The organism is Allobosea sp. LjRoot9 (assembly GCF_964252745.1).
Taxonomy (GTDB): Bacteria; Pseudomonadota; Alphaproteobacteria; order Rhizobiales; family Beijerinckiaceae; genus Allobosea.
The window spans coordinates 1-111,403 of record NZ_CAXUPC020000005.1 but is presented as its reverse complement, the minus strand read 5'-3'; the positions used below and the strand labels follow the sequence as shown (position 1 = coordinate 111,403).

The window sequence follows — 111,403 nt, the reverse complement described above, 5'->3', positions numbered from 1 at the left end:
GCCGGCCCCTGGCTGTTCGGCGCGCTGATCGACACCGGCTCGCGCCTGAGCGTCTTCGGCGGCTACTTGTTCGGCGCCGCCCTGATGCTGGCCGCGGCCTTGATAGCTGCGCTTTTCGCGGTCCGCGCCGAGCGCAGATCGCTGGAAGACGTTACTCGCCCTCTCAACGCGGTCGACGAGCCCGCTCCCGAGCCGCTTTAGCCATGATCAGAGAAATTTGAAGAATAGGAACACAGACCACGAAAATGCGTTATCTTTCAGTCCCGATTGCGCGCTGTGATGCGGGCACGAATAGGGAATGGAAAACCAGTCTTCGGAGGATGTCGTGGATAGACGCTCATTCATCATGACGCTGATCGGCGGGATGGCCGCGGCCAGTCTCGGCGGTATGGCTGTCGCGGAAGCCGCCCAGCCCAAGCCCGCCCCAATGCCGGAACCGCAGCCGGCCAAGGCCGACGACCAGATCGCCGCCGAGACGAAGGATGGCCTGGACAAGACCGACGCCGAGTTCAGCCAGTATTATTACTACCGCCGGCCGCGCTATTATGCCCGTCCGCGGTATTATTATCGCCCGCGCTATTACCGCCGGCCGCGCTACTATCGCCGCTATCGCCGCTGGTGATCTGAGCTGACGGGAGCGGGTCAGGCCGCGCTAACGCGCGCCTGGCCCGGCTCGGCGACGGCGATGCCGGCCGCTCCGTATTCGCTCAGCTTGTTGCGCAGCGTCCGGATCGAGATCCCCAGAATCTTGGCCGCATGCGTGCGGTTCCCGAGGCAGTGGTCCAAGGTGTCGAGAATGAGCTCACGCTCGACATCGGCGACCGTGTGACCGACGAGCGAGCGCGTCACCGCCTCCGCCGTCTGCGCCGCGCGCGCCGCCGGGTCCCTGCCGCTGGCGGGGCCTAACGTCTCGCCCTCCGGCGTCATCACGGCTTCGGTGCCGATTTCGGGCCCCTGCGCCAACAGCACGGCGCGGTGGATCGTATTCTCCAGTTCGCGCACATTGCCCCGCCATGAATTGGTCAGCAGGAGCTTGCGCGCGTCGCTCGCCAGCGGCCGTAGCGGCAAGCCGTTGATCTCGGCATATTTCTTGGTGAAATGGTCGGCGAGCGCCAGGATATCGGCCGGCCGCTCGCGTAGCGCCGGCAGGCGCAAGTGCACCACGTTCAGCCGGTAGAACAGGTCCTCGCGGAACGAACCTTCGCGGACAGCATCGCCCAGATTGCGGTTCGAGGTCGCGATGATGCGAAGATCGACCCTGACCGGCTGCGTGCCGCCGACACGGTCGATCATGCGCTCCTGCAAGGCGCGCAGCAGCTTGGCCTGCAGCCGCACATCCATCTCGGAAATTTCGTCGAGCAGCAGCGTGCCGCCGCTCGCCTCTTCGAATTTGCCGATGCGTCGCGCCACCGCGCCGGTGAAGGCGCCCTTCTCATGCCCGAACAGCTCCGATTCGAGCAGGTTGTCGGGAATGGCAGCGCAGTTCACGGCCACAAAAGGCTTGTCCTTGCGCAGCGACTTCTGGTGCAGATGGCGCGCGATCACCTCCTTGCCGGTGCCGCTTTCTCCGGTGACCAGCACGGGGGCATCCGAGCGGGCGATCTGGGCCGCGAGCAGGACGACGCGCTCCATCGCCGGATCGCGCCAGATCAGGCTCGACTGATCAGCCGCGACGGCCTCCAGCACGGCAGCGATCAGTTCGGGATCGGGCGGCAGCGGCACATATTCGCGCGCCCCGGCCTGGATCGCGGCGACGGCGGCGCGCGCATCGGTCGAGGTACCGCAGGCGACGATCGGCGTGCGGATGCGCTCGGCCTCCAGCGCCGCGACATATTTCGCGATCGGCTGCGCGACGTCGATCATCAGCAGATCCGCGCCCTTGGCGCGCAGCACGGCGAGCGTCTGGTCGAGGCTCTCCGTATGCGTGACGCTCGCGCCATGCGCGATCGCGATCCGGGCGGCCGCGATGATCTGCCCCTTGAGACCGCCGACGATGATGAGGCGCATGGCTCAGGCCTTTCCGTATGAGAGCGTGATGGGGCGGCCGGTCTTCACCGGTCGGCCTTGATGATTTCGGTCATGGTGACGCCGAGCCGGTCCTCGACCACGACGACCTCCCCGCGCGCGACCAGCCGCTCGTTGACGAAGATGTCGATGGCCTCGCCGACGCGCCGGTCGAGTTCGAGTACGGCGCCTGGCACGATTTGCAGCAGGTCGCCGACCGCGATCCGCGACGAGCCCAGCACCGCCGAGACCGTGACCGGTACGTCGAAGACCTGCTCCAGATCCTCGGCGGTCTTGACCGGTACCGGCCCAGAGCGCGCCACCGAGGGCGTCTCGTGATCGAAGGAGAGGTCGGCCGGGTTCAGTGGTGGCAGGTTCAAGTCGTTGCCTTGGCTCATCTTGGTGTCCTCACTCGGCAAGGCTGCGCGGACCGGCATGGCCGAAAACGCCCGTCACAGCCTGCTCGACCAGTTGCGACAGACGCTGCGCGTCGATCACGAAGCCGCCATCGGCCCATTCGATGCGCCCGTCGCCGGGCGCGATCTCAGGCTCGCCGAGCACGACGAGACGCCCGGCGAAGCCGCTCTCCCGCGCCAGGCGAGCGATCAACGCTTCCACGGCCTCCGCCGCGCTGTCGTTCACCCGCAAGACGAGGTGTGGTGCCAGCCGCGCATGCGAAAGGCATTCGCGTACGGCGTGCTCGATCTCGGCCAGCGGCTTCTCGGCGAGCGCCGCGCCCGCCAGCGCCTTGGCCGTGGCGATGGCGATATGGGCGGCCTGCGCCTCGATCGCAGCGGTGCGGGCGTCCTCCTGGGCGAGCAGGCGCTCGGCCGTGCGGGCGAGCTGGCTGACCATGCCGTTGAGCTGTCCCTCGGCGTCGCGTCGCGCCTGGGCCTCGCCCGCGCGGAACGCCTCGGACTTCGCCGCGGCGAGATCCGCCTCGCCGGCGGCCCGCCGGCCGCCCTCGCGGAAATCGGTGCCAAACGTGAATTTCGTGGCGCTACGCATCATCAATAAACCAGTTCGTCTTCGGAGTTGCCCTTGGCCAGGACGATCTCGCCCTTGTCGGCGAGCTCCTTGGTCAAGGCCACCATCTTGGCCTGCGCCTCGTCGACCTCCTTGAGGCGCAAGGGGCCAAGGCCCTGCATGTCGTCCTGCATGTTCTTGGTGGCGCGCTGCGACATCGCACCGAAGAAGAAGTTGCGCATGTCCTCGCTCGCGCCCTTGAGCGCCCGCGCGAGCGTGTCCTTGTCGACCTGCCGCATCAGCGTCTGCAGCGCGGCGGGATCGAGCTTGCCGAGATCCTCGAAGGTGAACATCAGCGCCCTGATGCGGGCGGCCGATTCCTGGTTGGAATCGTCGAGCGCCGCGAGGAAGCGAATCTCGGTCTGGCGGTCGAAGCCGTTGAAGATCTCCGCCATCATCTCATGCGGGTCGCGCCGGCGGGTTTGCGTCAAGGTCGAGACGAATTCGGTACGCAGCGTATTCTCGATATGGTCGAGCGCCTCCTTCTGCACCGATTCCATGCGCAGCATGCGGCTGACGACGTCGATCGAGAGTTCGTTGGGCAGGTTGCGCAGAACATTCGCGGCGTGCTCCGCCCTGATCTTCGAAAGGATGACCGCGATCGTCTGGGGATATTCGTTCTTGAGGAAGTTCGCGAGCACGACCGCATCGATATTGCCGAGCTTCTGCCACATGTTGCGGCCGGCCGGCCCGCGGATCTCCTCCATGATCAGGGCGACCTGATCGCTCGGCAGGATCTTCTCCAAGAGCGAGATCGTCCGGTCGAACGAGCCCGTAACGGCACCCGCACTCGACAGCCGGCCGACGAAGTCCAACATCAGCCGCTCGACCTCGTCGGCGTCGACCGTCCCGAGCTCGGCCATGGCGCGGGTGATGATGCGGATCTCCTCATCATCGAACTCCTGCCAGATCGTGCGGCCATGATCCTCCCCGAGCACGAGCAGGATCACCGCGGCGCGCTGCGGCCCATTCATCTCCGCAATCGTGGTTACGCCGCCATAGCTCGCGGCTTCGCTATCCCGGTTGCCGGAGTTGCGCGTGGCGATGGAACGTTCAGCGGCCATGGCTCAAAGACCCGTCATGCCGCGGACTTCTCATGAATCCAGCCGCGCAGCACCGCGACCGAGTCGGCGGGGTTCTGCGACACCAGCGCGCCGATCTTCTCGACGGACTGAGCCTTGAGCTGTCCCTTGATCTGCGCAACCGCGAGCATGCGCTCGGACGGCGCCTCGACCTCCATATCGCGCGAGCCGTCCGGGCCCATCCCGGAGCGCGAGCTCGCAGGGTCGCCGGTGCCGTCGGCCAGGGCCAAACCGTCGCGCATGAAGCTCGGGATGGGCCGCACCACGCCCGGATCGGGCGCGAGCGCCTGCTTCAGCAGCGGCCGCACCACCACCATCAGCACGATCAGCGTCAGCAGCGAGATGACGCCGAGTTCGGCGAAGCGGATCAGATCCTCCTTGGTGAAGGAGAGCAGCTGCTGCATCAAGGATTGTTCGGGCAGCTCGACAATCGCCTGCGGCGCTTCAGCGAAGCGCAGATTGATGACCTCGACCTTGTCGCCGCGCGCCTCGTCATAGCCCATCGCCATGCGCACCAGCTGACCGATCCGGTCCAGTTCCTCGCCGCTGCGCGGCTGATAGGCGACTTCGGTGCCGTTGCGGCTGTAGTTTCCATCGACCAGCACCGCGACCGAGAGCCGCTTGACGCGCCCGCCCTCCAGCACCTCGGTGCGAGTCGTGCGCGAGATTTCGTAATTGACCACTTCCTCGTTCTTCGAGGAGGCGTCCTTCTGATTCTGCTGGGTGCCCTGCCCCGCCTGGGCTCCGGGCAGTTCGTTGCCGACCGTGACGGCCCCGTTCGCGCCATCGGTCGTCGTCGAATTCTCGGTGCGGTTCTGGCTGGAACGGATGACCTTGCTTTCCGGGTCATAGGTCTCCGAGCGGCTCTCGATACGGTTGGCGTCGAGGGTGGCCGAAACCTGGACCCGCGCCCGCCCCTGCCCGACGACGCTGGCGACGATATCCTCGACCTGCGTCTTGACCCGCTTTTCGATCCCCATCTGCCGCTCGTCGATGCCAAGCCCGACAAGCCCTTGCTCGCCCTGGGCGCCGTCGGCCAGGAGCCTGCCGCGTTCATCGACGATCGAGACGCGCTCGGGCTTGAGCCCGTCGACGGCGGAGGAGACGAGATGGCGCACGGCGCGCACCTGCGCGGCGTCGAGTTCGCCAGCAAGCTTGAGCACGATCGAGGCGCGCGGCGGTTCACGGTCGCGCTCGAACAGGCGCTTCTCCGGGATGACGAGATGTACGCGCGCCGCCTGGACGCGGCTGATCGAGCGGATGGTGCGCGAGAGTTCACCCTCTAGCGCGCGCAGATGGTTGATATTCTGGACGAAGCTGGTCGAGGAGAAGGCGTCGCCCTTGTCGAAGATCTCGTAGCCGACGCCGCCGCCGGACGGGATGCCCTTGCTGGCGAGGTCGAGCCGCAGCCGCGGCACATCGGCCTTGGCGACCAGCACGGTTTGCCCGTCGCCGCGCAGCTCGTATTTGATGCCGCGTGTATCGAGATCCTTCAGGATCGCACTGACATCCTGGTTCGACAGGTCGGAGAACAGCACGCTCATCGCCGGCTGCGACATCCTCAGCATGACGAAGCCGAAGAAGCCCACGAGGCCAAGCGTCACCGCTAGCATCGCCGCCAGGCGCGCCGCTCCGAATTTCGTAAACTGACCGACGATGCCGTTCACGCAGCCATCCGTTCCACAAAACCGACATCGCCGCACACAAGGTACGACGCACTAGGCAAGTTTTTCCCAGTGCATGGTTAGCACCGGGTTAACGAATGGTGGATTGATGGCGATAGGCACCGAAAATGCGAAAGGCGCCGGTCCGATCGGACCGACGCCTTGGTAATGGACCGGGCAATGGACCGGAAAAGCGATCCTATTGGCGGTAGTGCTGGATGCGGGTCGTCCGCAGGCCGGCGAGGCCGTGCTGATCGATCGACATCTGCCAGCTCAGGAATTCATCGACGGTCAGCGTATAGCGCTGACAGGCTTCCTCAAGGCTGAGAAGGCCGCCGCGGACGGCCGCAACCACCTCGGCCTTACGCCGGATCACCCAGCGGCGCGTATTCATGGGCGGCAGATCGGCAATCGTCAACGGACTTCCGTCCGGTCCGATCACGTACTTCACCCGCGGTCGCAAAGGCTCGGTCATGGTACACTCACACAACTCAACAGACCTACTTCTGCTGAGCATAGGCGTCCGGCTTTAAGATTTACCTAAAGCGAATCGGACGGCTTTCCCTATCTGCGCGTCGGCCGCCATCAGCCCTTGATCACTTTCTTGACCTTGTCGATCGCGACGCTGATCGTGCCGATCTTGAGCATCGGCGTATCGCCGCTCAGATCGATGCTGTCGACGACGCCGATGATTTCGGTCTTGGCAACCACCGCCTGGCCAGCCAAATCCTTGGCGTCGACGGTGATGGTGTAGTCGCCAGCCGGCGCGGTCCCACCGGTCGAGGTGCTGCCGTCCCACTGGACGGTCTGCTCGCCGGCGGCGAGGCTCGTCGTCAGGGTCCGGACCACCGAGCCGCTGGAATCCTTCACGGTGATGTTGGCGGTGCCGGCGCTCGCCATGTTCACCGACCAGTAGGCGGTTCCGTTCTTGAGCGGCGCCGTTGCACCATCGGCGGTGATCGTCGCGCCGATGAAGCCGACCGCATCCGTCGTCGTCGTCGCCTTGTTGAGAGTCAGCAGCGCGCTCAGCGTGTCGTTCATCTTGAGCTGCTGCTCAACGCCGGCGAACTGCACGAGCTGGGCGGTGAACTGGTTGGTGTCGAGCGGGTCGAGCGGGCTCTGGTTCTTGAGTTGCGTCGTCAGCAGCGACAGGAACTGGTCGAAATTCCCGGCGATCGCCGTCTGCGAACCGGTCACGGTGCTGCTGCTCGTCGTCGAGGAGGTGTTCTGGAACCCCGCGGTCGTCGTCGAGGAGGTGTTGGAAACGGCCATGGTACTTCTCCTTGCCGTCAGATGCTGAGATCGACGCCGCCGAGCCTGACGAGGCGGCGGGTCTGGATTGGCTGGGCGGGCACGACGATGTCTTCGCCGGTTTCCGTGGCTGTCGGCGTGCGACGCGGCGCGTCGTCCTGCTGCCGGTTCTGCCGGAAGCCGGACTGATCGGCGGGATCGCGCAAGCTGATCTCGACGCCCGCATCGGAGGGCTTGAGGCCGGCCTGTTCGAAGGCCCGCTCCAGCGTGCGCGAGTCGCGCTGGAGCATATGCAGCGTCTCGACCCGGTCGACGACCAGCCTGGCGCTGACCTCGCCCTTGTCGGAAACCTCGAGCTTGACGTCGACGCGGCCGAGCTCCGCCGGATCGAGCCGGATGTCGAATGACCGCGAGCCCGCCAGCGCCTTCATTCCGATCTCGATCGGAACCATGTGGAGCGGCGTCGTCTGCGTGGCTGCGGCAGGCTGGCCATGGGCCGTCGTGGCCTGCCCCGCGGCAGCCTGTTCCGGGGCGGCCAAGTCAGCGGCAGCGCCCGTCTTGCCGGCGCGCGGCTGCGTCAGCGCGGAAAGATCGACCAGGTTCTGCGGCGTCTGCAGCAATTCGAGCGGCTTGAATTCCGCCTGCGGCGCGGCCGACGCGGCCGGAGATGCAGCAGGCTCCTCCTTGCCGAGTTTGGTCGTATGCGCGGTCTGCTGCCCGCCGATCGCGAGTTGCGGCTTGCCGCCTTCGCCATCCGCAGGAACGCTGGCATCCACCCCCGCACCGCCGATGGCGGCATCGCCTTGCAAGAAGGCGGAGACAGCCGGTTTCGGCGAGGCGAGCCCGGCCTTGGCGATACCGCCAGCCAGGACGGCACCCGCGGCAGGCGCGGCGGCCTCGGTCGCAGCGGGGGGCACGGCGCCAGGAGCAATCGCGGCGGACAGATCGATGGTCGGCAATGCCGGGACAACGACGCCTTCGGCTGGCGTGGTGGGAAGCGCGGAGGCATCCACCGCCGACGTCTCGGTCGCCTTGTCCTTGACGCCCTTGGCGTCCTTCTCTTTTACGCCGTCGCCACTCGTCGGCGCCTCGGCCTGCGTGGCGACGGCGATGCTGACAAGTGCGCCGATATCCTGCTGAACCGGGGCCGAACCCGTGGCGCCCTGAGCGCCAGGCGTGGTCTCGCCCGGCTTGACGGCAGTCGGCGCCTGCGTGGCGGCATTCGTTTTTGCCGCGTCCGTCTTGGCAGCGTCTGTCTTGGCAGCGTCTGTCTTGTCCGCGCTCACCTTGTCTGCGCTCGCCTTGTCTTCGCTCGTCTTGGCAGCGTTCGTCTTGGCATCGGGCTTTTGCGGCGACGATTGATCCTCAGCCTGCGCCCGCTCGGGTTTCGGGCGCGGCGCGGAGGTGTCCTGCGCGGGCGCGGCCCTTTCGCGAGGCGTATCGTCTGGCAGCGTGAACGCCTCAGCCGCGCGACCGGAATCCGGCTCCGCCGCACGACGACGCACGGGAGCGGGTTCGGTCAAGGCAGACGAAAGCGTGAGCGACTGAACAGACATCGGCGATTCCGGACGCGGGCAACACAACACCCGCCCCTCCGGGGAGCAAGTCCTACGCCACACAATGCATAATTGATATCAATGGTTTAGCTGCCTCGCACGATCGACCTGACGGCAAGAAGCGCCGGTCTTGCACCCCAGCCCGGCAGGATTTGCCGATCGCGCGCTGGCAGGCGCGCACCAAAGCCGGTATAGAACCGCCGATCGCATCCGCCGCCGTCCCGGACCGGACCATCGCATGACCACGCCCCTCAATTCCCTCGACATCGCCAAGCCGCCTGCGGCCACGCGCGTCGTCGCGGCGATGTCCGGCGGCGTCGACTCCTCCGTCGTCGCCGCGCTGCTGAAGCGCGAGGGCTATGACGTCATCGGCGTGACGCTGCAGCTTTACGATCACGGCGCGGCCGTGCACCGCGCTGGCGCGTGCTGCGCCGGCCAGGATATCCACGACGCCCGCCGCGTCGCGGAGGCCATCGGCATCCCCCATTACGTGCTCGATTATGAGAGCCGTTTCCGCGACGCCGTGATCGAGCGCTTCGCCGAGAGCTATCTCGCCGGCGAGACGCCGATCCCTTGTGTCGAATGCAATCGCACGGTGAAGTTCCGCGACCTTCTGGGCCTGGCCCAGGAGCTGGGCGCCGATGCGCTGGCGACCGGCCACTACGTCGTCAGCCGCGACCTCGGCACCGGCCATCGTGGCCTGTTCCGCGCCGCCGACGCCGCGCGCGACCAAAGCTATTTCCTCTATGCGACGACACAGGAGCAGCTCGATCTGCTGCGCTTCCCGCTCGGCAGCATCGACAAGGCGCAGACCCGCGCGCTGGCCGCCGAACTCGGGCTCGGCATCGCCGACAAGCCCGACAGCCAGGACATCTGCTTCGTTCCCAATGGCCGCTATGCCGATGTGATCGAGAAGCTGAAGCCCGGCGCCTCGCGCCCCGGCGAGATCGTCCATCTCGACGGGCGCATACTCGGGCGCCATGACGGCGTGCTGCGTTACACCGTTGGACAGCGCAAGGGTTTGGGCCTCAGCGCGGCCGAGCCGCTCTATGTGCTGCGGCTCGATGCCGACCTCGCCCGTGTCATCGTCGGCCCGCGCGAGGCGCTGGGCGTGCGCGAGATCAGGCTGCGCGACGTCAACTGGCTCGGCGACCTGTCTCTGGATGCGCTCCCAGCCGAGGGGCTCGATGTCGCGGTCCGTGTGCGCTCGACCCGGGCGCCGCGCGAAGCCCGCCTGATGCGCGACGAGGACGGCCTCAAGATCGAACTCGCCAGCGATGAAGAGGGCGTTTCGCCCGGTCAGGCCTGCGTCATCTACACGGATGCCGGCCCCGATGCGCGCGTGCTCGGCGGCGGCACGATCCTGCGGCCGCCGCTCGCTATGCTAGCGCCCGCGCCTGCGTTCGCCCACGCGCAGCCCTGAGCCCGACGCCGCTCGCCCCGGCTTTCCCTGCAACCTCAATCGCCGCGAGCCGCTCCATGTCGGTGACTCACCTCGAAGCCCAGAAGCGCGCCTATGCGGCCTGGGCCAAGTTCTACGACAAGGTCTATCTGCGCATGCTGGCCCGCCCGCAGCGTGAGGCCGTCGCAGCGGCCTGCGCCTGCGGCCCCGACATCCTGGAGATCGGCGTCGGCACCGGGCTGACCCTGCCCTATTTCACGCAAGGCACGCGCGTGCTCGGAGCCGATCTCTCGCTCGACATGCTCAAAGTCGCCAACCGCAAGGTCGCGAGCCAAGGGCTCGCCCATGTCCGCGGGCTGATGGTGATGGATGCCTGCCGCCTGGGCTTCGAGGCCGAGCGCTTCGACGCCGTGACCGCGCAATTCGTGATCACACTCGTGCCCGACCCCGAGCAGGCCCTGGCCGAGATGGATCGCGTATTGAAGCCCGGCGGCGAGATCGTGATCTCAAGCCGCCTCGTCGACGATGGCGGCCTGCTTGCACCATTCTGGGCAGCACTTGCCCCCCTCGCCAAGGCAATCGGCTGGAGCACGGATTTCAAGGTCAGTCGCCTGACCGATTGGGCGGCCCGCACTGGACGCTACGAGACCGTCCATGTCGGCCGGGGCTATTTCAAAGTCGTCCGCCTGCGCAAGACCGCGTCACATCAAGCCGCTACGACCTGATCTGATTCCGGCCCGGCAGGCGCCAAGCTTGCCGTGCCGGAAGCGTGTTTCAGGAACGCCGGTCAGCCGGGCGCGGCGCGGCCTCGAAGCCGAAGCAGCCCGCCTGCGCGAGGTCGCCGCCCCGATCCGAGATGGCTTGGCAGGAGCGCAGACGCGCGCACATATCGGCCACCACCGTATAGCCGTTGCCGAACATGCCCGAGGGCTGCTTGTAGGCGCAGGCGGTCTCCCAGGCCGGCCGCTCGGCAGCAGCAGCCGGAACGCTCGCCATGGCGCCGAACGCCGCGATGCCCAGAGCGATAGCGGCCACGGTCTGGGCGATACGCGGCCTGGCAATACGCAGCCTGGCATGTGTCAAAAGGGACTGCGCAAACGAAACAGTGAAGGATGAAATGAGCGTTGCCATCAAAAGCGGCCTCCGAAATGACCGGCTGCGCAGCGGTGCGATGGCGGCGATCATCGTCGGCCATTCCCGCAGCGGCCCCTGACGCCGGTCTAGCTATCAGCTAAGCCGTCGCCTCCGGGCTTCAAGACTGCGCCAATGCAATGAGCGCATGGCAAACCTACAATACCCGCCGCAAAGAGCGTAATGCGCATGTCATATGATTACCTCTCATGCCGTCCGGAGGCTTGACGGCATCACCCTTCGCCCCCTATACGCGCCCTCACAAAGGCACGCCGTCAGCGGCGAGCCTTCGTCTCGGGGCGGGGTAGCTCAGCTGGTTAGAGCAGCGGAATCATAATCCGCGTGTCGGGGGTTCGAGTCCCTCTCCCGCTACCAACATCTAGGCCGACATTGGCCGTGGACGTACGAATTGCCCATTTCAGGGAACTTTCGCTAACCACACAGGTCGCTGAATGTGTGCTCAGCGCGCTGGCATGCTTCGGGACGTTTGGGATTCCTGTTGGCGTCGCAGCAACCAGCGCAACAGCTGACAGTCCCAGGTTCTGCGGTCGCAAAGACGGCGGCGATCAATGCTTAGGCCGTCGGCGCGCGTTCTCCTGCCAAATCAAGGCGCCTAGCATCGAGACGGCACATCTCCTCGCCGGAGAACGCGCGCGAGCGCGTCAGAAAGCGCTGCTCTGTGCCGTTCTCAAGCGAGAACATGCCACCCCGCCCCTTCACCACATCGATGATCAGTTGGGTATGCCGCCAGACTGCGAATTGCGATCCGCTGATATAGACCGGAGCACCGCCCACCTCTCCGAGTTTCACGTCATGGTCGCCGACGATGAACTCGTGCTGCGGGTAACACATCGGTGAGGAGCCGTCGCAGCAGCCGCCGGATTGATGGAACAGCACAGGGCCGTTGTCCGCCTGCAGCCTCGCGATCAGGTCGAGCGCGGCGGGCGTGGCCGAAACCTGCTCGATCGCATGCTGGCTCATGTCGAAGCCTCCTGCACCTGGAGCCGCCGCCGGCATCATCTTGCCGTGACGGATCGCGAAAGCCCGGCACGATGTATTGGCGACGGGCGCCCGCGATCGTGCCGGGAAGTGGCCTTGCTTCAGGCCTCGGGGAGGCTTCTCAGAAGAAGCCGAGTTTCTTGGGGGAATAGCTGACCAGCATGTTCTTGGTCTGCTGGTAGTGGTCGAGCATCATCTTGTGGTTCTCGCGGCCGATGCCGGACTGCTTGTAGCCGCCGAAGGCGGCATGGGCCGGATAGGCATGGTAACAGTTGGTCCAGACCCGGCCAGCCTGAATGGCACGACCGAAGCGATAGGCGCGACTGCCATCGCGCGTCCAGACGCCAGCACCGAGCCCATAAAGTGTGTCGTTTGCGATCGCGAGCGCCTCCTCGTCGTTCTTGAAGGTCGTCACCGAGACCACCGGCCCGAAGATTTCCTCCTGGAAGACCCGCATCTTGTTGTGGCCCCTCAGGACCGTCGGCTTGACGTAGTAGCCGCCGGCGAGGTCGCCCGGTAGCTCGCTGCGCTCGCCGCCCGTCAAGACTTCCGCACCCTCTTGGCGGCCGATGTCGAAATAGCTCAGGATCTTCTCGAGCTGCTCCGACGAGGCCTGCGCGCCGATCATGGTGGAGGCATCTAGTGGGTCGCCCTGCTTGATCGCCTCGACGCGCTTCAACGCCTTTTCCATGAATCGGTCGTAGATGCTCTCATGGATCAGCGCGCGGCTGGGACAGGTGCAGACCTCGCCCTGGTTCAGCGCGAACATGACGAAGCCCTCGATCGCCTTGTCGAGGAAGTCGTCCTCCTCGACCGCGACGTCCTTGAAGAAGATGTTCGGAGACTTGCCGCCCAGCTCCAGCGTCACCGGGATCAGGTTCTGGCTGGCATACTGCATGATCAACCGGCCGGTCGTGGTCTCGCCGGTGAAGGCGATCTTGGCGATGCGGTTGGACGAGGCCAGCGGCTTGCCCGCCTCCAGGCCGAAGCCGTTGACGATGTTGAGCACGCCCGGCGGCAAGATGTCGGCGATCAGCTCGGCGAAGATCAGGATCGAGGCAGGGGTCTGCTCGGCGGGCTTGAGCACGACGCAGTTGCCGGCGGCGAGCGCCGGCGCCAGCTTCCACACCGCCATCAGGATCGGGAAGTTCCAGGGAATGATCTGGCCGACGACGCCGAGCGGCTCGTGGAAGTGATAGGCAACGGTGTCGTGGTCGATCTCGGAGAGGCCGCCTTCCTGCGCGCGGATTGCGCCGGCGAAGTAGCGGAAATGGTCGATCGCCAGCGGCATATCGGCAGCGGTCGTTTCGCGGATCGGCTTGCCGTTGTCCCAGGTCTCGGCCTGCGCCAAGAGATCGAGGTTGTCCTCCATCACCTGCGCGATCTTGTTGAGAAGGAGAGCCCGTTGGGCTGCGCTGGTGCGGCCCCAGGCGTCCTTGGCGGCGTGCGCAGCATCCAGTGCCGCCTCGATGTCCTTGGCGTCAGAACGTGCGATCTCGCAGAGTAGCTGGCCGTTCACCGGTGAGGTGTTCTCGAAATAGCGCCCCGAGATCGGCTCAGCCCATTTGCCGTTGATGAAATTGCCGTAGCGCGCCTTGAACGGCGTTGCGGACGAGCGGATGAATTCTGGCTTGTTCATGGTGTCCTCCTTGTCGACGCATTGAGGCCGCGCCCTGAGAAGGAGGATCGGCTCTATCCAGCGCCGCTGTCAGGATCAGATCCGCATTTTCGACGGCAGAACTGTCTCAGCTTTGCGACAGATCGCGGAAGAGATCGCTGAATTGGCGCTACCGGGCGCGTTCAAGCCCAAGCCGCACAAGCTTGCGGTGCATGGTTGCGCGGCTGACGCCGAGCGCGCGGGCAGCGGCGGAAACGTTGCCATTGGCCCGGGCCAACGCTCTCTGCACGACGCCGCGCTCGGCGACGCTCAGTTCCTCGCCTGGCTTGGCTTCGTAGCCCATCAACAGGTCTTCCGCAGGAAAGGGCTGCGCGAGCCGTTCATCGGTCAGACCATAGGCCAGTCGCGCGGCGCGGCTCGCGCCGATGACGAGGTCTCCTTTGTCGACAGCCAGAAGCCCGCTGCCTCCACCGGCGCCGTCCTGAGCAACCACGATCCGCGCTTTCGGAAAGGCCATCCGGAAATGATGAGCCTCGATCCGGTGCGCCGCCTCGACCGTCGCGCTGGCGACCAGCTTCAGCATGGCCGGCGTCAGATCGGCGCGGCAAGTCGAAACGTCCAGCGTCGCGATCAACCGTCCCCGCGCATCCCAGATCGGGGCGACGGTGCAGCTCAGGCCGATATTGCGGGTTAGGAAATGCTGGTCGCGATGGATCGTCAGCGGGCGACCTTCGGCGACGCAGGTGCCGACGCCGTTCGTGCCCTCGCTGGCCTCGCTCCAGACCATGCCGGTCCAGAGGCCCATGTTGCGGAAGTCGAGATCATCTCCGGCAGCGCCCCGTCGGTCGAGCGGAATGCCCTCGCGATCGGTCAGCAGCACACAGCAGCCGGCATCGTCGACAGACTGGAAGAGGCGATCCAGAGAGGTCTGCGCCAGCCTAATCAACGGATCCAGGCGTTCGAAGGCAGCATCGAATTCAGCCTGACCGAGGCGCCAGGGCGGACGAGTGTGATCAGGGTCGAGGCCGTACTTCACGACCGAGCGCGACCAGGACGCCGCCACCGCAGACTGCCCGACGGCAGCCGCGTTGCTCAGCGTCGAATATATCCGATTGGCGTGATGGGCCCGCCCCGTCTCAGCCATGCCTGACACCCGTTTCCACCCGCCTCGCATGTCTTTTGAGGCCGAGGGCAGCGACGCCATCGCTTGCATGCGATTTCAGACATGTTCCGGCCGTTCCGGTCTTATTGTCAACCAAGTCAGCTTCCCAAAGAGCTCGTTCTGGGTAAGGCGGACTTCAGCTTGGTCCAACATGCAATGATTATATCGTCCGAGCCGGAAACGCTTCCTCATCGCCGAGAGGTTGGCGCGCGAAGGTCGGGGCTTGTTCTTGACTAGGCTCGGTTGCTAAACCGAAATTGCCTCGGCGCTTGGATATGTGGGGCAGCGATATGAGGCCCTCTCCCGCTCCAGCACTTTCCCCAAACGGGGTGCGGTTCTTCGATGACATTAGTGAGGGACCAGGCCGACATGCATCGGCCCGTCCCGTTTTCATCCAAGCGATTCTATTTGCCGCCGCGCCCTCAGCAGGTGGTGTCGACGAGGCCCAGGCTTGAGCTGGGCGTCTTGGTCGCGGCCGCGCCGGCTGCGTTGTAGGACGAGCTGGACAAGGTCTGCTGGGCGCTCTGCAGGATCTTGAGGAATTCCGCGAGCGGATCGGCGGCGGCGCTGGAATCCGCCGCGCTGGAATCCGCCGCGTTGGAAGAGGCCGCGTTCAACACCCCGGCGAGCTTGGTCTGGGTATCGTCGTTATCCTGATCGCTGCTGTCGCTCTTGGCCGCCTGGGATTTGTGGCCATGGTGACCGCCGCCGACGCGGTGCCCACCCCCGAGCAGGCTCTTCAGTTCGTCGGCCTGAGCGCTGGTCAGCTTTCCCGACGACACCTCGCCATCGATGAGCGAACCGACCGTCGTGCCCAACTTCCCGCTCGTGGAAGACGAGGTGCTTTGGGTCGAACTGGCGGTGAGCTGCTGCTGGATATCGCCAAGTGCGCTGCCGAGCGCAGTCCCGTCCGCTGCGGAAATCTTGCCCGAGGCGATGTCGGCGTTCAGCCGGCTTTGGACGCGCGTCTCGAACCGGGAATAGTTCTGCGCGCTGGACGATACGCTACTCATGGAACGCTCTCCTGACTGGCCCCTCTGGGTCATCGATGCCGGTGGCGGAGGCCGCATCAGTAGCGCCCCCTGGGCAAGCGGCACGCAATTGCCGAGCCGGAGAAAAAGGCAATCAAATCAATCGGTTCAACAATTATTCATCATAATGATCCGGCAGCTTTTGCCATGTTGCGAGGTCCGGGAGGCAGAAATTGCCCGCTCTTCCCGGCTCATCGCCGGCATGCCGCAGGCCGTCATGGCCGGGAATGCTGCGAAACCGGCGCGACGCGGCAACTTCGGGCTCTTGCCTCACGCCGCAAATCATCCGAAGAGGACGAGGCTGCAATCGAACCCGGTCGCGGCCCGCAGGCCGCCATTCGCTGCCGGCGCTATGTGGGAACCGGCGGCGAAACACTCTCCCGCTGCCAGCCATCCCCGCGGCAAGGGACGGCGCGTCGCCAGATGACCAACACTCGCCAGCAACGCATCCTGCTGACCGGAGCCGCCGGCTTCATCGGCTACCATGTCGCCGAGGCGCTGCTTGCCCAGGGCATCCAGGTTCTGGGCATCGACAACCTCACGCCTTATTACGACCCGGCCCTGAAGCAGGCCCGGCTCGACCGGCTCACCCCGCGCAATGGCTTTGCCTTCGAGGCGCTGGATATCGCCGATTACGACCGGCTCCTGTCGACTTTCGCGGCCTACCGGCCCGACGCCGTCATTCACCTCGCTGCCCAGGCCGGCGTGCGCTATTCGCTCGACAATCCGCGCGCCTATGCCAGCGCCAATCTCGACGGGTTCCTGTCGGTGCTGGAGGCCTGCCGGCACAATCCCGTCAATCATCTGATCTATGCCTCGTCGAGCTCGGTCTACGGCGCCAATGCCAAGACGCCGTTCAGCGAGCACGACGGCGCCGATCATCCGGTCTCGCTCTACGCTGCAACCAAGCGCGCCAATGAGCTGATGGCGCATTCCTACGCCCATCTCTATGGCATCCCGGCGACGGGCCTGCGCTTCTTCACCGTCTACGGCCCCTGGGGGCGGCCCGACATGGCCTATTTCAAGTTCACCAAGGCGATCCTCGAGGGCCAGCCGATCGACGTTTACGCCGAAAGCGAGATGAGCCGCGACTTCACCTATGTCGACGATGTCAGCGAGGCGATCGCCCGGCTCGTGGCCGCGCCGCCCCAGGCCGATCCCGCTTTCGACCAGGCCCGCCCGGATCCCGCGACAGCCGCCGCTCCGCACCGCATCTACAATATCGGCAACCACACGCCCGTGCGGCTCGATCGTTTCATCGCGGCGGTCGAGCAGGCCTGCGGCAAGCCCGCGATCAAGCGCCATTTGCCGATGCAGCCCGGCGACGTGCCCGCCACCTTCGCCGATGTCTCTGCCCTGATGGCGAAGGTCGATTTCAGGCCGGACACGCCGATCGAGGCCGGCATCGCCCGTTTCGTCGCCTGGTACCGCGAATTCTACCGCATCGGGACAGCCGGTTGATCAGCCCCTGACGACGTCGCGGGAGAACCGGGCGACGGATTCGTCGAGGCGGGTCGCCGAAACATCGATCCCGGCCGCTGCCTGGGAAATCTCCTCGCCGCTCTCCAGAGTGCGGGCCGCATCGGCCGCGACGCGGTCGATCGCCTGCGCCGCCTGCTCGGCCTCGGAAACGGCGCGTGCCAGCAGAGCCAACATGGTCTCAATGGCCTCGGCTTGCTGGTCGACGGCAACGACGATGCCGCCGGTCGCACCCACGATCGCATCCGTCGAGGCACTGATGTTCATCACAGCCGTGAGCGAACGCTCGGTCGCCAGCCGTACCTCCTCGATGCGCTGGGCGATGTCTTCCGTCGCCGCTCCGGTACGCGCGGCGAGATCTTTGACCTCGCTGGCAACGACCGCGAAACCGCGGCCTGCGAGGCCGGCGCGAGCCGCCTCGATCGTCGCATTGAGGGCGAGCAGATTGGTCTGGGCGGCGATGTCACGGATCAGGTTGGAAACCTGGCCGATATCGCGCACCGCCCCGGTCAGCCCTGTCTTGATGGCAATAGAAGCCACGACATCGGTGGCCGCCATGCGCACGAGCTGCGTCGTCGCATCGGTCTCGTGGCGGATCAGGCCGATTGTCTCGGTCAGCCGGCGCGAACAGAACTCGACCGAGGCGATGTCGCTCTTGGCCGAACCGACCCGTCCGAGAGCTCCCGACAGTGATTCATGCGAGCTGCGGGCGATGGTCCGCAGTCCCTCGGCCGCCTCGTTCATGCGGCTCGCCGATTGCGAGAAGGCGCCGAGGATATCGCCGACATCATCGCGGAAACCCGCAGCCTGCGCCTCCACCTGCTGGCGCCGCCGTTCCTCGCTCAGCGCGCGCGCCTGTGCCTCCTCGCGCAGCGTCGCCGCCGTGATCGAGCCCCGAACGCGCTCGATATAAAGCAGCGCGAAGGCCCGCAACGAGATGACCAGCACGGTGCTGTAGATCAGCAGCATGGCAAGGTTGGCGACTGCCTGGTCAAGCCCCGTGAAGACGAGCTGGGTCAGTCGGCCGGCCATGATCAGCCCCGAGAACATCAACGCGGCCGCCGGCATGCTCGCCATCGTGAAGATACCCGCGAAGATGAGGCCCGCCAGGATGGTCGAAAAGAGCACCTCCATCTGCGGAGCGACGCCCGGATTGAGCCCCACCGCGATCACCAGCCAAGGCATTGCCATGATGGCCGAGTCGGCGATGATGCGCGCGACGAAGCGTTCCGAAGGTGGCTCGCTGCGCTGGCGCGCCTTGATCTGTCTGATCCGCCTGATCCCGAGGAAGCCGATGGCGGCAACGCTGGCCGCCCAGGAGACAGGCAGCAGGATCCAGCCATAGTAAAGCGCCGCGAGCGCGATGACCCAGGCGGCCAGCACATTCGAGATCAGGATCGGCGGCAGGATAGTGACGAAGATGTCTGCCTGCGATTGCCGCAGCAGGGCCGCCTCCCCCTCATTCAGGAGAGGCAGCCGCAGCAATCTGCTGATCCATATCTGATAGCGCGCCAAAAGCGCTATGATCTTCGGCACTTGGCGCTGTTGATCCGCTCTCTCCATGCCAGCTTTGCTGTCGTGCGCTTATACTCCCATGGACAGTTTGGACGCGGGAACTCAAGACCAGGTTAATCTCGCCTCACGACCAGTTCGGCCGCCATTTGGCGACTCTGCCTGCCTCTGGCTGCTACACCGCCCCATGCGCCTCGACGTAAAGCGCATAGAGCGAATGCGAGCTCGCCATGTAGAGGCGATTACCCTTGGGGCCACCGAAGCACAGATTGGCGCAGCGCTCCGGCAGGCGGATGAAAGCGAGCGGCTTGCCGGCGGGGCTGAACACCATGACGCCGTCGAGATCCTCCGACTTGCCCCTCAACGAGAAGACCTTGCGCCCGCCAGCATCTGCCGCTTCCGCATTGAGCGCGCCATTGCTGCCATAGCCGCACCAGAGATTGCCGTCGCGGTCGACCCTGAAGCCGTCGAGGGCGCCGAAATCGGCGGCATCGACCACCTTGGTCTTGTTCGAGGCCTTGCCCTGCGCGTCGATATCGTAGCTCCAGATACTGCGATTGGGCGTGCCGCGCCATTCCACGACATAGAGCTTCTTCTCGTCGTGCGAGAAGGCGAGGCCATTCGGGTTCACCAGATCGGTGATCACCGCCGAGAGCTTGCCGTCGGTACCGATGCGATAGACGTTGGTCGTCGCCTGCTCCGGCTTGGCGCGGAAGCCTTCCCATTCGCCGCTGATGCCGAAGAGCGGATCGGTGAACCAGATCGTATCGTCGGATTTGACGACGATGTCGTTGGGCGCGTTGAGGCGCTTGCCCTCATAGCTGTCGGCCAGAACGGTGATCTTGCCGTTCTTCTCGGTACGGGTGATCCGGCGCGTCGCCGAATGCTCGCAGGTGACGAGACGGCCCTGGCGGTCGCGGGCATTGCCGTTGGCGTAATTGGCATTCTCGCGGAAGACGGTGAAGCTGTTCTTCACCTCGTCATATTTCATGATCCGGTTGTTCGGGATGTCGCTCACCAGCAGGTAGCGCCCTTGCGGGAAATAGACCGGCCCCTCGGCCCAGCGCATGCCGGTCCCCAGTTGCTCCACGGTGCTCGAATAGATCCGGTATTTCGCGAAGCTGGGATCGAGGATCTCGACCGCCGGATCAGGGTAGCGCTGGTTCGGCTTGAACGGGAAGCCCTGCGCGAGTGCAGGCCGGGCCAGAACTGAGCCGGCGATGACGGCCGCACCGCCCGCGAGCAGATGACGACGAGATGTTTCAACCATTGTTTCCCCCAGAGTTTTTTTGTCGTTGATGGTCTTGGGCGGTAGTCAGTCTTGGACGGCAGCCGGTCTTCGCCGGCTTCTCCGCGGAATATGGTCCCAAGGCTTGCGCGCCGCCGCCTCAGCAGCGGGCGACGCGAGTGTTCAGGACCAGCTCGGCCGCCATTTGGCGAACTCGGCCTTGGTCTCGGCATTGGCGGGATAAAGCCCGAAGATGCCCTGCCCGGCGCGCACGCGCTCGGCGACGAAATCCTCATAGGCCGTCTGCTCATAGACCTCCGGCGCGATCTCATTGGCGAGATGGGCGGGGATGACGCAGACGCCCTCGCCGTCTCCGACGATGATGTCGCCGGGATAGACCGCGACGTCGCCGCAGGCGATCGGCGCGTTGATGTCGAGCGCATGGTGGCGGATCAGGTTGGTCGGCGCGCTCGGGCGGTTATGATAGGCGGGGATCGCCATGGCGGCGATCTCCGGCGAGTCGCGAAAGCCGCCATCGGTGACCACACCGGCGACGCCGCGCTGCATCAGGCGTGAGACCAGGATGCCGCCGGCCGAGGCCGCGCGCGGGTCCTTGCGGCTGTCGATCACCATGACATGACCGGCTGGGCAGTCCTCGACCGCGCGCCGCTGCGGATGCTCTGTGCCCTCGAAGGACGAGAGCAGGTCGAGATCCTCGCGCGCCGGGATATAGCGCAGCGTGAAGGCTTCGCCGACCATCGAGCCGGACTTCTGGCCGAGCGGCCTGACATCCTGGATGAAAACATTGCGGAAGCCGCGCTTGAACAGCGCGGTGGTGAGCGTGGCGGTCGAGACGCGCTTTAGCTTGGTGCGATTTTCGGGAGTGAGGGTCGTCATGATCTTGAGCGGGGCTCCAGCGAAGGGTCGAGCATTTCGTCAGCGTGAGACGGATGGCGTGGCGGTCGAGAACCGGAGCGGAGCGTACTCAAGTACGTGAGCACCGGAAGCGCAGACCGCCACGTCAGGCGGCCGCGCTGGCGGAATGATCGGCCCTTCGCTCATTCGATCTTCACATTCGCCTTCTGCGCCACCTCACCCCAGCGCTTGGTCTCGGCGGCGATATGGGCGGCGAACTGTTCTTGCGTCGAACCGACGGGATCGACGCCGAGCTTCTTCAATTGCTCGATCGTGCCAGGCTCGCGCATGATCGCCTGCACCTCGGTGGAAAGCCTGGCGACGATCTCCTTGGGCACGCCCGACGGCGCGAAGAAGCCGTGCCAGGAGGTCGCGGCATAGCCCGGGATGAACTCGGCCAGAGCCGGCAGATCCTTCGCCACAGCCAGCCGCTCCGGCGTCGCGGTGGCGAGCGCGCGGATCTTGCCGGCCTCGACATGCGGCCAGGCGATGGTAATGTTGTCGAACGAGACCTGGATCTGGCCTGAGAGCAGATCCTGCGTCACCTGCCCGCTGGAACGATAAGGCACATGGGCCATGTCGGTCCCGGTCGCGACCTTGAACAATTCGGCCGCCATATGCGTCGAGGTGCCGGCGCCCGACGAGCCGAACGAATATTTGCCGGGATTGGCCTTCAAGAGCGCAATCAGCTCCGGCACCGTCTTGGCCGGCAGGTCGATATTGACCATCAGGATGTTCGGCACGCTCGCCACCTGCGAGATCGGCGCGAAATCCTTGATGTGGTCATAGGGCATCTTGGCGTAGACGCCGGGATTGATCGCATGGGTCGAGACCGTGCCCATGGTCAGCGTGTAACCATCGGGCGTCGAGCGGGCGACGGCAGCGACGCCGGTATTGCCGCCGGCTCCGGCCCGGTTCTCGACGATGAAGCGACCGTTCATCCGGGCGCCCAGCCTTTCGGCCAGCAGACGTCCGAGGATGTCGGTGGTGCCGCCCGCGGCGAAGGGCACGACGATCGTCACGACCCTGGAGGGATAATCTCCCTGAGCCATCGCGGCTGGCGCAGCAGCCAGGCAAGCGGCAGCGATCATGGCCCTGCGTGTCAGTCTCATTGTCGGCAATCCTCCCATTGCGTTTTCAGTCCCGGCTCGTTGCGCCGGTGCGGCCCTTGGCTTGGCCTTGAGGGTGACATAGCACGACATTTCGAATTTGAAATCTGAAATTTCAGACTTGCCGGCACTTGCGGTTTGTGATGTTTGGTGCCGCCATGGGTTCCTGGTCGGCCTCACTCCCCGTCGGGGAATCGCCGGCCGCGAAACCATGTCTTGAAACCACCATGTCTTGGAACGGTATGTCGCAATCGATCGCCATCGAGCCCGTCGCTCCGCATCTGCTGCGCTCCCTGCGCGAGCATGTGCATGAGCGCTTGCGTCGCGCGATCGTCGCCGGGCGCTTCCGCAATGGCGAACGCCTGAACGAGCGCCAGCTCGCCGAAATGCTCGGCGTCAGCACCACCCCGGTGAAGGACGCGATCCGCAAGCTGGAAAGCGAGGGGCTGGTCCGGACGGAAGCCCGGCGCGGCGTCTTCGTCGAGTTCTCGGCCCGGCAGGCGCTGGAAATGGCGCTCGGCCGCGCCGCGCTCGAAAGCGTCATGGCTCATATCGCCGCCAACCGGCTGAGCGATGCCGACATCGCCGAGATGGCGCGCCTGATCGACGACATGGAGCATGCGACGGCGCATAGCGCGCTCGAGGACCTCGTCACCCTGAACGAAGCCTATCACGGCGCCATCCACCGGATTTCAGGCTGCACCTATCTCGAGCGCCGGCTCGACGGCCAGCGCATGTACGACCATGCCCAGCGCATCGCCCTGCTCTCCGAGTCCGCCGAGCGCGGCCAGGGCTTTGAGGAACACAAATCGATTTTCGAGGCGCTGGCGGGACGCGATCCGGCGCTCGCCGAAACGAGGATGAGACGCCACATCGTGCGCTCGGCGAAAGCCCATGTGCGCCAGGTGTTCGGCGCAGATGCGGAGGGACTGGCCTATGACGAGTGATACAGTGCGCAAGGCTTTGCGCGGCATTTCCGGCGTGCATGTCACCGCCTGGGGGGCCGATGGCGAGGCCGATTGGGCGGTGACCGGCAAGATCGTCGCGCGCATCGCGGCTGCCGGCATCCACAACATCGTCTCGGCCGGCAACACCGGCGAGTTCTACCCGATGACCACTGACGAGGTCGTGCGCAGCCATGCCGTCGCCGCGCAGGCAGCAAACGGCAAGGCGCTGGTGACCGCCGGCATCGGCCGCTCACTGCGCGAAGCCGTCTCGACCGGCAAGCTCGCGGCGGCCGCGGGCTGCGACGCGGTGATGGTGCATCACCCGCTCGACCCCTTCGCTGCGCCGCAATCGCAGGCCGACTACATCATCGCCATCGCCGAGGCGCTGACGCTGCCCGTCGTCGCCTATATCCGCTCGGACGCGATCGGCGTGAAGGACCTCGTCCGCGTCGCGACCCATGCCAATGTCGCCGGCGTCAAATTCGCCTCGACCAATGTGATGCTGCTGGCCGAATGCGTCCGCTCCACGGAAGGCACCAGCGCCAACTGGATCTGCGGCCTGGCCGAAGGCTGGGCCGCGCCCTTCTATGCTCTGGGTGCGCGCGGCTTCACCTCGGGGCTGGTCAATGTTGCTCCCGAACGCTCGCTCGCGATCTGGCACGCGCTGGAGGCGGGCGACTTCGCCAAGGCGCGTGCGCAGGTCAGCGAGATCGCCGGCTTCGAGACGATGCGGACGAAATACGGCAACGGCGCCAATGTCACGGTGGTGAAGGAGGCGCTCGGCCTGCTCGGCACGCCGGTCGGGCCGGTGCGCCTGCCTGGCCTGCCCGAGCTGAACGAGGCCGAGCGCGCAGAACTCCGCCGCATCGTCGCCGGCTGGAGCGCCGTGCGAGCAGCGGCGGAGTAAAGCGCCGCGCGCCTTCCAACACCCTCGCCGTCATCCCGGACAAGCCACGCAGTGGCGCAGATCCGGGATCCATCGGAGGGCTCCGGAGCTCTACGATGGATCCCGGGACGACCTCAGGTCGCCCGGGATGACGGAGAGGTTCAAGAGCAAAAACGATTCTGAGGAAACGCCATGACCCATCCCCGCAAGACGCCCGATACCCTGCGCAGCAAGCGCTGGTTCGGCGCCAGCGACCTGCGTTCCTTCGGCCATCGTTCGCGGGCGCTGCAGATGGGCTTCGGCCATGACGAGTTCATGGGCAAGCCGGTCATTGGCATCCTCAACACCTGGTCCGAGATCAATCCCTGCCACACCCATTTGCGCGACCGCGCGGAAGCGGTGAAGCGCGCGGTCTGGGCGGCGGGCGGCTTTCCCGTCGAGATCCCGGTGATGTCGGTCTCGGAGCAGTACCAGAAGCCGACGACGATGCTGTACCGCAACTTCCTGGCGATGGAGGCGGAAGAATCGATCCGCTCCCACCCGCTCGACGGCGCGGTATTGCTCGGCGGCTGCGACAAATCCACCCCGGCCCTGATCATGGGCGCCTGCAGCGCCGGCCTGCCCTTCATCTTCGTCCCGGCAGGCCCGATGCTGCGCGGCAACTGGGCCGGCAAGGTGCTGGGCTCCGGCGCCGATGTCTGGAAATACTGGGCCGAGAAGGAAGCTGGCAACATCACCGACGATCAATGGCGCGACATGGAGAGCGGCATCGCCCGCTCCTATGGCACCTGCATGGTGATGGGCACGGCCGCGACGATGATGAGCCATGCCGAGGTGCTGGGCCTGACGCTGCCCGGTGCCTCCGCCATCCCCGCCGCCGATGCAGCCCATCCGCGCATGGCCGCCGCCAGCGGCAAGCGCATCGTCGAGATGGTCTGGGAGGATCTGACGCCTGACCGGATTCTGACGCGGAAAAGCTTCGAGAACGCATTGACCGTGCATATGGCGGTGGCGGGCTCGACCAACGCCATCATCCACCTCATCGCCATGGCCGGCCGCGCCGGCGTGCCGCTGACGCCAGATGATTTCGACGCCTTCTCACGGACAGTGCCGGTGATCGCAAACTTACGCCCCTCCGGCGAGTTCCTGATGGAGGACTTCTTCTATGCCGGCGGGCTGCCGGCCCTGCTCAAGCAGCTTGAGAGCAAGCTCCACACCGACGCGATGACGGTGACCGGCAAGCCGATCTCGGAGACGATCGCGCTGGCCCAGATCTATGACGACAACGTCATCCGCCCGCTTGACCGCGCCGTCTCGACCGCCAACGGGCTCGCCGTGCTCAAGGGCAACCTCGCCCCCGATGGCTGCGTCATCAAGCCCTCGGCCGCCGAACCGCGCCTGCTCAAGCATTCAGGTCCGGCGCTGGTCTTCGAGGACTACGATGCGATGATGAAGGCGGTGAATGACGAGAGCCTCGACGTCACGGCCGACCACGTCATGGTGCTGAAGAATTGCGGCCCCGTCGGCGGTCCCGGCATGCCGGAATGGGGCATGATGCCGATCCCGCGCAAGCTCCTGAAGCAGGGCGTGCGCGACATGCTGCGCATTTCGGACGCCCGCATGTCCGGCACCAGCTACGGCGCCTGCGTGCTCCATGTCGCACCCGAAGCCTATATCAAGGGACCGCTCGCGGCAGTCAGGACCGGCGATATCATCAGCGTCGATGTCGAGGCGCGCAGCATCAACGTCAATCTGAGCGACACTGAGATCGCGGCCCGCCTTGCGACCTGGTCACCGCCGAACCGCGACTATCCGCGCGGCTACGGCAAGATGTCGGCGGCCCATATCCGCCAGGCCGACAAGGGCTGCGATTTCGACTATCTCGAAGGCACGGCGAAGATCCCCGAGCCGGAGATTCACTGAGGCAGGCTGCGCGCCGCCTCAACCCCGCCCGAACAGCCCGTGAAAGCGACCGAGGAAGCTCTTGAGCCGGTCGTTCTGAGGATTGCCGAAGATCTCGGCCGGCGGCCCGGCCTGGGCGACCTTGCCCTGGTCGAGGAAGACGACGTGGTGCGAAACATCGCGCACGAACATCATCTCGTGGCTGACCAGCAGCATCGTCATCCCTGACTCGGCCAGGCCCTGCATCACGCTCAGGACCTCCGCGACGAGCTCGGGGTCGAGCGCCGAGGTCACCTCATCGAACAGCAGCAGGCGCGGCTGCATGGCGACTGCCCGCGCGATCGCCACGCGCTGCTGCTGGCCGCCGGACAATTGATAGGGATAGTGCGCGCTGCGATCAGCCAGCCCGACGCGACCGAGCCAATGCTGGGCGATGTCGCGCGCCTCGGCATCGCTCTTGCCCTGCACCTTGGTCAGTCCGAGCATGACGTTGGCGGCGGCCGTCAGATGCGGAAACAGGTTGAACTGCTGGAACACCATGCCGAGCCGCGCACGCTGCGCCGAGATCCGGGTTTCGCTCAGGCGCTTCCGGCGCTCACCGGCCATGATGTAGCCGACCGGGTCGCCATCGAGCAGGATCTCGCCGCCATCATGCTCTTCCAGCAGATTGATGCAGCGCAGGAAGGTTGTCTTGCCCGACCCCGAGGCCCCGATCAGCGAGACCACCTGCCCCTGGCTGACGGTGAGATCGATGCCCTTCAGCACCTCGATCTGGCCGAAGCTCTTGCGCACGGCGCGGGCTTGCAGAAGCGCTGGCTCGGTCATCGGCAGCCGTTTCCTCAGTAACGCAGATAGGAGAACCGCCGCTCCAGCGATGCGCCGAGCTGGGCCAGCGTGAAATTGATCACGACATAGAGCGCCGCGGTCAGCAGGTAGAAATCGATGATCATGTAGTTGCGCGCCATCGCCTGCTGGGCCGACAGCAGCAGCTCGACCACGCCGATGATCGAGAGCAGCGTCGTGCCCTTGACGATCTCCAGCGCGGTGTTGACCCAGGGCGGCAGCATGCGGCGCACGGCCTGGGGCAGGATGACATAGGAGAGTCGCTTGCCGAAGCTCAGCCCGATCGCCTTGGCCGCCTCCATCTGCCCGGCGGGCACGGACTGGACCGCGCCGCGGAAATTCTCGGCGACATGAGCGGTGGCGAAGGCGCCGAGCGCGATGACGCCGGCCCAGAAGGCCGGCACGTTGATGCCGAACAGCGCCAGCCCGTAATAGGTGAAGAGGATCAGCACCAGCAGCGGGATGCCGCGCATCAGGTCGACATAGAGCCGCGCGACCAGCCGCAGCCACCACCAGCCATAAGCCAGCGCCACGCCCATCGCGAGCCCGCAGACCGTCGCGATGACGATGCTCAGGGCCGAACTCAACATCGTCACGCCGAGCCCCTGGAGCAGCGAGGCCCGCGCTTGCCAGGCCTCGAACAGGAAGGTGCCGGGCGCCATCGAGAAATCCATGGCGGCCTCAGCGGATCGATGCGTAGCGGCGCTCAAGCAGCCGCAGCATCATGGCGATCAGATAGGCGCTGACGAGATAGAGCGCGCTCGCGGTCAGCCAGACCTCCATGACCCGGAAAGTGTTGGCGTTGATCTGCCGCGCCGTGAAGGTCAGCTCCGGCACCGCGATCGCGGCCGCCAGCGAGGTGTCCTTGAACAGCGAGATCAGGTTGTTGCCGATCGACGGCAAGGTGATGCGGAACATCACCGGCAGAATGACATAGGCCTGGCGCTGCCAGGGACGCAGGCCGATCGCCTTGGCGGCCTCGACATATTGCTTGGGTATCGAGGCCAGACCGGCACGGAAGACCTCGCACATATAGGCGCCGGCATAGAGCGAGAGCGAGAGGACGAAGCTCTGCGTCTTGTCGAGAAAGGTGACGTCGAACTCCGGCAGGCCGAAATAGAGGAAGAAGATCAAGAGCAGCAGCGGCGTGCAGCGGATGAACTCGACATAGGCCCAGACCGGGGCGGAGAGCCAGGTCTTGCCCGACACGCGCGCATAGGCGGCCAGGAGCCCGATCACGCTGCCGATCAGCAGCGACACGACCGCGAGACCGAGCCCGAGCAGCAGGGCATCGGTCAGCTTGTCGGCGTTGCGCGCGATGACGGACCAGTCGAAATGATAGTCGATCATGATGGCAGTGATTGTCCGAACCGCGGCGCGACGCCGTGCCGGCCGGCGCGCCTGCCGACCGGCCCCGGCAAGGGCCATTCCATCAAGCGAACTCTTGCGGAAAACCGACCTTCGGGATCGGTAGTTCGATGCCGAACCATTTCTTGTAGGAGGCGGCGAAATAGTCGAAATCGACGCCCATCATCGCCTCCTTATAGGCCGTATTGACCCAATTCAGCCAAGTCGGATCGCCGGGCTTGACCGCCGAGGCATAGGAATTCGGCATCCAGCCGAAGCCGGAATCGACGAAGCGCCCGGGCGCTTGCTGCATCAGCCAGCGAATGGCCGACTGGTCCTGCAGGGCCGCATCGATACGGCGGGCGTTCAGCGCCTGCATCGTCGAATCCGGGCTGTCGAAGGCGTCGACCTTGGCCTGCGGCAGGGCCTTGTGGATCCACTCCTCCAAGAAGACGTTCTGCATCCCGCCGACCGTAACGGCGCTGCCCGCAGCCTTCAGCTCGTCATAGTTCTTGTACTTGCCGCCGCGCCCCAGCAGCAGCAATCCGACGCCTTCGCGATAATAGGGAATGGTGAAATCGACCTGCTGGGCCCGCCCGGCCGTCACGGTCATCCATTGCACCACGATATCGACCTTGTCGGTGACGAGGCTCGGGATGCGCGCATCCGAGCCCTGGAGCACGAACTCGACCTTCTCGTAATCGTCGAACAGGCCCTTCGCCAGGAGCTTGGCCAGGTCGATGTCCATGCCGACAAGCTTGCCGCTGGCATCCTGGAAGTGCCAGGGCGGGTTGGTGCTGCCCGTGCCGACGATGAGCTTGCCGCGCTCCTTGATCGTATAGAGCTTGCTCTTGGCGACAGTCTGGGCCTGCGCGGTCGAGGACGCGATCAGGCTGGCGGCTGCGGCGGTGCCGATCGCGGCGCCGGCGAGACCGAGCCCGAACAGGCTGCGGCGTTCGACCAGCAAGGCCGGATCCTGCGGGGAAGCAATGTCGTCCTGAACGCCCATCTCGCTCTCCATTTCGCTCTGCACGCGCCGCCGATTTCGGCGGGCCGACGTCATCGGCTTTCGCAAGAAGCGGGCCATCCCGGGGCTCCCGCAAGGTCGGGGCCGGCCTGACGAGGCCTCGACCCGGGGCCATCGGCAGGGCATGCTGGGGCCAGATTCAGGCGGCCCAGCTCCGGGCCGCCTTGCGCTCGCAGGCGAGACCTCTCCTTTGCCCGAAACGCCACCCTTCGCCTCGCCTCGCCTGAACTGCTGCGAGGCTTTCGAGCCCCCGACCAAATCCTGGATCGAGCAGCAGCGCAGGGCGCCGGCGATCTGCCTGAGCCGTCGCGGCAGGCGCCTCGCCGACGTCGCCGCCATCAATACCGATGTGAAGGATCTCTATCGCGACTGAACCACCCGGAACCAGACGAGGCCGGATCAACCGGCCCGCTTTGCCACAGGAGGAGAACGCTCGATGTTGAAACGCAATTTCCTGGGCGGCGCATTCGCCGCCCTCGCTCTGGCCGGCATAACGCCCGCCTTGTCCCAAGCCTATCCGACGCGGCCGATCACCCTGATCGTGCCCTATGCGCCCGGCGGCGCCACCGACATCATCGGCCGCGTCATCGCCGAGGAGGTCTCGCACACGATCGGCCAGCGCGTCGTGGTCGAGAACCGCGCCGGCGCGGCCGGCAGTGTCGGTGCGGCGGCCGTGGCCCGGGCCCAACCCGATGGCTACACCCTGCTGATGGGTGCACTCACCAGCCACTCCATCAATATGGGCCTGCAGGCCAAGCCCGGCTTCGACCTGAAGAAGGATTTCGCGCCAGTCACGCTCGCCGGCACGGTTGGCCTCGCGCTCGTCGTCCACCCCTCGGTGCAGGCCAAGACCATCCCCGAACTGGTCGCACTGGCCAAGGCGAAGCCCGACGACTTCAACTACGCCTCCTCCGGCAATGGCTCGCCGCAGCATCTGGCGGGCGAGATGTTCAATGCGCGGGCTGGCACCAAGCTCGGCCATGTCGCCTATCGCGGCTCGGGCCCGGCGATGACCGACATGATCGGCGGTCAGGTCAAGGTGATGTTCGACACGATCCCCTCCGTGCTCCAGCATGTGAATGCAGGCTCACTGAAGGCGATCGCGACGACCGGCCGCGAGCCCTCACCCTTCATGCCGGATTATCCGACCGCGATCTCGCAGGGTCTGGCCGATTTCGAGATCGGCTCCTGGTTCGGCGTGCTGGCGCCGGCCGGCACGCCACAGCCCGTCATCGACAAGCTCAACACCGAGATCGGCAAGGCGCTGCGGAGCCCGCGGGCGCTGGAGGCGATGAAGCTCCAGGGCGTCACGCCCAAGCCCGGCACGCCGGCCGAGGCGACTGCGCTGATCGACAGCGAGATGACGAAATGGAACGAATTGATCAAGGCGACCGGGCTCAAGCCGGAATGAGGATGCGATGACAGCAACCATCCAGCGTATCACCATCGTCGGCGCCGGCATGATCGGCGCGAGCTGGGCGGCGCTTGCCACCGCCCACGGCCTCAACGTCTCCGCCTATGATCCGGCGCCGGAAGCCGAGGCAAAATTTCGCGCCTATGTCGAACGCGCTCGCGCACAGCTCACCGAGCTCGGCCTGATCGACATCGGGAACATCGCCTTTTCAACCGATCTCGCAGCGACGTTGTCCGGTGCGCAATTCGTGCAGGAGAACGGCCCCGAGAACGAGGCCGTGAAGCGCGAGCTGCTCGCCCGCATCGATGCCGGCAGCCCGGCGGATGCGATCATTGCCAGCAGCACTTCGGCGCTGGTCCGCAGCGCCATCGTCGCCGATTGCGCGAACCCTGCCCGCATCATCGTCGCCCACCCGTTCAACCCGCCGCATCTCGTGCCGCTGGTCGAGATCGTCGGCGAGGACGAGGCTGTCGTTGCGCGCGCCGCCGCCTTCTACCGAAAGCTCGGCCGCCGGCCGGTGATCCTGAACCGCGAAATGCCCGGCCATATCGCCAACCGGCTGGCCTCGGCGCTCTACCGGGAGGCGGTACATCTGGTCGAGCAGGGCGTCGCCAGCGTCGCCGAAATCGACGCGGCTCTGTGCAACGGGCCCGGTCTGCGCTGGGCTCTGATGGGACCGCATATGACCTATCATCTCGGCGGCGGCGAAGGCGGCATCGCTGGCTACCTCGCCCATCTCGGCCCAAGCCAGGTGCGGCGCTGGCAAGCGCTGGGCAATCCCGGCCTGGGCGAGGAGGCCCAGCGCGCGATCATCGCCGGCGTCGCGGAAGAAGCAGCCGGCCGCTCGATCGCTGAACTGGAGACGCGCCGCGACGAGGGCCTGCTCGCCTTGTTGAAGTCGCGCAAGCTCGTCAGCGAGTAGTTGGAGCAATTTCCGATTCAATCGGATCGAAAACGGCTCTAACCGAAGACGCGCGGCCGCAATCCTGCGTGGAACCAGGTGATCATCGAGTAGATGTCGTAGACCGGCAATCCGGTCGCCACCTGCACCGCCGCGGCATAGGGCGGCATATTGGTGCATTCCAGTACGATGGCGCCGACATCCGGGTTCTTCGCGACGAGGTCGAGCGCGGCTTCGACCACATCCTGCTCGGCGAGGTCGATGTCCATATCGTCCTTCTCGGCCTTGATCAGGACGCGGAAGAACTCCTGGCCGTTCTCGGTGCCCGTAACCGGCACGTCGAGCGGCACGCCCGCCCCTTCGAGATGAGCCGGGCTCAGCGTTCCCGCCGAAACCGTGACCAGTCCGACGCGCTTGCCCGGCGGCAGCGTCGCCTGCACCCAGGGCACCTGCATCAGCGACGAGGTCGCAACGGGAACGCCGACAGCAGCCGCGATCTCGCGCTGGAACAGCGAGAGGAAGCCGCAATTGGTCGTGATCGCCTCCGCGCCGAGGCGGACGAGATCCCGCGCCGCGTCGATGAAATCCGGCAGCAGGCCAGCGGCACCCTGCATCACCACCTTGTCGGGGCTAGCACCCGACACCACGCGATACAGCACCGGGAACGGCCAGGTCGCGCCATTGCCCATATCGCCGAGGATGCGGGGAAAGCGCGCCTCCAGCATCAGGATACCGAGCGGCGCGCCATAGATCGCCTTGCCGCCGCGCGCGATGCGGCCGGTTGCCGGCGAAGGGGCTCGTGACGTCATCAGATATTCCACAAAGGCTGGACAGGTTTCGAGCGTTTTCGAGCGAAGTGGCCACCGGTTCGCGTGAAGAAAACGCGTAAAAGCAAAGGGCTAGAGCGGGCAGGAAAGACGCTGCCCGCCCCTGGCGTCAGGTTCTCGCATAGACATCCTCGATACGCACGATGTCGTCTTCGCCGGTATAGGAACCGACCTGGACCTCGATGAGTTCGAGCGCGATCTTGCCGGGGTTGGCGAGGCGGTGGGTGCAGCCGATCGGCAAGTAGATCGACTCGTTCTCGTGGATATAGGAGACCGCGCCGTCGAGGGTGACCTCGGCGGTGCCCGAGACCACGACCCAATGCTCGGCGCGGTGGAAATGCTTCTGCAGGCTGAGCAACCCGCCGGGCTTGACGTTGATGCGCTTGACCTGGAACCTCGCCCCGAGATCGATACGCTGATACCAGCCCCAGGGCCGGTAGATGCGCAGATGCTCGCTCGCCTCGCTCCGGCCCTCGCTCTTCATCTGCTCGACCAGCGCCTTGACATTGGCGGCCTGCGCCTTGGTCGTGACCAGGACCGCATCGCGCGTCGTCACGACGACGGCGTCATCGAGACCGATCACCGTCGTCAGGATGTCCTCGCTGCGCACCAGCGTGCCGCGTGTGTCGAGCGCGACCACCGGCCCTTCGAGCACATTGCCATCCCTGTCCTTCGGCTTGACCTCGTAGATCGAGTCCCAGGCGCCGACATCCGACCAGTCGAAGCTCGCCGCGAGCACGCCGGCATGCTTGGTCTTCTCCATCACGGCGTAATCGATCGAGACCTTCATCGCCCGTGCGAAGCCGGCCGCATCGAGCCGCAGGAAGTCGAGGTCGCGCTTGGCCTCGGCGAGCGCAGCACGCGCACCCTCGATCACCTCCGGCGCATAGAGGTCGAGCTCCTCGATCATCCCGGCGGCCGCAAAAACGAAATTGCCGCTGTTCCAGAGGAAGCCTTGGTCGACATAAAGCTGCGCCGTCTTCGCATCCGGCTTCTCGACGAAACGAGTCAGGCGGCTCGCGCCAGGCACGTCGAGCGCGCCGCCGGGCTCGAGATAGCCGTAACCGGTCGCGGGCTTCGTCGGCACGATGCCGAAGGTCATGATCAGGCCCGAGGCCGCGAGCGTTGCAGCCTTGGTGCAATCGGCGCGGAAGCCGTCGACATCGGCAACGATATGGTCGGCCGCCAGCGCGACGCAGATCGCATCCCCCGCCCGGCTGCTCGCCAGGAGCGCGCCGACGGCGATGGCGGCAGCGGAATCGCGCCGCTCCGGCTCCAGGACGATGTCGCCTTCGACACCGACCGCCTGCATCTGCTCCGCGACAACGAAGCGGAACTCATGGTTGGTGACGACGATGGGCTTGTCGAAGGAAGCGGCCTTCACCCGCAGCAGCGTCGCCTGGAAGGTCGACAGACCGTCATCCAGCAGGCCGATGAACTGTTTGGGCATCGTATCGCGCGACAACGGCCACAGCCGCGTCCCGGAACCACCAGCCATGATCAAGGGTATGATGTTCGCTGAAGCCATGATGCTGGTATCGACCTGAATGAGGATAATCCGCAAGATTTCACTACGGGAGACGGCGGTCATAACAGCCTCTAGCCGTAGCGGAAAGTGCCGGTGGACTGCAGCGGGAAGCGCCGTGACAGCGTGGCGTTCAAACCGGGCAGCGCCAGGCGGCCCGGTTCGCGGCGGGCGCCACCCATCATTTGGCCGTACCGGATAGAATTGGCCCATCTCGCCCTCCAAGATCAACCAGTTTGAGAGGAGCCATCCCACGAACGGCGGTTCCCGCCGAATTTCGTCCCATTTCGATGCATCTCGCAGCGGTACACCGCTTGCGATTTCGCCACCGAAAGCGTTCCCGACCGGACAAGTGTTCCGATCCGGGTCGCCGATTGCAGCACGGACCTTCGGGCTCCCGCGCCATGGTGGAGTCGGGCAGGATGGCAAGCGTCGACAATCTGAACTACGCGGCCGGACGAGCCGGAGAGGCGCGCGTCAGGCCAGAGCGCAGCTCCCCCTTGCGGCACTGGATCGGCCTGATCACTGCGTTGACCGACGCCGTCGTGGTCATGGCCATCGTCGCCCTCACCTCGGTCACATACCACCTGCTGGCTTTCAGCCACTTCGGCAGTCCCCGGATCCTGCTGGAACTCGCGATGATGCTGGCGGCCATCTTCGTCTTCAGCAATCTGCTGCGCGGCCGATATCAGATCGCCAATTATCTCTCGACCAAGGGGCAGGTTTCAGCGGCCTTCGCCGTCTGGAACATCACCATGATCGCCTTCATCGCGATCACCTTCATGGCCAAGACCATCGATCACTATTCGCGCGGCGTGATCGTCGCGATCTATTTCACCGCTCCCCTCCTGATCGCGCTGGCGCGCTCATCCATCACCCGCAGCATCTCGATGGCGAGCAAGACCGGGCGCATCACCTCCGAGCGGATTTTCCTGATCGGGCGCGAGCAGGACGTCATGTCCTTCGTCTCCCGGCACCAGCCCTGGAACATCGGCTTCGCTATCGTCGACGTCGCCTTCCTGGGCGACACCGACAATCCGGATGGGCTCGCAGCCGATCTCGGTACCGCCGTCGCGCGCTGCAGGGCAATGCAGCCGGACGCGATCTACATCGCCATGCCCTGGTCGAAGCAGGAGGCGATCGACGCCTGCATCGACGCCTTCATGAATCTGCCGGCCGCGATTCACCTCGCCCCGGAGCGGATCATGGACCGCTTCGACAACCCCCATATCGTTCGCACCGGGACCTTCGCCAGCTTGCGCCTGACGCGGCCGGCCCTGTCCGCCATCGAGAACGTCGCCAAGCGCATTTTCGACATGGCCGGCGCGCTGACGATCCTGCTCCTGAGCCTGCCTCTGCTGCTGCTGATCGCTCTCGTGATCCGGCTCGATTCAGCAGGCCCTGTCTTGTTCCTGCAGCGTCGTCACGGCTTCAACCAGCGGACCTTCCGCATCTTGAAGTTCCGCACCATGACCACGACCGATGACGGCGACGTCATCCTCCAGGCGCGGCGCAACGATCCGCGCATCACCCGCGTCGGCAGCGTGCTGCGGCGCTATAATCTCGACGAATTGCCGCAATTGCTGAATGTCGTCGCCGGCCAGATGTCGCTGGTCGGCCCGCGTCCGCATGCCCTGGCGCATGACCACGAGTTCCAGCGCAAGATCGCGCTTTATGCGCGCCGCCACAACGTCAAGCCCGGCATCACCGGCTGGGCGCAGGTCAACGGCCTGCGCGGCGAGACCGATACCGACGAGAAGATGGCCAAACGCATCGCCTACGACCACTGGTACATCGACAACTGGTCGTTCTGGCTCGATCTCGGCATCCTGCTGCGGACGGTTTTCAGCAAGAAGGCCTTCGCCAATGCCGGCTGATCAGAACGTCTCGCCGGCTCACAGAACTAGAGGCAGTTAGGGACTCTGGGCCGGATCAGGAGCGCTCCTGCACGAGCGCGCGCTTGCGCGCCACGGCGAGATAAGCCAAGGCCAACACGACCGCGACCGCCGCGCCCGCGACCTTGACCACGGCGTCGTGAATCCGGCCATGGCGCGTGATCTCAAGATATTGGGCGGCTTCGAGCATGACGATCGCGACCGATATCGCGAGCAGGACCCGGCCGAGACGGCGCGGATAGGCGATCGCGAAGGCCGATGTGATGACGAACCAGCCGAAGAAGCGGCTGACGTCCGGGATCTCGTCGAAGAGATGCGGCCTGGATCCAATCGGCATGATCGAAACCCAGACGAGATAAGCAAGCCCGATCCAGGCGCAAACCAGGGCCGCCGATTTGAAGACGCGCATGAACAACCTCGACACAGCATTCTCGGCCGGACACGGCCAACCCATCGAATCGGCACCGCCATCAGCTGAGATTATCCGGCCCGGCTGACTTATCCGCTAACGACCAAGAACCACGCAAGACCGCGATCAGACCGCCTCCGCCAATGCCGGCGCGATGATTGGATCGACGCAGATCATGGGCTGCGCCGGAACCGCCTCATATTCCGCATGGATCGAGCGGCTGACATAGGATTTGTAGCCCAGCCAGGAGCCCAAGGCACTCTGACAGCGCCCGCAGGACACGACGGCTTCATCGGCCAGCACCGCGGGGAGGACGATCGAGGGCGAGCCGCAGGCGCTGCAGGCAAACTGAGCCGTCCCATCCGTTCCCGTCATCAATTCATCTCCATTCGGCACAGAACGCGAAGGCGCGCCAGACCAGCAATATCGAGGCCAAGATGAACGGTTGCCATCAGCGCTGAAGAGGCTCTCCGTCGATCCACGCACGCGCCAACTCGCGAAGCGGCCGGCCTTGTGCGAGACTGAGCGCCTGAAGAGGCCGGCCCGGTGGCCGAGACCAGCGGGCTGCTTGGCGTGAACTACCGTCAGATCGAAATCTTCTCGGCCGTCATGAAGGCCGGCACCGTTTCGCGCGCTGCAGAGCTGATCGGGCTGACGCAGCCGGCCGTCAGCCGCGCCATCGCGGAGCTGGAGCGCGCTATCGGTTTTTCGCTGTTCGACCGCGTCCGCAACCGCATCATCCCGACGCCGGAAGGCAAATTGTTCTACGCCGATATCGAGCGCTCCTTCCTCGGCATGGACACGTTGCGTGCGGCCGCCGCGCGCATCCGCGACCAGGGCTCGGGCCAATTGCGCATCGGCTCGCTCTCGGCATTGGGCTCCTCTCTGGTCCCGCGCGCGGTGAAGCGTTTCCGCGTGGTGCATCCCGATATTCGCGTGACGCTGATGGTGCTGCCATCGCGGGACGTGCGCGACGGCGTGGCTTCAGGCGAGTTCGACATCGGGCTGGCGGCGGACGAGATCGACGTCACCGGCGTGCTGCACCAATCCTTCGTCACGCCGCGCGTCCTCTGCGCCATGCCGCAGGGCCATCCTTTGGCGGCGAAGGAGATCATCGGCCCCCACGATCTCGATGGCGTCGATTTCGTTGCTTATGTCCCTGAGGATCGAGCCCGGCAGCGCCTCGACCTGATCTTCACCGAAGCCGGCGTCGCCCCCAACATCGTGGTCGAAACGATCTATGCCGCGACCGTCTGCGCCCTGGTGGCTGAGGGCGTCGGCGTCGGCCTCGTCAGCCCCTATGCCATCGCCGGAGCAGATCCGACCCGGCTGGTGCTGCGGCCCTTCGAGCCCGTGGTCCAGAGCAAGAGCCTGCTGATCCTGCCGCTCGACCGCCCCAAATCCCAACTCGTACGCGATTTCATCGACTGCCTGATGGCGGCGCGCTGAAGCAATCGCGCTGGAGCGGGGCAGGTATAAATCCTAGGCATCGTCTCATTACCGCAACGCGATTGTCGCCCGAACGCGTCCCTCTATCGTCGCTGACGGCCGATATAGGGGAGCATGCCATGCCGTTCTTTTCCAAACGCATCACGATCGCTCTCATGGCGCTCGGCCTCGTCGCAGTCGCGCCCTGTGCGACACAAGCCCAGCAATCCAGCCTGGCGGGCAAGACGATCACCATCGGCATCCATAACCGCGCACCCTGGGGCTATCGCGACAAGAATGGCGATGTGATCGGCTATCATCCCGATCTGGTGCGCGCGGCCCTGGTCCCGCTCGGCGTCAAGGCAATTGAGTTCACCGTGGCCGATTTCGGCGCACTGATCCCCGGCCTGCTGGCCAACCGCTTCGACATCATCGCATCCGGCGTCGCCATCACCCCGGCGCGCTGCCAGCAGGTGCTCTTCGGCGAGCCCGACCTCTCCGCCGGCGACGGGCTGCTCGTGCTCAAGGGCAACCCGCTCAACCTGCACAGCTATGAGGACATCGTCAAAAATCCGAAGGTGAAGCTCGGCGGCGGGCGCGGCACGGAAAACGCCAAGAACGCGCTCGCGGCCGGCGTGCCCGAGGACCGTCTCCTGCTCTTCCCGAACAACGAGGCGGTGGTCAGCGCCATGCTGGCCGGCCGCGTCGATGCCGCGACCTTGTCGGCGCCCAGCGTGTCGGGACTGATGGAAGCCGGCGGCATGAACGGTATCGAGCGCGCCTTGCCGTTCAAGGGCTATGTCCGGCCCGACGGCAGCGAATACATGATGGCGACCGCCGTGGTGTTCGCTCCCAAGGATAAGGAGCTGCAGGCGATCTACAACGCGCAGCTCGCCAAGCTGAAGGCCGACGGCACGGTCAAGGCATTGATGGACAAGTACAGCTTCACCGACGCCGAGGCGCCGCCGCGCGCCACCTCGGCCGAGCTCTGCGCCAAGAGCTGACGGTCAGCCCAGAGGCCCGCGCATCATAGAGACCCGCGCATCATCATGACATTCGCCGAGGTTCTCGCCGGCATTTTCGAAGGCTTCCGGGTCACCGCCCTGGTCACCCTGCTGGGCATGCTCTACGCCGTGCCCTTCGCCTTCATCGCCGGCGTCGCGCAGTATAGCGCGCGCGGCTGGCCGCGTTCCGCCATCACCGCGCTCATCGAGTTCTGGCGTTCGTCGCCGGTCATCATCCTGCTCTACGCCTTCTACTACACGCTGCCGGGCTTCGGGTTGCGGCTGTCGGGCCTTACCGTCGGCGCAATGGTGCTGGGGCTGAACATCGGCGCCTATGGCAGCCAGGCAGTGCGCGCAGCGCTGCAGGCGCTGGATCGCGGCCAGGTCGAGGCTGGACGCTCGATCGGCCTCAGGCGCTGGCAGATCCTGCTCCTGATCGAACTGCCGCAGGCGCTGCTCGCCATGATGCCGACCTTCATCAACCAGTTCATCCAGCTGGTGAAGGGCACGGCGCTGGTCTCGCTGATTACGCTCAGCGACATGACCTTCCGGGCCAAGGAGATCTCGCAGCTCCATTACGACCCGGTGAAGGTCTATACCGGGCTGCTCGTCGCCTATTTCATCATCTGCTACCCCGCAACCGTCGTCGGACGCTGGCTGGAGCGCAAGGTCGGCGCCGGACGGAAGCTCGTCCACGATGTTTGACTTCGGCTTCGCCCTGTCGATCATTCCCGCCATAGGCAAAGCGCTGGCGACCACGCTCGCAGTGACGCTGCTGAGCTGCATCTTCGCGGCGCTTCTGGGCTTCGGGCTGGAAATCACACGCCGCTCCAGCCAGCCGATGCGCTACGCCATGCGCTTCGTCATCGACTTCATCCGCTCGACGCCGGTGCTGGTGCAGCTCTATTTCCTGTACTACGTGCTGCCCGTCTACGGCATCAAGCTGCCGGCGCTGGTCGTCGGTGTCGCGGCGCTGAGCATCTATTATTGCGGCTACCTCGCCGAGGTCTTCAAGGCCGGCATCGACGGCATCGCGCGGGGCCAGTTCGAGGCGGCCAAGGCGCTTGGGCTTGGCCGCTTCCAGACCGTCCTCCTGGTCATCGCTCCGCAGATGCTGCGCAACATCGCCGCGCCGATGGGCAGCTATTTCATCTCGATCTTCAAATCGACGCCTTATCTCGCGGTCATCGCCGTGCCCGAATCCTTCGGCTCGGCGCTCGATATCGCTTCCGACACCTTCCGCTATGGCGAGCCACTCGCTGTCGTCGGCGCGATCTTCCTCGCCATCGCCGTCAGCTTCTCCTGGCTCATTCACCGCTTCGAGGCGCGTCTCGCCCTCCCCAGCCGGTGACAGCCCCCGATACGCCCCGCCATCTCGATCCGAGGCCTGCATGGATACGGAACTTCTCGCGACGCTGACGCAATGGCGCCGGCAGCTTCACGCCCAGCCGGAGCTTTCCGAGCATGAGCACGGCACGGCCACCTTCGTGCAGGAGAGGCTGACCGAGCTCGGCATTCCCTTCGTGGCGGGCATCGGCGGCGCCGGCATCGTCGCGACGCTGAGCCGGCCGGGCTCGAACCGCTCTATCGGCCTGCGTGCCGACATCGACGCGCTGCCGATAGCGGAAGAAAACGACGCTCCCTATGCCTCCAGGACGCCCGGCGTGATGCATGCCTGCGGGCATGACGGCCACACTGTCTCCCTGCTCGGAGCGGCCGCCACATTGGCGCATGATGAGAGCTGGAAAGGCACGGTGCAGTTCATCTTCCAGCCCGCGGAGGAGAACGGCGTCGGCGCCAAGGCGATGCTCGCCGAGGGTCTGCTCGAGCGCTTCCCGATGGAACGCGTCTTCACCTTCCACAACTGGCCGGGGCTCGAGGCCGGCACGGTCGCCGTCCATGACGGGCCGGTGATGGCGGCCGGCGGACGCTGGAGCGTAACCCTGCACGGCCTGGCGGGCCATGCCGCGATCCCGCACCAGACGCGGGACCCGATCGTCGCCGCCGGACACCTCATCGTCGCGCTCCAGACCATCGTGGCGCGCAATGTCGACCCGATCGACGCCGTCGTGCTCTCGATCGGCCAGGTCAGCGGCGGCGTGGTCAGCAACCAGATTCCGCCCAGCGTCACGCTGCTCGGCACCTTGCGAACCTATCGGCCGGAGGTGCGCGAGGCTGTGATCAAGCGGATGAGAAGCATCATCTCCGGCATCGCCGAGGCTTACGACATGCGCACGGATGTCGAGATCCTCTCGACCGGGCGCGCAGCGATCAACACCAAGGCCGAGGGCGAGCTCTCTGTCGCCGCCGCCGGGATGGCAGGCCTGCCCGTCCGCCGCGACCTGCGCCCGAGCACCACCGGAGACGACTTCTCCTTCCTGCTCCAGCAACGCCCCGGCGCCTATGTCTGGATCGGCAACGGTCCGGCCGGCCCGGGCGGCGAACTGCACAACTCGCGCTACGATTTCAACGACGCGATCCTGCCCGCGGCCGTGGACTGGCTGACGAATGTCGCCAGGCTCGCCCTCACCGAGGCGCCAGGCGCCTGAGCTTCGCCCGCAAGCCATAAGCCCGCGAACCATAAGCCAGGCTCATGATCTCATGATCCCGGCTCGATTGTCTCGACCTGTCAGGACCGTCAACCTGACGCATCGAAAGAGGCCCATCATGCACGACCTGACCCGCTGCGTTCACCATCCCGCCGTCTCCGACGAGGGCTATGCCAGCCTCGCGGTCGCGACCCACCGCGCCTCGACCATCGTCTACAAGGATGCGGCAAGCTTCGCCGCCCGCAAATATCGCGGCTTCGACGGCTATACCTATGGCCTGCACGGCACGCCGACGACGCGCACGCTGGAAGCGCAGCTCTCCGAGCTCCATGGCGGCGTGCGCACGGTTCTGGTTCCCTCCGGCCAGGCCGCCGTCACCATCGTGATGCTCTCGGTGCTGCTGCCGGGCGACAAGGTGCTGATCCCCGACCATGTCTATCCGCCCGTCCGCAGCTTCTGCGAGGAGTACCTCAAGCCGCGCGGCATCGATTACGGCGTCTACGACCCGCTGATCGGCGCCGGCATCGCCGACCTCATCGACGACAGGACCAAGCTCATCTGGGTGGAGTCGCCGGGCTCGGGCACCATGGAGGTGCAGGATGTGCCCGCCATCGCGAAGGCGGCCAAGGCCAAGGGCGCGCTCGTCGGCTGCGACAACACCTGGGCGACCCCGCTCTTGTTCAAGCCGCTGGCGCATGGCGCCGATTTCGCCTGCGAGGCGCTGACCAAATATGTCGGCGGCCATTCCGACCTGTTGCTCGGCTCGGTCACGGTCGCCGATTTGACACTGCGGCAGAAGCTCAAGGAGACCTTGCGCGGGCTCGGCGTCGGCGTCTCGCCCGACGAATGCGCGCTGGCGCTTCGCGGCATCGAGACCATGGGTCTGCGCGTCGCCCATATGGGTCGCGTCTCCGAGGATTTCGCCAAGCGCCTGACGCGCTCTCCCGCTATCGAGACCGTACTGCATCCGGCGCTGCCGTCCTGCCCCGGCCATGAATTCTGGAAGCGCGACATGGGCCGATCTTCGGGGGTCTTCAGCGTGGTGCTCAAGCCGGTCGCCGAGGCGGAGCTCGAAGCCGCGCTGACGGCGCTCAAGATCTTCGCGATCGGCGCCTCCTGGGGCGGTACGCGCAGCCTGATCGCGCCGATGGCGGTGAAGGGCGACCGTACGGTCGAACCCTGGACGCATCCAGGCACGGTCCTGCGCATCAGCATCGGGCTAGAGGACCCCGACGACCTCTGGAGCGACCTCGACGCCCTGCTCCTCGCGCTCGAACGCCCGGCGGCTGCCAAGGTCGCCTGAGCCCAGGTCGCCTGAACCGACGTCGCCTGAGCCAAGACCATCTCCGGGAGAGAAACGAGCGCGGCGGCAACGCACCGCCGCGCAGGGAGAGCTTTGTCCAAAATCAACAAAAGGGGATTTGGAATGAAACGCATACTGCTCCGCCTGACGGCCTCGGCCATGCTCACGGCGAGCCTCGCCATGCCCGCCATCGCAGCCGACACGCTGAAAACCATCCGCGAGCGCGGCAAGATCATCTGCGGCACGAGCCCCGGCGTCGCCGGCTTCTCGCTGCAGGACGCCAATGGCCGCTGGGAAGGCTTCGACACCGATATCTGCCGGGCGCTCGCCGCCGTGATCTTCAACGACCCGGACAAGACGGCCTATGTCCCGCTGACCTCGAAGGACCGGCTGATCGCATTGCAGGCCGGCGAGGTCGATGTATTGCCGCGCACCACGACCTGGACCCTGTCGCGAAATGCCAGCCAGGGCGTCACCTTCACCGGCGTGAACTATTATGACGGCCAGGGCTTCATGGTGACGAAGAAGCTCGGCGTGACCTCGGCGAGCCAGCTCGGCGGTGCCTCGATCTGCGTGGCGCAGGGCACGACGAGCGAGCTCAACCTCGCCGATTATTTCCGCAAGCTCGGCCAGAAATACGAGCCCACCGCCTTCGCGACCTCCGAGGAAGCCTTGCGCGCCTATGAGGCTGGACGCTGCGATGCCTACACCACGGACATTTCGGCGCTCTCGGCCAACATGCTGAAATTTCGCGTGCCGGAAGAGCATGTCGTTCTGCCCGAGGTGATCTCGAAGGAGCCGCTCGGCCCCTGGGTCCGCAGCGGCGACGAAGTCTGGTTCAACCTCGTGCGCTGGACGCTGTTTGCGCTGATCAACGCCGAGGAGCTCGGCGTCACCAAGGCCAATATCGCCGAGATGACCAAGTCCACCAATCCCGAGATCAAGCGCTTCCTCGGGCAGGACGGCAAATTCGGCGAGGCGATGGGCGTAAGCAATGACTGGGTCGTGCGCATCATCTCCGCCGTCGGCAATTACGGCGAGAGCTTCGAGCGCCATCTCGGCCAGAAATCCCGCATGCGCCTGGCGCGCGGCCCCAACGCCCTATGGACGCAGGGTGGATTGCAATACAGCCCGCCCTTCCGGTGAAGGCACCAGAGCAGGATGCGAAAAAGTGGGCACCGGTTTTTCGCATTGATCCTGCTCTCACTTTTAGATGAGAGACGGATTCAGATTTCAGATGGGATCACTCCGTGATTCCATCTGAAATCATCCGGCTCTCGCGCGCTGGCTTCAGAAGCCCCGCGCGCAGCCATCCTTGCGCGGATCGGAAGCGCCGAGCAGCGTGCCCTGCTCTCAATCGATCGCGGCAACCTGCGTGCCGCAGATCAACCCGCCGGAACCGAGATCGCCATGCCGTCGCGCTGCGGATCGGCGCCACCCGAGCAACGCCCGTCATCGATCCTGATGCCGTGCAGGGCCGCGAAGGGATAGCTCTGCGCCGAGCGCTTGATGTCGTAGCCCATCGCACTCAATTCAGCGCTGACGCTGCGGCGGATGCGGTTCGAGATGTCGATCGAATTCGAGACCCCGACGATGCGCGGCGCGGCAACCGCCTCTAGCATCGACATGCCGAAATCGACGACGTTCATGATGCCTTGCGCCATGGCGGGCGCGATATAGCTGCCGCCGGGCGCGCCCATCACGATGAAGGGCTTGTCATCCTTGAAGACGATGGTCGGCGCGGCCGAAGAGGAGCGGCGCTTGCCCGGTGCGATCGACCCCGCGCGGCCGGGGCGCGGATCGAAACGGCTCATCGTGCCGTTATACATGAAGCCCAGCCCTGGCGTGATCGCGCCCGACGGGCTGCCCAATGTATGCGTCAACGCGACCGCGTTACCCTGGCTGTCGACCACAGAGATATGCGTGGTCTCGCGCGAGGAGGAGCGCTCAAGCCGCTTCACATCGGCGCGCTCGCCGCGGCGGATGCTGTCGGCCTGGCCGGCGGCATGCTCCTTCGAGATCAATCGCTCGACCGGCACGTCGACATAGGCCGGATCGCCCATATGCTGGTCCTTGTCGATGGTCATGCGCTTCATTGCCTCGGCCAGCAGCCGGACATGCTCCGTGCCGCCATGGCTCAGCGCGCCGATCTCGAAATTCTCCAGCATATTGAGGATCTGCAGCATCAGCATGCCGCTCGCCGGCGGCGGACTGGTCGAGATACGATGACCGCGATAGGAGCCCCAGATCGGCTCGGCGACCGAAAGCTCATAGGCCGCTAGATCCTCGCGCGATATCAGGCCGCCACTCCGGGCGAAGTCGACGGCGATCTCCTCGGCGAGCTCGCCCTTGTAGAAGAGCTCCGCCCCGCCCTTGGCGAGACGTTCGAGCGTGTTGGCCATGTCGGGATTGGCAAGCAGATCGCCGACGCGTTTCAGGCCGCCATCGGGCCGGAAATACAGGCTCTTGCCGGTTTCGCTGTAGCGCAGCTTGTCGGCGGTGTTGACCTGGCCCGAGCCCTTCTGATCCTGCGACCAGAACCAGTGCATATGCGGGCGCACCAGCACGCCGCTCCGCGCTTGCGCGATTGCAGGCGCAATCACATCGGCCCAGTCCATCGTGCCGAAGCGCGAGAGCGCGTAGTCATAGCCCTTGACGCTGCCGGGCGTGCAGACAGCGAGATGGCCGAACTCGCTGATGCCACCCTCGAGCAGGAAGGCGAAGCCGTCGCGCGACTGGCCGAGCAACTTGTCGACCCACATATTGGGCGTCGCCGAGAGCGAGGCTTTTGCGTAGAACTCGACAATCTGGTGAACGCCGCGGCCAGGCATGTAGAGCTGCATCGAGCCGAAGCCGCCGATGCCCGACATCAGTGGATCGACCACGCCCTGCATGAAGGCGCAGGCGATGGCGGCATCGACCGCATTGCCGCCGCGCTCCAGCACCGCCGCCCCCGCCTCGGCGGCCTCGGGCTGCGGGCAAACGATCATTCCGTTCTTCATCAGGGCGTCTCGTCGGTTGGGGATTTCCAAGATGCGGTTCGGTCGGTGCGCTCGCCATGCGCCGGGGTCAGGCCCCGAGGGAGAGGCGCAGAATCCCGCCATCGGTCTCCAGGCGGCAGCCCAGTTCGGCGGATGCGGCGGTCAGCCGGTCGCGCGCCTGCGGCAGTTCGTCGATGGCCCGAACGACCGTCTGATTGGCAGCGTTGCGCTCGACGAAGGCGATCTCGATCGAGCCTATCGCGCCGTCTGCGATCGAGGCGCGCAGGAACATGCCGACCCAGCCCGCATGCAGCACGCGATCATGCGCGAACTGGAAAGAGAAATTTCCGCAGCCATAGACGATCGGCCGACCGGCATGGAGTTCGATCGGCAGGATCATGTGCGGCCCATGGCCGAAGACGAGATCGGCACCGGCATCGATCGCCGCATGGGCGAATTCGCGTTGATAATTCAGGATTTCGGCGCGGTAGCCCCAATGGAACGAGGCGATGACGATGTCGGCCCGTTCGCGCAGGTTCGCGATCGCCCTGGCGCATTCCGCCAGGGAGCCCGGATCGGCCCAAGTCACGACCTCGGGCGGGACGCCGGGCCGGGTCCGCGCCGCCTGCTGTTCGAGCTTGGGCCGATAGGCGGTATGGGCCTTGATAACCGCGACGCCGACCTGGCCCGGCCCAGCCTCATGCGTATCGGGCCAATAGATCGCCGTGCGTTGCAGAATGCCGTATCTCAGCCCGTCGCGTTCGATGATGAGAGGCTCGCGGGCGGCGGCGGCGTCAAGGCCCGCCCCCACTGTGGCGATGCCCGCCCGGCCAAGCGCCGCGAGCGAGGAGGTGATCGCCTCCTGGCCGATATTGACGTTGTTGGCCATGCCGACAGCATGCAGCCCCACCGCCTTCAGCACAGCGGCAAAGCGGGTCGGAACGTAGAAGCCGCGTTGCTCGGCGGCGGTCGCGGCATCGTCGAACAGGCAGCATTCGAGGTTGGCAAACACCATGCTCGCACCCGCCAGCTTGGGTGCGACGTGCTCGAAGACCAGACTAGGATCGTCGACACCCTTCAGGTTGATGTCGCCGAGCAGGTACATGGCGCGGGTCATCGCAACTCAGCTCAGCGGCGTATATGCGGTTTCGCTTTCCGCGAGGCGCCAGAACAGCCTCACCCCGCCATCCCCGCTGCTTTCCAGCCCCGGCACGGCCGAGAGCAGCTTGCGGGTATAGGCATGCTGCGGATCGTCGAAGATCTGGTCGCGCGAGCCCTCCTCGACGATGCGGCCCTCCTGCATGACCACGACACGGTCGGCGACCTGCTCGACCACGCCGAGATCATGACTGATGAACAGGCAGGAGAAGCCGTGCTTGCGCTGCAGTTCCGCGAAGAGCTCGAGCACCTGGGCGCGCACGGTGACGTCGAGCGCCGAGACCGGCTCGTCAGCGATGACGAAGCTTGGCCGGCGCACCACCGCGCGCGCGATCGCGACACGCTGGCGCTGACCACCGGAGAGTTCGTGCGGAAAGCGGTCGGCGAAACCGTTGCCGAGGCCGACCTCGGCCAGCACCTCGGCGACGCGAGCCTTCTTCTCGGCAGCTCCCATGCCCGGCACCAATCGCAGCGGCTCGGTGACGAGTTCGCCGATGGACATGCGCGGATCGAGCGAGGAATAGGGATCCTGGAACACCATCTGGCAGTTCAGCCGGTAATCCCAGTAAGCGACCTCGCTCTTGAAGATCGGCTTGCCGTTGAACAGGATCTCGCCGCCGCTCGATTTGACCAGGCCGGCGATGGACTGGCCGAGCGTGGTCTTGCCCGAGCCGGAACCGCCGACCACGGCGACGACCTCACCCGGCTGCACCGCGAGGCTGATACCGTGCAGCGCGCGCTTGGGCGCCGATTTGCGGAAGAAGCGCTGCCGGCCGGGATAGTCGACGACAAGATCCCGGACCGCGACGATCGGCGTCTTCGCCTCTGGGAGCTCGCGGGCCAAGCCGCGTAGCGGCATCGCGGCGAGCAGCTTGCGGGTATAGGGATGCTGCGGTCGCGCCAGGATATCGTCGGCCGCGCCCTGCTCGACGACATCGCCCTGGCTCATCACGACGATGCGGCTGCAATAGCGCGCAACCATGCCGAGATCATGCGAGATCAGCAGGACAGCCGTGCCATTCTCCTTGGTCAGGTCGACCATCAGCTCCATGACATCGCGCTGGACGACCGCGTCGAGCGCGGTCGTCGGCTCGTCGGCAAGCAGCAGGGCGGGCTTCAGCAGCATCACCGAGGCCAGCATGATGCGCTGGCGCATGCCACCGGAGAACTGGTGGGGGAAGGCGTGGAGCGCACCTTCGGGGTCGGAGAGGCCGACGCGCCGAAGCATGTCAAGGATCAGCGCCCGCCGGCCGGCCGCGTCGAGATCGCGGTGCAGCGCAAGGCCTTCCTCAAGCTGCCGGCCGATCATCATCGACGGGTTGAGCGAGGTCATCGGCTCCTGGAAGACCATGCCGACCTTGGAGCCGCGCACCGCACGCAGGCGTTTGGGCGCCATCGTGGTGATCTCGTCGCCGTCGAACAGGATCGAACCCGAAACGAGTTTCACCGCCGGCGGGACGAAGCCCATGATGGCGCGGGCCGCCAAGGTCTTGCCTGAACCGGATTCCCCGACGATGCCGACGATCTCGCCCGGCGAGACCGAGAAGCCGACATCGTTGACGACGGTCTTGCCGGACGCGCCGATCCTGAGCGTGAGATTGGATACCGTGAGCAGAGGCTTGCTCCCGGGCACGGGGTTTCCAGTGCTCATCGCAAGCCCCTCATCCGCGGATCGAGTCGGTCGCGCACCGCGTCGCCGAGCAGGTTGATGCCAAGCAGCGTCAGCGAGATGCACAGGCCGGGAAAGATGCCGAGCCACATCGCCTGGCCGATATAGGGGCGCGCTCCGGCAAGCATGTTGCCCCAGGTCGGAGCCGGCGGCGGCACGCCCAGGCCCAGGAAGGAGAGCGAGCTCTCGGCCAGCAGCACATAGCCGAACATCGAGGTCGCCAGCACGGTCAAGGGCGCGATGCAGTTCGGCAGGATGTGGCGGGCCATGGTGAAGGCCTCGGAATTGCCCATCACGCGCGAGGCCGCGATGAACTCCTTCTCGCGCAACGACAAAACCGTGCCGCGCACGATGCGCGCGACCGACGGCGTATAGGCGATGCCGAGCGCGACGATGATGCCGTATTTATTGGCGCCGACGACAGCCAGCAGGCCGAGCGCCAGCAGGATGCCGGGGAAGGCCAGCAACGCATCGTTGAAGGCCATGATGACCCGGTCGACCCAGCCGCGGACATAGCCCGAGAACAGACCGATCAGCGTGCCAAAGATCACGGCGAGCGCCACCGTCAGCAGGCTGATCCAGACGCTCGTGGCAGCGCCCGCCATCAGGCGCGAGAGCACATCGCGGCCGAATTCATCGGTGCCGAGCCAATGGGCGGCACTAGGCGCGGCAAGCTTCTCGCGGAAGGAGAGCTTGAGCGGATCATAGGGCGTCCAGAGCGCGCCGGTGCCGGCGGCGATGAGGAGGCCGCCAATGAGGCCGCCCCCGATCAGCGCGTTGAATGCGGGGAGCTTCATTGCGCCGTCACCCTCGGGTCGAAGATCGGATAGCAGAGATCGATCACGAGATTCACCAGCACATAACAGAAGGCGACGAAGAGCATGCAGCCCTGGATGACGGGGTAGTCTCGGGCGAAGATCGAATCGACCAGGAGCCGGCCCAGTCCGGGGATGGTGAAGACGGTTTCAACGACCGCGATGCCGCCGAGCAGATTGCCGAGCACGAGGCCGATCAGCGTCCAGGTCGGCCCGAAGGCGTTCTTGAAGGCATGGCGCCAGAGCACCGCGCCTTCCGAGAGCCCCTTGGCGCGGGCATGGGTGATGTAGTCGAGCCGCAGCACCTCGAGCGTCGAGGCCCGCGCCATGCGCAGGATCACGCCGATCTCATGCAGGAACAGCGTCAGGATCGGCATGATCAGATAGATGATGCCGCGCCATGGATCGTCGCCGATCGAGACATAGCCCACCACCGGCAGCCATTCGAGCTTGAGGCCAAAGAACAGCAGCAGCAGCAGGCCGAGCCAGAAGGTTGGGATCGAGAGCAGCAGCGTGGCAGCGCCGACGAGGCCGAGGTCGAGGGTCGAATCCTGCCGCCATGCGGCGACGACGCCGGCCGGCACCGCGACGAGGCTGGCGAAGAACACCGCGACCAGCACGATCTGGGCGCTGACCCAGAAGCGCGACAGGATCAGCGGCAGGATCGGCTCCTGACTGTTGATCGAGATGCCGAGATCGCCCTTCAGCAGATGGCCGAACCAGATGCCGAACTGCGTGGGCAGGCTCTGGTCGAGCCCGAGCCGGGCCCGCAGATCGGCGATCGAAGCGGGCGTCGCGAGATCGCCCAGCATCAACGAGGCTGGATCTCCCGGTATCAGGCGGATCAGGACGAAGACCGACACCGCCACTATCAGCAGGGTCGGGATCGCCATCACGATCCGGGTCAGTGCAAAACGCAGCATCGGGCTCTCCCCGGTTCAGGACTGTCGGGGATGGCTCAGTTGGCGAGCGTGACTTCCCACATGCGCTGCTTGGACTGCCAGGCCTGGAAGCCCTTGACGCGCTTGGACAGGGCATAGGGCTCGACACCGTTGAAGGTGAAGATCATCGGCACCTCGGCGATGTAGCGCTTGTGCAATTCGTCGAAGAGCTTCTGACGCTCGGCCTTATCGGCGACCACCATTGCCTTCTCGATCAGGGCCAGCGCCTGCGGCTCCTCCCAGATCTTGCGGGGCTGCTTGTCCTTATTGCCGGAGAACTGCTCGAATCCGAGCGCCGGATCGAAGCGCGACGAAAACGAGAAGGCCTGCATCTGGTAATTGCCCTTGTTGTAGCGGTCGAGCTGGGTCGCCCATTCCAGCACCTCGATCTCCACCTTGATGCCAATGGCCTGCAGCATGGACTGCGCGACGACCGCCTGCGGGAAGCTCACCGCGGTCGGGCGCTTATTGGCGAGGATGGTGATGGTCTCGCCCTTGTAGCCGGACTCCTGAAGCAGCTTCTTTGCCCGCGCCGGGTCGTATTTGAAGCCCTGCTTCTCGACATCGCCGAAATAGGACGAGCCGGGATAGAGCGGCGAATTGTTCGGCTTGGCGAGATCGGCTGAAGCCGCCGAAACCAGTTCGTCATAGTCGATCGCGGCGGCGATGGCCTGGCGCAGCTTGACGTTCTTGAGCAGCGGGTCACGCGTCTGGATCAGCAGGCCATGGCGCACGGCATTGGTCCCGACCTGGACGGTCAGGCTCGGCGCCTTGCGCAATTCATCGACATCGCTGTTGAGGATGCCGCCCATGTCGATGGCGCCCGAAAGCAGGCCGGCCTTGACCGTCGCGGGGTCGCGCACGATCAGGAATTTCACATCCTTCACCAGCGGGCGCTTGGAGCCGAGATAGCCGTCGATCTTGCCGTCGGTCTTCGGCGAGGCGTAATCCGCGAAGGCGCTCATCGTGAAATATTCGTTGCGCTTCCACTCGCCCATCTTGAACGGGCCGGTGCCGACCGGCTTGTCGAAGGAGCCGTCGGCCTTGACCGAATCCTTGTGGATCACGCCAGCCATGGCGCAGTCGGTGCGGGCCAGCGCGTCGAGGAACAGCGCGTTGGGCGCATTCAGCTTCATCGTCACGGTGTTGGCGTCGGGGGCCTCCACCGCCTCGACCTTGAGCCCGTTGCGGCCGTCGAATTCGGTCAGGCAGCGCCAGTCCGTCTTCGGATCCATGTAGCGGTTCCAGCTCCACACGACATCCGCCGAGGTCAGGGTGGCGCCGTTATGGAACTTCACGCCCTTGCGCAGGGTGAAGGTGTAGGTCTTGCCGTCCGCGGAGACGTCGATCTTTTCTGCGAGCAGCGGGCCGGGCGTACCGCCCTCGTCATAGCCGACGAGGCCCTCGACCATCTGCAGCACGAAATCGTCGGTGTTGTCGTCCCGGTTGACGCCGGGATTGATGCTGCGGACGTCGGCGGCGACCGAGACGGTGAGCGATTGTGCGGCAGCTGGGCCAGCCATTGCGGCGAGCATGAAAGCGGAGGCGAGCACACGGTTCATAACGGTCCCCTTATTGTTTTAGGTGGCGCTCAGGCGGCCTTGGCTGCACCGGCACGTCGGCGGGCGAGCACATCGGCGAAGAAATCCTGCACGCGCGGTACGGCCCTCAGGCCGTCATGGGCCATGTTGGGCACGAGATCGAAGCGCACCGACACGCCGGCGACCTCGAAGGACTTCTGCAGGCTCGCCAGCCGCTCGGGGCGCGTCGCGCCGGCATGATTGGCGTCCGGCATCCAGTTGCGGCCGCCCTGCTTGTGGGTGATCTCCCAGGTCTCGAGATCGGCCGCACCGACGATCATCTGCACCGGAACCTGGCGCATCGCCTCGATATCGGGAGCCACGCCGAAGAGCTGCGCCATGTTGCGGGTACCGACCCACCAGTCGCGCGTCGGATCGAGCAACGTCACCGAGCCCGGCGCGCCAATCGAGCAGGCCCAGAGCTTCTGCGGCTGCAGCATCAGGAAGCGGTGGGCGAAATGGCCACCGCCGGAATAGCCGAACAGGGCGAAGCGATCGATGCTCACGCCATAGCGCTGCGCGACCTCGTCGACCATGGCGAGCAGGACGTGATCATAACGGATCTCGCCCTCGCGCATATATTTGAAGCCGTCGCGATTATCGTCGCCGAGCACGCCGATCGGAAACAGCGGCGCCAGCACGACGCAGTTGTTCCAACGCGCGAATTCCTCGAAGGCGTCGCGATAGCCGGTGAAGCCACGCCCGGTGCCGTGCATGGCAACGACGAGTTCCGGCGGCTCGCCGCCCTGCCCCAGCGTCTTGGGCACATAGAGGCAATAGCTGAAGCGTGGATCGGCCTTGCAGGCGATCACCGGAGTCGGGCCGAGATCGTAGAGCGCGCGAGCGATCGCGGCGGCGTCTTCCAGCTGGGAGGAGGCGGTTGCGGGGGCGGTCATGGCGCGCCTTTCAATTGGCGTAATAATTGGCGCCAATTATGTTGCATGTTATTGTAGGGCTCGCAACGCCCCGATGCGACAAATCTGGAATCTGCTAAAGACACCCGATGACGACTCGTCCGATCCGCCAGAGAGAGAAGCGCGCGCTGGCCAGCGAGATCGCGCAAGCGATCCATATGCGCGCCTACCGGCCGGGCGAATGGCTGCGCCAGATCGACCTCGAGGAGGCCTTCAAGGCGACGCGTTTCGACGTGCGCAGCGCGCTCGACGAACTTGCCGTGCGCAAGACCATCGAGCATGTCCCCAACCGTGGCTACCGTGTCGCCGAGATCGACCTGAAGACCCAGCGCGCGATCCGGGACACTCGCGTCATCCTGGAGACTGCAGCCGCGCCCGGCATCGTCGCCGGCATCGATGCCGCGACGATCGCGCGCTTGAGCGAACTCGCCGAGCGCTTCAGCCAGGCGGTCCTCAGCGGCACGCGCATCGAGCAGAGCGAAATCAACAGCGCCTTCCACCATCTGATGTACGCGGTCTGCGGCAACCCCGTGCTCGAAGAGACGATCTGGGGGCTGAGGGACCGCTCGCGCGGCTCCTCCGTCACCGTCTGGAGTTCGCATCAGGCGCTGCTCAACAGCGACCGCGACCACCACGCCATGGTCGAGGCGCTGCGCGCAGGCGACGCGACGCGCCTCGCCGAGCTGATCGCCCATCATATCGTCAAGGACATGATCGAGGCCCAGGCGCACGCTCAGCCATCGACCGAAACCTCCCAGAGCCGGGGCAGCGAGGTCAAAGACGAGGTATAGCCCTTGACCCGCTTCGAGAAGGCGCCGCTGACGATGCCGTTATAGAGCATCACCATCGGCACATCGGCGATGAAGCGCTTGTGCAGCTCGTCGAAGATAGCCTGACGCTCGGCCTTGCCGGCAACGACCATCGACTTGTCGAGCAGTGCTTGCACCTGCGGATCGTCCCAGAGCTTGCGCGGCTGCTTGTCCTTCGGGCCGGTCATCGATTCGAAGGAGAGCGACGGGTCGAGCCGCCCCGAATAGGGGAAGGCCTGGATCTGATAGTTGCCCTTGTTGTAGCGGTCGAGCTGCGTCGCCCATTCCAGCACTTCGATCTCGACATTGAGCCCGGCCGTCTTCAGCATCTGCTGGGCGATGACGGCGGAGTCGAAGCTGTTCGTGTAGCGCTTGTTCGCCAGCATGACGATCTTCTCGCCCTTGTAGCCGGCCTCGGCGAGCAACTTCTTCGCCGCTGCGGGATCGTATTTCACGCCCTGCTGCTCGACCGGGCCATGATAGGCCGAAAGCGCCGGAACGATCGACTGGTTGGGCTTGCCGATGCCGTCCGTCACCGCGCCAACGAGTTCGTCAGTGTCGATCGCAGCCGCAATGGCGCGGCGCAGCTTGACGTTGCCCATCACCGGGTCGCGCGTCTGGATGATCAGGCCGACAAGGCCCATGCTGGAGACGACCGACAGCGAAACCTTGCCACTCTTCTTGAGCTCGGCGACATCAGCATTGGCGACATCGGGGACGACATCGACATCGCCGCGCTCCAGCGCTGCCTTGGCGGTGGCGCTGTCGGGGATGATGACGAAACGGAGCTCGTCGACGAGCGGCCGCTTCGCCCCGGTCAAGCCATCGATCTTGCCCGGCAGGGATGCGTAGTCGGCGAAGCGCTCCAGCTTGATGTATTCGCCACGCTTCCACTCGCCGAGCTTGAACGGGCCGGTTCCGATCGGCTTGTCGAAGCTGCCATCGGCCTTGACGGAATCCTTGTGCAGGATGCCGGTCATGGCGCAGTCGGTGCGCGCCAGAGAGGTCAGGAACAGCGCACTCGGCTTGTCCAGCGTGAACACGACCGTGCGGGCGTCAGGCGCCGTCACACTCTCGACCTTGACCGTGCCGCGGCCATCGAATTCGGACAGGCAGCGCCAGTCCGTCTTCGGGTCCATGTAGCGGTTCCAGCTCCAGACCACGTCTTCCGAGCTCAGGCTGGCGCCGTTATGGAACTTCACGCCCTGGCGCAGCGTGAAGCTGTAGGTCTTGCCGTCGCCGGAAATCTCGACCTTTTCGGCCAGCAGCGGCTTGGGCAAAGCATCCTCGCCATAGGCGACCAGCCCCTCGACCATATGGAGCACCACGCCGTCGGTGTTGTGGTCGCGATTGACGCCGGGATTGATCGAACGGATGTCGAAGGGCAACTGGACGCGCAGGCTGCTCGCCTGCGCCGAAGCGGTGATCGTCACGCCCAGCATGAGGCCGGCAGCGAGACGTGCAGCAGGAGTTGCAACAGGACTTGCGAACCACGAATTCCAACGACGCATCGGCATGTTCCCCTCTTTTTTATGACGAGCTGTTCGGCCGGCGTGTGGATCCCGCTATTCGGCGGCCTGCGCGAGCGTGACCGGCTCGTCCGTCAGGCTGTAGCGCGTGAAGACCCGGTTCAGCGCAGGCAGCAGCGCCACCTCCATGCTCCCCTTGGCCGGCTCCATGATCACCATCGCGACGGTGGCCGAGAGATTGCCGGCGTCGTTGAGGCGCGGCGGCCGGCAAACCGAATGGGGGGTGAGGAAATCGTCGAAGAAGGCGTGCTTGAGATCAGCGACCGTAAGCTTCTCGCCGGCTTCATCGAGCAGCTTCTTCACCCGCCAGTCGCGGTAGAAGCTCTCGGGGACACGCGGCGTCCCGGTGTCCTTCAGTTTCGTCAGCGCAACCTGCCCGACCCAGTGATTGGCGTGCACGATCAAACCCTCGCTCGGATAGATCGGGAAGGCCTCGTCCGGCGCGCATTCGAAGTCGATGGCGAAACCCTTCACCGTCGAGAGCATCATGTTGTTCGAGCAGGCCTTGGGGGTGGTCGCGACCGCCTTGATCGCGAAGGCGAGATGCTCCTGCTCCAGCACCTTGCGGCGGATCAGGGCGAGCGGCACGCCCACTTGCGTGAAATCCCGCTCGGATTCGAGATAGTTCGCGGTGATGCTGATGCCGGCCGCATTGGTGCCGCAGCGGGCAAGGCCGCCGGCCTCGACGAAGGTCAGGAAATCCGGCCCGTCCTCGCGGCGCACGCGCAGCACGATCGCGGTCTCGGCGCATTCGGCCTTCCAGTCCCAGTTCTGGCCATGGATCAATTCGCCGCTGGCGCTGCGCTCGGGCAGGATCACCGCGCCGGTGCAGCCATCGTCGAGCTCCTCGGTCTCGGCGATCGGCGTGCTCTTGATGAGCTTGGCCTTGGCGATGACCTCGGTGCGGGCATTGATCATGATGATGTCTTCGAGCGGCACCTTGGCGCCGTCGGCGATGCCGCGCATCTCCTCGATGTAATGCGCGCCGAAGGCTTCGATCTCGCGAGCAAATTCGGCGATCAGGGCCGATTTCGCGGCGGCGTCGAAGCCGAGATCCCCGAGCTGGCTGCCATAGAGCTCGATCGAACGCTTGACGCGCTGCGGCACCGCGGCGCCATGCTGGCGGCCGCGCTCATAGGGCGAGCCCGAAACATCGACGAAGGGGCAAGGTTCAACCATGGTCGGGCTCCTCATAGCGCTCTGGCGTGCCGTCAATCCTTAATGTATTTCATTGCCAACTAAGACAATCAAGAGTTTTTCAATGACGACCCCCACCCGGCTGCAGCAGGACATCGCCGAGCGCATCCTCCAGATGGTGCGCGAGGACGGCCTGGAGGCCGGCGCCTGGCTGAACGAGAACAGCGCCGCGCGCCGCCTGAACGTCTCGCGCACGCCGGTCCGCGCCGCCCTGGACTATCTCGCCGGGCAAGGCGTCGTGCGGCGCCATCCCAACAAGGGCGTCGAGTTGCTGAGCACGCCGGCGACGACTGCGGGCAATGGCGGAAATCCCGACGCCGCAGAGCTCGCCATGGTCAAGATCGCCCATGACCGCGAGACCGGGCAGCTTCCCGACGACATCTCCGAGCTGGAGGTGATGCGGCGCTACGACCTCGGCCGCCCCGAGGTTCAACGCCTCCTCGCCCGCCTCGCCGACCTCGACATGGTCGAGCGCAAGCCCGGCTATGGCTGGCGCTTCCTGCACGATCTGCGCGCCCCTTCAGCCCATGACGAGCGCTATCGTTTCCGCCTGCTGATCGAACCGATGGCGCTGCTGGAGCCTGGTTTCTCGCTCGAACAGGGCTGGATCGATGAGATGCGCGTGCGCCATCGCGAGACGCTCGAACGCCCCTGGCGCGAGGCCTCCAGCATCAGCTTCTACGAGATGAACGCCGATTTCCATGAGGGATTGGCAGCAGCCTCGGGCAACCGCTACATCCACTCGGCAATCCGGCGGCAGAACCAACTGCGCCGCCTGTCCAATTACGACTGGGTCTTCGGCTTCGAGCGCGTCGTCGTGAACTGCCGCGAACATCTTCAGATGCTGGACTGTCTCGAGGCCGGCGACCGCGAACTTGCCTCGGCCCTGATGCGCAGCCATCTCCAGCGGGCCAGCCAACTCCGCCGCGCCAACGGGTTCGATTAGAGCGTTTTCAAGCGAAGTGGATACCGGTTCGCGTGAAGAAAACGCGTCAAAACAAAAATCGAGAGCAGGATGCGAAAAAACGGGAACCGGTTTTCCGCATCCGGCTCTGAATCGAGAAACGACACTCGAACAGATATTGTCTTTCATGTTCAACAAAGACATCATGACTATCCCGCTTCGCCGAGGATCGATCATGACCGCCCATGCCGCCCCGCCCCAGCCCCGTCTCTCCAACCGGCGCGATGCCTTCTGGATGCCGTTCACGCCGATGCGCGGCTTCCAGAGCGAGCCGATGCTGTTCGAGAGCGCGCAGGGCATGCATTACGTCACGCCGGAAGGCCGGCGCATCATCGACGGCATGGCCGGGCTCTGGTGCGTCAACGCCGGCCATGGCCAGCCGCGCATCGTCGAGGCCATTCGCGAGGCCGCCGGCCGGCTCGATTTCGTCTCCTCCTTCAAGATGAGCCACCCGGCCGCGGAAGCTTATGCGGAGCGGCTCTGCGAGTTCGCGCCCGAGGGCATCGACCATGTCTTCTTCGTCAATTCGGGCTCGGAGGCCGTCGACACCGCGCTGAAGATCGCCCGCGCCTATCATCATGCCAGGGGCCAGGCCGGCCGCACCAAGCTGATCGGACGCCACAAGAGCTATCACGGCGTCGGCTTTGGGGGCCTCTCTGTCGCCGGCATCGGCCGCCACAAGGCCGCCTTCGGTCCGCTGCTCACCGATGTCGCCCATCTGCCGCTGCCCTATGACCGCGCCGGCATGGCCTTTTCGCGCGGCCAGCCGGAGGGCGGGGCGAGCGCGTCCGAGGCGCTGGAGACCTTGCTGCAGATCCATGATCCCGCGACCGTCGCCGCCGTCATCGTCGAGCCCGTCACCGGCTCGGGCGGCGTCTACCCGCCGCCGAAGGGCTATCTCGAACGCCTGCGCGCGATCTGCGACAAGCACGGCATCCTCTTGATCTTCGACGAGGTCATCACCGGCTTCGGCCGGCTGGGCACGCCCTTCGCGGCCCAGGCCTATGGCGTCAAACCCGATCTGATGAGCTGCGCCAAGGGCATGACCAACGGCGCCGTGCCGATGGGCGGCGTGCTTGTCGCCGGCCATGTCTATGAGGCCTTCATGGCCGGGCCACCGGAGGCGGTCGAGCTCTTCCACGGCTATACCTATTCGGCCCATCCGCTCGCCTGCGCGGCGGGCCTCGCGACGCTCGATATCTTCGCCGAGCAGGACCTGCTCGGCCGTCTGCGCGGCGTGCTGCCGCTCTGGGAGGATCGCGCCCACCGCCTGAAGGGCGCGCCGCATGTCGCGGATATCCGTACGGCCGGGCTGCTCTGCGCCATCGATCTCTCGCCACGCCCCGGCGCCGAGGGCGCACGCGGCGGCGCCTGCGCCAAGCTCTGCTACGAGGCCGACCTCTTGATCCGCAATGCCGGCGACACGCTCGTGCTGTCGCCGCCGCTGGTCATCGCGCCCGACGAGATCGAGACGATCTTTGCAACGATCGAGGCCGCCTTGTCGCGAATCGATTGAGAGGCTGGTTCCCGGTCAGGAGCGCTGCGGGCCGCCGGCCCGCAGCAACTCCCTCGCCGTCCCGGTCAATCGGTCCCCGCCGCCCGCGCGAACGACGACGGTCTCGCTGAAGCCGAGCCCACCGGCAGAGACATACATGTGGAAGACCATGCCCTCCTCCAGTCGCCATGTCGCATTGGGCAGGAAAACGCGGGAGAAATCGCTCGGGCGCGGCGTCCGTGCGTAAAGCCCGAGCGTATAGCCGCTGACATTGCCGTAAGCCGGCCGCAGGCGCTCAGCGAGCACCGCCTCGCGCAGCACGGCATCGACCTCGCAGGCGAGCGCGCCCGGCCGCATCGCCGCGAATTGCCGATCCTGCAAAGCAACGAGCCGCTCGGCAAGCGGCGCAAGCCCGCGCCGGTCCGAGCCGATCAGCACCGGCCGCATCAGCCTTGCGCCATAGTTCGCGACCTTCGGGATCAATTCGACATGCAGCACGTCGCCGTCATCGAGCGGCTGCGCGGTCATCACGCCATGCAGGAATTCGTGATCGCCGATGCCGGGCACGATCGGCCCCGTCTCGCCGGTATCGGCGCCATTCTCCAGAAAGCTTGCAGCAGCGATCGCAGCTGCCGCACGCGGAGACAATCCCGGCTGCGCCCTGGCCGCGATGGCTGCCATGGCCTTGTCGGCGATCCCGGCCGCTTGCGCCAGCAGCGCGATCTCGGCCTCGGATTTGACCTGGCGCAGCAGGTCGCCGGCGCCCGGCATGTCGACGAAGCGCGCCTCCGGGAGAAGCGCCTGGAGCCGGTCGCGCGTCGCGGCCGTGAAGCCATAGGAGTGGTGGTCGGCCCCAATCCGGGAGGCGGCATGGCCCCGGGCGCGGATCGCCTCGGCCATCACCGCATGCGGTTCGGCCGTGTCGGCAAAGCCCCGGATGTCGGAAAACCAGCAGGCATTGCGGCAGGGCTGCGCATCGAGCTCGCGCAGCACGAACCAGGGTTCGCCCGTGAGCGGCAGGAAAGCGGCGCGATACATCGTCTCCGAGACGGTGTAGCCGGTCAGCCAGGCCAGGCATTCGGCATGGTCGATCAGGAAGAGGTCGACACCGGCTTCGACCATCGCGGCCCGCGCCTTGGCGACACGGCTTGCGAACTCCCGGGGCGCGAACTCCTGGGGCGAAAACATCGCTCAGGCGATCTCGCAGATGTCGAGGATGCAGAGCATGTAGATCCGGATCATGGCGAGGTAGTCGACGATCTCGACGCGCTCATCGGGCATGGTGTTGTAGCGCCCGCCCGGACCGCAGACGATGCCTTCCATGCCGAGCTCCGCATAGAAATGGCCGGCATCGGTGCCGAAGAAGCCGGGAGGCGCGATCGCGCCTGTCGGCTGCGCTTCGCCTCGCACCTCCTGATAGGCGGCGTTGATCGTCTTGACGATGCGGGCGTCCCTGGCGACCTCGAAGGCCGGCATCGACCTGTGGCCCTCTTCCTTCTCGGTGCGGATCGTCGCTTTCAAGCCGGGGAAGCGCGCCTCCAGCGCATCGAGCTCGCGGCGCATATCGGCAAGGGCGCCGGCCTCGGTCTGGCCCGGCGCATAGCGCCCCGAACCCTTGATCCGGGCGAAGTCGGCGACCTGCGGCGCGCGCCATTCATGCAGCTCCTTGCCGAGCGCACCGCGGACCACGCCGACATGGACGCGGTTGATCGAGCGGTGCTCGTCGGATTTCGCACCAGAGAAGGTCATAGCGTTGAGGCGCGGGATCAGGTCGCAGGCCGCCACGATGGCATCGACCGCCTGCTCGCGCTTGGAGAGATGGCGGGTGTTGCCGGTGAGTTCGATCACGAAGGTGAAGGCGCAGGCATGCATGGTGATGGCCTGCAGGTCGCTCGGTTCGGAATTGATGAAGTAGTCGGCCTTCACCCCGTTCCGGATCGCCGCGACCGTGCCGACACCGCCCTGCAATTCGCCGACGACATAGGTCAGCACGACATCGCCCTTCAGCTTCACGCCGGCGTCGATCAGCGTCTTGACCGCGCAGAAATAGGCAGCATCCCCCGCCTTCATGTTGGAGACGCCGATGCCGTAGATGAACTCCTTGTCGACCAGCCCACCCCAGGGATCGACCGTCCAGCCCTCGGTCGCCGGATTGGTATCGAGATGGCCGTTGAACAGCAGGCTCTTGCCGCCGCCCGCGCCCTTCCAGCGACCGATGGCGTTGACGCGCTCGCCGACGACCGGCTGCAATTCGGCCTCGACACCGATTTCGCGCATCTTGTCGGCCATGAAGGCGGCGAGCACGCGCTCACCTTCCGTCTCCGAATAGCTCTTGTGGCGCGCCATCGCGCTGAGGAAATCGAGGGCGGCTTTCTCGTCGAGACGAGCCAGGAGGGCGGCGCGATCCATCGTCAAATCCTTGGAAGCTCAGATGCGGGAGCGGCAGGGGCCGGAACGGCCTCGATCAGCGAGCGGGTATAGGCATGGACCTGCCCGCCCGAGAGGTCGGCGACATCGACGAGGTCGACGAGGTCGCCGCGATACATCACCGCGATGCGATGCGCGATCTGGCGCACCAGGTTGAGATCATGGGTGATGAAGAGATAGGCGGTGCCGAAGCGCTTCTGCAGATCGACCAGAAGCTCCACCACCGAGGCCTGCACGGAAACGTCCAGCGCCGAGGTGATCTCGTCGCAGATCACCAGCTTCGGCCGGGACGCGAAAGCGCGCGCGATCGCCACGCGCTGCTTCTCGCCGCCGGATAGCTGGTGGGGATAGCGCTCGGCATAAGCCGCCGGCAGGCGCACCTGTTCGAGCAACTCTCCGATCGCGTTTGCGTCCTCGCGCTGCTCGGCCGTGCCGTAGAGCGCCAGCGGCCGCGACAGGATCTCGCGGATGCGCTGGCGCGGATTGAGCGAGGAATCGGGGTGCTGGAAGATGATCTGGACATCGCGGCGATAGGCCCGGTCCATATCCTTCAATCCACTGATCGGGCGGCCAGCGAAGCGGATCTCGCCCTCGAACGGGTTCAGCCCCGTCAGCGCCCTGGCGAGCGTCGATTTGCCCGAGCCGGATTCACCGACGATGCCGAGGATCTCACCTTCGCGCACGGAGAGGCTGACTTCGCGATTGCCGGTAAACTGGGTGTTCTCGCGGCCGAGCAGCTTCGCCAGGAAGGGCTTGCGGCCATAGCGGACGCTGACCTTGTCGACCTCGACCAGCGCCTTCGCCTCGGAGCCCGGCCCCGCCTCGATCAGACGATGATCCGGGCGCGGCACGGCGGCGAGCAGCTTTTGCGTATAGGCGTCCTGCGGCGAGGCAAAAACCTCCTCCACCCTGCCCTGCTCGACGATGCGGCCGCGATGGATCACCGCAACCCTGTTGGCAACGCGCGAGACCAGAGCCAGATCATGCGAGATGTAGAGCGAGGCGACGCCGGTCTCGGCCTGCAACTCGCCGAACAGATCGAGGATCTGGCGGGCGGCGATGACGTCGAGCGCCGTCGTCGGCTCGTCGAAGATGATGCATTCGGGCTGGCAGGCGAAGGCGGTGGCGATGACCACGCGCTGCTTCTCGCCGCCCGAGGCCTCATGCGGATAGCGCCGCATCATCTCTCTCGGGACCTTCAGGCCGACGCGGGCGAGCATCGCCTCGCCCTCGGCCCAGGCCTGCTTGCGCGTCAGGCCGCGATGATGTTCCAGCACCTCGGCCAATTGCTCGCCCAGCGGCAAGGTCGGGTTGAGCGAGGTGCTCGGATCCTGGAAGACCATGCCGATGCGCCGGCCGCGAATGGCCTCGATCTCGGCCTCGCTGGTCGTGGTCAACTCCTTGTCGATCAAGCGGATGCGGCCAGCCTCCCGCGCGCTCTCCGGCAGATGGCGCATGATCGCCCAGGCGAGCGAGGTCTTGCCCGAACCGGATTCGCCGACGAGGCCAAGCACCTCGCCCTTGGCGACGCTCAACGTGACCGCGTCGAGCGCGCGGGTGAAGCCGGCAGGCGTGGCGTAGTCGAGGCAGTAGCCGGCGATGTCGAGGATCGGCGTCATGATCGGCCTCATGTGCGCGGGTTGAGCGCGTCGCGCAGGCCGTCGCCGAGCAGGTTGAAGCCGATCGCCACAAAAGCCACCGCCAGGCTCGGCCAGAGGATCATCCACGGGCTCAGATGCATGAAGCGCCTGGCCTCGGCGACCATCAGCCCCCATTCCGAGGCCGGCGGCTGTGCGCCCAGCCCAAGGAAGCTCAGCGTCGCAAACAGCATCACGGCAAAGGCGACGCGGATCGTCATCTCGACGATGATCGGCGCCACGACATTGGGCAGCATCTCGCGCCAGACGATGAAGCGCGCACTCTCGCCGCGCGCGATGGCGGCGTTGACATAATCCTGTTTACGCACGGCCAGCGCGACCGAACGCGTCACACGGGCCATGCCGGGCGTGAAGGCGATGGCGATGGCGAGCAGCGCGTTCAGGCTGCTCTTGCCGAGCAGGTTGACGATCAGCAGCGCCAGCAACAGGCTCGGAATCGCCATCACCGCATCGACGGTGCGCATGATCGCCTCGTCGCTGCGGCCGCCGAGAAAGGCCGAGATCGTGCCGATCACGGCGCCAGCCAGCGTGCCGAGCGCGGTCGCGAACACCGCCATCACCACGGTGGCGCGTGCGCCATGCAACAGGCGGCTCAGGATGTCGCGGCCATATTGGTCGGTACCGAGCCAGAACAGCGCGCTCGGCGGCTTGTAGCGCTGCAGGGGCGCGAGGCTTTCGGGGTCATAGGGTGCGATCCATGGGCCCAGGATGACCACGAGCAGGATCAACCCGACCAGGACGAGCCCAAGCGCTCCCTGCGGCGAGCGCAGCACGCGGCGCAACAGCTCAATCATACTGGATTCTCCGGTCGAGCCGGGCATAGGCGATGTCGGCGAGGAAACTGGCGATGGCGTAGGTCGCGGCCATGATCAGCGCGCCGGCCTGGATCGAGGGCAGGTCGCGACTCTGGATCGCGACGATGAGCTGGCGGCCGATGCCGGGCAGCGCAAAAATCTCCTCGACCACGATGACGCCGCCGAGCAGATAGCCGACATCGAGCGCCACGATCGTGATCGTCGGCAGCAGCGCGTTGCGCAGCGCGTGCTTGTAGAGAACTGTGCGCTTCGGCAGCCCCTTGAGGCGGGCGGCGCGGACATAATCGGTGTGCAGCACATCGACCAGTTCCGAGCGCACCATGCGCGAGACATGCGCGATCAGGATGACCGAAATGGTCAAGACCGGCAGGACGAGATGCCTGAGGCCCTGCAGCGGGTTCTCGGTCAGCGGCACATAGCCCGTCGCCGGCAGCCATTGCAGCCAATCGGCCAGCACCAGCACGACCAGCGTGGCGGTGACGAATTCCGGCAGCGAGACCCCGATATAGGAGATCACGCTGACCAGAAGATCAGCGATGCGGCCACGCCTGACGGCCGCGATGATGCCCAGCGGCAGGGCCAGCACCAGCATCAGCACGATCGAGAACAAGGCGAGCAGCAGCGAGCGGCCGAGCGCCTCGATCATCACCGGTCCGACCGCCTGGCCGGTGCGCATCGAGACGCCGAAATCGCCTCGCAGCACGCCGGCCAGCCAATGGCCGTATTGCGCCCAGATCGACGCATCGAGGCCCATCTTGGCGCGCAGCGCGCTGAGCGCCTCTGCCGTCGCATTCTCGCCCAGCATCATGACGGCCGCGTCGGCCGGCAGGATCTGGGTGATCGCGAAGACGATGAGCGACACGACGAGCAGCGTGTAGCCGACCAGCACGATACGCTTGAGGATATAGGCCGGCGACACGCGCGCTTACCCCTCAGGCGCGCTTGGGCGCATTGGCGCCCAGCGAGACGTGATCGAGCCTGAACACCGCGCCGCGCGGATGCAATTCATAGCCCTGCACCCAGTCGCGCCGGGCGGCGAGCAGATCGAAGAAGGTCGGAATGATCGAGGGCACCTCGGCGTTCATCAGCGCCTGCGCCTGTTTATAAAGCTCGCGGCGCTTGGCTTCGTCGACCGTCGCGCGCGCCTCATTCACCACCTTGTCGAAGGCGGCGTTGTTCCAGCGCGTCTCGTTCCAGGCGGCGTTGGAGGTGTAGAGCAGCGCGAAGATGGCGTCGGCCGTCGGCTGCATGTTGTAGAAGCCGACATAGAACGAGCCCTTCTTCCAGACCTGATCGAGATAGGTCGCGTGCGGCATCGTCTCGACATTGATGCGGAAGCCGGCGGGCTTGGCCATCTCGCGCAGCGCGACCGCCATCTGCGTGCGCAGCGAGGGACGATCGGAGGCGATCAGCGTCGCCTCGATACCGTTGGGATAGCCGGCCTCGGCCAGCAACGCCTTGGCCTTGGCGATGTCGGGCTTCTTCAGCGCCTGCTCGGAATAGAAGCGATAGGCGGCGTTGAGCGGGGTGTCGTTGCCCGGCGTGCCGTAGCCCTCGGTGACGAAATCGACCATCGCGGTGCGGTCCACCGTCAGGGCCAGCGCCTGGCGCACGCGCACATCGTTGAAGGGCTTGGTGTCGCAGCCAAAATTGACGTTGCAGAACTGGCCCGAGGCCACGCGCAGCCCCTTGACGCCGGCAGCCTTCTCCAGCCGCCCGTACTCGGTCGGCTGGGCGGTCGAGATCAGGTCGGTATCGCCGGCGATCAAGGCCGAGCTTTCGGCGCTGATGTCGGGATAGACCACGACATCGACACGATCGAGATAAGGCCGCGCCTTGTCGTAATAGGCGTCGTTGCGGGCGACCACGATGAGCCGCTCCGGCTCGAAGGAGACCAGCTTGAACGGGCCGGTGCCGACAGCTTCGCGGTCGAGGCGGCCAAGCCCGGCCTTGATCACTGCAGCCGGCACGATCTTGGCGTTGGTATAGGCCAGCGCCACCGGCAGATCGGCATAGGGCGCCGAGAGCGTGAAGACGACGGTGGCCTCGTCCTTAGCGGCGACCTTGCTGATCGGGCCGACATTCTGGCGCGCCGGCGAGGCGGTCTTGGCGTCGAGGATCGCCTCGAAGGTCGCAACCACGTCAGCGGCCGTGAAGGCGCTGCCGTCATGGAAGGTCACGCCCTTGCGCAGGACAAAGGTCCATTCGAGCAGGTCGGCCGAATTGCTCCAGGATTCGGCGAGATCCGGCTCGACGCTCATATCGACCTTGAGGCGGGTGAGCGCGGAATAGAGCAGTTCCGAGACCAGATATTCCGGATTCACCCGGGTCACGAGCGGGTTCAGCTTGGCCACGGCCTGGTCGACGCTGACGCGCAGCGTGCCACCCCGGCGGGGAGTCTGGGCCTGCGCCACGGCGTCGAAGCCGGTCATGGCAAAACCGCTGAGCGCAGCGGAGGCGGCGAGGAAATGGCGACGATTGACGCTCGGCATGGGGCGCTCCTTCAGCTTTGGGACGAGGTGTTTTCGGGGATCAGTTCAGGCGCGAAATCGGCGGCGAGATAGGCAAGGACGCTGCGCGCCAGGGCGACCAGGTCGGTTGTCGTGGTGTGTTCGCCCGGCGCATGGATGTTGCGGCTCGGGCGACCAAGCCCGCCGAGCAGCACCTCCTGCATGCCAGTAGTGCGCTGGACCCAGCCGAAATCGGAGCAGCTCGCAGCGCCCCATTTGCGGAACTCTTCAGGCGCGTAGCCAAAACCCTGCCCCATCGCGCGCTGCCAGCGCGGCCAATGCGGCCCGGTCGGATCAGAGGTCGGGGCGAGATGACCGACCAGGGCGGTTTCGACCGACAGGCCCGGCGTCTTCGCGACCGCCTCGCGGACCACCGCCTCGATCTCCGCCAATGCCTCTTCGAAACGCTCCTCGGGCGCATAACGGCGGTTGAGCGTCAGTTCGAGCAGCGCCGGCACCTGTCCGCCGGCCGTGCCGCCATTGATCGTCGCGATGTTGAGCTGCGCCGCAAGCGCCGGCTTGCCCGGTGGCGGCGGGAGGGCCGAGATACGCGTCGCCACGCGTGCTTTCAGCGCCGCCAGCGCATCGAGCAACGGCAGTGCCCCCTCGATCGCGTTGAGGCCGGAGCCGGAGCGATTGCCCTCGCCGGCATGCACTGCCTGCCCGCGCACCCGGACCAGCAGGTTGAAAAGACCAAAGCAGCCGGCCCAGATGCGGGCCTCCGCACTGCCGTTGAAATTCAGGACATGGCCCTCGAGACGGCCCTGCTCGGCGAGATAGCGAATGCCGGGATAGAGCCCGCCCTCCTCGTCGGTGCAGAGCAGCAGCATCGGATCATAGGCAAGCGCGACATTGCAGGCTTCCGCCGCGCGCAGTGCCAGCAGCACGGCAGCGATGCAGCCCTTCATGTCGGCGGCGCCGAGCCCGATCAGCGTGTCGCCGTCCCGCGTCATGCGCAGCGGATCGCCCTGCCAACCGGGCGCGGCCGGCACGGTGTCGACATGGAAGTACAGACCGCAGACCGGTTTGCCGCTGCGCCGCGTCGCGACGAGATTGGTTCGGGGGCCGAATGCCGGGCCGCCCGGCACCTGCCAGAGCATTTCCGGCACCACGACGCGCTCATGCGCGAAGCCAAGCGGCGCGACCAGCCCCTCCATCAGATCGGCGAAGGCGTCATAGCCTCGCCCCGGCGGAAAGGACGTGTCGACTGCGATCATCGCGCCGAGATCGTTGGCAGCGCTTTCAACCGCATCAGTGATCCACGCCATGGCCCGCGCCAAGGACCGCACTGAGGCGGAAGCATCCTGTCTCGAGGCGGAAGCGGAGGTCATTGCGATCAGCGCGCCGAGACGGCGCTTGTCGCGCGCAACCGCGATCTGCGATGGAGATGTCGAGCGGGCCGAACTGGCGTCGCCATTTGCAAGAACCTCGCATTCATATAAACTATATAGAAATAGGAACGAGCGCATGCCTGCTGTCAATGCCAAAAAAACGACGGCCGCTGCCTCAGAACCCGCCACGCAACGGGCAAACGCCCAAGCCACGCTTCCCAACCTGGCCAATAGCGATGCGGCCCCGCTTTACGAGAAGGTGAAGCGCCATATGTCGGAGGCCATCCTGGTCGGCGAATGGCAGCCGGGCATGGTGCTTCCCAACGAAACCGCGCTTGCCCAAGGTTTCGGCATTGCGGTCGGCACGGTGCGCCGGGCGATGAGCGATCTCGTCGCGGAAGGCCTGCTCTCGCGCCGGCGCAAGACCGGCACGGTGGTGACCGGCCGCAGCCCGCATCACAGCCTGCGCTTCTTCTTCCAGTATTTCCGGCTGCACCGCGCCGATGGCAGCCTGACGCGCTCGACCAGCCAGATGCTCAGCGTGGAGCATGCACAGGCGACGCCCGAGCAGGCCGCGCTGCTGCAGATCAAGCCGGATGCCGAGGTGGTGAAGCTGCACCGCATCCGCCATGCCGACGGCAAGCCGGTGATGCATGACCGTTTGGTCCTCGCGGCGGAGCGCGTGCCCGGCCTGCCGCGCGATCCCGCCGCCCTGCCCCAGCTGCTCTACTTACATCTGCTGGAGCGCTACGGCGTCCGCATCTCGGCCGTGCGCGAGCAAATCGCGGCCGATCTCGCCAATGACGAGGACATCGCCCTGCTCGATCTCAGCGGGCGCGAGGCCGTGCTGACGATCGAGGAAGTGGCCTATGACCAGGCCGGCGTGCCGACCATCCTGGGCCAGCACCGCGCGACCACCCGCGCCCATATCTACGTCAACGAGGTGCGTTAGCTTCACACGGAACCACACCGTCATCCTGGGCGACCGAAGGTCGACCCGGGATCCATCGTAGAGTGCGGTGGCCTCCGATGGATCCCGGCACTCCGCGGAGTTTATCCTTGGGCCGATCGAAGATCGGACCCGAGGGCTCCGGCCAGGATGACGACGTGGCTCGGGCGAACTCCACCCGACGCTAGGCGACGACTGTCGGCTCCGTCCGGCCGGTGCGTTCCGCCAGTTCCGTGATCGCCGCGGCAGCCTTCGCGAGGGGTTCCAGCACGACCGCAGGATCGAGCCCGTGCCGCGCCGGGTCCGGCTCGAAGCGCTCCAGATAGATTCTGAGCGTCGCGCCCTTGGTGCCCGTGCCCGAGAGCCGGAAGACGATGCGGGCGTCGTTGTCGAACAGGATGCGGAGGCCCTGGCGCTCGGTCACCGAGCCATCGACCGGGTCGGTGTAGCTGAACTCGTCAGCAGCAGTCACGGTCATGCCGGCAAAGCTCTGCCCCGGCAGGGTCGCGAGCCTGCCCCTGAGCGCAGCGACGAGGTCGGCGGCGACCTTGCTGTCGATCTCCTCATAGTCATGGCGCTGGTAATAGTCGCGGCCATAGCGGCGCCAGTGATCGGCGACGATCTCGGTCACGGATTGCTTGCGCGCCGCCACGATGGAGAGCCAGAGCAAGACGGCCCAGACGCCATCCTTCTCGCGGATATGGTTCGAGCCCGTCCCCGCGCTTTCCTCGCCGCAGAGCGAGATCATTCCCGCATCGAGCAGCGAGCCGAAGAACTTCCAGCCCGTCGGCGTCTCGTAGAGCGGCAGGTTCAGCCCCTTCGCGACGCGGTCGAGTGCGCGGCTTGTCGGCATCGAGCGGGCGACGCCCTTGAGGCCGGCGGCATAGCCCGGCGCGAGATGGGCGTTGGCGGCGAGGATCGCAACGCTGTCACTCGGCGCCACGACCTGGCCGCCAGGCCCGACGATCAGGTTGCGGTCGCCGTCGCCGTCGGAGGCCGCGCCGAAATCGAGCTTCTCCGCCCCGGCCATCGCCGCGATCAATTCGGCCGCATAGACCGGGTTCGGGTCCGGGTGCAGCCCGCCGAAATCGGGCAGCGGCACCGCATTCATGACGCTGCCCGCCGGCGCGCCCAGGCGCTCCTCGAAGATGCGCCGGCCATAGGGACCAGTCACCGCGTTCATGGCGTCGAAGCGCATCCGGAAGCCCGAATGCAACAGGGCGCTGAGCCTGTCGAAATCGAACAGGGTCTGCATCAAGGCGACATAATCGGTGACCGGATCGATCACCTCGACGACCTGGCCCGAACCGAGCGTGCTCGTCCCGATCGTTCCCAGCGCGAGCTCGAGACCGTCCGCAATCTGGTATGTCGTGATCTCACGCGTGCGGGCGAAGATTGCCGTAGTCACCGCAGGCGCTGCCGGCCCGCCATTATCGGCATTGAACTTGATACCGAAATCGCCGTCCGGCCCGCCTGGATTATGGCTCGCCGACAGCACGATGCCGCCTTGCGCGCCGCGCTTGCGAATGATCGCCGAGACGGCGGGCGTGGACAAAAGCCCGCTTTGGCCGACGACGATGCGCGCGACGCCATTGGCGAGCGCCATGGCGACGATGACGCGGACGGCCTCGGCATTATGGAAGCGGCCGTCGCCGCCCAGGATCAGCGTGCCGCCGCACAGTTCCGGGACGGCGTCGAAGATCGATTGAACGAAGTTCTCAAGATAATGCGGCTGCTGGAAAACCGGGACCGCCTTGCGCAGGCCCGACGTGCCGGGCTCCTGATCGGGAAAGGGGCTCGTCTCAATGCGGAGAACCCGCAACGCGTTCGACATGCTGACTCCGGATAGGCGGGAACACTATGGGCAGGAACGATCTGGGCTGACTAGCACGAAGCTCATGCCGCTGGCAGCCCAGGCTCGCCAAAGGCTAGAGGCCGTTCTGAACCATGGGGGCGGAACAAGGCGAAAATCTGCGGGCCGATCGCATTCGCGACCCAAGCGTCGGCGATGCGGGATTCTCTGTCGCCCGGAAGCTGGCGAGGGGTGCCTGTTACGCCCGAGCCAAGAATTCGTCTCCTGGGAACCATCGCTTGGCGCTCAAATATCCGAACGTCAGCACATGCCTCGCAAAGCAGCTGCGGTCTTGGTTGGTTTCTTGCCGAAGCGGAATCCAACACTATGATTACCAAGTATTTAATGTTATCGTTGAAATGCGGTGTATCGAAAGCGTTCTCATGATCTGGCTGGCGCTGATCTATGGAACTGGCGGTGCGTGGTTCGGCCTGAACTCAATCATGGAGTTGCCGATGCGCCGCGTCACGTGGAGCGATACGATCACGATCGCATTCGTCAGCGCGGGATGGCCACTCATCCTCGCTACGCTGGGCGCATTTGCTCTTTTTCATCGGACGCCCAAGCAAGTTCGTACGATTTCTCGCACCATCAGCGTCGTCGACCAGCGCAACCGCCAATTCTAACCTTGCCATAGAATGCCTGCAGCGCAGGTACAGGCAGCATCTCCCTGCCCACGATGCTTTCGATTGGCAGATGCGTAGAGACGCAGGGTCCTATCGTGGAAAGCCAGAGAAGCAGGAATCGGCATGTCCGCGTCGCAATTGCGAAACGAGAAGAGGCCCGACCATCCCGCCCAGCGCAAGGAGACCGCGCCTGATCTGACAGGCGCGATCACCCGGCCGCATTAAAGCGTATGCAGCGGACCGACCGTCAGTTGCAGACCACGACCCGGCGCGTCACGACATAACCCCAAGGGTCGTAATAACGCCGCCACACAGGGTAGCAGCCGCCATTGTAATAGTAGTTGTTGTAGTAGGGTGCGCCCAAGGCGAACGCGACGGCCGGACCGCCCCAGAAGAAGCGGCCGCGGTGGACATGCCGGCCGTGGAAGAAGGCCGATCGGCCGGCAAAGGCCGGTCGAGCAAAGCCGCGATGAAACCCGCCGCCATGGAAGGCCATGCCACCACGATGGAAGCCACCCCCATGGGGACGCGCCTCGGCGGGTGCCGACCATGCGATGACGCCTGCGGACATCACTGCCGCGGCGAGAGCGGCGGCAGTCGTCTTGCTGACGCTGAAGGTCTTGCTGATGCTGCAGCGCTTGTTGATGCCGAATGTCGAGATCATGACGATTCTCCCATCACAATGAGTCTCGCCCTAGGCTGAAATCTCGGCCTTCCCGCATGAACATACAATGAACATTAACCATGGCTCCGGCCATGGAGGCTGTCGCCGCGATCACATCTCGGTGACCGTTCGCTCCGGGCTTCCCTTGCCTAAATGCTGCCTTGCGCAAATGCCGCCGATCTCCGGCGTCAGCCGCCAGCCATGATGAGGCCGCGCCCTGCTCCGCTTTGGACCCTTGCGTTGGAAATCGGCGGAGCCCGCTGCGAGCCGGGACGCAGCCCTCCCCGTTACACCCCTGGCAGACGATAATCCTTGAACTGCTCGCGCAGCGCCGTCTTCTGGATCTTGCCCGTCGCGGTGTGGGGGATCGCCTCGACCAGCACGACATCGTCGGGCAGCCACCATTTCGCGATCTTGCCGGTCATGAAGGCGAGCATCTCGTCCTTGCCGGGCGTCCGGCCGGGTTTGGGCACGATCACCAGCAGCGGCCGCTCGTCCCATTTCGGGTGGGCAACGCCGATGACAGCGGCTTCGAGCACATCGGGATGACCGACCGCGAGATTTTCGAGATCGATCGAGGAGATCCACTCGCCGCCTGACTTGATCACGTCCTTGGAGCGGTCGGTGATCTGCATATAGCCGGCGGCGTCGATGGTGCCGACATCGCCGGTGTCGAAAAAGCCCTGCTCGTCGAGGATCGGCTCGTCCTCACGGCGGAAATAGGCGCCAGCCACAGCCGGCCCGCGCACCTTGAGCCGGCCGAAGGTCGCGCCGTCCCAGGGCAGATCCTTGCCCGCATCGTCGGTGATGCGGAACTCGACGGTGAAGGGCGGATGGCCCTGCTTGACCTTGAGGTCGTAGAGCGCCTCGCCTTCGAGATGCTGATAGACCGGCTTGACCGAGCAGAACGAGCCGATCGGGCTCATCTCGGTCATGCCCCAAGCATGCGAAACGGTGACGCCGTATTTGCGCTCGAAGGCCTCCGTCATCGCGCGCGGACAGGCCGAACCGCCGATGACGACGCGCTTCAGCGTGGAGAGGCCCGCACCTGTCGCCTCCAGATGCTGGAGCAGGCCGAGCCAGACCGTCGGCACCGCCGCGGTGCAGGTCACGCCTTCTGTTTCCAGCAGCTCCAGCAGCGAAACCCCGTCGAGCTTGGCTCCCGGCATGACGAGCTTGGCCCCGGTCATCGGCGCGGAATAGGCCAGCGACCAGCTATTGGCGTGGAACAGTGGCACCACGGGCAGCACCGTGTCGCGCGAGGACAGGCCGAGATAGTCTGGCGTCGCGCAGGCGAGCGCATGCAGCACGTTGGAGCGATGCGAATAGAGCACGCCCTTGGGGCCGCCCGTAGTGCCCGAGGTATAGCAGAGCCCGGCTGCCGTGTTCTCGTCGAGCTTCGCCCAGGCGAAATCGTCATCGGCCTCGGCCAGCCAATCCTCATAGGCGACCGCGCCCCTGAGCGAGGTCTCAGGCATATGGGCAGCATCGCTCAGGATGACGAAACGCTCGACGTTCGGAATCTTCGCCTGCAACTGCTCGACCAGGGCCACGAAGGTCAGGTCAAGGAACAGCATCCTGTCGCCGGCATGGTCGATGATCCCTGCGATCTGCTCCGGGAACAGGCGCGGATTGACCGTATGCGTGATCGCCCCCATGCCGCTAATGCCGTACCAGAGCTCGAGATGGCGGTCCGTGTTCCAGGCCAGCGTCGCGACCCTGTCGCCCAACGCCATGCCCTCGCGGCCAAGCCGCTTGGCGACCTGCAAGGCGCGCTGGCGCAACTGCGCATAGGTCGTGCGCCTTATGGAGCCATCCTCCACCGCTCGGCTGACGACTTCGCGGGTGCCATGCTGGATCGCGGCATGGTCGATGATCCGGTGCAGCAGCAGCGGCCAGTCCTGCATCAAGCCGAGCATCAGTGCCTCCCCCGAAATCTTGTTTGTTGTTGCGGGCAGAATAGGCGCAGGCCACGCGGATATGAAAGCGGGGCTCGCGCCCGGAAGCGAGATGGTTTAGGTCGTATCAATTCCGCCCGGAGAGCCCGAAGCCCGTGTCCGCCTCCAACCTCTCCCCGAGCTCCGAACCCGCCGAGCCCGATCGTGTCTGGTTCCGCTTCATGCGGCTGCACCAGCGCATGCTCATCCAGATGACCGCGCGAATCCGGACGCTCGGGCTCTCGATCCCGCAATTCGATCTGCTCTCGACGCTGACCGAGCGCGAGGGCATCAGCCAGAGCGAACTCGCCGAGCGGCTCTACGTCACCAAGGGCAATGTCTCGGGCCTCGCCGACCGCCTCGTCCAGGCAGGCCTCGTCGAACGCCGGGCGATCGCGGGCGACCGGCGCTCCTATGCGATGCACCTGACACCGGAAGGCCGCAGGCTGGCCGAGGCCGGCATCGCCGCGCAGCGCGACTTCGTCGCCAACACGCTGGGCAAGCTGCCAGGCGACGATCTCACCGAGCTCGACCGCCTGGTTAAGGCCTGGCGCGACCTGGCCCGCGCCGTCGACGCCGACTGACGCCGCCAGGCGCGCAAGCACGGCATGAAAAAGGCTGCGAGATGAGCGTGACGATCGATCTCACGGCCTCGGCAATGAGCCTGAGAGAAGCGCTTCTCGCGCGCCGTTTCACCGCGAGCGACCTGCTCGAAGCCAGCCTCGCCCGCATCGACGCACTCAATCCCGGCCTCAATGCCATCATCGCGCAGGATCGCGACCTCGCCCGCGCCGCGGCGCGCGAATCCGACAGGCGCATCGCTTCCGGCGCGGCCCGCCCCTTGGAAGGGCTGCCCATCACGATCAAGGACGCCTTCGACGTCGCCGGCCTGCCCTCCTCCGGCGGCTTGCCGGCCTATCGCGAGCGCATTCCGGAGGAGGATGCGACTGCCGTCGCAAGGCTTCGGGCAGCCGGCGTCGTCATCATCGGCAAGAGCAATGTCCCGGTCTTCTCCGGCGATTTCCAGAGCTACAACCCGGCCCATGGCGTGACGAACAATCCCTGGGACGCGGCCTGTTCGCCCGGCGGCTCATCGGGCGGTGCAACGACAGCGGTCGCGACCGGCATGTGCGCCTTCGAGCTCGGCTCGGATCTCGGCGGCTCGATCCGCTGGCCGGCCCATGCCAGCGGGGTCTTCGGTCTCAAGACGAGCTGGGGGCTGGTCTCGACCTGGGGCGCCATTCCCCCGCCGCCCGAGCGGCGCACGCTGCGCAATGCCGACCTCCTTGTCGCCGGGCCGATCACGCGGGCGGCCGAGGATCTCGATATGATCCTGCCTGTGCTGGCTGGCCCCCGCGATGCGACCACGCCCGGCCCCGTGCTGACACCACCCCGGCGCGAGACGGCGCAGGGCCTGCGGGTGGCGCTCTGGGCCGAGGACCCCTTCGCCCCGGTTGATCGCGAAGTCTCCGACGCAGTGCGCGAGGCCGCGCGGCAATTGCGGGCTGCGGGTGCGACCGTCGACGAGACCGCCCGGCCCTCGCTGCGATTCGCAGAAGCCTTCGAAGTCTATGCGCTGCTCAACCACGCCGTCGTCGCCTATGGCCTGCCGCCAAAGATACGCGCCCGCATCCAGGCGCAGGCCTCAGGCTTCAGCTCCAACGATCTCTCGCATCAATCCCTGCAGGCGCGGGGCGCGCGGATGACGCCGGGCCTCTATCAGCAGCTCTCCCAGCGCAGGCTGGCGCTGAAGCGGCGCTGGGCCAGCTTCTTCGCGCGTTACGACGTGCTGCTCTGCCCCCCGGCACCCGTGGCCGCGATCGCGCACGACCATGCGCCCGACATCCATGCCAGGCGATTGAGCGTGAATGGCGAGCCGCGCCCCTATCTCGATTTCTTGCTCTGGGCTTCGCTCGCCACAGGAGCGGACCTGCCTGCCTTGAGCGTACCGGTGCGGCTCTCGCAGGCAGGGTTGCCGCTTGGCGTGCAGGTCATCGCAGCGGCCGGCGAGGACCGCATGGCGATCGCCGTCGGCGCCATGCTGGAGCGCTCCGGGGCCGGCTATCGCGCCCCGCCCGGAGCCCGCTCAATATCCTGACGCGGCGATGCTGCCCCGCGCCAGAGTCTGCGCAGGCTTGCGTGAAAATCGCTCAGCTTTTGCGCCGCACCCGGTCTATGCTCGCATAAGTAATCCATAAAGATCGGGAACCGCACGATGCTGTCCAACCTCGCCGTCCGCGATATCGAGACCCTCGTCCATCCCTATACGAACCTCGCGACGCATCGCGAGGTTGGCCCGCTCGTGCTTGAGAGCGGCAAGGGCGTCTATGTCTACGACACCGCCGGCAAGGAATATATCGAGGGCATGGCGGGGCTGTGGTGCACCTCGCTCGGCTACTCCAATCAGGAGCTGATCGAAACCGCCACCGAGCAGATGAAGAAGCTGCCCTTCACCCATATCTTCGGCGGCCGCAGCCATGATCCGGCGATCGAGCTGGCCGAGAAGCTGAAGGAAATCGCCCCGGTTCCGATCTCGAAGGTCTTCTATGGCGCGTCGGGCTCAGACGCCAACGACACCCAGGTGAAGATCGTCTGGTACATGAACAACGCGCTCGGCCGGCCGCAGAAGAAGAAGATCATCTCGCGGCTGAAGGGCTATCACGGCGTCACCGTCGCCTCGGCCTCGCTGACCGGCCTACCCAACAACCATATCGATTTCGACCTGCCGCTGCCGGGCATCCTGCACACCTCCTGCCCGCATCATTACCGCTTCGCCGAACCCGGCGAGAGCGAGCAGGACTTCTCGTCGCGGCTTGCTGCCGAGCTCGAGGACATGATCCTGCGCGAGGGGCCCGACACGGTCGCCGCCTTCATCGCCGAGCCGGTGATGGGCGCCGGTGGCGCGATCCTGCCTCCGGAAGGTTATTTCGAGAAGGTCAACGCGATCCTGGCGAAATACGACATCCTCTTCATCTCGGACGAGGTCATCACCGGCTTTGGCCGCACCGGCAACATGTTCGGCACCACGACCTATGGCATGAAGGCCGACACGATCTCGCTCGCCAAGCAGATCACCTCGGCTTATTTCCCGCTCAGCGCGGTGATGCTGAGCGAGCAGGTCTATGACGTGCTCGTCGACCAGAGCCGCAAGATTGGCGTCTTCGGCCATGGTAACACCTATGCCGGCCATCCCGTCGGCTGCGCGATCGCGGTCAAGACGCTGGAGATCTACCAGCGCGAGAAAATCGTCGAGCATGTCCGCAAGGTCTCCCCGACCTTCGTCAAGCGATTGGAGAAGCTCGGCGAGCATCCCCTCGTCGGCGAAGCGCGCGGCGTTGGCCTGATCGGTGGCGTGGAGCTGGTCAAGGACAAGCAGACCAAAGCCCCGTTCGAGGCCAAGAAGGGCGTCGGAGCCAAATCGGTGGTCTTCGCGCAGGAAGAAGGCCTGATCACCCGCGCCATGGGCGATCGCGTCGCCTTCTGCCCGCCGTTGATCATCACCGAGGCCGAGATCGAGGAGATGTTCAACCGCTATGAGCGCGCCCTGAACAAGACCCTCGACTGGGCCAAGGCCCAGGGCCTACTGGCGGCCTGAGCCCCCTCATTCATCATTGTGGCGGCCGGTTACGGCCGCATACAATTCGACACGGAGAGATCACGATCACGCCGCGCCAGCGGCGGGATCCCTTGCCAATATGATGTCGACCGGTGGCCAGGAACCATCGGCCCGCTAGAGCAGGATGCGAAAAAGTGGGAACCGGTTTTTCGCGTCGATCCTGCTCTAACTCCTTGGTGAGAGCCGGATGATTTCAGATGGGATCACTTCGTGATTCCATCTGAAATCATCCGGCTCTGAAGTCGACAACATCTACGGCCATGATTTCACCCAATATCTCGTGCAACGAAACAAGTGAGCGCGGGCTTCCCCGTTACCTCCACTAGGGAAGTCGATGTTTTTCGCCTCCGTCCGATCGCCATTGTCGCAGTCGCCGATGGAACGAGATGCATATCAGCCGCGTTGGATGAGGACGCGAAGGATCAACCATCCCGGCTTGCCGGTGTCCTTCGCGATGGCTTCGACGACTGATCGTCGTAGATACTTCTTCGAGACCCTCGATGATTGACCGGCGCAGAGTTCTCCAAGCTCTCGCCGGTCTTTTTTTCGCTGGCCTCGGCACGACCGGCTATGCCGCGGCCTGGGAGCCCGAGCAGTTGCGCGTGACGCGCTATGGCCTGACGCCGCGCGGCTGGCCCAGCGGGCGGCGCCTGCGCCTGGCCGTGATTTCGGACCTGCATATCGGCGGATTGCATGTCCCGCTCGCGCGCGTCACCGACATCGTGGCGCGGACCAACGCTCTGAAACCGGACCTGACGCTCCTGCTCGGCGATTTCGTCGCGAGCCGACCGCGCCGCGCCTCGGATCCGCCCATGCAGGCCTGGGCGGGGGAGCTCGCACGGCTTCAGGCCAAGGACGGTGTCTACGCTGTGCTGGGCAACCATGACTGGTGGCACGACAGGCCGACGCAAACAGCCCGCTCCGGCCCGACCCAGGTGGGCGCAGCGCTGGCAGCCAACGGCATCGTCGTGCTGGAAAACCGTGCCATGAAGCTCGACACGGCGGCGGGCCCGCTCTGGCTCGCCGGCCTCGGCGACCAGATCGCCTTCCTGCCGCGCGTCCAGGGCCTGCCCCCTGGCATCGACGACCTCACCGGGACACTGGCGCAGATCGATGACGACGGCACGCCCGTGATCATGATGGCGCACGAGCCCGACGCCTTCGTGCGCATGCCGCCGCGCATCGCGCTGACCTTGTCGGGGCACACCCATGGCGGCCAGGTCAGGCTCTTCGGCTGGGCGCCGGTCGTGCCCTCGCGCTATGGTGGGCGTTACGCCTACGGCCATGTCCGCGAGAATGACGGGCGCGACCTGATCGTTTCGGGGGGAATCGGCACCAGCATCCTGCCGGTCAGGCTCGGCATGCCGCCGGAGATCGTCCTGGTCGAGCTGGGCTAGCGCGGATCATTCCGGGCACCGCTGTCATCCTGGGCGACCGAAGGTCGTCCCGGGATCCATCGAAGGGCTATGGCGCTCCACGATGGATCCCGAAGCTGCGCCGCTTACGCGGCTTGTTCGGGATGACGCAGTGGTTTCCGAGTCAAGGCAGCGCGCCAGGCGCCGCCGCACCCTCAGCGAACGATCACCTTCGTGCCGACCGGCACGCGGTTGAACAGATCGACCACATCGATATTGCGCATGCGGATGCAGCCCGACGAAGCCGAACGGCCGATCGTCTCGGGCTCGTTGGTGCCGTGGATGCGGTAAAGCGTGTCGCGCCCGTTCTGGTAGAGATACAGCGCGCGCGCGCCCAGCGGGTTTTCCGGGCCGCCTTCCATGCCGCCGGCGAAAGGCTTCAGATGCGGCCAGCGCACCAGCATCTCGGATGGCGGCGTCCAGCGCGGCCACTCGGCCTTGCGTTGGATCACCGCTTCGCCGGTCCAGCCGAAGGCCTCGTCACCGGTGGCGACCGCGTAGCGGATCGCCTTCTTGTTCGGCTCGACATAGTAGAGATATTTCTCGGTCGTATCGATCAGGATCGTACCCGGCGCGAGCCCGGTCGGATCGGTGATCTCATAAGGAAGCTGCGTGACGTAGTGCTCGAACTTCGGCACCAGAGCGATATATTCGGCATCGCGTGCGGACAGGGCCGGCGCATTCACGCTCTTGTATTGGCAAGCTCCCAGAAGGGTTGCCAGCGCCAGAGAGATGATCACGGTCTGTTTCATGCATTCCATCCAAGCGGCCCTGCGGCGACTTTTATGATGAATCGAAGGTTAACGTTTTGTGACGCCAAACGCAGGCCGCGGCACGGAAAAACGAGCGAAGGACTAGGCTCCTAACATGGATGGCGCAATCTGGTTCCCGCCGTGGTTGTCGATTCGTGCTCTTCCCGACGGACCGTTGCAAAGCGGCCACGCTGATCCCCGGTAACCCCCACTGCGAGGCGCCTTTTCCGTGACGACCCTCCTGATCACGCATCCGGCCAGCCTCCAGCATGAGATGCCGCCCGGCCATCCCGAGCGCATCGAGCGCATTCGCGCCGTCGAGCAGGCGCTGGAGGATGAGCGCTTTGCGGGCCTGATTCGCGCAACCGCGCCGCTGGGCCTGCTGGAGCAGGTCACGCTTTGCCACCCGCCCGCCTTCGCGCAGGCCGTGATCGCGGCCAGTCCCGAAACCGGCCTCGTCCAGATCGACGCGGACACGCTGATGTCGCCGGGAACGGTCGAGGCAGCGCTACGCGGCGTCGGCGCCGCGACCTACGCCGTCGACGAGGTCATGCGCGGCGCCGTCGCCAACGCCTTCTGCGCCACGCGCCCGCCCGGTCACCATGCCGAGAGCGAAAAGGCGATGGGCTTCTGCTTCTTCAACAGCGCCGCGATCGCCGCCCGCCACGCCCAAAAGGCTCATGGCGTCGAGCGCGTCGCCATCGTCGATTGGGATGTGCATCACGGCAACGGCACGCAGGAGATCTTCTGGGATGATCCGAGCGTGCTCTATGCCTCGAGCCATGAGATGCCGCTCTATCCCGGCACCGGCGCACCCTCCGAGCGCGGCCAGCACGGCACCATCGTCAACGCCCCCTTGCGGGCCGGCGACGCCTCCGAGGAGTTCCGCGAGGCCTTCGAGGCGGCGCTGCTGCCAAGGGTCGAAGCCTTCGCGCCCGACCTCATCATCATCTCAGCCGGCTTCGACGCGCATTGGCGCGACCCGCTCGCTAATATCAATCTGAAGGAAGCCGACTTCGCCTGGGCGACGCAGAAGCTGATGGAGATCGCCGACCGCCGCGCCAAGGGGCGCGTCGTCTCAGTCCTGGAAGGCGGCTACGACCTCGAGGCCCTGTCGCGCTCGGCCGCAGCGCATGTCATGGCACTGATGCGGGGGTGAACCAAGGCTTATCCGTCATTGCGAGCGTAGCGAAGCAATCCAAAGGGCTCGCTCGGCGGCTCTGGATTGCCTCGTCGCTGCGCTCCTCGCAATGACGGAAGGGCGGGTCACTCCAGCGGCTGCGTGTCCGCGATCTCGATCCCGAAGCCGCTCAGCCCCACGAAGGAACGCGGTGAGGAGGCGAGGTTGACGATCGAGCCGACGCCGATGTCGCGCAGGATCTGCGCGCCCAGCCCAACCTCGCGCCATTGCTGCGTGCGCTGCGCGTCGGAACCATCCTCGACGCTCTTGATCGGCACGCCGGCCGAGCCGTCCCGCAGATAGATCAGCACGCCGCGGCCATCCTGCGCGAAGCGCTTCAGCGCACACTGGATCGAGGGCGCGCCACCGAGCACATCGGCGACGACATTGGCCCTGTGCAACAGCGCCGGCACCCTCTCGCCATCGCCGATCTTGCCCATCACGAAGGCGAAATGCTGCGTATCCTCAAAGGGCGTGATGTAGACATGCCCGGTCATCTCGCCGAAGGCGGTCTTCACGGGAAAGCTGTGCACCCGCTCGACCAGCTTCTCGCGCGACTGGCGATAGGCGATCAGATCCGCGACCGTGATCTGCTGCAATCCGTGCTTCTGGGCGAAAGCGGTAATCTGCGGCCCCTTCATCACCGTGCCGTCGTCATTGGCGAGTTCGCAGATCACGCCGACCGGCGGCAGGCTCGCGAGCTTGCAGAGATCGACGGCGGCTTCGGTATGGCCCGAGCGCATCAGCACGCCGCCATCCTTGGCGATCAGTGGGAAGACATGGCCCGGCCGCACAAAGTCCGCCGCGCCCATATTGCCGTTGGCGAGCGCGCGCACCGTGTTGCAGCGCTGCTCGGCCGAGATGCCGGTGGTCAGCCCATGCTTGACGTCGACCGTGACCGTGAAGGCGGTGCCGAGCGGGGCGTCGTTCGACGACACCATCGGGTCGAGCCGCAGGCGGCGCGCCTCGCCCGATGTCAGCGGCGCGCAAACGATGCCGCAGGTGTTGCGGATGATGAAGGCCATCTTCTCCGGCGTGCAGAGCGAGGCGGCAACGATGAGATCGCCCTCGTTCTCACGATCATCGTCATCGGTGACGATGACGATGTCGCCGCGCGCGAAAGCCTCGATGGCCTGGGTGACATTGCTGGACATGGCAGCCTCCCGCGGCCCGACAAGGCCGAGAAAATCATTGGGGGTGACGGAACCGCCCGTGGCGGCGGCGATACGCTCGGCGCTTTCGCGCGAGATCCAGGCGCTCTGATCGTTGCAGAGCGCGGTGACGCTCGCCGGCGACAGCCCGACCTGCCGCGCAAAGGCGCTGCGGCCGATTTTGTTCTGCTGGAGCCAGGCGTCGAGTTTCATGAGCGCAAATTAGTGCGCGGCAGCTTCAGTTGCAATGAAGCTGCGAGATATTTTCAGTATTGCTGAAATGCATAACCCCACCGTCATGCTCGGGCCTGACCCGAGCATCTCTTGCCGGAACGGACACCTTCCTCTGCCAGAGATTCTCGGACCCTCTGCGCGGCCCTGGAATGACGGACCGCTACGGCTGAAACGGCCAGCGCGGCTCCACCACGCCGACCTGCGCGCGGTGGCGCAGATACTGGTCCGCCAGCACGCAAGCGACCATCGCCTCGCCAACCGGCACGGCACGGATGCCGACACAGGGGTCGTGGCGGCCCTTGGTGAACATCTCGGCCTCGCCGCCGGTACGCGTCACGGTCGCCCGCGTCGCCAGGATCGAGGAGGTCGGCTTCACCGCGAAGCGCGCCACGATTGGCTGCCCGGTCGAGATGCCGCCAAGGACGCCGCCGGCATGGTTCGACAGGAACAGTGGCCGGCCGTCATTGCCGGCGCGCATCTCGTCGGCATTCTCCTCCCCCGAGAGCTCGGCTGCACCGAAACCATCGCCGATCTCGACGCCCTTGACCGCGTTGATGCTCATCAAGGCGGCGGCGATTTCCGCATCGAGCTTGCCATAGATCGGTGCGCCCAGCCCCGCCGGCACGCCCTCAGCGACGATCTCCAGCACCGCGCCGATCGAGGAGCCGGATTTTCTGATACCGTCGAGATAGCTCTCGAACAGCTGGGCCGCCTTGGCGTCGGGGCAGAAGAACGGGTTGTTGCCGACCTCGTCCCAATCCCAGTTGTTACGGTCGATCTTGTGCGGACCCATCTGCACCAGCGCGCCGCGCACCACCATGCCGGGCACGACCTTGCGCGCGATCGCGCCGGCCGCGACCCGCATCGCCGTCTCGCGCGCCGAGGAGCGCCCGCCGCCGCGGTAGTCGCGAATGCCGTATTTCACGTCATAGGTGAAATCGGCATGGCCAGGCCGGTACTTGTCCTTGATGTCCGAATAGTCCTTCGAGCGCTGGTCGACATTGTCGATCATCAGCCCGATCGAGGTCCCGGTCGTGACTTGAACGTCGTCGCTCTCGCGCGCAAAGACACCCGAGACGATCCGCACCTGGTCCGGCTCCTGGCGCTGGGTGGTGAAGCGTGACTGGCCGGGCCGGCGGCGATCGAGCTCGACCTGGATATCGGCCTCGGTCAGCGGCAACAGCGGCGGACAGCCATCGACGACACAGCCGATCGCCGGCCCATGGCTCTCGCCGAAGGTCGTGACGCGGAAAAGATGGCCGAAGGTGTTGTGTGACATGGGCAGCCTGACGCGGGTTCGTGTCAGGCTCTTAGTCCCACAGCCGGAGAGCGGTCAAACGCGCCCGGCTGCCTCAATGCCCCGCCGGCGCCTTCGCCGGCACTGCGGGCGCCCCCTCCCAGCGCGTATGCGCCGGCAGGTTTTCGCCCTTCATGATCACGGTCAGCAGGCCGATCTGGGCATAGTCGCCGACATGGGTGTCGTAGAGCACGGTCGCGCCCGCGCCGACGCAGACGCCCTTGCCGAGATGGACCCGGCCGACCTTCATGACGCGATCCTCATAGAGATGCGTCTGCAGGGCCGAGTGGGCGTTGATGGTGCAGAAATCGCCCATCTTGACGCAGTCGAACTCGGTGATGTCGGTGGTGTCGAGCCAGCAGCCCTTGCCGAACTTGGCGCCGAACAGCATCAGGAACCAGGGCAGGAACGGCGTGCCGCGCAGATAGTCGAACAGCACCTTGCCGCCCAGCCCCCAATACAGCACCGCCACCGCCTCGGTGCGCATCGCCCACCAAGACCACATCGGCTTCATCACCGGCTTGTAGACGCCCATCATCAGCCATTTGATCGCGGCGCAGATCAGCGCCTGCGTGATCGCGATGATCATGGCGACAACGGTGAAGGAGACGGCAAGGCCGAGCCAATCCTGATGGTTGATCTCGCGCTGCAGCACGAGATCGACCGCGATCGTGCCGAAGGTGATGAACAGCATCGCCGGGAACGAGGTGTGGAGCGCCTCGAAGATGCCGCGCGCGAACTGCTTGCGCAGCGACGGCTTATAGGTCCAGTCGGCGCCGAGATCGACCTTCTGGCGCGTCGGCAAGCGGATCGGCGGCGAGCCGAACCAGGTATCGCCGGGCTGCATCAGCTCGTTGGCAGGCGGCTTCGACTTGATGCCGATCAGCACGCGGTCGGGAATGACGGCGCCCGGCGGCACGACCGCGTCGTTGCCGACGAAGACCTGATCGCCCGTCCGGGTCATGTCGAGCCGCATATAGCCGCGCCGCATGTCCTCGTCGCCGAAGACGACCTCGTCGGCGATGAAATTGCCGGCGCCGATGCCGGTGAGGTCGTAGCGGCCCGAGAGGTTGGTCGAGATTTCGGCGCCCTGGCCGATGTGTGCCCCCATGATGCGGTACCAGGCCCGCATGTAGATCGTCGCAAACAGCGAGGACAGCGTCTCCAGCGTCACTTCGGTCGCCAGCGCCACAGTCCATTTGCGGGCGTAGAAGCCCGAATGGATCGAGTACGAGCCCGAGGTCACGCGCGGCAGGATCAGCCAGCGCAGGCCGGCCATCAGGAAGACGGTGAAGGCGATCAAGCCGATCGCCGTCGGCCAGGTCAGGATCGGCAGATACCAGAGATAGCTGATCTCGGACCAGCTCGCGATCCAGTCGTCGATCTGGTCGAACAGCCAGAAGGCCGGGAAGATCGGCAACAGGCTGACCGGCGGCAGCACAATCAGCATAGCGACGTAGAAGGCCGTCATCGCGGCGCGCCGGCGGGTGCTGGCCTGCGCCTGCGGCGGCAGCGAGGCCAGGTCGACCATGCCGGTCTTGCGCGCGGGCGTGCCGTCCCAGATCTCGGCCTCGCCGACATGGGTCTGGGGCGGGATCGCGCTCAAATCGCAGATCTCGGCATGGTCGCCGATGACGCTGCCATGCCCGAACACGACGGAGGCGCCGGCCGAGACGTCCTTGCCGATGCTGATCTTGCCGAGGATCAGCTTGTCGCCGATCGCCTCGCCATTGGCGAAGGTGGTCTTGGAGCCGAGTGCCGTGCCCTCGCCGATCTCGATCAGGTCGATCGCGCCGGCCTCGTAATCCGAGATGATGACGTCGCGGCCGACCTTGGCGCCAAGCAGGCGCCAGTAGAACCGCATCACCGGCGTGCCCTGGAACCATTTGATGTGCACGAGTCCGGCGACGCGCGCCGCGAACCACCAGCGGAAATAATAGACGCCCCAGAGCGGATAGACGCCCGGCTTGGTCCGGCCGAGTACGATCCATTTCAGCGCGATCGCGATCAGCCCCGTCACGATGGTGATCGCGACGTAGACGCCGAGCAGCGCGAAAACCTGGCCGGTCAGCGACAAATCCTCGCCCGACATGATCATGTAGGTGACGAAGATGCCGAGCCATTGCGCGGTCGACAGGCCGATGATGATCGGCAGCACCGCGGCCTGGGCGAGGCCGCAGAGGAAACGGCGCAGGAACGGCGGCGGCGTGAAGGAGAGGTCCTCGACCTCCGCGATGCCGCGCCCGTCGAGCAGCGCCGCCATGCCGCGCAAGGTGCGCGCGCCATAGACGTCCTGCAGCGTGATGCCGGCATAGGCCGGCGTCTCGCGCACGATCGAGATGAAGCGCGCCGCCAGCAGCGAGTGACCGCCGAGATCCATGAAGAAATCGGCGTCGAGCGGCAGGCTGGCCGCGCCCAGCACGCGCTTGGCGGCATCCAGCAGCGCCGCTTCCGTCGCGTTGCGCGGCGGCTCCTGCTCGCCGGCCGCGCTCGGCGCCGTCAGCGGCGCCGCCTTGAGCATCTTGCGGTCGACCTTGCCGGAGACCATGCGCGGCAGCGAGCCCACAGCCTCGAAATGCGCCGGCACCATATAGGGCGGCAGCTTGTCGCGCAGCGCGGCGCGCAAGGCCGCGCCGTCGACCGCCACGCCTGGCTCGGCCACGACGAAGGCGACGAGCCGTTCGATCTCGTCATCGCTGCGCAGCACCACGGCGGCCTGGCTGACGCCCGGCTCGTCGGCGAGCTTCGACTCGATCTCACCGAGCTCGACCCGGAAGCCGCGGATCTTGATCTGATCGTCGATGCGGCCGTGGAAGACGATATTGCCGTCGGCATCAAGACTGACCGCATCGCCGGAGCGATAGAGCACCGGGTCGTCGATCCCGCCGAAGGGATTGGCGATGAACTTCTCGGCCGTCAGCTCAGGGCGGCCATGATAGCCCTTGGCGACGCCAGGGCCGCCGATCAGCAATTCGCCCTGCTCGCCGGGGCCGACCAGTTGCATCGCCTCATTGACGATATAGGTGGTGTAGTTGGCGATCGGCTGCCCAATCGTCACGATCTCGCCCGGTCGGACCTCGGCCGCGGTCGCGACCACGGTCGCCTCGGTCGGGCCATAGGTATTGAGAATGCGCCGTCCCGGCCGCGACCATTTCTGGACGATCGCCGGCGGCAAGGCCTCGCCGCCGAGCAGGATCAGCCTGAGCGAAGGCACGTCCGAGGGCAGGATGCCGAGCAGGGTCGGCACCGTGTCGATCACGGTCACGCCGGCCTCGGTCAGCAGAGCCGGGAGCTTCTCCGCATCGCCCATGGTCTCGGGGCTCGCAACGTAGAGAGCCGCCCCCACAAGATAAGGCGTCCAGATCTCCTCCATCGACAGGTCGAAGGCGACAGAAGCGCCCTGGAACACGACGTCGTCGGGCCCGAAGCCGTAGAAGGCGTTCCCCGAGCGCAGGAAATGGCAGATATTGCGATGGCTGATGACGATCGCCTTGGGCGTACCCGTCGAGCCGGAGGTGTAAATCAGATAGGCGGGGTGGTCCTTGCTCAGGCCGACTACCCGCGCCGGCATCTCGGCGCCATCGTCGCGAGCCGCCAGATCCTCGGGGCTCCAGACCGTGCGGCCCGTGCCCGCTGCCCTGCTCTGCCAATCCACGGAGGTGACGAGGCCCTTGGCCTCGGCATCCTTCAGGCAAACGGCGATCCGCTCGACCGGCGCCTCGGCGTCGAACGGCACCCAGGCCGCGCCTGAACGCGTGATCGCGATCTGCGCGATCAGGAGTTCGATGCCGCGCGGCATCCACAGGCCGACCATGTCGCCAGGACCGACGCCCGCCAGGGCCAGGCCCCGCGCCTGCCGCCCGGCGGCGGCCCAGACCTCGGCATAGCTCAAGCGTCGCGCGCCATCGCGCAAGGCCGTCTCGCCGCCGCGCGCTGCGACGGTCGCGGCGAAAATCTCGCCCAGAACCTCGTCTCGGATCAGATCCGGGCGCTTCTCGCCCGCCAGGGTCGCGAGCGGCTGTGCGCCCATCACGGCCGTCGTTGCCGACAAATTGCTGATGTCGTTCATCGCGCCCCGCTGCGCTCAGAACCACGACATCCCGGAGCGAGGCGTAAAGCACCCTCGAACCAGGCACTCGCACCCCTGCGACGCACCTTCATAAAAACACGGGCGAGCCACACCCCCCGATGCGCTCTTCCCGCTGTGCCTTCCGGCCGAGCATGCCACCGCCGCACGAAACTGCCTTAGCAGGGCGACCTTGCCAAACCATGACTGAACCCGTGATGAACGCCTCGGTTCCACCACGCTGCCGCTGCAGCAGCCTAGTCCCGCAGCCCTGTTAGAGCCAGTCGGCCTGATTACCCGACACGACAAGGATCTTGCCCTGCCAGATATCGACGAGCGCGGCTTTCTGCGAAGACACCGCCCCAACCAGTGCCAGGACGGCGCGCGCGATACCGCCATGGCTGACGATGACCGTCTCGCGCTGCAGTTCCTCCAGCGCGGGCCGGATACGCTCGGCGAGCATCCGGTAGCTCTCGCCGCCCGGCGGGACGAAACCCCATTTGTCACGCTCGCGCATCTGCGCCTGTTCGCGCTCGCTCTTGCGGATCTCGCGCCAGGTGAAGCCTTCCCAATCGCCGAAGGTCAGCTCGCGCAAGCGCTCGTCGATGCGGTAGGCCCCAGGCTCCAGCTGCAACTGGCCGCGCAGGATGTCCATGGTCTCGCGCGCACGCTCCATCGGCGAGGCAACATAGTCGAACGCCGCGAAATCCGGCGCCAGAGCCTTCAGTCGCTCGGCCGCCTCCGCTGCCTGCGTCCGCCCCAAAGCGTTGAGCGGGATGTCCTGGGCGCCCTGCAGGCGGCCTTCGCGATTCCACTCGGTTTCGCCGTGGCGAATGAGAATGAGCCGTTGCGGGAGCGTGATCGGGACCATGTGGGCTCATGCACGCTGGCGCTTTGCCCGTCAAAGTCCCTCGCGGGCGGCGGTCATGCGTCGCGGCCATGGCAAGCGCCGTCGCTTTCTGTTGGCCGCGGCCCGATGCGCCGTATATAGGCGGCTCTTCGCTGCTGCAGCAGGTTTGAATGTCCCTGGCTCTCATCTTGCCCGATGGCCATAGCCTCGCCCTCGATGCGAGGCCGCTGATCATGGGCGTCGTCAACATCACGCCCGATTCCTTCTCCGATGGCGGCCTGCTCGCCAATGCGGAGGAGGCGATCGCGCATGGCCTCACCCTGGCGATGGAGGGGGCTGCCATCATCGATGTCGGCGGGGAATCGACGCGGCCGGGCCATGCCGCCATCGACGCCGCGACCGAGATCGCGCGGGTGCGGCCCGTGGTCGCGGGTCTCGCCAACGCGCTTTCGCTACCGGTCTCGATCGACACCTGGAAGGCCGAAGTTGCCGAGGCCGCGCTGAGCGCGGGTGCTGCCATCGTCAACGATGTCTGGGGCGCGCAGCGCGAGCCCGCCATCGCGGAGGTCGCGGCGCGCTACGGCGCGCCCATGGTGCTGATGCACAACCGCGACACGGTCGATCCCGACATCGACATCTTCGACGACGTGCTGCGCTTCCTGGAGCGCTCCATCGCCATCGCCATCTCCGCCGGAGTGCCGCACAGCCAGATCGTCGTCGATCCCGGCATCGGCTTCGGCAAGGCCCCAGCGCAGAACCTCGCCTTGATCCGTGATCTCGGCCGCCTGAAGGAACTGGGCTGCCCTATCCTGCTCGGGGCCTCGCGCAAATCGATGATCGGCCAGATCACCGGCCAGAAGGTCGCCGCAGAGCGCGTCGCCGGCAGCATCAGCAGCCATCTCTATGGCGTCTCGCAAGGCGCGGCCATCATCCGCGCCCATGACGTGCGCGCCCATAACGAGGCGCTCCAGGTCTGGGCCGCCATCGCCAATTCCGCCAGCCTGACCTCCGCAAAGGGCGCCCCGTGAGCGAAACCGGCAGCATTCTGATCGAGAAGCTCGATATCTACGCCTATCACGGCTTCTTCTCGGAGGAGGAGCGGCTCGGGCAGCGCTTCACGCTCGACCTCCTGCTGGAGACCGACCTGCGCGCCTCGGCGATCAGCGACAGCCTCGCCGACACGGTGAACTATGGCAAGGTCGTCGGTGTGGTGACGGAAGCCTTCACCGCCAAGCGCTTCAACCTCCTGGAAGCAGCGGCGCGCGCCGTGGCGATGGCCGTGCTCGACGGCTTTCCCCCGGTGAGCCGCGTCGAGGTCACCCTGCGCAAGCCCGCCCCGCCGATCCATGCCACGCTCGCCAGCGTCGGCATCAAGCTGAGCTACCAGCGTGGCGATTGAGGTCGCTCTCGGGCTTGGCGGCAATCTCGGCGACCCGGTCGCAGCCTTCGCGGCGGCGCTGAAAGCGCTCGCCGCGCATCCCAAGATCAGGCTGGGGACAATCTCCTCGGTCTACCGGACACCGCCCTGGGGGCGGCTCGACCAGCCGGAATTCCTCAACATGGCCGCGCTGATCGAAACCAGCCTGCCGGCAACCGAGCTGCTTGCCCTCGTCCTCGACATCGAGAAGCGGCAGGGTCGCGAGCGCCTCGAGCGCTGGGGCCCGCGCACGCTCGACATCGACATTCTGAGCTATGGCGACGACGAGATCGACCAGCCCGGCCTGCAGGTGCCGCATCCACGCCTGGCCGAGCGCGCCTTCGCCCTGGCGCCGCTGGCGGAGATCGCGCCCATGCTGGCAATCGGCGGCCGGACCGCGGCCAAGCTCCGCGACGAGCTCGCCGACCCCACCGTCCGGCGAGACGCGGAGGCGACCGAACGCTTGAAGTGCGCGCTGGAGTAGTCAGGAAGCAAATTACCCCGCCACTTACTCGCAATCGCGGCAAGGTCTCGGTTCGCCAGCGTTGGTCGCGGCCAGGTTCCTGAACAATGCGACGCTCGGCGCGCGCTTTGCTGACCTTAGGTTAATTAACTGTTACCCAAAGTGAGCACGCGCCAAACGTTGCGTCATCTCGATCATGGGTGCAGGAGAACAGCGCTGCAGGCGACAAGACGGAGCCTGGCTTGAAAGAACCTACCATGACACGCGCTCGTCCCCTCGCCGCCGTCATCGCCGCGCTTCTCATGGTCGCGCCGGCGTTTGCGAAGAACTTCGCGGTCCCGACCAAGAACCCGGCCGTCACCATCACCGTTCCCAACGACTGGAAGACCCAGGAGATCGACTACGGCTATTCCGCCCGCCCGCAGGATGAGGCGGTCTTCTTCTCGGTCGAGTTTGCCGATGCGCGCAACATCGACAAGATGCTCGCCAACAACGATGCCTGGATGAAGGACAACAAGATCAAGAAGGTCGAGCCGATCAAGGCCGAAGCCCCCTTGAACGGCATCCCGGCCACGATCTTCCAGTACCGCACCACGGACGGCAACGGCCCGACCAAGGTCGACTTCATCCTGCTGCCGGCCGGCGACAACCGCATGATCATGCTGACCGTCTGGGGCTCCGATGAGGAGCGCGAGACGCATGGCAAGGAGCTCGATGCGATCTTCGGAAGCATCAAGGCGATCAACTGATCACCATGCTGCAAGCGCTAGAGCAATTGCTCTAGCGCTTTGTTTTAACGCGTTTTCTTCACGCGAACCGGTGCCTACTTCGCTCCAAAACGCGCTACCGGCTCAGGGCAAGCCCTGAGCCGGTAGCGGTCCGCGATAGAATCGACGGGGAATTTTAGAGCTGGACGGCCGCCCGCTCACTCGCTGCGTTCGAGCGAGATATCCGGTGCGGTCGGCACCTTCATGCCGACGACATGGTAGCCCGCATCGACATGCAGGATCTCGCCGGTGATGCCGCGCGACATGTCGGAGACCAGGAAGACAGCGGTCTCGCCGACCTCCTCGATCGTCACGGTGCGGCGCAGCGGCGAGTTGTACTCGTTCCAGCGCAGGATGTAGCGGAAATCGCCGATGCCCGACGCCGCCAATGTCTTGATCGGTCCCGCCGAGATCGCGTTGACGCGGATCTTCGAGGGGCCGAGATCTGCGGCGAGATATTGCACGCTCGCCTCGAGCGCGGCCTTGGCGACGCCCATGACGTTGTAATGCGGCATCCACTTCTCGGCGCCGTAATAGGTCAGCGTCAGCATGGCGCCGCCATCGCTCATCAGCTTCTCCGCGCGCTGTGTCACGGCGGTGAAGGAGTAGCAGGAGATCAAGAGCGATTTGGTGAAGTTCGCCTCACTGGTCTCGACATAGCGGCCGGTCAATTCGTCCTTGTCGGAAAAGGCGATGCAGTGGACGACGAAGTCGAGCTTGCCCCAGAGCTTCTCGATCTCGGCGAAGACGGCGTCGATCGAGGCCGAATCGGTGACGTCGCAATGGCCGACGACATGGCCGCCGAGCTCCTTCGCCAGGGGCTCGACGCGCTTCTTCAGCGCATCGCCCTGATAGGTGAAGGCGAGTTCCGCGCCGGCGTCGGCGGCGGCCTTGGCAATACCCCAGGCGATCGAACGGTTGTTGGCGACACCCATCACGAGGCCGCGCTTGCCCTTGAGCAGATTGGCGGTCGGAAGGGCGGCGGTGATGGCGTCAGGCATCGGAGACCCTGGAACGAAACAAAAGGAGGGGTCTCATAGAACAGGACGCAGAAAAGTGGAAACCGGTTTTCGACAGTTGCTGCGCTTCGATGGCCGGGCAAGCCCGCGCACTCTGGTAAAGAGCGCGAGCGCAACCGCTTACGTCGTGCGCGCCTTTATCAGGGCGGTCAGCTCGTCATCGCTCGCGGGCATCTCGATATCGATGGCGACGAAGAGGTCGCCGACCGCGCCCTTCTCCCCCTTCAGCCCCTTGCCGCGCAGGCGGAACTGCCGGGCCGTGCCGGTCAGGGGCGGAATCGTCATCTCGACGGCGCCGGTCAGCGTCGGCACATGCAGCGGGCCGCCAAGCACCGCCTTGGCGAGCGGCACCGGCACGCGGGTGCGCAGATCATTGCCCTCGACCGTGAAGCGTGGATCGGGCTTGATCTTGATCGTCATCATCACGTCGCCGGCCTCGCCCGAATGCGGGTCGACCTGGCCGAGGCCGCGCAGGCGCATGACCTTGCCGTCGGCGACGCCCTCGGGGATCGTGACCTCGACCTCGCGCCCGCCCGGCAGCCGGACGCGCCGCGACGCGCCCGCCACCGCCTGCGCCAACGTCACCTCCAGCGTAAAGCTCTGCTCCGGCGGTTTCTGCGCCTCCGGCTTGGCCCGGGCGCCACGCCGCGCCGCGTCGCCGAAGAGCGAGCCGAAGATATCGGCCGGGTCGAAGCCGGCATCCTGCCCGCCGCGGCCGAAAGGCTGGCCGCCGCCCTGGCCGAAATTGAATTCAAAGCCGCCAGCGCGGCCGCCGCGCCCGGCGCCCATGCCCTCGAAGCCAGCGAATTTGGGCTTGCCCTCGGCATCGATCTCGCCGCGGTCGAACTGCTTGCGCTTGGTTTCGTCGCCGAGAATCTCATAGGCGCCGTTGAGTTCGGCGAAACGGTCCTGCGCCTTGGGATCGTCCCGGTTGCGATCGGGATGCAGATCCTTGGCCCGCTTCCGGTAAGCCTTCTTGATCTCGTCCTCTTTGGCCGACCGGGCGACGCCCAGAACCTGATACGGATCGCGCATTCATAGACCCCATTCGCACGACGGAAGCTGCCAGGCGGCTGCGTGCAGCCAGCAGCCTTCCGCCAACAACCCGATATCTGGGAATGGTGTGGCCTGAACGCAACATCCCGCGCAAAGATCGCGATCGACGATCGTCCGCCTGCCGCTCAGGTCAGGCCTTTCCAGGGCTGGACATCCTTGACCGCCCAGTCGCCGCCCGAGGGGCGACAGGCCGTGCCTTGCAACTTGGCCGGCTTGGCCTGCATCTGGACGCTGGCGATGAAGGCGCGACAAATCTCGTCGGAACGCAGGAACGGGCCGCCGACGGGAATGAAGGAGCCCTTGATGCCACTCTGGGGATTGTCCCAGGACACCGCCGCGCCGTTGCCCTGCGGGTCGAGCGCCACGGCCATCGCCCCATCGGCCCGGCGCATGTCCTCAGGTCCGAGATCGGAGGCGAGCGAGGCGAGCGCTCCGCCCTTGGCCGGGCTCTGTATCGGCGGGATCGAGGATGTCGTGGCGACCTCGTCCTCGCTCTTGGAGGACAACCCCAGGATCGGGAACGAGACCGAGCAGCCGCCGCTGAACAAGGCCAGCCCGAGCACCCCGCCGACCATGACCGAACGCATGGATGCATAGCGCGCAGGAGGGCTTTGGATCGCCCCCGTCGCTGCCCTATACAGACTTGCTCTCACACCCCAAATCACAGATCGCGCTCGCCCGACGCCTACCTAGAACCAGCAAGGATTAAGCACGTGGAACGGTTAACGACCGGTGACTTCACCCAGGCGGATGAGCCATTCGCTCTGTTCCATGACTGGCTGCAGGAGGCGACGAAGTCCGAGCCGAACGATCCCACCGGCATGGCGCTGTCGACGGTCGACGCCGACGGCATGCCCAATAGCCGCATGGTCCTGCTGAAGGGCTATGATGCGGACGGCTTCGTCTTCTACACCAACACCGAAAGCCAGAAGGGGCAGGAGCTGCTCGGCCAGGGCAAGGCGGCCGCGCTCTTCCACTGGAAGAGCCTGCGCCGGCAGGTCCGGATTCGCGGCCCGGTCTCGCTGGTGACGGACGCCGAGGCCGACGCCTATTTCCAGTCGCGTCCGCGCGACAGCCGCATCGGCGCCTGGGCCTCGCAGCAGTCACGCCCCCTGGAAAGCCGCTTTGCGCTGGAGAAGGCGGTCGCGAGCTATGCTGCGAAATTCGGCCTGGGCACGATCCCGCGGCCGCCGCATTGGACCGGCTTCCGAATCGAGCCCGTCTATATCGAGTTCTGGCGCGACGGCGCATTCCGTCTGCATGATCGCGTCGTGTTCCGCCGCCCCTCGGCAGCCGAGCCCTGGTCGCGCACGCGCCTCTACCCCTGAGGATAATCTCCATGGCGATGCCAAAACTCGATTTTCCCAAGACCGAGGCCGGCAACCGCCCGGTCATGCTGCTGACGGGCGCTAGCCGTGGCATCGGCCATGCGACCGTGATGCAGTTCGCCATGGCGGGCTGGCGCATCCTGTCCTGCTCGCGCCAGGCCTTTTCCGACAAATGCCCCTGGCCCTCGGGCGCCGCTGATCACGTCCAGATCGATCTCGGCGACCCCGAAGACACGATGCGCGGCATCGCCGAGATCAAGAAGCGCTTGGCCGCCGAGGGCGGCAAGCTCAACGCGCTGGTCAACAATGCCGGTATTTCGCCAAAGGGGCCGCAGGGCGGCCGGCTCGGCGCCGCAACGACCTCCTTCAACGACTGGCACAAGGTCTTCCAGGTCAATTTCTTCGCGCCGATCATGCTGGCACGCGGCCTGCTCGATGAATTGACGACGGCCAAGGGCGCGATCGTCAACGTGACCTCGATCGCCGGCTCCCGCGTCCACCCCTTCGCGGGCGCTGCTTACGCCACCTCCAAGGCCGCGCTCGCCAGCCTGACCCGCGAGATGGCCGCCGATTTCGGGCCGCTCGGCATCCGCGTGAACTCGATCTCACCGGGTGAAATCGACACCGCCATCCTCTCGCCCGGCACGGAGAAGATCGTCGCGACCCTGCCGCTGCAGCGCCTCGGCAAGACCGACGAGGTCGCCAAGGCGATCTATTTCCTCTGCACCGACTCCTCGAGCTATGTCACGGGCTCCGAGCTCCACATCAATGGCGGGCAGCACGTGTGACGGGCGATAGCGGACAGGTCATCCGGTTTCCAGCCGTCGGCAAGGCGCCGGCAAGGCCGGTTCTGGCGGCCTCCGTCGCCGTATTCCGCGACGGCAAGGTCCTGCTGGCGACGCGAACCAAGCCGCCGGCCGACCAGCTCTGGTCGCTGCCGGGCGGTAAGGTCGAACCCGGCGAGACCTTGGAGGAAGCCGCCTTGCGCGAGCTCGAGGAGGAGGTCGGCGTCAAGGCGCGCATCCTCGGCTTCAACCGCCATGTCGAAATCTTCGGCCGCGACGCCAAGGGCGGCGTCACGCATCATTTCGTCGTCGCCTCCTTCGTCGGTGAATGGCTCTCGGGCGAGCCGACGACCGGGCCGGAGGCCGGCGCCGTGATGTGGGCCGATCCGCTGCGCCTCGGCGGCTTGCCGACGACGCGCGAACTCGGCGATGTCCTCAGGCGCGCCCAGAGCTTACTGCACGATGCCTTGCGGCGCGATACCGGGCACGGTTCGTGAGGCGGGCCGCGGTCCTGGCCTTGGCGCTCATAGTCGCGCTTTCGCTTGGCGAAGCTGCCGCGCAGACGCAGCGCCCTGCCGCGAACGCGCCCAAGCCCACGACTGAGCCGGGCGAGCCGCCCCCCCCGCCTTACGAGCCGCAACTCCTGAGCCTGGCCGAGGTCATGGGTTCGCTTGCCTATCTGCGCACCCTTTGCGCCGGCAAGGAGGCCGAGGATTGGCGCGCGCGCATGACCGCGCTGATCGACGCCGAAGGCCGCACGCCGCAGCGCCGCGAGCGCCTGACCAGCGCCTATAATCGCGGCTTCCGCGCCTATTCGGCGACGCATCGCACCTGTACCGACGGCAGCCAGGAAGCCTCGGCGCGTCTGGCAAGCGAAGGCGAACGCCTCGCCCGGCTTCTCGCCGGCCGTTATGGCGGCTAGGGCGTTTTCGAACGCAGTGGCCCTAGCCGGCTCTTAACCACAAACTCTCACGGCTGCGTTAACCTTTCTTAAAGGGGATGGTGGCCGGGCGAGCCGGCTTTGCGTATGACTATACGTCTGTCGATGGCACGGATTCTCCCGCACGGGACTTCGGGCCGCATGTTCAGGTCCAAGCCGCAGAGTCTCCGCCTCGATGTCGACTTCTCCAGACGATCTGCCGCTCGATCCCACCCTGGGCGAGGACCGTAGCGACGCAAGACGCGTCGCCTATGGCTATGTCGAAGACGCCTTCAACGAAGCGCAGCAGGATGGGCTCGACAGCGACGCACTGGCCCATGCCGCCCTCTTCGCCGCCTTCCGCACGCTGGTCGAGACCTATGGCGAGGAAGCCACCGCCGTCTTCGCCGAAGCGCTGCCCGGCAAGGTGCGCGGCGGCGCCTTCACCAGCGGCACCCGGCACTAACCTCTTAGGCATCCGGCTTTAGAAGCTGCCTGGCTATCTGCATCGCCCTGCAGCAAGCCTTTGCTGCGACTGCGGCACAACTGCAACTCTGCCGGAGAAGTTGAAACTGGGCCGCGACATGTGTGTTTGCCCGCGAATCGCCGTTGTCTAAAGAAGGGAGATAAGGGGTGATTCGATCAGGGTAACTCAGCATGCGTATCGCTACGCTTTGCCTATTGTCGCTCTTTTGCCTGCTTTCCGGCCTGACGATGGAAGTCCAGGCTGCCGACGCGGTCGCGCTCGCACCAGCCTTGCCCGCTCTGGCGCGGGATGTGTGGATTTCCGAGATTCGGGGCGGCGCCTATCTGCATGACCCGACCAGCCCCGAAAGCGGCTCCGTCGACCTCAATCTCGAAGTCCTCTCGGTTAAGCCGTTGCTGCCGACCGATCCGGTTCTGGCGCTGCTGGTTCCGCGCTTCCATCTCGGCGGCTCGCTCAACACGGCCGGCAAGACCAGCCATGTCTATGGCGGCCTGACCTGGACCTTCGACATCACCTCGAAACTCTTCGTCGAGGGCGCCTTCGGCCTTGCCTTCCACAATGGCGATACCGGCCGCTATGTGCCGGTGGGCCACGCCGCGCTCGGCTGCACACCGCTTTTGCGCGAGGCCGGCTCGCTCGGCTATCGCCTCGACGCCAATTGGACGGTGATGGCGACGGTCGAGCACATGTCCAATGCCGGCCTCTGCAACGCCAATCGCGGCCTCACCAACTACGGCCTCAAGCTCGGTTATATTTTCTAGAGCGTTGCAGCCGCGCCGCGTGCCGTCGCAGCGCGCTCCTCCATCAGGGCGCGCTCCTTGGTGTTGCGCGTCAATGTAACGGCGCGGTCGAAGGCTGCCGCCGCCTCGCCATGCCGCCCGAGCTTGGCCAGCAGATCCCCGCGCACGCTCGGCAGCAGATGGTACCCGCGCAGCGCCGGCTCGTCGGCCAGCGCATCGACCAGTACCAGCCCCGCCGCCGGCCCCTCCGCCATCGAGACCGCGACGGCCCGGTTGAGCTCGACGATCGGCGACGGGTTTATCGCGGCGAGCACGGCATAGAGCGCGGCGATTCGACGCCAGTCCGTTTCGTCGGCCGTGCGCGCCCGGGCGTGGCAGGCCGCCAACGCCGCCTGCAGCAGGTAAGGGCCGGGCGTCGCGCCGGCGAGCCTTTGCGCCCGCTCCAGCGCCTTGAGCCCACGCCCGATCAGGAGCTGGTCCCAGCGGGCGCGATTCTGGTCGAGCAGCAGGATCGGCTCGCCATCGGGACCGAGTCGCGCCCGCAATCGCGAGGCCTGCAATTCCATCAGGGCGACGAGACCATGCACCTCCGGCTCCTGCGGCGCGCGCTCCGCCAGGATGCGGCCGAGCCGCATCGCCTCCTCGCACAGCGCCGGCCGGACCCAGTCATGGCCGGCGGTCGCGGCATAGCCCTCGTTGAAGATCAGATAGACCACCTCCAGAACCGAGGCGAGGCGCTGCGCCAGCTCGGCGCCATGAGGCACCTCGAAAGGCACGCGCGCATCGGCCAGCGCCTTCTTGGCGCGCACCAGGCGCTGCGCCATGGTCGGTTCCGGCACGAGGAAGGCGCGCGCGATCTCCTCCGTCGTCAGCCCGCCGAGCAGCCTCAGCGTCAGAGCGAGCCGGGCTTCCGTCGAGAGCACCGGGTGGCAGGCCGTGAAAATCAGGCGCAATAGGTCGTCGCCGACCTCGTCGTCGAGCGCCGCGTCGAGGTCCGGCATCGCCAGCGCCTCTGCCTCGCTGTCGTGGCCGAGTTCCTCATGCTTGCGCTGAAGCAGCTTGTCGCGGCGCAGGGCATCGATGGCGCGGTGCTTGGCCGCCTGCATCAGCCAGGCGCCGGGGTTGCGCGGAACGCCCTCCCGCGGCCATTGCGCCAGCGCCGCGACCAGCGCGTCCTGCGCCAGTTCCTCGGCGCGTCCGATATCGCGGGTCAGGCGCACGAGACCCCCGATCAGCTTCGGGGCTTCGATCCTGTAGACCGTCTCGATAGCGCGGTGTGCATCGCTCGCCGACATGACGGGCGATACACACCATCAGTGGCCTCCTCTGGCAAGCGGCGTCGACCGCCGGCAGGAGAGGATTCAGCCCTTGTCGCCGATCTCGGTCTTGAGGCGATCCCACGTCGCCGCAGCCTCCGGGGTCACGATCTCGCCGAAATCAGCCAGCTCGTAGAGCGGGCGGATCTCGATTTCGGACGGACCGGGCATCGGATTGGGGCAACGCTTGACCCATGCGATCGCCTCGTCGAGCGACTTGCACTCCCAGAGCCAGAAGCCGGCGACCAGCTCCTTGGTCTCGGCGAAAGGACCATCGACGACGGCCCGCTTGGCGCCGTCGAACTGCACGCGTGCGCCCTTCGAGCTCGGCTGCAGGCCGTCGCCTCCCTTCATGATACCGGCTTTCACGAGTTCCTCGTTATACGCCATCATTGCGTCGAGCAGTTCTTGGGTCGGCGGCGCGCCGGCTTCGCTGTCGGTCGTCGCCTTGACCATCACCATGAAACGCATCGGTTTTCTCCTTTGGGGCGGAAGCGGCGGAGGCGATGCCTCGCGCCTTCCGGGTTGAATGGGTGCGCGGGCTTCGGTCCGGTCAGCCCTTCTTCTCGATCTCGGCGCGCAGCCGGTCTTCCTGCTCGCGCAATTCCGGCGTCATCGCCTCGCCGAAATCCTCCATCTCGAAGACGGGCCGCAGCTCGATCTCGGTGCCCCCGTCGAAGGGCGCGCGCTTGAGCCATTCGACAGCCTCGTCGAAGGACTTGACCTGCCAGAGCCAGAAGCCGGCCAGCAGCTCCTTGGTCTCCGCGAAGGGGCCGTCGGTGATCGTGCGCTCGGCTCCCGAGAAGCGCATGCGCAAGCCCTTCCTGCTCGGATGCAACCCTTCGCCCGCCAGCATGACGCCGGCTTTCACGAGTTCCTCGTTATACGCCCCCATCTTCGTGAAAATGTCCTCGCTCGGCATGATGCCGGCTTCGCTGTCCTTGTCGGCCTTGACCAGAACCATCACACGCATCGGAATTCTCCTTGGATTTTCAGCTTCAGGAGGCAGGCTCGGCGAGCGTCTATCGCCACCTTCAAAACCTGCTCTCTGACATCACGTCGAACGGGCCGCACCCAGATCGACAGGCTGCTTAAAAAAATTTGCTAGGCGTTGGCCGTCATCCGCTCGCGGCGCACAATCTCGGCCTCGCTCGGCTGCGCCTGCGCGAAGGATCCGGTCCTGATCTCGCCCTCGCGGCGATAGCGGCTCATCACCACGCCGGTCGACGAGGCCTTGCTGTCGACGAGCTTGAGCGCGGCCGGGATCGCGCCCTCGCCGAACATGCGCTTGCCCTTGCCCAGCACGAGCGGGAAGACCAGCAGGTCGATCTCGTCGATCAGGTCATGCCTGAGCAGCGTCTGGATCAGCACGCTGCTGCCCTGGATCAGGAGTTTCGGCCCGTCCTGCTGCTTCAATCTGGCGACATCGGCGGCGACATCGTGCAAGGCAACAGAATTCTGCCAGGTCAACGGCGCGTCGGACGAGGTCGCGACATATTTCGTCGTGGTGTTGAACGCCCTGGCGATCGGATCCTCATCGCCGGCATAGGGCCAGTGTGCGGCGAAGATCTCATAGGTCCTGCGGCCGAGCAGCAGGTCGAACGGCTCATCGAAGAGCTTGCCCATGAGCTCGCCCATCGCCTCATCCCAATAATGGAAGGTCCAGCCGCCGTGGCTGAAGCCGCCAGCCGTATCCTCTTCCGGCCCGCCAGGCGCCTGCATCACGCCGTCCAGCGACAGGAAGGTCGCGGCAACGATCTTTCTCATCTCGGTTCTCCCGTTTGCAGTGAGGACCGTTGCGCGAGCTCGCGCAACCGGTCTCTGCCCTCACGTCGAACGGGCACGGGCGGGATCGACAGCCCGGCAAAAATATTTTGACGCGCCTAGAGGGTGACCGAACCGCCCTGCCCGTTCGCCAGCAGCGCCTCGGCCTTCTCGACGATCTCGGCGATGATTGTCGCGGCGGGCAAAACCTCGTGCACCAGCCCCGCCCCTTCGCCGGCGATGACGGCGGCGATGTCGAAATCGCCCGCCTCGCGCGCCGCCTGATAGTGCGGCGCCTCGGTCCGGATATTCTGCATCAATGCGACCTCGCGCCCGTTCCAGCGCTCGGCATGCGCATTCACCAGGCAGCGGCCGGTGAAGGGCGCCGGCCAGACATTCTGGCGCGAGATGTCGAAGATCAGCCCGCGAATCGTGTCGTCGCCGGAGGCCGCAACGATGCGCTCCTTCGCCGCCGCATGGCCCGCCGCCTCGAGGCTGGCATAGAGCCGCGTGCCCAGCACCACGCCCTGGGCGCCCAGCATCAAGGCCGCCGCGAGCCCGCGCCCATCGGCCACGCCGCCCGCCGCGACCACGATCGCGCGGTCAGCGACCGCGTCGACGACCGCCGGCACCAGCGCGAAGGTGCCGCGCGACGCACCGTGCCCGCCCGCTTCCGACCCTTGTGCTACGATGATGTCGGCCCCCTTCGCCACCGCGTCGCGCGCCATCTCGACCGACTGCACCTGGCAGATCAGCCGCGCTCCGGCAGCCTTGATCTTGTCGGCGAAGGGCTCGGGATCGCCGAACGAGAGCCAAACCGCGTCGGGCTTGGCAGCGAGCGTGAGGTCGAGCAGCTCCGGCTGCCTGGCCAGGCCCCAGGTGATGAAGCCGACGCCGAAGCGAAACGGCGACGCCTCGCGGGCCTCCACCAGCTTGGGAAGCTCCCTGCCCAGCCAGGCGGCGTCGCCATAACCGCCGCCCAATATGCCGAAGCCGCCGGCCTCCGAGACCACGCGCGTCAGCCTAGCGTCAGCTACGAGATCCATAGCTGCGAGCAGGATGGGATGCCTGACACCCAGCATCCGGGTCAGAGGAGTCGTGATCGTCATGATGTTGGTCCTCGCCGCAGGCTTCCAGTCGACAGCGAGGTTAGATCATCCTATCGTTCTGCTAAAATGAATTGTTAAGATTATAGCCATCTGGAAATAAGAACGCCAGTCGATGGATCTCAACGAACTGACCACTTTCACCGCCGTGGCTCGCTCCGGCGGCATCTCCGCGGCAGCGCGGGAAATCCATACGGTCCAGTCCAATGTCACGATGCGGATCAAGGCGCTGGAGGACGAGATCGGTCTCGCACTGTTCGAGCGCCACAGCCGTGGCATGGCGCTGACGGAAGCCGGCCAGCGCCTGCTGCCCTATGCCGAGCGCGTGCTCTCGCTGCTGCGGGAGGCGAAGGTCGCGGCGCGCGACAATGCCGCCGAGCAGGGCGTGCTGCAGCTCGGCTCGATGGAGACGACCGCCGCAATCCGCCTGCCGCCGCTACTGGCGGCGTTCCACCAGGCCTGTCCCGCCGTGCGCCTGAGCCTCCAGACCGGGCCGACCGCACAACTCGTCGAGGGCGTCCTGCGCCGCGAGATCGACGGCGCCTTCGTGGCAGGCCCGATCCAGCATGACGAGATCGCAGCCCTGCCGGTCTTCGAGGAGACGCTGGGGCTGGTGACCCCGGAGGCGATCGACGATCTCGACGCCCTCAGGCGCAGCGCCTCGACCGGGCTGAGCGTGCTGACCTTCCGCCCCGGCTGCTCCTATCGCCAGCGTCTGGAGCAGGTGCTGGCACGCCTCGGACTGCCCTCCTATGCCCGGCTCGAATTCGGCACGCTGGACGGCATTCTCGGCTGCGTCGCCGCCGGCGTCGGCATTACCTTGCTGCCCAAGGCGGTGTTCATGCAGTCGGCCCAGCGCGACGCTCTGCGCTGGCACGCAATCGACGGCGATGAAGGCGCCGTGACGACGCTCTTCATCCGCCGCCGCGACGCCTATGAGAGTCGCGCCTTGCAGCGTTTCCTCGGGCTCATGCGACCTGACGCGGCAGCGCCTCCAGGAAGCGCGCCGGCTCACCCTGAGCTGGTGTGACGATCTCGCTCTCCCACATCACCTTCTGCCCGCGCACATAGGTACCGACCGGCCAGCCGGTGACGGTGACGCCGTCATAGGGCGTCCAGCCGCATTTCGAGGCGGCCCACTCATTGGTGATCGTCTCCCGGCGCTTGAGATCGACGATGGTGAGATCGGCGTCGTAGCCTGCCGCGATCCGGCCCTTGCCTTCAAGCCCGAAGATGCGCTGCGGGCCATGGCTCGACAGATCGACGAAGCGCTCCAGCGTGAGCCTGCCGGCATTGACATGGTCGAGCATGATCGGAACCAACGTCTGCACACCCGGCATGCCGGAATGGCTGGCGGGATAGGCGTGGTGCTTCTCCTCATGCGTATGCGGCGCATGGTCGGAGCCGAGCACATCGACAATGCCTTGCTCAACGCCCCACCAGATGCGCTGACGATGGCTGTCGTCGCGGATCGGTGGGTTCATCTGGGCATAGGTGCCGAGCCGCTCATAGCAATCGGGCGCAACCAGCGTCAGGTGATTCGGCAGGACCTCGACGGTGGCGACATCCTTGTGATCCCTAAGGAAGACCATCTCCTCGGCGGTCGAGATGTGCAGGATGTGGACGCGCGCCCCGGTCTCGCGCGCAATCCGCACCAGCCGCTGCGTGCAGGTCAGCGCCACCTCTGGCGAGCGCCAGACCGGATGGCTCGACGGATCGCCCGCGACGCGCAGGCCCATGCGCTCGCGCAGCATGGTCTCGTCCTCGGAATGGAAGGCGGCGCGGCGGCGCGTGCGCTTCAGAATCTCGGCGACGCCCTTGTCGTCCTCGACCAGGAGATCGCCGGTCGAGGAACCCATGAACACCTTGATACCGGCGGCGCCGGGCAAGCGCTCCAGCTCGGCGACATGCTTGGCATTCTCATGCGTGCCGCCGACCCAGAAGGCGAAGTCGCAATGCATGCGGTGGCGCCCGCGCCGGATCTTGTCGGCGAGCGCCGCCTCGTCCGTGGTCTGGGGAATGGTGTTGGGCATCTCGAAGACGGTGGTGACGCCACCCAGTACGGCGGCGCGTGAGCCGGTCTCCAGATCTTCCTTATGGTCGAGCCCCGGCTCGCGGAAATGCACCTGTGAATCGATCACGCCGGGCAGGATATGCAGGCCGGTGCAATCGACGGTCTCAGCCGCAGAGGCGCGGGAGAGATCGCCGAGCGCGACGATCTTGCCGCCGGTGATGCCGAGGTCGCGCGCAACGCGGCCATCCTGGTTCACCACAGTGCCGCCCTTGAGGATGACATCGTAGGTCTGCGGCATGGCTTGTCTCCGGGTAGTTGAGCAAAGGGCGGATGCGGCCTACCTATCCACAGACTCGCCATCTCGGAAGCGGAAACAGCTTTCGGGTGGCACAATGATCCCTTTCGGCTGACGAGCCCCGGCAGGGAATTGAGAACTGGAACGGCTGCCCATGTCCGCAACCCGATTGATCGATCGCGGCGTCATCCGCGTCAGCGGCGAGGATGCCCGCGATTTCCTGCAGAACCTCGTGACCAACGATCTCGATCCGGTCACGCCGGAGCGAGCCGGCTATGGCGCGCTGCTGACACCGCAAGGCAAGATCATCTGCGACTTCTTCATCGTCGCGCTGTCACATGAAGATGGCGGCGGCTTCCTGCTCGACGTTCCGCTGCTCCAGACCACTGACCTGATGAAACGCCTGAAACTCTACAAGCTGCGTGCCAAGGTCACCCTCGACGATCTCAGCGAGGCCAGCGCCGTCATCGCCTCGACCGACGGCTCGCCCTTGCCGGAGGATTCAGGCCTCATCTATGCCGATCCGCGCCTGCCCGCGCTCGGCCAGCGCGCCATCACAGACCGCGCCGGTGTCGAGGAGATCGCTGCCGACGATACCGAGACCTATCATGCCAGGCGGATCGCCTTGGGCGTGCCCGATGGCGGCAGGGACTTCGCCTATGGCAACGCCTTCCCACATGAAGCGCTGCTCGACCAGCTCGGCGGCGTCTCGTTCAAGAAGGGCTGCTATATCGGCCAGGAGGTCGTCTCGCGCATGCAGCATCGCGGCACGGCGCGCACCCGCATCGTGCCGGTGGTCTTCACCGAAGGGATCGCCTGCGAAACCGGGGCCGAGGCGACGGCCGGAACCAAGGCGCTCGGGCGCATCGGCTCGGGCGCAAAGGGGCGCGGGCTTGCCATGCTCCGGCTCGACCGTGTCGCGGATGCGCTCTCCGAGGGCCTGACACTCAATGGCGGCGGCCTCGCCTTCGTTCTGGCCAAACCCGATTTCATCCGCTTCCCCTTCCCCGGCGAACCGGACTTCGGAGCAGCCGCATGAGCGGGCGCGCCGCCGTCGAGGGGCCGGACGGGAAATTCCGCTGCGTCTGGCCGGGAACCGACCCGCTCTACCTCGCCTATCACGACACCGAATGGGGCGTGCCGGAATATGATTCCCGCGCCTTGTTCGAGAAGCTGATCCTCGACGGCTTCCAGGCCGGGCTCGCCTGGATCACCATCCTGCGCAAGCGCGACGCCTTCCGCGCCGGCTTCGCCAATTTCGAGCCGGAGGCGATCGCACGCTTCACCGAAGCCGATGTGCTGCGCCTGCTCGCCGACCCCGGCATCATCCGCCATCGCGGCAAGATCGAGGGCGCAATCAAGAGCGCGCGCGCCTATCTCGCCATCAGCGAGCGCGAGCCCTTCGCCGATTTCCTCTGGAAGCATCTCGACGGCCGCATCACCCAGAATGCCTTCCGCACCCATGAGGAGGTGCCGACGCAAACGAAGATCTCCGAGGCCATGGCCAAGGAATTGAAGAAAGCCGGCTTCACCTTCTGCGGTCCGACCATCGTCTACGCCTTCATGGAGGCGTGCGGGCTGGTCAACGACCATCTCACCGGCTGCTTTCGCTGGCAGGAATGCGCCGTGCTGGCGCGCGATACCCGTCCGGCAGCCTGAGCATGGCCAAGCCCCCCGCTCCGCCGCGCGCCTGGCAGCGCATGCTGTCGGGTCGCCGGCTCGATCTGCTCGACCCTTCCCCGCTCGACATCGAGATCGAGGACATTGCTCACGGCCTCGCCCGCGTCGCCCGCTGGAACGGCCAGACGCACGGCGCCCATTCCTTCTCGGTGGCGCAGCACAGCCTGCTGGTCGAGGCGATCGCCAGCCATCTCAACCCGGACTGGTCCGATGCCTGGCGCTTGATGGCCTTGCTGCACGACGCACCGGAATACGTCATCGGCGACATGATCTCGCCCTTCAAGGTGGTGATGGGCGACGCCTATAAGAGCGTGGAGCTGCGGTTGCTGACCGCGATCCATCTGCGCTTCGCCTTGCCGGCTACGACGCCGGCCGTGCTCAAGCGCAAAACCAAGGAGGCCGATATGGTCGCCGCCTTCTTCGAGGCGACGGAGCTTGCCGGCTTCGCACGGGACGAGGCGTTGCGCTTCTTCGGCCGGCCCCAGGCGCTGCCGCGCGCGGTCATGGCCTGGCTCGACCCGCTCGACACCGAAACCGCCCAGGCCCGCTTCCTTGCGCGCTTTGCGGAGCTCTCCGGCGCCTGATCAGATCAGGCGCCGCCCTTCACATCGACAGATAGGCCTTGGTCACGATGCGCTGGAACAAGGCGTTCATCGCCTCCGCGATGCCCTGGCTCGGGCTGACCTCGAAATACAGGCCCGGCGACGCGCAAGCCTGCATATTGGTCGGGATCGTGGCCGAGAACGGCTTGATCCAGGTGTTGTACCAGCTATTCGTCGGCAAAGGCAGATAGGTCGTATAGAGCACCGCGATCTTGATGCCGCGATCCTTGATCGTCTTGCAGAAGCTGGTGTCGATCGGCTCCTGGCAGCGCCCGCCTGTCGTCGGCTGCGAGCAGCCGCTCGGATTGTAGAAGTCGCCGACGCCGTCGGAGACGAAGTAGAGCACCTTCTGCGGCGAGGCCGCGCTCGATCCGTCTCCCGGATTATCGATCACCGCGTTCATGCTCGTCAGCGTCGCGTCGAAATCGGTGCATTGGTCGTTGTTGTATCCCGCAGAGGGAATCGTCATCAGGTCGATGGCCGCCGCCGAGGTCTTCGCGGCAGTGAGGTCGGAGGTGATCGACTGGATCGTCGTCAGCTTCTTGCCATTGCAGGAGGGCCCCATGGTGTAGGCCGCCATGCGATATTGGCCGGTCAGCGTCGCGGTCGATTTGGCCGTATCCATCAGTTGCTGCGAGGCCGAGCGCACCACGTCGATGCGCATCTGCACGCCGAGCGACTTGGCGAGCGTGTAGTAGTCGCTGGTCGCCTTATCCATCTGATGGCAGGCGAAGGCGCATTTGTCCGAGGTCTTGGCCACCATCACAGCGATGTCGTCCGTCGTCGCGGCCACGCCCATCGAAGGCGAATTGTCGAGCAGCAGGAAGAAGTCGATGAAGGGCGCGCGCGCTCCTGCAGCGCTCGACGTACCCGAGACCACGACCTTGCCCTGGCCGACGAAGCTGGCGAAATAGGTCGGGTAATTCGCGCTGTAGACGACCTTGGCCGAGCGGCTCAGCCCGACATTGGTGATCTCGACCGTCCGGCTCACCAGCATGCCTTTGTAGCTCGCGGCATTGGCGTCGAAGATCTTCTCCGCATCGGCCTTGGAATCGGCGATCGATTTCAACATCGCCGCTTGCGAGACGGCCGCGAGCGCAGCCGAATCCGCCGCCGCATTGAGCTGGATCCTGGCGTTCGCCGCCTCGGTGTAGTCGATCAGCCCGCCCACCAGCGCGAGGATCGGCACGAGCGCAATCGCGAACAACGTGAGCACATTGCCGCTCCGGTCGGATCGAAACGACCGCACAGCCCGACGCAAGGACCCGATCCGCATCATCGACTTGGCATCCCAAAACCCAAAAACCGCATTCGGCCCAGAAAGCGATGGGGTCTGGAACTTACGAATTGATAAAATCGACTATCGGAACTGGCCTCTATCGCGGAAATGCAGTGAAGAAATTATTGTATTTACAACTATAGAGAGCGATTTTTGAGATATACAATCAAGATTGGGGCGGGATGCTTGGCCGTGCAGCCCCCTTTAACCACACAGCCCTCATCCTGAGGAGGCCGCATTGCGGCCGTCTCGAAGGATGCTCCAGATCACGCCAGAGCCTCCTGGACCATCCTTCAAGACGCAGCCTGAAGGCTGCTCCTCAGGATGAGGGCTCGGCAAGGACACGCCATAAGGAAGAAGCGCCAGCAGCGTATGCCCCTCGCCAGCGCCCCCAACGATCACATCGTCAGGCGCACCGCGCTGATCTCGCTGGCGATCTGCTTGAAGATCGGGCTGAGCTGTGAGGCAGCGGTCACTTCGAAATACTTGCCGGCATCCGACGCGCAGGCCTTGAGCAGGTCTCGGTTCCCATCCATGACGCGAACCGTATAGACGACGATTCCCGCGGTCAGGGCATTGGCGCAGGCGAGTTTGGTGCGCGCATCGATGTTCGGATTCGAGGTCGAGCCATCTCCCTCGAAGCGGTTCTTGGTGTTGTCGCCATCGGTCAGCAGGATCATGAACTTCTTCAAGCGCGGCGTGGTGAGCGGTTTTGCTTCAGTGAAGGGCGCGCCCGGGCTCAGGGTCGCCATGCCCCAGGCGGCGCCGATCGTCACATTGGTCGCGCCGACCGGCGTCATCTCATTGATGCGCTGCGTCAAGGCATCCCAATTGCTCGTCAACGGCATGACCTTCGCCTGGGTCGACGGGGAATAGGCGTCACAGAAATCGGCCGGATAGGCGCTCCCATTGGTGCCGCCGCCATCGCCGTCCTGGACGTCATAGTTCTTGTCGCGGTCGGCAACGCAGCCCTGCCAGCTCATCTTAGTGATCTTGGTCGTGGTGCAGCTATAGGACCAGCCCCAGCCGCTGCAGCTCTCCTGCGTCTGGTCCCAACGCAGCCAGGTCGCGTTCTTGTTGCTCGTATCGAGGATGACCCGCGTCGAGAACGGCACGATCGAGATCCTGATCTGGTCCGTCTCGGCGGTCGCATCCTTCATGATCTTCAGGAGATCGAGCGAAGCGGTCCTCAGCGCTTCGATCTTGCCCGATGAGGCCATCGAGCCGGTATTGTCGAGCACCAGAGCGAGCTCGATCGTGTTGGTTCCCCATGACGACTGGCTGCTGCTGCTGGTCTGGATGGCATTCTGGCTGATCAGTTGCGTCAGGCTTGCCGTCAGGCTCGCCGTGGCGCTGATGTTGATCGTGCGGGCGGTGCGGTCGATGGTGACCGTGGCGCCACTGAACCCATTCGCGGCGTCGCCATGCAGGTTCGCGCGGATCCAGCCATTGATGCGGTCACGCAATTGCGCGTCGGTCAGCTTCGCCGCGTCGCGCGCGGCCATCAGCGCGGCGGAATCAATCGCCGCGTTCAGCATGGTGCGCATCGTGGTGGCGCGGGAATAGTCGACCGCCGCGCCGACCAGCCCGAGGACCGGGATCATGGCGAAGCCGAACAGCATCATGACATTGCCCGAGCGGTCTTTCGCAAAACCCGCGCAAAGCGACATGAACCGCGTCGCCCCGACCCTGATCCGCTCCATCTCCAGCCACCCCTCAACCTTGCGCCGCTTTCGGCTGGGAGAGCGATGCGTCCAGGACCTTACGAATCGCTAAAATTGATCATAGGAATTCGACGCTATCTCGCAGTTGCTGTGAATAACGTTGCGTCAACACAACTTATGAGTGTATTTATAGAGTCATTCACTCAAAAAGGACGCGTCACTTCCTGCGCCGAAACCGGCGCATGGCCGAGATCATTTTTTCCAAATCGAGAAAGGTGATCCGTCTTTTTTCCGGATTTCGAGAAAGACAACGCTGAGACATGATGCTGGTAGCATTCGCGCCGCAGGGAGAAGACCATGTCGCCAGCTCAAGCCAACGGCCTCAGCCTGCCCAAGGGCGTCGTCATCACGGGCGCGCTCGGCCCGCGCTTCGATGAGATCCTCACGTCCGACGCGCTCGCCTTCGTCGCCGATCTGCAGCGCCGCTTCAACAAGACGCGCAAGCGCCTGCTGAGCCTGCGCGCCGAGCGCCAAAAGCGCTTCGACGCCGGCGAGACGCCCGACTTCCTGGCCGAGACCCGCCATATCCGCGAGGGCGACTGGAAGGTCGCGCCCATCCCCGCCGATCTGCAGGACCGCCGCGTCGAGATCACCGGTCCGGTCGACCGCAAGATGATCGTCAACGCGCTGAACTCGGGCGCGAAGGTCTTCATGGCCGATTTCGAGGATGCCTCCTCGCCGGTCTGGGCCAATATGATCGAAGGCCAGCTCAACCTCAGGGACCGCTGGGCCGGCAAGATCGATTTCACCGATAAGACCACCGGCAAGGCCTACAAGCTCAAGGACAAGCCGGCTGTCCTGATCATCCGCCCGCGCGGCTGGCATCTGCCGGAAGCCCATATCGAGATCGACGGCGAGATCGCTTCGGGCTCCCTGGTCGATTTCGGCCTCTATGTCTTCCACAACGCCAAGGCTGCGCTGGCGGCGGGCTCGGGCCCCTATTTCTACCTGCCCAAGCTCGAGAGCCATCTCGAGGCTCGCCTCTGGAACGATGTTTTCGTTGCGGCCCAGAACGCGCTCGGCCTGAAGGTCGGAACGATCAAGGCCACCGTCCTGATCGAGACCCTGCCCGCCGCCTTCGAGATGGACGAGATCCTGTTCGAGCTGAAGGACCATATGGCGGGCCTGAACTGCGGCCGCTGGGATTACATCTTCTCCTTCATCAAGAAGCTCGCTCGCAACGCGGCCTACGTCCTGCCCGACCGCTCGCAGGTCGTGATGACCAAGGCTTTTCTGCGAGCCTATTCGCTGCTCCTGATCAAGACCTGCCATCGCCGCGGCGCCTTCGCCATGGGCGGCATGGCGGCCCAGATCCCGGTCAAGAACAATCCTGAGGCCAATGCGGCAGCCTTCGCCAAGGTCAAGGCCGACAAGGAGCGCGAAGCCGGCGACGGCCATGACGGCACCTGGGTCGCCCATCCCGACCTCGTCCCCGTCGCCATGGAGGTGTTCGACCGGCTGATGCCGCAGGCCAACCAGCTCGACAAGCTGCGCGAGGACGTGCAGGTCGGCCGCGAGAACCTTCTGGAAGTCCATCAGGGCACGCGCTCGGAAGAGGGCTTCCGCGAGAACATCCGCGTCGGCGTGCAATATCTCGAAGCCTGGCTGCGCGGCCGCGGCGCGGTGCCGATCTACAATATGATGGAGGACGCTGCGACCGCCGAGATCAGCCGCGCCCAAATCTGGCAGTTCGTGCAATACGGCGTCGAGGTCGATGGCGGCACGAAAGTCACCGCCGATCTGTTCAAGCGCTGCCTCACCGAGGAGATGGAGCGCGTCAAGGGCGAGCTGGGGGCCGACGCCTTTGACAAGGGCCGCTTCCCCGAAGCGATCGCGCTGTTCTCGCAGCTCTCGCTCGCGCCGGAGTTCGAGGAATTCCTGACCGTCCCGGCTTATGGGAAGTTGTGAGGACCTCTGCAAAGAGATCGAAGCGCCGCTGCGAAGCGGCGCTTCGTTTCATCAGTCAGGTGCCGATCATCGGCCCAGTCCGATAGGCTCGTCCTTCGCCTTGCCCCGTTCCGGCTGATTTCAGTCCATCCGGGCCAAAAGCTGCTCCAGCTCCACGAGGAAGCGTGGCCACCCGGCCTTGGCGCCCTGATAGGCCTGCACTTGATCGGGCCTGAAGCCCGACTGCTCCATGCGCAGATGCGTCCCGCCGGGTGTCGGAGTCAGCGTCCAGGTGACGACACTCTCGAGGCCGTAAGCGCCCCAGCTATAGGACAGTGCCCTGTTCGGCTCGATAGCCAGGACCTGACAGTCAACAGCACCCCAATCGGCGCGAAGGCTGAAACGGTGGTCCATGACAGGCTTGAAGTCGTTCTTCATCAGCCACTCCGCGATCAATTGCGGCTGCGTGAGCGCTCGCCAGATCTTTTCCGGCGGATGAGAGAGCTCCCGCTCGACAACGACGGAGCGGATCTCGGTCAATGTTTCGGTCATTGGTCCATCCTCTTCAGTAGGTCTTCGAGATCATCGAAACGGGCTTCCCAGAACCCGGCCATCTGGCTTGTCCAATCGATCAGCGGGGTCAGGGCGCCGGGCTGCGCGCAATAATGCGTCTGGCGACCTTGATGGCGATCACGCACCAGCCCGGCCTGCTTCAGCACCCCGAGATGTTTCGACACCGCCGGCTGCGAGACGCCGGCCCGGGCCGTCAGAGCCCCAACCGTCTGCTCGCCGTCACGGCACAGCCGCTCGAAGATGGCCCGCCGGGTCGGGTCGGAGAGTGTCCTGAAGAGCATGTCGTGGCTGCCTGGCATTGAATCCATAACTCGTTGGTTATTGTTTTGATCAATAACCAGGGAGTTATGAGTATGTCAACCGAGGACGCGCGCGCAGCGATCGCCGCAGCGCATAAGCGCAAGCGGGGATTTCGCGCGCCTTC

General features: G+C 65.6%; 107 protein-coding genes and 1 tRNA gene (1 of these 108 cut by a window edge). 45 read left to right on the top strand and 63 right to left on the bottom strand.

Translation table 11 applies throughout. The annotated features are described in order from the left end of the window. On the top strand, positions 1-201 hold the end of the coding sequence (locus ACSQ3P_RS20270; protein WP_436167295.1) for an MFS transporter. Its footprint begins 1,263 nt before the window's first position; only the last 201 of its 1,464 coding nucleotides appear in the window; its start codon lies off the left edge, out of view; the stop codon is at positions 199-201. A 124-nt stretch (positions 202-325) separates the two neighbouring features. Then, a complete protein-coding gene (locus tag ACSQ3P_RS20265) occupies positions 326-622 on the top strand; it encodes a hypothetical protein (RefSeq protein ID WP_436167294.1) in 297 nt (98 codons plus the stop codon). Positions 623-642: 20 nt separating this feature from the next. Here the strand turns inward: ACSQ3P_RS20265 and flbD are convergent, their stop codons facing one another. The 8 genes from flbD to ACSQ3P_RS20225 all read right to left on the bottom strand — a co-directional run bounded on the left by flbD (position 643) and on the right by ACSQ3P_RS20225 (position 8,583). Further along, a complete protein-coding gene (gene flbD / locus ACSQ3P_RS20260) occupies positions 643-2,007 on the bottom strand; it encodes a sigma-54-dependent transcriptional regulator FlbD (RefSeq protein ID WP_436167293.1) in 1,365 nt (454 codons plus the stop codon). 44 nt (positions 2,008-2,051) lie between these two features. Continuing rightward, complete coding sequence (fliN, locus tag ACSQ3P_RS20255) at positions 2,052-2,402, bottom strand: flagellar motor switch protein FliN (protein ID WP_436167292.1); 351 nt, start codon at positions 2,400-2,402, stop codon at positions 2,052-2,054. Positions 2,403-2,412: 10 nt separating this feature from the next. Next, the gene (locus ACSQ3P_RS20250; protein ID WP_436167291.1) at positions 2,413-3,012 is read right to left on the bottom strand and encodes a FliH/SctL family protein; all 600 of its coding nucleotides are present in this window, start codon (positions 3,010-3,012) and stop codon (positions 2,413-2,415) included. Positions 3,013-3,014: 2 nt separating this feature from the next. After that, on the bottom strand, positions 3,015-4,094 hold the full coding sequence (gene fliG, locus ACSQ3P_RS20245) for a flagellar motor switch protein FliG (protein ID WP_436167290.1): 1,080 nt from the start codon (positions 4,092-4,094) through the stop codon (positions 3,015-3,017). A gap of 14 nt (positions 4,095-4,108) precedes the next feature. Beyond that, positions 4,109-5,779: a flagellar basal-body MS-ring/collar protein FliF gene (gene fliF, locus ACSQ3P_RS20240; protein WP_436167289.1), complete on the bottom strand. Its 1,671-nt coding sequence runs from the start codon at positions 5,777-5,779 to the stop codon at positions 4,109-4,111. A 196-nt stretch (positions 5,780-5,975) separates the two neighbouring features. After that, on the bottom strand, positions 5,976-6,251 hold the full coding sequence (gene sciP, locus ACSQ3P_RS20235) for a CtrA inhibitor SciP (RefSeq protein ID WP_038359348.1): 276 nt from the start codon (positions 6,249-6,251) through the stop codon (positions 5,976-5,978). A 110-nt stretch (positions 6,252-6,361) separates the two neighbouring features. Beyond that, entirely contained in the window at positions 6,362-7,048 is a 687-nt protein-coding gene (locus ACSQ3P_RS20230; RefSeq protein ID WP_436167288.1) for a flagellar hook assembly protein FlgD, read from the bottom strand. Between the two features lie 17 nt (positions 7,049-7,065). After that, on the bottom strand, positions 7,066-8,583 hold the full coding sequence (locus ACSQ3P_RS20225; RefSeq protein ID WP_436167287.1) for a flagellar hook-length control protein FliK: 1,518 nt from the start codon (positions 8,581-8,583) through the stop codon (positions 7,066-7,068). A gap of 238 nt (positions 8,584-8,821) precedes the next feature. On the opposite strand from ACSQ3P_RS20225, the gene mnmA reads away from it, so the two are divergent. Continuing rightward, positions 8,822-10,006, top strand: coding sequence for a tRNA 2-thiouridine(34) synthase MnmA (gene mnmA, locus ACSQ3P_RS20220; RefSeq protein WP_436167286.1), 1,185 nt, complete (start codon positions 8,822-8,824; stop codon positions 10,004-10,006). A gap of 56 nt (positions 10,007-10,062) precedes the next feature. Continuing rightward, positions 10,063-10,710 (top strand): class I SAM-dependent methyltransferase, encoded by a 648-nt coding sequence (locus tag ACSQ3P_RS20215; RefSeq protein WP_436167285.1) that lies wholly within the window; start codon positions 10,063-10,065, stop codon positions 10,708-10,710. A gap of 49 nt (positions 10,711-10,759) precedes the next feature. Here ACSQ3P_RS20215 and ACSQ3P_RS20210 read toward each other — a convergent pair whose 3' ends face one another. After that, a complete protein-coding gene (locus ACSQ3P_RS20210) occupies positions 10,760-11,170 on the bottom strand; it encodes a hypothetical protein (protein ID WP_436167284.1) in 411 nt (136 codons plus the stop codon). A gap of 244 nt (positions 11,171-11,414) precedes the next feature. Between ACSQ3P_RS20210 and ACSQ3P_RS20205 the strand changes: the two genes are divergently transcribed. After that, positions 11,415-11,491: transfer RNA gene (locus tag ACSQ3P_RS20205), tRNA-Met, on the top strand. A gap of 198 nt (positions 11,492-11,689) precedes the next feature. On the opposite strand, the gene ACSQ3P_RS20200 is transcribed toward ACSQ3P_RS20205, so the two are convergent. The 4 genes from ACSQ3P_RS20200 to ACSQ3P_RS20185 all read right to left on the bottom strand — a co-directional run bounded on the left by ACSQ3P_RS20200 (position 11,690) and on the right by ACSQ3P_RS20185 (position 15,908). Continuing rightward, the gene (locus tag ACSQ3P_RS20200; RefSeq protein WP_436167283.1) at positions 11,690-12,097 is read right to left on the bottom strand and encodes a DUF779 domain-containing protein; all 408 of its coding nucleotides are present in this window, start codon (positions 12,095-12,097) and stop codon (positions 11,690-11,692) included. 139 nt (positions 12,098-12,236) lie between these two features. Next, positions 12,237-13,754 carry an aldehyde dehydrogenase gene (gene adh, locus ACSQ3P_RS20195; RefSeq protein WP_436167282.1) on the bottom strand — a complete coding sequence of 506 codons (1,518 nt, stop codon included), beginning with the start codon at positions 13,752-13,754 and terminating at the stop codon, positions 12,237-12,239. Between the two features lie 148 nt (positions 13,755-13,902). Next, on the bottom strand, positions 13,903-14,877 hold the full coding sequence (locus ACSQ3P_RS20190) for a GAF domain-containing protein (protein ID WP_436167281.1): 975 nt from the start codon (positions 14,875-14,877) through the stop codon (positions 13,903-13,905). Positions 14,878-15,317: 440 nt separating this feature from the next. Then, positions 15,318-15,908 (bottom strand): hypothetical protein, encoded by a 591-nt coding sequence (locus tag ACSQ3P_RS20185; protein WP_436167280.1) that lies wholly within the window; start codon positions 15,906-15,908, stop codon positions 15,318-15,320. 441 nt (positions 15,909-16,349) lie between these two features. On the opposite strand from ACSQ3P_RS20185, the gene ACSQ3P_RS20180 reads away from it, so the two are divergent. Beyond that, entirely contained in the window at positions 16,350-17,387 is a 1,038-nt protein-coding gene (locus ACSQ3P_RS20180; RefSeq protein ID WP_436167279.1) for an NAD-dependent epimerase, read from the top strand. Here the strand turns inward: ACSQ3P_RS20180 and ACSQ3P_RS20175 are convergent, their stop codons facing one another. The 4 genes from ACSQ3P_RS20175 to ACSQ3P_RS20160 all read right to left on the bottom strand — a co-directional run bounded on the left by ACSQ3P_RS20175 (position 17,388) and on the right by ACSQ3P_RS20160 (position 22,172). Beyond that, positions 17,388-18,890, bottom strand: a complete 1,503-nt coding sequence (locus ACSQ3P_RS20175; protein ID WP_436167278.1) for a methyl-accepting chemotaxis protein — start codon at positions 18,888-18,890, stop codon at positions 17,388-17,390. It abuts the gene before it with no gap. 202 nt (positions 18,891-19,092) lie between these two features. Continuing rightward, entirely contained in the window at positions 19,093-20,187 is a 1,095-nt protein-coding gene (locus ACSQ3P_RS20170) for an SMP-30/gluconolactonase/LRE family protein (protein WP_436167277.1), read from the bottom strand. A 141-nt stretch (positions 20,188-20,328) separates the two neighbouring features. Next, on the bottom strand, positions 20,329-21,042 hold the full coding sequence (locus tag ACSQ3P_RS20165) for a ribonuclease activity regulator RraA (protein WP_436167276.1): 714 nt from the start codon (positions 21,040-21,042) through the stop codon (positions 20,329-20,331). 161 nt (positions 21,043-21,203) lie between these two features. Then, positions 21,204-22,172, bottom strand: coding sequence for a Bug family tripartite tricarboxylate transporter substrate binding protein (locus ACSQ3P_RS20160; RefSeq protein ID WP_436167275.1), 969 nt, complete (start codon positions 22,170-22,172; stop codon positions 21,204-21,206). A 224-nt stretch (positions 22,173-22,396) separates the two neighbouring features. On the opposite strand from ACSQ3P_RS20160, the gene ACSQ3P_RS20155 reads away from it, so the two are divergent. The 3 genes from ACSQ3P_RS20155 (at position 22,397) to araD (ending at position 25,925) form a co-directional block, all read left to right on the top strand. Then, complete coding sequence (locus ACSQ3P_RS20155; RefSeq protein ID WP_436167274.1) at positions 22,397-23,116, top strand: GntR family transcriptional regulator; 720 nt, start codon at positions 22,397-22,399, stop codon at positions 23,114-23,116. After that, on the top strand, positions 23,106-24,023 hold the full coding sequence (locus ACSQ3P_RS20150; RefSeq protein WP_436167273.1) for a dihydrodipicolinate synthase family protein: 918 nt from the start codon (positions 23,106-23,108) through the stop codon (positions 24,021-24,023). Before ACSQ3P_RS20155 ends, ACSQ3P_RS20150 begins: the two co-directional genes overlap by 11 nt. A gap of 171 nt (positions 24,024-24,194) precedes the next feature. Next, positions 24,195-25,925, top strand: coding sequence for an L-arabinonate dehydratase (gene araD, locus ACSQ3P_RS20145; RefSeq protein ID WP_436167272.1), 1,731 nt, complete (start codon positions 24,195-24,197; stop codon positions 25,923-25,925). Positions 25,926-25,943: 18 nt separating this feature from the next. On the opposite strand, the gene ACSQ3P_RS20140 is transcribed toward araD, so the two are convergent. The 4 genes from ACSQ3P_RS20140 to ACSQ3P_RS20125 all read right to left on the bottom strand — a co-directional run bounded on the left by ACSQ3P_RS20140 (position 25,944) and on the right by ACSQ3P_RS20125 (position 29,103). Beyond that, positions 25,944-26,729: an amino acid ABC transporter ATP-binding protein gene (locus ACSQ3P_RS20140; protein ID WP_436167271.1), complete on the bottom strand. Its 786-nt coding sequence runs from the start codon at positions 26,727-26,729 to the stop codon at positions 25,944-25,946. A gap of 14 nt (positions 26,730-26,743) precedes the next feature. Then, positions 26,744-27,421 carry an amino acid ABC transporter permease gene (locus tag ACSQ3P_RS20135; RefSeq protein ID WP_436167270.1) on the bottom strand — a complete coding sequence of 226 codons (678 nt, stop codon included), beginning with the start codon at positions 27,419-27,421 and terminating at the stop codon, positions 26,744-26,746. A 7-nt stretch (positions 27,422-27,428) separates the two neighbouring features. Further along, positions 27,429-28,094 carry an amino acid ABC transporter permease gene (locus tag ACSQ3P_RS20130; RefSeq protein WP_436167515.1) on the bottom strand — a complete coding sequence of 222 codons (666 nt, stop codon included), beginning with the start codon at positions 28,092-28,094 and terminating at the stop codon, positions 27,429-27,431. Between the two features lie 85 nt (positions 28,095-28,179). Then, on the bottom strand, positions 28,180-29,103 hold the full coding sequence (locus ACSQ3P_RS20125) for a transporter substrate-binding domain-containing protein (RefSeq protein ID WP_436167269.1): 924 nt from the start codon (positions 29,101-29,103) through the stop codon (positions 28,180-28,182). A gap of 208 nt (positions 29,104-29,311) precedes the next feature. Here ACSQ3P_RS20125 and ACSQ3P_RS20120 point away from each other — a divergent pair, with 208 nt between their 5' ends. The 3 genes from ACSQ3P_RS20120 to ACSQ3P_RS20110 all read left to right on the top strand — a co-directional run bounded on the left by ACSQ3P_RS20120 (position 29,312) and on the right by ACSQ3P_RS20110 (position 31,457). Continuing rightward, positions 29,312-29,494 (top strand): hypothetical protein, encoded by a 183-nt coding sequence (locus ACSQ3P_RS20120; protein ID WP_436167268.1) that lies wholly within the window; start codon positions 29,312-29,314, stop codon positions 29,492-29,494. 63 nt (positions 29,495-29,557) lie between these two features. Further along, complete coding sequence (locus ACSQ3P_RS20115; RefSeq protein ID WP_436167267.1) at positions 29,558-30,532, top strand: Bug family tripartite tricarboxylate transporter substrate binding protein; 975 nt, start codon at positions 29,558-29,560, stop codon at positions 30,530-30,532. A gap of 7 nt (positions 30,533-30,539) precedes the next feature. Further along, complete coding sequence (locus ACSQ3P_RS20110; RefSeq protein WP_436167266.1) at positions 30,540-31,457, top strand: 3-hydroxyacyl-CoA dehydrogenase NAD-binding domain-containing protein; 918 nt, start codon at positions 30,540-30,542, stop codon at positions 31,455-31,457. Between the two features lie 38 nt (positions 31,458-31,495). Here the strand turns inward: ACSQ3P_RS20110 and ACSQ3P_RS20105 are convergent, their stop codons facing one another. Continuing rightward, on the bottom strand, positions 31,496-32,245 hold the full coding sequence (locus ACSQ3P_RS20105) for an aspartate/glutamate racemase family protein (protein ID WP_436167265.1): 750 nt from the start codon (positions 32,243-32,245) through the stop codon (positions 31,496-31,498). A gap of 127 nt (positions 32,246-32,372) precedes the next feature. Next, positions 32,373-33,791 (bottom strand): mannose-1-phosphate guanylyltransferase/mannose-6-phosphate isomerase, encoded by a 1,419-nt coding sequence (locus ACSQ3P_RS20100; protein ID WP_436167264.1) that lies wholly within the window; start codon positions 33,789-33,791, stop codon positions 32,373-32,375. Positions 33,792-34,210: 419 nt separating this feature from the next. On the opposite strand from ACSQ3P_RS20100, the gene ACSQ3P_RS20095 reads away from it, so the two are divergent. Continuing rightward, complete coding sequence (locus ACSQ3P_RS20095; protein WP_436167263.1) at positions 34,211-35,665, top strand: undecaprenyl-phosphate glucose phosphotransferase; 1,455 nt, start codon at positions 34,211-34,213, stop codon at positions 35,663-35,665. Positions 35,666-35,720: 55 nt separating this feature from the next. Here the strand turns inward: ACSQ3P_RS20095 and ACSQ3P_RS20090 are convergent, their stop codons facing one another. Beyond that, positions 35,721-36,092 carry a VanZ family protein gene (locus ACSQ3P_RS20090; protein WP_436167262.1) on the bottom strand — a complete coding sequence of 124 codons (372 nt, stop codon included), beginning with the start codon at positions 36,090-36,092 and terminating at the stop codon, positions 35,721-35,723. A gap of 126 nt (positions 36,093-36,218) precedes the next feature. Continuing rightward, positions 36,219-36,467, bottom strand: coding sequence for a hypothetical protein (locus ACSQ3P_RS20085; protein ID WP_436167261.1), 249 nt, complete (start codon positions 36,465-36,467; stop codon positions 36,219-36,221). A gap of 171 nt (positions 36,468-36,638) precedes the next feature. Between ACSQ3P_RS20085 and ACSQ3P_RS20080 the strand changes: the two genes are divergently transcribed. The 7 genes from ACSQ3P_RS20080 to ACSQ3P_RS20050 all read left to right on the top strand — a co-directional run bounded on the left by ACSQ3P_RS20080 (position 36,639) and on the right by ACSQ3P_RS20050 (position 43,522). Continuing rightward, on the top strand, positions 36,639-37,541 hold the full coding sequence (locus ACSQ3P_RS20080) for a LysR substrate-binding domain-containing protein (RefSeq protein ID WP_436167260.1): 903 nt from the start codon (positions 36,639-36,641) through the stop codon (positions 37,539-37,541). A 119-nt stretch (positions 37,542-37,660) separates the two neighbouring features. Then, a complete protein-coding gene (gene ehuB, locus ACSQ3P_RS20075; RefSeq protein WP_436167259.1) occupies positions 37,661-38,524 on the top strand; it encodes an ectoine/hydroxyectoine ABC transporter substrate-binding protein EhuB in 864 nt (287 codons plus the stop codon). 45 nt (positions 38,525-38,569) lie between these two features. Then, positions 38,570-39,229, top strand: coding sequence for an amino acid ABC transporter permease (locus ACSQ3P_RS20070; protein ID WP_436167258.1), 660 nt, complete (start codon positions 38,570-38,572; stop codon positions 39,227-39,229). Then, positions 39,222-39,875, top strand: coding sequence for an ectoine/hydroxyectoine ABC transporter permease subunit EhuD (gene ehuD / locus ACSQ3P_RS20065; protein ID WP_436167257.1), 654 nt, complete (start codon positions 39,222-39,224; stop codon positions 39,873-39,875). The genes ACSQ3P_RS20070 and ehuD overlap by 8 nt, the downstream gene beginning before the upstream one ends. Positions 39,876-39,915: 40 nt before the next feature. Further along, positions 39,916-41,073 carry an amidohydrolase gene (locus ACSQ3P_RS20060; protein ID WP_436167256.1) on the top strand — a complete coding sequence of 386 codons (1,158 nt, stop codon included), beginning with the start codon at positions 39,916-39,918 and terminating at the stop codon, positions 41,071-41,073. Between the two features lie 118 nt (positions 41,074-41,191). Continuing rightward, positions 41,192-42,376, top strand: a complete 1,185-nt coding sequence (metC, locus tag ACSQ3P_RS20055) for a cystathionine beta-lyase (protein WP_436167255.1) — start codon at positions 41,192-41,194, stop codon at positions 42,374-42,376. 123 nt (positions 42,377-42,499) lie between these two features. Further along, a complete protein-coding gene (locus ACSQ3P_RS20050) occupies positions 42,500-43,522 on the top strand; it encodes an amino acid ABC transporter substrate-binding protein (protein WP_436167254.1) in 1,023 nt (340 codons plus the stop codon). Between the two features lie 239 nt (positions 43,523-43,761). Here ACSQ3P_RS20050 and ggt read toward each other — a convergent pair whose 3' ends face one another. The 7 genes from ggt to ACSQ3P_RS20015 form a co-directional block, all read right to left on the bottom strand. Next, positions 43,762-45,378 carry a gamma-glutamyltransferase gene (gene ggt / locus ACSQ3P_RS20045; protein WP_436167253.1) on the bottom strand — a complete coding sequence of 539 codons (1,617 nt, stop codon included), beginning with the start codon at positions 45,376-45,378 and terminating at the stop codon, positions 43,762-43,764. Positions 45,379-45,445: 67 nt separating this feature from the next. Further along, positions 45,446-46,474 carry a CapA family protein gene (locus ACSQ3P_RS20040; RefSeq protein ID WP_436167252.1) on the bottom strand — a complete coding sequence of 343 codons (1,029 nt, stop codon included), beginning with the start codon at positions 46,472-46,474 and terminating at the stop codon, positions 45,446-45,448. 6 nt (positions 46,475-46,480) lie between these two features. Continuing rightward, a complete protein-coding gene (locus tag ACSQ3P_RS20035; RefSeq protein ID WP_436167251.1) occupies positions 46,481-48,166 on the bottom strand; it encodes an ABC transporter ATP-binding protein in 1,686 nt (561 codons plus the stop codon). Then, complete coding sequence (locus ACSQ3P_RS20030) at positions 48,163-48,981, bottom strand: ABC transporter permease (RefSeq protein ID WP_436167250.1); 819 nt, start codon at positions 48,979-48,981, stop codon at positions 48,163-48,165. Before ACSQ3P_RS20030 ends, ACSQ3P_RS20035 begins: the two co-directional genes overlap by 4 nt. Then, positions 48,978-49,922 carry an ABC transporter permease gene (locus ACSQ3P_RS20025; RefSeq protein ID WP_436167249.1) on the bottom strand — a complete coding sequence of 315 codons (945 nt, stop codon included), beginning with the start codon at positions 49,920-49,922 and terminating at the stop codon, positions 48,978-48,980. The genes ACSQ3P_RS20030 and ACSQ3P_RS20025 overlap by 4 nt, the downstream gene beginning before the upstream one ends. 35 nt (positions 49,923-49,957) lie before the next feature. Then, on the bottom strand, positions 49,958-51,502 hold the full coding sequence (locus tag ACSQ3P_RS20020) for an ABC transporter substrate-binding protein (protein WP_436167248.1): 1,545 nt from the start codon (positions 51,500-51,502) through the stop codon (positions 49,958-49,960). 29 nt (positions 51,503-51,531) lie between these two features. Continuing rightward, the gene (locus ACSQ3P_RS20015; RefSeq protein ID WP_436167247.1) at positions 51,532-52,416 is read right to left on the bottom strand and encodes an alpha/beta hydrolase; all 885 of its coding nucleotides are present in this window, start codon (positions 52,414-52,416) and stop codon (positions 51,532-51,534) included. Between the two features lie 107 nt (positions 52,417-52,523). On the opposite strand from ACSQ3P_RS20015, the gene ACSQ3P_RS20010 reads away from it, so the two are divergent. Next, positions 52,524-53,225 carry a GntR family transcriptional regulator gene (locus ACSQ3P_RS20010; protein ID WP_436167246.1) on the top strand — a complete coding sequence of 234 codons (702 nt, stop codon included), beginning with the start codon at positions 52,524-52,526 and terminating at the stop codon, positions 53,223-53,225. Here the strand turns inward: ACSQ3P_RS20010 and ACSQ3P_RS20005 are convergent. Both ACSQ3P_RS20005 and ACSQ3P_RS20000 read right to left on the bottom strand, forming a co-directional pair. Next, positions 53,168-54,760, bottom strand: coding sequence for an ABC transporter substrate-binding protein (locus tag ACSQ3P_RS20005; RefSeq protein WP_436167245.1), 1,593 nt, complete (start codon positions 54,758-54,760; stop codon positions 53,168-53,170). The genes ACSQ3P_RS20010 and ACSQ3P_RS20005 overlap by 58 nt on opposite strands. Before the next feature lie 48 nt (positions 54,761-54,808). Then, positions 54,809-55,951 (bottom strand): C45 family autoproteolytic acyltransferase/hydolase, encoded by a 1,143-nt coding sequence (locus tag ACSQ3P_RS20000; protein ID WP_436167244.1) that lies wholly within the window; start codon positions 55,949-55,951, stop codon positions 54,809-54,811. Positions 55,952-56,033: 82 nt separating this feature from the next. On the opposite strand from ACSQ3P_RS20000, the gene ACSQ3P_RS19995 reads away from it, so the two are divergent. Then, positions 56,034-56,915, top strand: a complete 882-nt coding sequence (locus tag ACSQ3P_RS19995; protein ID WP_436167243.1) for a GntR family transcriptional regulator — start codon at positions 56,034-56,036, stop codon at positions 56,913-56,915. 193 nt (positions 56,916-57,108) lie between these two features. Beyond that, positions 57,109-58,449 carry an aminotransferase class III-fold pyridoxal phosphate-dependent enzyme gene (locus tag ACSQ3P_RS19990; protein WP_436167242.1) on the top strand — a complete coding sequence of 447 codons (1,341 nt, stop codon included), beginning with the start codon at positions 57,109-57,111 and terminating at the stop codon, positions 58,447-58,449. Positions 58,450-58,464: 15 nt separating this feature from the next. On the opposite strand, the gene ACSQ3P_RS19985 is transcribed toward ACSQ3P_RS19990, so the two are convergent. The 7 genes from ACSQ3P_RS19985 to ACSQ3P_RS19955 are packed head-to-tail and all read right to left on the bottom strand — an operon-like array spanning position 58,465 to position 67,106. Next, positions 58,465-59,616 (bottom strand): M24 family metallopeptidase, encoded by a 1,152-nt coding sequence (locus ACSQ3P_RS19985; protein WP_436167241.1) that lies wholly within the window; start codon positions 59,614-59,616, stop codon positions 58,465-58,467. A 3-nt stretch (positions 59,617-59,619) separates the two neighbouring features. After that, positions 59,620-60,837, bottom strand: coding sequence for a M20 family metallopeptidase (locus tag ACSQ3P_RS19980; RefSeq protein WP_436167240.1), 1,218 nt, complete (start codon positions 60,835-60,837; stop codon positions 59,620-59,622). 2 nt (positions 60,838-60,839) lie between these two features. Beyond that, on the bottom strand, positions 60,840-62,474 hold the full coding sequence (locus ACSQ3P_RS19975) for a dipeptide ABC transporter ATP-binding protein (RefSeq protein WP_436167239.1): 1,635 nt from the start codon (positions 62,472-62,474) through the stop codon (positions 60,840-60,842). A gap of 8 nt (positions 62,475-62,482) precedes the next feature. Further along, a complete protein-coding gene (locus tag ACSQ3P_RS19970) occupies positions 62,483-63,307 on the bottom strand; it encodes an ABC transporter permease (RefSeq protein ID WP_069692896.1) in 825 nt (274 codons plus the stop codon). Continuing rightward, positions 63,300-64,247: an ABC transporter permease gene (locus tag ACSQ3P_RS19965; RefSeq protein ID WP_436167238.1), complete on the bottom strand. Its 948-nt coding sequence runs from the start codon at positions 64,245-64,247 to the stop codon at positions 63,300-63,302. The genes ACSQ3P_RS19970 and ACSQ3P_RS19965 overlap by 8 nt, the downstream gene beginning before the upstream one ends. Positions 64,248-64,260: 13 nt before the next feature. Then, on the bottom strand, positions 64,261-65,820 hold the full coding sequence (locus ACSQ3P_RS19960; RefSeq protein ID WP_436167237.1) for an ABC transporter substrate-binding protein: 1,560 nt from the start codon (positions 65,818-65,820) through the stop codon (positions 64,261-64,263). Positions 65,821-65,831: 11 nt separating this feature from the next. Then, complete coding sequence (locus tag ACSQ3P_RS19955; RefSeq protein WP_436167236.1) at positions 65,832-67,106, bottom strand: M20 family metallopeptidase; 1,275 nt, start codon at positions 67,104-67,106, stop codon at positions 65,832-65,834. Between the two features lie 199 nt (positions 67,107-67,305). Between ACSQ3P_RS19955 and ACSQ3P_RS19950 the strand changes: the two genes are divergently transcribed. Continuing rightward, positions 67,306-68,121: a GntR family transcriptional regulator gene (locus ACSQ3P_RS19950; protein WP_436167235.1), complete on the top strand. Its 816-nt coding sequence runs from the start codon at positions 67,306-67,308 to the stop codon at positions 68,119-68,121. A gap of 181 nt (positions 68,122-68,302) precedes the next feature. Here ACSQ3P_RS19950 and ACSQ3P_RS19945 read toward each other — a convergent pair whose 3' ends face one another. Continuing rightward, positions 68,303-69,940 (bottom strand): alpha-D-glucose phosphate-specific phosphoglucomutase, encoded by a 1,638-nt coding sequence (locus ACSQ3P_RS19945; RefSeq protein WP_436167514.1) that lies wholly within the window; start codon positions 69,938-69,940, stop codon positions 68,303-68,305. Positions 69,941-70,209: 269 nt separating this feature from the next. Here ACSQ3P_RS19945 and ACSQ3P_RS19940 point away from each other — a divergent pair, with 269 nt between their 5' ends. Further along, the gene (locus tag ACSQ3P_RS19940; protein ID WP_436167234.1) at positions 70,210-70,596 is read left to right on the top strand and encodes a hypothetical protein; all 387 of its coding nucleotides are present in this window, start codon (positions 70,210-70,212) and stop codon (positions 70,594-70,596) included. A gap of 247 nt (positions 70,597-70,843) precedes the next feature. On the opposite strand, the gene ACSQ3P_RS19935 is transcribed toward ACSQ3P_RS19940, so the two are convergent. Further along, positions 70,844-71,260, bottom strand: coding sequence for a hypothetical protein (locus ACSQ3P_RS19935; protein WP_436167233.1), 417 nt, complete (start codon positions 71,258-71,260; stop codon positions 70,844-70,846). A gap of 287 nt (positions 71,261-71,547) precedes the next feature. Beyond that, positions 71,548-73,179, bottom strand: coding sequence for a long-chain-fatty-acid--CoA ligase (locus ACSQ3P_RS19930; protein ID WP_436167232.1), 1,632 nt, complete (start codon positions 73,177-73,179; stop codon positions 71,548-71,550). Positions 73,180-73,379: 200 nt separating this feature from the next. On the opposite strand from ACSQ3P_RS19930, the gene ACSQ3P_RS19925 reads away from it, so the two are divergent. The 4 genes from ACSQ3P_RS19925 (at position 73,380) to ACSQ3P_RS19910 (ending at position 78,210) form a co-directional block, all read left to right on the top strand. After that, a complete protein-coding gene (locus ACSQ3P_RS19925; protein ID WP_436167513.1) occupies positions 73,380-73,781 on the top strand; it encodes a MarR family winged helix-turn-helix transcriptional regulator in 402 nt (133 codons plus the stop codon). A 47-nt stretch (positions 73,782-73,828) separates the two neighbouring features. Beyond that, positions 73,829-75,295, top strand: coding sequence for an amidase family protein (locus ACSQ3P_RS19920; protein WP_436167231.1), 1,467 nt, complete (start codon positions 73,829-73,831; stop codon positions 75,293-75,295). 117 nt (positions 75,296-75,412) lie between these two features. Further along, entirely contained in the window at positions 75,413-76,792 is a 1,380-nt protein-coding gene (locus ACSQ3P_RS19915; RefSeq protein ID WP_436167230.1) for an aspartate aminotransferase family protein, read from the top strand. A 521-nt stretch (positions 76,793-77,313) separates the two neighbouring features. Then, positions 77,314-78,210, top strand: coding sequence for a metallophosphoesterase (locus ACSQ3P_RS19910; protein ID WP_436167229.1), 897 nt, complete (start codon positions 77,314-77,316; stop codon positions 78,208-78,210). A 173-nt stretch (positions 78,211-78,383) separates the two neighbouring features. Here ACSQ3P_RS19910 and ACSQ3P_RS19905 read toward each other — a convergent pair whose 3' ends face one another. Continuing rightward, positions 78,384-78,980: a L,D-transpeptidase gene (locus tag ACSQ3P_RS19905; RefSeq protein ID WP_436167228.1), complete on the bottom strand. Its 597-nt coding sequence runs from the start codon at positions 78,978-78,980 to the stop codon at positions 78,384-78,386. Between the two features lie 229 nt (positions 78,981-79,209). Between ACSQ3P_RS19905 and ACSQ3P_RS19900 the strand changes: the two genes are divergently transcribed. Next, positions 79,210-80,139 (top strand): histone deacetylase family protein, encoded by a 930-nt coding sequence (locus tag ACSQ3P_RS19900; RefSeq protein WP_436167227.1) that lies wholly within the window; start codon positions 79,210-79,212, stop codon positions 80,137-80,139. Between the two features lie 107 nt (positions 80,140-80,246). Here the strand turns inward: ACSQ3P_RS19900 and ribB are convergent, their stop codons facing one another. From ribB to ACSQ3P_RS19880, 4 genes are all read right to left on the bottom strand, one after another. Beyond that, positions 80,247-81,524 (bottom strand): 3,4-dihydroxy-2-butanone-4-phosphate synthase, encoded by a 1,278-nt coding sequence (ribB, locus tag ACSQ3P_RS19895; protein ID WP_436167226.1) that lies wholly within the window; start codon positions 81,522-81,524, stop codon positions 80,247-80,249. 181 nt (positions 81,525-81,705) lie between these two features. After that, positions 81,706-82,824 (bottom strand): chorismate synthase, encoded by a 1,119-nt coding sequence (aroC, locus tag ACSQ3P_RS19890; RefSeq protein WP_436167225.1) that lies wholly within the window; start codon positions 82,822-82,824, stop codon positions 81,706-81,708. A gap of 73 nt (positions 82,825-82,897) precedes the next feature. Further along, complete coding sequence (locus tag ACSQ3P_RS19885) at positions 82,898-86,911, bottom strand: Pls/PosA family non-ribosomal peptide synthetase (protein WP_436167224.1); 4,014 nt, start codon at positions 86,909-86,911, stop codon at positions 82,898-82,900. 271 nt (positions 86,912-87,182) lie between these two features. Continuing rightward, on the bottom strand, positions 87,183-87,779 hold the full coding sequence (locus tag ACSQ3P_RS19880; protein ID WP_436167223.1) for a histidine phosphatase family protein: 597 nt from the start codon (positions 87,777-87,779) through the stop codon (positions 87,183-87,185). 149 nt (positions 87,780-87,928) lie between these two features. Here ACSQ3P_RS19880 and folP point away from each other — a divergent pair, with 149 nt between their 5' ends. The 4 genes from folP to ACSQ3P_RS19860 all read left to right on the top strand — a co-directional run bounded on the left by folP (position 87,929) and on the right by ACSQ3P_RS19860 (position 90,387). Continuing rightward, complete coding sequence (gene folP / locus ACSQ3P_RS19875; protein WP_436167222.1) at positions 87,929-88,786, top strand: dihydropteroate synthase; 858 nt, start codon at positions 87,929-87,931, stop codon at positions 88,784-88,786. Beyond that, positions 88,783-89,157, top strand: a complete 375-nt coding sequence (gene folB, locus ACSQ3P_RS19870) for a dihydroneopterin aldolase (protein ID WP_436167221.1) — start codon at positions 88,783-88,785, stop codon at positions 89,155-89,157. Before folP ends, folB begins: the two co-directional genes overlap by 4 nt. Further along, on the top strand, positions 89,147-89,659 hold the full coding sequence (gene folK, locus ACSQ3P_RS19865) for a 2-amino-4-hydroxy-6-hydroxymethyldihydropteridine diphosphokinase (protein ID WP_436167220.1): 513 nt from the start codon (positions 89,147-89,149) through the stop codon (positions 89,657-89,659). The genes folB and folK overlap by 11 nt, the downstream gene beginning before the upstream one ends. Positions 89,660-89,895: 236 nt before the next feature. Further along, the gene (locus ACSQ3P_RS19860) at positions 89,896-90,387 is read left to right on the top strand and encodes a hypothetical protein (protein WP_436167219.1); all 492 of its coding nucleotides are present in this window, start codon (positions 89,896-89,898) and stop codon (positions 90,385-90,387) included. Positions 90,388-90,563: 176 nt separating this feature from the next. Here ACSQ3P_RS19860 and fabI read toward each other — a convergent pair whose 3' ends face one another. The 3 genes from fabI to ACSQ3P_RS19845 all read right to left on the bottom strand — a co-directional run bounded on the left by fabI (position 90,564) and on the right by ACSQ3P_RS19845 (position 93,067). Beyond that, positions 90,564-91,406, bottom strand: a complete 843-nt coding sequence (gene fabI, locus ACSQ3P_RS19855; RefSeq protein ID WP_069692915.1) for an enoyl-ACP reductase FabI — start codon at positions 91,404-91,406, stop codon at positions 90,564-90,566. 138 nt (positions 91,407-91,544) lie between these two features. Beyond that, positions 91,545-92,459, bottom strand: coding sequence for a DnaJ C-terminal domain-containing protein (locus tag ACSQ3P_RS19850; RefSeq protein WP_436167218.1), 915 nt, complete (start codon positions 92,457-92,459; stop codon positions 91,545-91,547). Between the two features lie 146 nt (positions 92,460-92,605). Then, entirely contained in the window at positions 92,606-93,067 is a 462-nt protein-coding gene (locus tag ACSQ3P_RS19845; RefSeq protein ID WP_436167217.1) for an RT0821/Lpp0805 family surface protein, read from the bottom strand. 126 nt (positions 93,068-93,193) lie between these two features. On the opposite strand from ACSQ3P_RS19845, the gene pdxH reads away from it, so the two are divergent. The 6 genes from pdxH (at position 93,194) to ACSQ3P_RS19815 (ending at position 96,760) form a co-directional block, all read left to right on the top strand. Further along, complete coding sequence (gene pdxH, locus ACSQ3P_RS19840) at positions 93,194-93,808, top strand: pyridoxamine 5'-phosphate oxidase (RefSeq protein WP_436167216.1); 615 nt, start codon at positions 93,194-93,196, stop codon at positions 93,806-93,808. Positions 93,809-93,873: 65 nt separating this feature from the next. Further along, on the top strand, positions 93,874-94,596 hold the full coding sequence (locus tag ACSQ3P_RS19835; protein ID WP_083269918.1) for an SDR family NAD(P)-dependent oxidoreductase: 723 nt from the start codon (positions 93,874-93,876) through the stop codon (positions 94,594-94,596). Beyond that, on the top strand, positions 94,593-95,090 hold the full coding sequence (locus ACSQ3P_RS19830; RefSeq protein ID WP_436167215.1) for an NUDIX hydrolase: 498 nt from the start codon (positions 94,593-94,595) through the stop codon (positions 95,088-95,090). The genes ACSQ3P_RS19835 and ACSQ3P_RS19830 overlap by 4 nt, the downstream gene beginning before the upstream one ends. 20 nt (positions 95,091-95,110) lie before the next feature. After that, positions 95,111-95,515 carry a TIGR02301 family protein gene (locus tag ACSQ3P_RS19825; RefSeq protein ID WP_436167214.1) on the top strand — a complete coding sequence of 135 codons (405 nt, stop codon included), beginning with the start codon at positions 95,111-95,113 and terminating at the stop codon, positions 95,513-95,515. A 193-nt stretch (positions 95,516-95,708) separates the two neighbouring features. Next, positions 95,709-95,978, top strand: coding sequence for a hypothetical protein (locus tag ACSQ3P_RS19820; protein ID WP_436167213.1), 270 nt, complete (start codon positions 95,709-95,711; stop codon positions 95,976-95,978). 191 nt (positions 95,979-96,169) lie between these two features. Then, entirely contained in the window at positions 96,170-96,760 is a 591-nt protein-coding gene (locus ACSQ3P_RS19815; protein ID WP_436167212.1) for an acyloxyacyl hydrolase, read from the top strand. Here the strand turns inward: ACSQ3P_RS19815 and ACSQ3P_RS19810 are convergent. The 5 genes from ACSQ3P_RS19810 to ACSQ3P_RS19790 form a co-directional block, all read right to left on the bottom strand. Next, entirely contained in the window at positions 96,757-98,034 is a 1,278-nt protein-coding gene (locus ACSQ3P_RS19810) for an RNA polymerase sigma factor (RefSeq protein ID WP_436167211.1), read from the bottom strand. The two genes, ACSQ3P_RS19815 and ACSQ3P_RS19810, sit on opposite strands and share 4 nt — an antisense overlap. 66 nt (positions 98,035-98,100) lie before the next feature. Further along, positions 98,101-98,526 (bottom strand): YciI family protein, encoded by a 426-nt coding sequence (locus ACSQ3P_RS19805; RefSeq protein WP_436167210.1) that lies wholly within the window; start codon positions 98,524-98,526, stop codon positions 98,101-98,103. Positions 98,527-98,608: 82 nt separating this feature from the next. Continuing rightward, on the bottom strand, positions 98,609-99,028 hold the full coding sequence (locus ACSQ3P_RS19800; protein WP_436167209.1) for a YciI family protein: 420 nt from the start codon (positions 99,026-99,028) through the stop codon (positions 98,609-98,611). Positions 99,029-99,159: 131 nt separating this feature from the next. After that, a complete protein-coding gene (locus ACSQ3P_RS19795; RefSeq protein ID WP_436167208.1) occupies positions 99,160-99,822 on the bottom strand; it encodes a dihydrofolate reductase family protein in 663 nt (220 codons plus the stop codon). Between the two features lie 116 nt (positions 99,823-99,938). Beyond that, positions 99,939-100,928 carry an NAD(P)H-dependent flavin oxidoreductase gene (locus ACSQ3P_RS19790; protein WP_436167207.1) on the bottom strand — a complete coding sequence of 330 codons (990 nt, stop codon included), beginning with the start codon at positions 100,926-100,928 and terminating at the stop codon, positions 99,939-99,941. A gap of 112 nt (positions 100,929-101,040) precedes the next feature. On the opposite strand from ACSQ3P_RS19790, the gene ACSQ3P_RS19785 reads away from it, so the two are divergent. Continuing rightward, positions 101,041-101,955, top strand: coding sequence for a LysR substrate-binding domain-containing protein (locus tag ACSQ3P_RS19785; RefSeq protein ID WP_436167206.1), 915 nt, complete (start codon positions 101,041-101,043; stop codon positions 101,953-101,955). Here ACSQ3P_RS19785 and ACSQ3P_RS19780 read toward each other — a convergent pair. Then, a complete protein-coding gene (locus tag ACSQ3P_RS19780) occupies positions 101,894-103,237 on the bottom strand; it encodes a dihydroorotase (RefSeq protein ID WP_436167205.1) in 1,344 nt (447 codons plus the stop codon). The two genes, ACSQ3P_RS19785 and ACSQ3P_RS19780, sit on opposite strands and share 62 nt — an antisense overlap. A gap of 151 nt (positions 103,238-103,388) precedes the next feature. Between ACSQ3P_RS19780 and ygfZ the strand changes: the two genes are divergently transcribed. Genes ygfZ through ACSQ3P_RS19765 form a run of 3 tightly spaced genes read left to right on the top strand, consistent with a single transcriptional unit; the run spans position 103,389 to position 105,498 of the window. After that, positions 103,389-104,273 (top strand): CAF17-like 4Fe-4S cluster assembly/insertion protein YgfZ, encoded by an 885-nt coding sequence (gene ygfZ / locus ACSQ3P_RS19775; protein ID WP_436167204.1) that lies wholly within the window; start codon positions 103,389-103,391, stop codon positions 104,271-104,273. Further along, positions 104,270-104,893 carry a DNA-3-methyladenine glycosylase I gene (locus ACSQ3P_RS19770; protein ID WP_436167203.1) on the top strand — a complete coding sequence of 208 codons (624 nt, stop codon included), beginning with the start codon at positions 104,270-104,272 and terminating at the stop codon, positions 104,891-104,893. The genes ygfZ and ACSQ3P_RS19770 overlap by 4 nt, the downstream gene beginning before the upstream one ends. Positions 104,894-104,895: 2 nt before the next feature. Continuing rightward, positions 104,896-105,498, top strand: a complete 603-nt coding sequence (locus ACSQ3P_RS19765; RefSeq protein WP_436167202.1) for a YfbR-like 5'-deoxynucleotidase — start codon at positions 104,896-104,898, stop codon at positions 105,496-105,498. Positions 105,499-105,517: 19 nt separating this feature from the next. On the opposite strand, the gene ACSQ3P_RS19760 is transcribed toward ACSQ3P_RS19765, so the two are convergent. The 3 genes from ACSQ3P_RS19760 to ACSQ3P_RS19750 all read right to left on the bottom strand — a co-directional run bounded on the left by ACSQ3P_RS19760 (position 105,518) and on the right by ACSQ3P_RS19750 (position 108,818). Continuing rightward, positions 105,518-106,792 carry a TadE/TadG family type IV pilus assembly protein gene (locus ACSQ3P_RS19760; protein WP_436167512.1) on the bottom strand — a complete coding sequence of 425 codons (1,275 nt, stop codon included), beginning with the start codon at positions 106,790-106,792 and terminating at the stop codon, positions 105,518-105,520. 401 nt (positions 106,793-107,193) lie between these two features. Next, the gene (locus tag ACSQ3P_RS19755) at positions 107,194-108,498 is read right to left on the bottom strand and encodes a pilus assembly protein TadG-related protein (RefSeq protein WP_436167201.1); all 1,305 of its coding nucleotides are present in this window, start codon (positions 108,496-108,498) and stop codon (positions 107,194-107,196) included. A gap of 164 nt (positions 108,499-108,662) precedes the next feature. Next, complete coding sequence (locus tag ACSQ3P_RS19750) at positions 108,663-108,818, bottom strand: hypothetical protein (RefSeq protein ID WP_436167200.1); 156 nt, start codon at positions 108,816-108,818, stop codon at positions 108,663-108,665. On the opposite strand from ACSQ3P_RS19750, the gene aceB reads away from it, so the two are divergent. Then, entirely contained in the window at positions 108,817-110,427 is a 1,611-nt protein-coding gene (gene aceB / locus ACSQ3P_RS19745; RefSeq protein ID WP_436167199.1) for a malate synthase A, read from the top strand. The genes ACSQ3P_RS19750 and aceB overlap by 2 nt on opposite strands. Positions 110,428-110,547: 120 nt before the next feature. Here aceB and ACSQ3P_RS19740 read toward each other — a convergent pair whose 3' ends face one another. Both ACSQ3P_RS19740 and ACSQ3P_RS19735 read right to left on the bottom strand, forming a co-directional pair. Next, the gene (locus ACSQ3P_RS19740) at positions 110,548-110,958 is read right to left on the bottom strand and encodes an SRPBCC family protein (protein ID WP_436167198.1); all 411 of its coding nucleotides are present in this window, start codon (positions 110,956-110,958) and stop codon (positions 110,548-110,550) included. After that, positions 110,955-111,278 (bottom strand): ArsR/SmtB family transcription factor, encoded by a 324-nt coding sequence (locus ACSQ3P_RS19735; RefSeq protein ID WP_436167197.1) that lies wholly within the window; start codon positions 111,276-111,278, stop codon positions 110,955-110,957. The genes ACSQ3P_RS19740 and ACSQ3P_RS19735 overlap by 4 nt, the downstream gene beginning before the upstream one ends. Between the last annotated feature and the right edge of the window lie 125 nt (positions 111,279-111,403).

Bases quoted from the DNA above. Each gene is read 5' to 3' on its own strand.
- flbD (WP_436167293.1), bottom strand. From the start codon at position 2,007: ATGCGCCTCATCATCGTCGGCGGTCTCAAGGGGCAGATCATCGCGGCC.
- fliN (WP_436167292.1), bottom strand. From the start codon at position 2,402: ATGAGCCAAGGCAACGACTTGAACCTGCCACCACTGAACCCGGCCGAC.
- ACSQ3P_RS20250 (WP_436167291.1), bottom strand. From the start codon at position 3,012: ATGCGTAGCGCCACGAAATTCACGTTTGGCACCGATTTCCGCGAGGGC.
- fliG (WP_436167290.1), bottom strand. From the start codon at position 4,094: ATGGCCGCTGAACGTTCCATCGCCACGCGCAACTCCGGCAACCGGGAT.
- sciP (WP_038359348.1), bottom strand. From the start codon at position 6,251: ATGACCGAGCCTTTGCGACCGCGGGTGAAGTACGTGATCGGACCGGAC.
- ACSQ3P_RS20230 (WP_436167288.1), bottom strand. From the start codon at position 7,048: ATGGCCGTTTCCAACACCTCCTCGACGACGACCGCGGGGTTCCAGAAC.
- ACSQ3P_RS20225 (WP_436167287.1), bottom strand. From the start codon at position 8,583: ATGTCTGTTCAGTCGCTCACGCTTTCGTCTGCCTTGACCGAACCCGCT.
- mnmA (WP_436167286.1), top strand. From the start codon at position 8,822: ATGACCACGCCCCTCAATTCCCTCGACATCGCCAAGCCGCCTGCGGCC.
- ACSQ3P_RS20215 (WP_436167285.1), top strand. From the start codon at position 10,063: ATGTCGGTGACTCACCTCGAAGCCCAGAAGCGCGCCTATGCGGCCTGG.
- ACSQ3P_RS20210 (WP_436167284.1), bottom strand. From the start codon at position 11,170: ATGATCGCCGCCATCGCACCGCTGCGCAGCCGGTCATTTCGGAGGCCG.
- ACSQ3P_RS20200 (WP_436167283.1), bottom strand. From the start codon at position 12,097: ATGAGCCAGCATGCGATCGAGCAGGTTTCGGCCACGCCCGCCGCGCTC.
- adh (WP_436167282.1), bottom strand. From the start codon at position 13,754: ATGAACAAGCCAGAATTCATCCGCTCGTCCGCAACGCCGTTCAAGGCG.
- ACSQ3P_RS20190 (WP_436167281.1), bottom strand. From the start codon at position 14,877: ATGGCTGAGACGGGGCGGGCCCATCACGCCAATCGGATATATTCGACG.
- ACSQ3P_RS20185 (WP_436167280.1), bottom strand. From the start codon at position 15,908: ATGAGTAGCGTATCGTCCAGCGCGCAGAACTATTCCCGGTTCGAGACG.
- ACSQ3P_RS20180 (WP_436167279.1), top strand. From the start codon at position 16,350: ATGACCAACACTCGCCAGCAACGCATCCTGCTGACCGGAGCCGCCGGC.
- ACSQ3P_RS20170 (WP_436167277.1), bottom strand. From the start codon at position 20,187: ATGGTTGAAACATCTCGTCGTCATCTGCTCGCGGGCGGTGCGGCCGTC.
- ACSQ3P_RS20165 (WP_436167276.1), bottom strand. From the start codon at position 21,042: ATGACGACCCTCACTCCCGAAAATCGCACCAAGCTAAAGCGCGTCTCG.
- ACSQ3P_RS20160 (WP_436167275.1), bottom strand. From the start codon at position 22,172: ATGAGACTGACACGCAGGGCCATGATCGCTGCCGCTTGCCTGGCTGCT.
- ACSQ3P_RS20155 (WP_436167274.1), top strand. From the start codon at position 22,397: ATGTCTTGGAACGGTATGTCGCAATCGATCGCCATCGAGCCCGTCGCT.
- ACSQ3P_RS20150 (WP_436167273.1), top strand. From the start codon at position 23,106: ATGACGAGTGATACAGTGCGCAAGGCTTTGCGCGGCATTTCCGGCGTG.
- araD (WP_436167272.1), top strand. From the start codon at position 24,195: ATGACCCATCCCCGCAAGACGCCCGATACCCTGCGCAGCAAGCGCTGG.
- ACSQ3P_RS20140 (WP_436167271.1), bottom strand. From the start codon at position 26,729: ATGACCGAGCCAGCGCTTCTGCAAGCCCGCGCCGTGCGCAAGAGCTTC.
- ACSQ3P_RS20135 (WP_436167270.1), bottom strand. From the start codon at position 27,421: ATGGATTTCTCGATGGCGCCCGGCACCTTCCTGTTCGAGGCCTGGCAA.
- ACSQ3P_RS20125 (WP_436167269.1), bottom strand. From the start codon at position 29,103: ATGGGCGTTCAGGACGACATTGCTTCCCCGCAGGATCCGGCCTTGCTG.
- ACSQ3P_RS20115 (WP_436167267.1), top strand. From the start codon at position 29,558: ATGTTGAAACGCAATTTCCTGGGCGGCGCATTCGCCGCCCTCGCTCTG.
- ACSQ3P_RS20110 (WP_436167266.1), top strand. From the start codon at position 30,540: ATGACAGCAACCATCCAGCGTATCACCATCGTCGGCGCCGGCATGATC.
- ACSQ3P_RS20105 (WP_436167265.1), bottom strand. From the start codon at position 32,245: ATGACGTCACGAGCCCCTTCGCCGGCAACCGGCCGCATCGCGCGCGGC.
- ACSQ3P_RS20100 (WP_436167264.1), bottom strand. From the start codon at position 33,791: ATGGCTTCAGCGAACATCATACCCTTGATCATGGCTGGTGGTTCCGGG.
- ACSQ3P_RS20095 (WP_436167263.1), top strand. From the start codon at position 34,211: ATGGCAAGCGTCGACAATCTGAACTACGCGGCCGGACGAGCCGGAGAG.
- ACSQ3P_RS20090 (WP_436167262.1), bottom strand. From the start codon at position 36,092: ATGCGCGTCTTCAAATCGGCGGCCCTGGTTTGCGCCTGGATCGGGCTT.
- ACSQ3P_RS20085 (WP_436167261.1), bottom strand. From the start codon at position 36,467: ATGACGGGAACGGATGGGACGGCTCAGTTTGCCTGCAGCGCCTGCGGC.
- ehuB (WP_436167259.1), top strand. From the start codon at position 37,661: ATGCCGTTCTTTTCCAAACGCATCACGATCGCTCTCATGGCGCTCGGC.
- ACSQ3P_RS20070 (WP_436167258.1), top strand. From the start codon at position 38,570: ATGACATTCGCCGAGGTTCTCGCCGGCATTTTCGAAGGCTTCCGGGTC.
- ehuD (WP_436167257.1), top strand. From the start codon at position 39,222: ATGTTTGACTTCGGCTTCGCCCTGTCGATCATTCCCGCCATAGGCAAA.
- ACSQ3P_RS20060 (WP_436167256.1), top strand. From the start codon at position 39,916: ATGGATACGGAACTTCTCGCGACGCTGACGCAATGGCGCCGGCAGCTT.
- metC (WP_436167255.1), top strand. From the start codon at position 41,192: ATGCACGACCTGACCCGCTGCGTTCACCATCCCGCCGTCTCCGACGAG.
- ACSQ3P_RS20050 (WP_436167254.1), top strand. From the start codon at position 42,500: ATGAAACGCATACTGCTCCGCCTGACGGCCTCGGCCATGCTCACGGCG.
- ggt (WP_436167253.1), bottom strand. From the start codon at position 45,378: ATGAAGAACGGAATGATCGTTTGCCCGCAGCCCGAGGCCGCCGAGGCG.
- ACSQ3P_RS20040 (WP_436167252.1), bottom strand. From the start codon at position 46,474: ATGACCCGCGCCATGTACCTGCTCGGCGACATCAACCTGAAGGGTGTC.
- ACSQ3P_RS20035 (WP_436167251.1), bottom strand. From the start codon at position 48,166: ATGAGCACTGGAAACCCCGTGCCCGGGAGCAAGCCTCTGCTCACGGTA.
- ACSQ3P_RS20030 (WP_436167250.1), bottom strand. From the start codon at position 48,981: ATGAAGCTCCCCGCATTCAACGCGCTGATCGGGGGCGGCCTCATTGGC.
- ACSQ3P_RS20025 (WP_436167249.1), bottom strand. From the start codon at position 49,922: ATGCTGCGTTTTGCACTGACCCGGATCGTGATGGCGATCCCGACCCTG.
- ACSQ3P_RS20020 (WP_436167248.1), bottom strand. From the start codon at position 51,502: ATGAACCGTGTGCTCGCCTCCGCTTTCATGCTCGCCGCAATGGCTGGC.
- ACSQ3P_RS20015 (WP_436167247.1), bottom strand. From the start codon at position 52,416: ATGACCGCCCCCGCAACCGCCTCCTCCCAGCTGGAAGACGCCGCCGCG.
- ACSQ3P_RS20010 (WP_436167246.1), top strand. From the start codon at position 52,524: ATGACGACTCGTCCGATCCGCCAGAGAGAGAAGCGCGCGCTGGCCAGC.
- ACSQ3P_RS20005 (WP_436167245.1), bottom strand. From the start codon at position 54,760: ATGCCGATGCGTCGTTGGAATTCGTGGTTCGCAAGTCCTGTTGCAACT.
- ACSQ3P_RS20000 (WP_436167244.1), bottom strand. From the start codon at position 55,951: ATGGTTGAACCTTGCCCCTTCGTCGATGTTTCGGGCTCGCCCTATGAG.
- ACSQ3P_RS19995 (WP_436167243.1), top strand. From the start codon at position 56,034: ATGACGACCCCCACCCGGCTGCAGCAGGACATCGCCGAGCGCATCCTC.
- ACSQ3P_RS19990 (WP_436167242.1), top strand. From the start codon at position 57,109: ATGACCGCCCATGCCGCCCCGCCCCAGCCCCGTCTCTCCAACCGGCGC.
- ACSQ3P_RS19985 (WP_436167241.1), bottom strand. From the start codon at position 59,616: ATGTTTTCGCCCCAGGAGTTCGCGCCCCGGGAGTTCGCAAGCCGTGTC.
- ACSQ3P_RS19980 (WP_436167240.1), bottom strand. From the start codon at position 60,837: ATGGATCGCGCCGCCCTCCTGGCTCGTCTCGACGAGAAAGCCGCCCTC.
- ACSQ3P_RS19975 (WP_436167239.1), bottom strand. From the start codon at position 62,474: ATGACGCCGATCCTCGACATCGCCGGCTACTGCCTCGACTACGCCACG.
- ACSQ3P_RS19970 (WP_069692896.1), bottom strand. From the start codon at position 63,307: ATGATTGAGCTGTTGCGCCGCGTGCTGCGCTCGCCGCAGGGAGCGCTT.
- ACSQ3P_RS19960 (WP_436167237.1), bottom strand. From the start codon at position 65,820: ATGCCGAGCGTCAATCGTCGCCATTTCCTCGCCGCCTCCGCTGCGCTC.
- ACSQ3P_RS19955 (WP_436167236.1), bottom strand. From the start codon at position 67,106: ATGGCGTGGATCACTGATGCGGTTGAAAGCGCTGCCAACGATCTCGGC.
- ACSQ3P_RS19950 (WP_436167235.1), top strand. From the start codon at position 67,306: ATGCCTGCTGTCAATGCCAAAAAAACGACGGCCGCTGCCTCAGAACCC.
- ACSQ3P_RS19935 (WP_436167233.1), bottom strand. From the start codon at position 71,260: ATGATCTCGACATTCGGCATCAACAAGCGCTGCAGCATCAGCAAGACC.
- ACSQ3P_RS19930 (WP_436167232.1), bottom strand. From the start codon at position 73,179: ATGCTCGGCTTGATGCAGGACTGGCCGCTGCTGCTGCACCGGATCATC.
- ACSQ3P_RS19925 (WP_436167513.1), top strand. From the start codon at position 73,380: ATGCGGCTGCACCAGCGCATGCTCATCCAGATGACCGCGCGAATCCGG.
- ACSQ3P_RS19915 (WP_436167230.1), top strand. From the start codon at position 75,413: ATGCTGTCCAACCTCGCCGTCCGCGATATCGAGACCCTCGTCCATCCC.
- ACSQ3P_RS19910 (WP_436167229.1), top strand. From the start codon at position 77,314: ATGATTGACCGGCGCAGAGTTCTCCAAGCTCTCGCCGGTCTTTTTTTC.
- ACSQ3P_RS19905 (WP_436167228.1), bottom strand. From the start codon at position 78,980: ATGAAACAGACCGTGATCATCTCTCTGGCGCTGGCAACCCTTCTGGGA.
- ribB (WP_436167226.1), bottom strand. From the start codon at position 81,524: ATGAAACTCGACGCCTGGCTCCAGCAGAACAAAATCGGCCGCAGCGCC.
- aroC (WP_436167225.1), bottom strand. From the start codon at position 82,824: ATGTCACACAACACCTTCGGCCATCTTTTCCGCGTCACGACCTTCGGC.
- ACSQ3P_RS19885 (WP_436167224.1), bottom strand. From the start codon at position 86,911: ATGAACGACATCAGCAATTTGTCGGCAACGACGGCCGTGATGGGCGCA.
- ACSQ3P_RS19880 (WP_436167223.1), bottom strand. From the start codon at position 87,779: ATGGTCCCGATCACGCTCCCGCAACGGCTCATTCTCATTCGCCACGGC.
- folP (WP_436167222.1), top strand. From the start codon at position 87,929: ATGTCCCTGGCTCTCATCTTGCCCGATGGCCATAGCCTCGCCCTCGAT.
- ACSQ3P_RS19860 (WP_436167219.1), top strand. From the start codon at position 89,896: ATGACACGCGCTCGTCCCCTCGCCGCCGTCATCGCCGCGCTTCTCATG.
- fabI (WP_069692915.1), bottom strand. From the start codon at position 91,406: ATGCCTGACGCCATCACCGCCGCCCTTCCGACCGCCAATCTGCTCAAG.
- ACSQ3P_RS19850 (WP_436167218.1), bottom strand. From the start codon at position 92,459: ATGCGCGATCCGTATCAGGTTCTGGGCGTCGCCCGGTCGGCCAAAGAG.
- ACSQ3P_RS19845 (WP_436167217.1), bottom strand. From the start codon at position 93,067: ATGCGTTCGGTCATGGTCGGCGGGGTGCTCGGGCTGGCCTTGTTCAGC.
- ACSQ3P_RS19835 (WP_083269918.1), top strand. From the start codon at position 93,874: ATGCTGCTGACGGGCGCTAGCCGTGGCATCGGCCATGCGACCGTGATG.
- ACSQ3P_RS19820 (WP_436167213.1), top strand. From the start codon at position 95,709: ATGTCGACTTCTCCAGACGATCTGCCGCTCGATCCCACCCTGGGCGAG.
- ACSQ3P_RS19815 (WP_436167212.1), top strand. From the start codon at position 96,170: ATGCGTATCGCTACGCTTTGCCTATTGTCGCTCTTTTGCCTGCTTTCC.
- ACSQ3P_RS19810 (WP_436167211.1), bottom strand. From the start codon at position 98,034: ATGTCGGCGAGCGATGCACACCGCGCTATCGAGACGGTCTACAGGATC.
- ACSQ3P_RS19805 (WP_436167210.1), bottom strand. From the start codon at position 98,526: ATGCGTTTCATGGTGATGGTCAAGGCGACGACCGACAGCGAAGCCGGC.
- ACSQ3P_RS19800 (WP_436167209.1), bottom strand. From the start codon at position 99,028: ATGCGTGTGATGGTTCTGGTCAAGGCCGACAAGGACAGCGAAGCCGGC.
- ACSQ3P_RS19795 (WP_436167208.1), bottom strand. From the start codon at position 99,822: ATGAGAAAGATCGTTGCCGCGACCTTCCTGTCGCTGGACGGCGTGATG.
- ACSQ3P_RS19790 (WP_436167207.1), bottom strand. From the start codon at position 100,928: ATGACGATCACGACTCCTCTGACCCGGATGCTGGGTGTCAGGCATCCC.
- ACSQ3P_RS19785 (WP_436167206.1), top strand. From the start codon at position 101,041: ATGGATCTCAACGAACTGACCACTTTCACCGCCGTGGCTCGCTCCGGC.
- ACSQ3P_RS19780 (WP_436167205.1), bottom strand. From the start codon at position 103,237: ATGCCGCAGACCTACGATGTCATCCTCAAGGGCGGCACTGTGGTGAAC.
- ygfZ (WP_436167204.1), top strand. From the start codon at position 103,389: ATGTCCGCAACCCGATTGATCGATCGCGGCGTCATCCGCGTCAGCGGC.
- ACSQ3P_RS19770 (WP_436167203.1), top strand. From the start codon at position 104,270: ATGAGCGGGCGCGCCGCCGTCGAGGGGCCGGACGGGAAATTCCGCTGC.
- ACSQ3P_RS19765 (WP_436167202.1), top strand. From the start codon at position 104,896: ATGGCCAAGCCCCCCGCTCCGCCGCGCGCCTGGCAGCGCATGCTGTCG.
- ACSQ3P_RS19760 (WP_436167512.1), bottom strand. From the start codon at position 106,792: ATGCGGATCGGGTCCTTGCGTCGGGCTGTGCGGTCGTTTCGATCCGAC.
- ACSQ3P_RS19755 (WP_436167201.1), bottom strand. From the start codon at position 108,498: ATGGAGCGGATCAGGGTCGGGGCGACGCGGTTCATGTCGCTTTGCGCG.
- aceB (WP_436167199.1), top strand. From the start codon at position 108,817: ATGTCGCCAGCTCAAGCCAACGGCCTCAGCCTGCCCAAGGGCGTCGTC.
- ACSQ3P_RS19750 (WP_436167200.1), bottom strand. From the start codon at position 108,818: ATGGTCTTCTCCCTGCGGCGCGAATGCTACCAGCATCATGTCTCAGCG.
- ACSQ3P_RS19740 (WP_436167198.1), bottom strand. From the start codon at position 110,958: ATGACCGAAACATTGACCGAGATCCGCTCCGTCGTTGTCGAGCGGGAG.
- ACSQ3P_RS19735 (WP_436167197.1), bottom strand. From the start codon at position 111,278: ATGCCAGGCAGCCACGACATGCTCTTCAGGACACTCTCCGACCCGACC.